Annotated in this window: 50 protein-coding genes and 1 rRNA gene; 15 read left to right on the top strand and 36 right to left on the bottom strand. The window is 40.6% G+C overall.

Translation table 11 applies throughout. The annotated features are described in order from the left end of the window. Positions 1 to 727 (bottom strand): acyltransferase family protein (locus ACIQXV_RS26340; protein WP_402964256.1); only part of this gene is annotated, 727 nt, incomplete at its 3' end. A 334-nt stretch (positions 728 to 1,061) separates the two neighbouring features. On the opposite strand from ACIQXV_RS26340, the gene ACIQXV_RS26335 reads away from it, so the two are divergent. Both ACIQXV_RS26335 and ACIQXV_RS26330 read left to right on the top strand, forming a co-directional pair. After that, entirely contained in the window at positions 1,062 to 2,570 is a 1,509-nt protein-coding gene (locus ACIQXV_RS26335; protein WP_402964253.1) for an O-antigen ligase family protein, read from the top strand. Positions 2,571 to 2,656: 86 nt separating this feature from the next. Then, positions 2,657 to 3,622 (top strand): glycosyltransferase family 2 protein, encoded by a 966-nt coding sequence (locus ACIQXV_RS26330; RefSeq protein WP_402964250.1) that lies wholly within the window; start codon positions 2,657 to 2,659, stop codon positions 3,620 to 3,622. Positions 3,623 to 3,718: 96 nt separating this feature from the next. On the opposite strand, the gene ACIQXV_RS26325 is transcribed toward ACIQXV_RS26330, so the two are convergent. From ACIQXV_RS26325 to ACIQXV_RS26310, 4 genes are read right to left on the bottom strand one after another with little or no spacing between them, the layout of a single operon-like run. Then, positions 3,719 to 4,987, bottom strand: a complete 1,269-nt coding sequence (locus ACIQXV_RS26325) for an ArnT family glycosyltransferase (RefSeq protein ID WP_402964247.1) — start codon at positions 4,985 to 4,987, stop codon at positions 3,719 to 3,721. A gap of 26 nt (positions 4,988 to 5,013) precedes the next feature. Then, positions 5,014 to 5,379: an EamA family transporter gene (locus ACIQXV_RS26320; RefSeq protein ID WP_402964244.1), complete on the bottom strand. Its 366-nt coding sequence runs from the start codon at positions 5,377 to 5,379 to the stop codon at positions 5,014 to 5,016. Continuing rightward, positions 5,366 to 5,746 (bottom strand): DUF2304 domain-containing protein, encoded by a 381-nt coding sequence (locus tag ACIQXV_RS26315; protein WP_402964241.1) that lies wholly within the window; start codon positions 5,744 to 5,746, stop codon positions 5,366 to 5,368. The genes ACIQXV_RS26320 and ACIQXV_RS26315 overlap by 14 nt, the downstream gene beginning before the upstream one ends. A gap of 11 nt (positions 5,747 to 5,757) precedes the next feature. After that, complete coding sequence (locus ACIQXV_RS26310) at positions 5,758 to 6,444, bottom strand: glycosyltransferase family 2 protein (protein WP_402964238.1); 687 nt, start codon at positions 6,442 to 6,444, stop codon at positions 5,758 to 5,760. A gap of 262 nt (positions 6,445 to 6,706) precedes the next feature. Here ACIQXV_RS26310 and ACIQXV_RS26305 point away from each other — a divergent pair, with 262 nt between their 5' ends. The 4 genes from ACIQXV_RS26305 to ACIQXV_RS26290 all read left to right on the top strand — a co-directional run bounded on the left by ACIQXV_RS26305 (position 6,707) and on the right by ACIQXV_RS26290 (position 11,917). Beyond that, positions 6,707 to 8,506 (top strand): LTA synthase family protein, encoded by a 1,800-nt coding sequence (locus ACIQXV_RS26305; protein ID WP_402964235.1) that lies wholly within the window; start codon positions 6,707 to 6,709, stop codon positions 8,504 to 8,506. A gap of 205 nt (positions 8,507 to 8,711) precedes the next feature. Then, on the top strand, positions 8,712 to 9,587 hold the full coding sequence (gene galU / locus ACIQXV_RS26300; RefSeq protein WP_402964232.1) for a UTP--glucose-1-phosphate uridylyltransferase GalU: 876 nt from the start codon (positions 8,712 to 8,714) through the stop codon (positions 9,585 to 9,587). 62 nt (positions 9,588 to 9,649) lie between these two features. Continuing rightward, positions 9,650 to 10,417, top strand: coding sequence for a LicD family protein (locus ACIQXV_RS26295; RefSeq protein ID WP_402964229.1), 768 nt, complete (start codon positions 9,650 to 9,652; stop codon positions 10,415 to 10,417). Positions 10,418 to 10,468: 51 nt separating this feature from the next. After that, the gene (locus ACIQXV_RS26290) at positions 10,469 to 11,917 is read left to right on the top strand and encodes an oligosaccharide flippase family protein (RefSeq protein ID WP_402964226.1); all 1,449 of its coding nucleotides are present in this window, start codon (positions 10,469 to 10,471) and stop codon (positions 11,915 to 11,917) included. Positions 11,918 to 11,971: 54 nt separating this feature from the next. Here the strand turns inward: ACIQXV_RS26290 and ACIQXV_RS26285 are convergent, their stop codons facing one another. The 14 genes from ACIQXV_RS26285 to ACIQXV_RS26220 all read right to left on the bottom strand — a co-directional run bounded on the left by ACIQXV_RS26285 (position 11,972) and on the right by ACIQXV_RS26220 (position 48,354). After that, positions 11,972 to 12,466, bottom strand: coding sequence for a GtrA family protein (locus ACIQXV_RS26285; protein ID WP_402964223.1), 495 nt, complete (start codon positions 12,464 to 12,466; stop codon positions 11,972 to 11,974). Then, positions 12,454 to 14,583 (bottom strand): metallophosphoesterase, encoded by a 2,130-nt coding sequence (locus ACIQXV_RS26280; protein ID WP_402964220.1) that lies wholly within the window; start codon positions 14,581 to 14,583, stop codon positions 12,454 to 12,456. Before ACIQXV_RS26280 ends, ACIQXV_RS26285 begins: the two co-directional genes overlap by 13 nt. 259 nt (positions 14,584 to 14,842) lie before the next feature. Then, the gene (locus tag ACIQXV_RS26275) at positions 14,843 to 16,495 is read right to left on the bottom strand and encodes a S8 family serine peptidase (RefSeq protein WP_402964217.1); all 1,653 of its coding nucleotides are present in this window, start codon (positions 16,493 to 16,495) and stop codon (positions 14,843 to 14,845) included. Between the two features lie 112 nt (positions 16,496 to 16,607). Beyond that, positions 16,608 to 17,411, bottom strand: a complete 804-nt coding sequence (locus ACIQXV_RS26270; RefSeq protein WP_402964214.1) for a C40 family peptidase — start codon at positions 17,409 to 17,411, stop codon at positions 16,608 to 16,610. Between the two features lie 347 nt (positions 17,412 to 17,758). Then, complete coding sequence (locus tag ACIQXV_RS26265; RefSeq protein ID WP_402964211.1) at positions 17,759 to 19,663, bottom strand: leucine-rich repeat domain-containing protein; 1,905 nt, start codon at positions 19,661 to 19,663, stop codon at positions 17,759 to 17,761. A gap of 751 nt (positions 19,664 to 20,414) precedes the next feature. Then, positions 20,415 to 21,113, bottom strand: a complete 699-nt coding sequence (locus tag ACIQXV_RS26260) for an NTP transferase domain-containing protein (RefSeq protein ID WP_402964208.1) — start codon at positions 21,111 to 21,113, stop codon at positions 20,415 to 20,417. Between the two features lie 45 nt (positions 21,114 to 21,158). Continuing rightward, positions 21,159 to 22,130 (bottom strand): DMT family transporter, encoded by a 972-nt coding sequence (locus ACIQXV_RS26255; protein ID WP_402964205.1) that lies wholly within the window; start codon positions 22,128 to 22,130, stop codon positions 21,159 to 21,161. Next, on the bottom strand, positions 22,114 to 23,994 hold the full coding sequence (locus ACIQXV_RS26250) for a phosphotransferase (protein WP_402964202.1): 1,881 nt from the start codon (positions 23,992 to 23,994) through the stop codon (positions 22,114 to 22,116). Before ACIQXV_RS26250 ends, ACIQXV_RS26255 begins: the two co-directional genes overlap by 17 nt. A 191-nt stretch (positions 23,995 to 24,185) precedes the next feature. Then, the gene (locus tag ACIQXV_RS26245; protein WP_402964199.1) at positions 24,186 to 26,528 is read right to left on the bottom strand and encodes a glucosaminidase domain-containing protein; all 2,343 of its coding nucleotides are present in this window, start codon (positions 26,526 to 26,528) and stop codon (positions 24,186 to 24,188) included. 384 nt (positions 26,529 to 26,912) lie between these two features. Further along, a complete protein-coding gene (locus tag ACIQXV_RS26240) occupies positions 26,913 to 31,361 on the bottom strand; it encodes a S8 family serine peptidase (RefSeq protein ID WP_402964196.1) in 4,449 nt (1,482 codons plus the stop codon). 271 nt (positions 31,362 to 31,632) lie between these two features. Next, on the bottom strand, positions 31,633 to 35,895 hold the full coding sequence (locus tag ACIQXV_RS26235) for a S8 family serine peptidase (protein WP_402964193.1): 4,263 nt from the start codon (positions 35,893 to 35,895) through the stop codon (positions 31,633 to 31,635). Positions 35,896 to 36,206: 311 nt separating this feature from the next. Then, positions 36,207 to 40,883 (bottom strand): S8 family serine peptidase, encoded by a 4,677-nt coding sequence (locus ACIQXV_RS26230; RefSeq protein ID WP_402964190.1) that lies wholly within the window; start codon positions 40,881 to 40,883, stop codon positions 36,207 to 36,209. Between the two features lie 573 nt (positions 40,884 to 41,456). Continuing rightward, positions 41,457 to 47,897 carry a 5'-nucleotidase C-terminal domain-containing protein gene (locus ACIQXV_RS26225; RefSeq protein ID WP_402964187.1) on the bottom strand — a complete coding sequence of 2,147 codons (6,441 nt, stop codon included), beginning with the start codon at positions 47,895 to 47,897 and terminating at the stop codon, positions 41,457 to 41,459. Positions 47,898 to 48,225: 328 nt separating this feature from the next. After that, positions 48,226 to 48,354: a hypothetical protein gene (locus ACIQXV_RS26220; protein WP_402964184.1), complete on the bottom strand. Its 129-nt coding sequence runs from the start codon at positions 48,352 to 48,354 to the stop codon at positions 48,226 to 48,228. 257 nt (positions 48,355 to 48,611) lie between these two features. Between ACIQXV_RS26220 and ACIQXV_RS26215 the strand changes: the two genes are divergently transcribed. Further along, on the top strand, positions 48,612 to 49,217 hold the full coding sequence (locus tag ACIQXV_RS26215) for a hypothetical protein (protein WP_402964181.1): 606 nt from the start codon (positions 48,612 to 48,614) through the stop codon (positions 49,215 to 49,217). Between the two features lie 42 nt (positions 49,218 to 49,259). Here ACIQXV_RS26215 and ACIQXV_RS26210 read toward each other — a convergent pair whose 3' ends face one another. Continuing rightward, positions 49,260 to 50,171: a CPBP family intramembrane glutamic endopeptidase gene (locus ACIQXV_RS26210; protein ID WP_402964178.1), complete on the bottom strand. Its 912-nt coding sequence runs from the start codon at positions 50,169 to 50,171 to the stop codon at positions 49,260 to 49,262. A gap of 356 nt (positions 50,172 to 50,527) precedes the next feature. On the opposite strand from ACIQXV_RS26210, the gene ACIQXV_RS26205 reads away from it, so the two are divergent. Continuing rightward, the gene (locus ACIQXV_RS26205) at positions 50,528 to 50,836 is read left to right on the top strand and encodes a DUF4359 domain-containing protein (RefSeq protein WP_402964175.1); all 309 of its coding nucleotides are present in this window, start codon (positions 50,528 to 50,530) and stop codon (positions 50,834 to 50,836) included. A gap of 20 nt (positions 50,837 to 50,856) precedes the next feature. Here the strand turns inward: ACIQXV_RS26205 and ACIQXV_RS26200 are convergent, their stop codons facing one another. Genes ACIQXV_RS26200 through ACIQXV_RS26190 form a run of 3 tightly spaced genes read right to left on the bottom strand, consistent with a single transcriptional unit; the run spans position 50,857 to position 53,492 of the window. Further along, a complete protein-coding gene (locus ACIQXV_RS26200) occupies positions 50,857 to 52,422 on the bottom strand; it encodes a hypothetical protein (protein ID WP_402964172.1) in 1,566 nt (521 codons plus the stop codon). After that, complete coding sequence (locus tag ACIQXV_RS26195) at positions 52,391 to 53,350, bottom strand: hypothetical protein (RefSeq protein WP_402964169.1); 960 nt, start codon at positions 53,348 to 53,350, stop codon at positions 52,391 to 52,393. The genes ACIQXV_RS26200 and ACIQXV_RS26195 overlap by 32 nt, the downstream gene beginning before the upstream one ends. Further along, positions 53,343 to 53,492 carry a hypothetical protein gene (locus tag ACIQXV_RS26190; RefSeq protein WP_402964166.1) on the bottom strand — a complete coding sequence of 50 codons (150 nt, stop codon included), beginning with the start codon at positions 53,490 to 53,492 and terminating at the stop codon, positions 53,343 to 53,345. Before ACIQXV_RS26190 ends, ACIQXV_RS26195 begins: the two co-directional genes overlap by 8 nt. A 214-nt stretch (positions 53,493 to 53,706) precedes the next feature. Here ACIQXV_RS26190 and ACIQXV_RS26185 point away from each other — a divergent pair, with 214 nt between their 5' ends. From ACIQXV_RS26185 to ACIQXV_RS26155, 7 genes are all read left to right on the top strand, one after another. Beyond that, complete coding sequence (locus ACIQXV_RS26185; RefSeq protein ID WP_402964163.1) at positions 53,707 to 55,482, top strand: VWA domain-containing protein; 1,776 nt, start codon at positions 53,707 to 53,709, stop codon at positions 55,480 to 55,482. 94 nt (positions 55,483 to 55,576) lie between these two features. After that, on the top strand, positions 55,577 to 58,969 hold the full coding sequence (locus tag ACIQXV_RS26180) for a tubulin-like doman-containing protein (protein WP_402964160.1): 3,393 nt from the start codon (positions 55,577 to 55,579) through the stop codon (positions 58,967 to 58,969). A gap of 28 nt (positions 58,970 to 58,997) precedes the next feature. Continuing rightward, a complete protein-coding gene (locus ACIQXV_RS26175; protein WP_402964157.1) occupies positions 58,998 to 61,352 on the top strand; it encodes a hypothetical protein in 2,355 nt (784 codons plus the stop codon). 49 nt (positions 61,353 to 61,401) lie between these two features. Next, on the top strand, positions 61,402 to 62,679 hold the full coding sequence (locus ACIQXV_RS26170; RefSeq protein ID WP_402964154.1) for a vWA domain-containing protein: 1,278 nt from the start codon (positions 61,402 to 61,404) through the stop codon (positions 62,677 to 62,679). A 22-nt stretch (positions 62,680 to 62,701) separates the two neighbouring features. After that, positions 62,702 to 63,340: a beta-mannanase gene (locus ACIQXV_RS26165; protein ID WP_402964151.1), complete on the top strand. Its 639-nt coding sequence runs from the start codon at positions 62,702 to 62,704 to the stop codon at positions 63,338 to 63,340. An 11-nt stretch (positions 63,341 to 63,351) separates the two neighbouring features. Beyond that, positions 63,352 to 64,620, top strand: a complete 1,269-nt coding sequence (locus tag ACIQXV_RS26160; protein ID WP_402964148.1) for a TRAFAC clade GTPase domain-containing protein — start codon at positions 63,352 to 63,354, stop codon at positions 64,618 to 64,620. After that, a complete protein-coding gene (locus tag ACIQXV_RS26155; RefSeq protein WP_402964145.1) occupies positions 64,617 to 67,451 on the top strand; it encodes a GAP1-N2 domain-containing protein in 2,835 nt (944 codons plus the stop codon). The genes ACIQXV_RS26160 and ACIQXV_RS26155 overlap by 4 nt, the downstream gene beginning before the upstream one ends. 76 nt (positions 67,452 to 67,527) lie before the next feature. Here the strand turns inward: ACIQXV_RS26155 and ACIQXV_RS26150 are convergent, their stop codons facing one another. From ACIQXV_RS26150 to rrf, 13 genes are all read right to left on the bottom strand, one after another. Then, positions 67,528 to 71,967, bottom strand: a complete 4,440-nt coding sequence (locus tag ACIQXV_RS26150) for an Ig-like domain-containing protein (protein ID WP_402964142.1) — start codon at positions 71,965 to 71,967, stop codon at positions 67,528 to 67,530. A 71-nt stretch (positions 71,968 to 72,038) separates the two neighbouring features. Continuing rightward, complete coding sequence (locus ACIQXV_RS26145) at positions 72,039 to 72,662, bottom strand: hypothetical protein (RefSeq protein WP_402964139.1); 624 nt, start codon at positions 72,660 to 72,662, stop codon at positions 72,039 to 72,041. Between the two features lies 1 nt (position 72,663). After that, positions 72,664 to 74,625, bottom strand: a complete 1,962-nt coding sequence (locus ACIQXV_RS26140; protein ID WP_402964136.1) for a protein kinase domain-containing protein — start codon at positions 74,623 to 74,625, stop codon at positions 72,664 to 72,666. Further along, a complete protein-coding gene (locus ACIQXV_RS26135) occupies positions 74,622 to 75,404 on the bottom strand; it encodes a PP2C family protein-serine/threonine phosphatase (RefSeq protein ID WP_402964133.1) in 783 nt (260 codons plus the stop codon). The genes ACIQXV_RS26140 and ACIQXV_RS26135 overlap by 4 nt, the downstream gene beginning before the upstream one ends. Before the next feature lie 152 nt (positions 75,405 to 75,556). Further along, the gene (locus ACIQXV_RS26130) at positions 75,557 to 76,816 is read right to left on the bottom strand and encodes an FHA domain-containing protein (RefSeq protein ID WP_402964130.1); all 1,260 of its coding nucleotides are present in this window, start codon (positions 76,814 to 76,816) and stop codon (positions 75,557 to 75,559) included. A gap of 84 nt (positions 76,817 to 76,900) precedes the next feature. Next, positions 76,901 to 77,203, bottom strand: a complete 303-nt coding sequence (locus ACIQXV_RS26125; RefSeq protein ID WP_066148103.1) for a pore-forming ESAT-6 family protein — start codon at positions 77,201 to 77,203, stop codon at positions 76,901 to 76,903. A gap of 55 nt (positions 77,204 to 77,258) precedes the next feature. Continuing rightward, on the bottom strand, positions 77,259 to 77,561 hold the full coding sequence (locus tag ACIQXV_RS26120) for a WXG100 family type VII secretion target (RefSeq protein ID WP_402964126.1): 303 nt from the start codon (positions 77,559 to 77,561) through the stop codon (positions 77,259 to 77,261). 15 nt (positions 77,562 to 77,576) lie between these two features. After that, positions 77,577 to 77,768, bottom strand: a complete 192-nt coding sequence (locus tag ACIQXV_RS26115; RefSeq protein WP_402964123.1) for a hypothetical protein — start codon at positions 77,766 to 77,768, stop codon at positions 77,577 to 77,579. A 20-nt stretch (positions 77,769 to 77,788) separates the two neighbouring features. Next, the gene (locus ACIQXV_RS26110; protein WP_402964120.1) at positions 77,789 to 79,249 is read right to left on the bottom strand and encodes an Mbeg1-like protein; all 1,461 of its coding nucleotides are present in this window, start codon (positions 79,247 to 79,249) and stop codon (positions 77,789 to 77,791) included. A gap of 5 nt (positions 79,250 to 79,254) precedes the next feature. Next, entirely contained in the window at positions 79,255 to 79,932 is a 678-nt protein-coding gene (locus tag ACIQXV_RS26105) for a hypothetical protein (RefSeq protein WP_402964117.1), read from the bottom strand. A 106-nt stretch (positions 79,933 to 80,038) separates the two neighbouring features. Then, entirely contained in the window at positions 80,039 to 80,290 is a 252-nt protein-coding gene (locus ACIQXV_RS26100) for a methyltransferase (RefSeq protein ID WP_402964114.1), read from the bottom strand. After that, positions 80,283 to 84,911, bottom strand: coding sequence for a type VII secretion protein EssC (gene essC, locus ACIQXV_RS26095; protein WP_402964111.1), 4,629 nt, complete (start codon positions 84,909 to 84,911; stop codon positions 80,283 to 80,285). The genes ACIQXV_RS26100 and essC overlap by 8 nt, the downstream gene beginning before the upstream one ends. 398 nt (positions 84,912 to 85,309) lie before the next feature. After that, positions 85,310 to 85,404: ribosomal RNA gene (gene rrf, locus ACIQXV_RS26090) — 5S ribosomal RNA — on the bottom strand; the annotation flags it as partial.

Raw genomic sequence — 85,404 nt, 5'->3', positions numbered from 1 at the left:
AATCATATGGATATGACCCAAAATAAATAGAGACAATAAAAATTAAAAAGAGCAGAACTTTATTTTTAATAAGCAGTTTTTTTGCTTCTTCACTATGGTAAATATCACTTAGTATTACTCCTAACAAGAAAGCAAGGTAGTAGTCTTGATAAAATACATAAAACAGAATGATATAGACGAAATATCTTTTCTTCAATTTCCCAAAAAGAGCTAAGAAAGCAAAGGTGAGAAAGGATCCAAAAAATTCTAGATATATAGTCCATAAATTAGTGTTATAACTGGCCTCACCAAATAAGAAAACTTTATATAATCCTTGTTTTAGCATTTCCACAAAATTAGCATCAAAATTATAAAAGCTTGCTAACCAGCCACTTCCAGTTATTCCCGCAACTTCATCTTTATAACTAAATAGATTCATTCGCAAAAATACATAAGCGAGAAAAATTGAAAACATAACAGGGAAAAGCAATCGGAAATACCTTTTGGTCGCACTTGCTATCAGTACTTCAGGATTTTTCGTTTTAAAGTACTTTCCACTAAGCACAAAACCACTCAAAACAAAGAAAACACATACTGAAAAGTTGCCATCATACAAAATACTAATTGGTGATTTTGCGATTTCATTTCCGCCATATGCTGGATAAAATCCATTCGTATAGTGATGAATAACCACAATAAATGCAGCCAATCCTCTTAACCCATCTAAATAATTTAGTTTTTCCCTCATAACACACCCCTTAATAGAATGATTATGGCAGTGATGATTTAAATATTGAGTGAACACAGAAATCCTTCTATAATTAAGATCAACGAAAATACCAACTCTTCCATTCTAATTCAAAGTAATACAAATTACTACAAATTTTGCGCTCTTGCTTGGAAGTTTCTCCCGAAAAAGTAATGCGCCCCTTCCTATTGCTTTACATTACCTACCATTTCTAATCGTGTATGCAAAAACAGTTTAATGAAAAACTATCCTTATACTATATTTCATTATACATGTCATCTCTTAGCCGAATGCGAAGTTTCCATTACAAATCTAAATCGATTTGATTACAGAAATGTCCTTAATAAAACAATTCGTATTTGTAGAATTTTGTAAGTTAATGCATTTACCAATACTTCAAAATAGTGTACTGTATAGTAGTATGATTATGAATAAAAGTATTAAAAGGGGAAATGAAATTAAAATGTTGCTAGATAACTTCAAGAGGAAAAATACCTTCGAAAACATATTGCTGCTATTTATATTAGTCCAACCTATTTTAGATTTAGCCACTTCATTAGCAATTAACTATTTAAACTCAGAATTTACAGCTGGGATCCTCATACGTTTTGCCATGATGGCTATCGGAGCAATATATTTATTATTCGTTTCTAACTCTAAAAAGAAAAAGACTGCGATTATATATTTACTCCTACTAGGTCTTTTTATATCGCTTGGCTTCATTAACAATATAATGGTGAAGTCTCCGATGAGCCTGGCAGAAGAAATTAAATTTATTATTAAATCCGTTTATTTTGTTGTTTTGTTTTTTAGTTACCTTTATGTATTTAAACAACTACAATCACGTACATCATGGGAAAACACTACTCTGAAGTATATTGTCTATGCTATGACATTGGTTGGATTATCGATGCTTATTGCCGGACTAACTAATACTGCTTTTAGCAGCTACACTTATAATAAAGTAGGAAACACTGGCTGGTTTTATGCCGGAAATGAAATCAGTGCCATCATGTCAATCTGTTTCCCAATTGTTGTGTTATATGCGATTAAAAAAACAACATCATTAAAGTCTTTCTATTATTGGATTCCTGCACTTTTATTAATTTACTCATTAATGGCTGTTGGAACAAAGGTGGGCTTCGGGGCAGCTCTTGTTACATTATTAATTAGTCTAGTTATGCTTATAGTAGAATTATTCATGATGAGAGCAAACAGAAAATATAACGTAAAAGCAAATCTTTTGATCAATGCTATTATTTTCATTTTATTTATTTTTTATATTCCATTTTCACCGATTGCTGCAAATACATCCATCCATTTAAGTCTATTACAGGAAGAAGCAAAAACGGGAAATCAAGCAGTCGAACATGGAAAACCCGAAAAGCCTGGTAAAACCCAGGGCAATAAAGAAAATTTAGATAATCAGCAGCTCGAAAATTTTGTATTAAGCAGCAGGGGAGAATATTTAAGCCAACAAAAAGAATATTTCACTGATGCACCTATTTCTCAAAAAATGCTTGGAATGGGCTATGCAGGAAATTATAAAGAGTATCCAAAACTCACTGAAATGGACTTTTATGATTTGTTTTTCTCGTTTGGAATAGTAGGCTTTATCCTGTATTTTATACCGTTTTTTCTGTTAGCTATCCTTATCATTAAGAAAATCTTTACTAATTTTAAGTCTAATTTCACGCTTGAAAATATACTGATTGCTAGTGGAATTGTATTAGGTGTTGGAATTGCCTTTACTGCAGGACATGTGTTTACAGCACCGGCAGTCAGTATTTATTTGGCAATATTAATAGCCAGCCTTTACATGAAAATTGTTAACCCTTCATAAATGAAAGATAATCCTTAAAGTAACCATGGTTCATTGGGGTTACTTTAAGGTTTTTTACATGAAATCCATAGAACGAGGTGTGAGAAATGCCAGAAATCACTGTATTAATGCCAGTTTATAACGCGTCGGAATATATAAGAGAAACCATTGACAGCGTCCTAAATCAAACCTTTAAGGACTTTGAGTTTTTAATCATTAATGATGGCTCAACCGATAATAGTGAGGAAATCATTAAAACATACTCAGATCCAAGAATACGCTTAGTGAATAATGAAAAAAATATGAGGCTTATTGCTACTCTTAATAGAGGAATTGACTTAGCAGAGGGAAAGTATATCGCAAGAATGGACGCAGACGATATCTGTCTCCCAACTCGATTAGAGAAACAATATAAAGTAATGGAAGAAAATCCGGATATCGCCCTTTGCGGCACCGGTATCAAGATGATGGGCAAGAAGTTTTTTCAACCACTCGTTATGACTGACCCTAAACAAATCAGAAATGTCATGCGTGTCTTTAATGTCTTCTTTCATCCCACGATTATGTTTAGAAAAAATATCCTAATCGAGAATGAATACCGATACGACCCTCGTTATCTTCATGCAGAGGATTATCAGCTTTTTCAACTAATGAGTGAAAAACACAAGCTGACAAATATTGACGAAACACTTCTACTCTATCGGTTGTCACCAGGCGGTATTAGCAGGGTTCACAACACGGAGCAGCAAACGATGACCTATACCATTACAACCGAAGCCCTGAAAAGGATTGGTATCAACTTTGACCGCAATCAATATGCTGATCGCTACTTGACGAAAGAGCAAATCTTAGAAATTAAAGATACATTGGAACAAATCTACCGAGTGGAAGCACTTCATAACGAAGAGATTAAAGATGTATTGAATTGGCTATGGTTAGATCTTAGCAACAGAGGCTCACATCATGGCGTGTGGATGTTAAAAACTTATAAGGCTTTAGAACTGATTGACACAAAACGGCTCAATAAAGCCATGGTTAATAAGTTTTACTTAAAGTGTTTATTAAAGAAATAGTAAAAAAACTAATTATCCTTTACAATCACAATTCAATAAAAAAATAAAGGCTAGCATGTCCAGGAAATGAACTCGACTGCTAGCCCTTATTTTTATTCATTTTACTAATTCCTTTTTACGAAATAAATTCAAAATGGAAAAAATGCAAACTCCTACAAACAATAAAATAAACGGCATTAAAGGAAGATTGTAACGATCATATGCTAAATAAATGCAGTTTAACACGGTAAAGTAAACAATAAAAGCAAGAAGGAATAAATATTCTCTCCATTTTTTACTAAATAAAACAAAAGAAAGCATCATCCCAATAAAAGATGCAGCGAGAATCAATGGATTTATTTTTTGTATCCATGAACTTTTTATATGGAAAATTTCTATCCAGTAGAACTGTGATCCCCATAAAATCTTAGGTTTAATATAAGCATAAGAATATAAAAAGGCCTTTTTATCCCGATGCCACATTTTTTTTATTTCTTCTTTCGCAATTCTCTCCTGTTCCTTCATATCATCATAAGCATCTAAATGAGGATGCTCTGCCTGTATTCGATCCAATACACTTTGATAGGATTCTTCCGGTACGATATTCCCTTGGTATGCTCCTAACAATAGCGGATTCCCCGCACCCCCAGATAGAGGAATGAATTCATGAAACTGGATATAGTTTCGAATCCACCAAGGTCCCAGAGTAATTAATAGGATAAACACAGCGATAATAGCTTGTTTTACCATTAACTTAAACGGATACTTCTTTAATAATAAATAGACTAATAAAACTAATGGAAATAACGCAATCGTGGGTCTAAAATAAATAGCTAGTATGTATAATGAAATAACCCAATAAAAATGAATCATCTTTTTTTCATTTGCCAATTTAATGGAATAGTAAATCAAAAACAAGGATAAAAGTGTAAACGGACTTTCTGTTAACAGTAAATTATCAACTAACACCTGAGGAATAAAAATGGCCATAAAAAAGGCGGCAATTAACCCAATTTTACTATTAAACACATATTTTCCGATCAAGTAGATGCAATAAATACTACCTATTCCCAAGAAAATCATAACTACCTTCGCAGCATAAATCCCTATATTCCCATGTCCAAACAACATAAAAATAAGAGCAAGCATTATTGGCTGCCCAGGCATAATATGAACTGTAGGTGTGTTGACATCGTGATAAATCAGCATCTTTTTCTGTAAAAGAATTATCGCACTTCTTGTGTATCCAGCATCATCACTATTCAAGCTTAAATTTAAACCATATTTATAAAGGGCAGCAATTCTTAGTAAAAACCCAATTAACAGAATAAACCATATTATTTTTGTTTGATTACCACTTTTTATTACTTTTGTAAATTTACTCATAAATTAGTCCACCTTTAAAATCGCAATTAACTATTTGAAAAACCAATTAACGAAACACCTGCCATAATAATAATACAGCCAAGAATTTTAGATACCGACAACGGTTCGTTAAATACAAAATAGGCCCCAAAAACTGATAATACATAGGCAATACTCTGTATTGGATAAGCAACACTTAAAGGAACTCTAGTTAATATGAATAACCACAGAATTGTTGCAAATCCATATAACCCAAGTCCAAAAATGATATATGGTGAAAGAAAAAGCTTAAGAACTGATATCAACGATGAAAAATTAGGCGTGGTAGCCTGTAAGCCATACTTCCATAAAAACTGCCCTGAAACTAAAATAAGAGTATTTAATAAAATGAGTGAAAAGTTAACGATTGTCATATTGGTCAGAACCTCTGTTATTCATATTATTTCTCGTATCCCGAAGATCCTTCTTTAAATAGGCTAATTCTTGGACTAGATTTTTAATCTTTTCTTGTTGATCGGATAATACAGTTGTTTGATATAGAACGATACTTAAAATAATTAAAAAAGCTAGGAGAAAAATGAGTGCTGGCATATAGGATATACCGAGCATGGCAGCGACCCGATTAAATAATGGAATAGAAATGGCTATTATTAACCCTGCAAATGAAATAATAATCCATAAAAATGCTTGTTGATCTTTTAACTTATGTTTACTTGTAAAATACATAACCTGTACGAGAAATAAAAGAGAGACTAATACTGATATTACTTGTGGAAACATAAACCAACCTCCTAAAAGACACGGCGAATTAGTGAAAAAAATGAAACTTTAAACATATAATAAATGGATTTAATTGGGGTAATCGACGATACCCCGCCCTGCCTGTTTTTCATTTCCACTTTTACTTCTTTAATTTTATATTTCTTTTTTGTTAAATCAACGATTACTTCTACCTCTGGATAATCTACCGGATATCGTTTTGCAAATTCATTAATTATTTTTCTGTTAACAATTCTATATCCTGAAGTTGGATCCGTTACTTTAATCCCCGTTAAAATTCTTAACAAATAATAGAAATAATAAATTCCTATCCTTCTTGTCTTACTTCCCTTATAGCTACTTTCTTCAACAAATCGAGAACCAATAATCATGTCATAAGCTGAACCTTGAATTTCACTAATAAGATGGCTGATCTCTGTAGGATCATGCTGTCCATCGGCATCTAACTGAATGGCAAAATCATAGTTATTCCTAAGGGCAAATTTATAGCCTGTTTGCATTGCCCCGCCAATTCCTAAATTAATAGGAAGATCTAAATAATTTAAATTAAATTGATCTAAAATTGCCTTCGTCCCATCTGTTGAACCATCATTTATAACAACATAATCGAATTCTGAAGAAGATTTTAATTTTGAAACGGTAGAATATATAGCCTCTTCTTCATTATATGCAGGTATTATTACTAATACTTTCTTCATAAAGCTTCCCTCCTCATTTTCCTCATACAAAACACATTTAATTTAAGGGGCAATACAAATTAGTGTACTGTATTTTTATTGTAATTAAAAGAACTACTTACCAAATCAGCATAAATGCATTCATTCTTATAGAAAGCAAATTAAAACAATGGAGAAAATGCCAACTATGTAAGATGTATGTAAATAGAAATAGTAGTTTAAATATCATGTAATATGAATTATAATTAACATTTAGTTACTATAGTAAAAAGGAGTATTATAATTGAAGACAAAACCACTTTTCCGAGACCTCTTTATTTCTATTATAGTCAGTTTTTTTCTTAATATTATTTTAACAAAGATTTCTATACCAAAAACCGACTTAAGCTCACTTGAATTTTTTAAACATCTTCCATTTTGGTCAGGAACTCTCATTCTGTTCCTGTTATTCAATGTGTTTTTCTTTTTAAAAAAATCAGGATATTTAACTCTTTCCGCATTTCTTTTTGTTTTGCTAACCGGGTTTGGTTATGCCAACTACATTAAGATGGAAAAACGCAGTGATCCGATAGTGCCAAATGATATCTTTCTATTAAAAGAATCCTGGGCAATGACCAAACAATATGTAAGTACTTGGCAAATAATATATCTTGTCATAGGCTTTATTCTTTTCCTAGCAGTCGCTTTCTTTATTATAAGAAAAAAGTGGCAACCTTCTGCGCCGATTGGTTACCGCATAGTGATTTCTGTTATTAGCATTGCTTCATTATTCGCCTTAGGCCAAGTTAAAGAGGATACGATTTGGAATAAATTCGGTGTCTCAAATAAAATTAAGATGCCGGCACAAAATTTATCTGATAACGGTTTTGTGATGGGGAATTTCTTACAATTTTCCGCGATGTACCAACAAAAGCCAGAAGGCTATACGAAAAATGCCGTGGAGAACTCTATTAAAAAATATGAAAAGAATTCAGAGTCCATTTATGCTTCTGCGAAAAGCGTTGATGTAATAAAACCAAATGTAATCGTATTACAACTGGAAGCTTTTTTTGATCCGACGACATTACCGAATGTTACGTTCAGTGAAGACCCGATACCGTTCTTTCATTCCCTTCAAGAACATTATACAAACGGTAAATTAGGAGTAAACGTCTTTGGGGCTGGTACTGCCAATACTGAATTTGAAGTATTATCAAGTATGAGTCTCCAGTTGTTTCCTTATGATACACATCCATTTACGTCCCATGTCATTCAACCGATGGATTCGATTGCCCATCGATTAAAGCATAATGGATATTCAACAAGTGGCTTCCATAACAACGTAGGCTGGTTTTATAAGAGAACGACAGCATGGCCATATCTTGGAATTGACCACATGGAGTTTTCCGATGAAATGTTTAAGGATAAAAATGTCGAGTCTGTATACGATGTGCCTGCTGTTCCTAAAGACTACGTACTGTTCGATAGCATCATCAAAAGAACGCAAAAAACAAAAGGCCCGGATTATGTCCTTGGCATAACGATGGAGACTCATGGTCCGTATACAAAATGGTATGATCATGATATTAAAGTAACCAGTGACACAGTTCCGAAAACATCCACTGATATTATTGAAGAATATGCCTTTAAAATGCGTGAAGTCGATAAAGCGTTAGAACACTTAATGAACTATTACGAAAACAGTGACGAACCAACCATGATTGTCATGTATGGCGACCATCTTCCATGGTTAGGTGACGACAAATTGGTTTATTACGAAACGGGCTATGGGAATGATTCACAGACGATCGAAAATCGCGAAAAAATGTACGCTACCCCATTCTTAATCTGGGATAACTACAGAAATAATAAAAAAGAAGAGCTTAACCTTGGATCAACATTCCTTATGCCGTATGTTCTTAAGGAAATTGGGGTAAAAGGGAATGGTCTACAATCATTTTTACAAGAACAGATGAACAAAGGAATTCATCAATTGCCACCAGAGGCATTCCAAAAGCATGAGGGCTGGACTGCTGAAACGATCAAACAATATCGTTATATGCAATATTATTATTTAAACGAACCTTCAACGGTGAAAAAGTAGAAAATTAGGAAGCTTGCAGATTTTGCCCACTTTAGGCGATATCTGCAAGCTTTTTACCTGTTAAGATGAGTAAGCCTAAACCCGTCTATCCGAGCGGTTTTAACTTGTATTCGTTTTTTAATTGTGTATAATAAAATGTGGAAAAACGCCGTCAAATTTACACTATTTTGGTTAAATACGAAGGATACCAAAAGGAGCTTAAATAATGAAAAAGGTTAGAAAAGCAATCATTCCTGCCGCAGGACTTGGCACAAGATTTTTACCGGCAACGAAAGCAATGCCGAAAGAAATGCTTCCAATTGTTGATAAACCGACGATTCAATATATTGTCGAAGAAGCGATTGAATCAGGTATTGAGGATATCATTATTGTTACGGGAAAAGGCAAAAGGGCCATTGAAGATCATTTTGATCATGCCTTCGAACTTGAGCAAAACTTATTAGAAAAAGAAAAGTATGACTTACTTGAAAAGGTACAAGCTTCCTCTAATATGGTAGATATTCATTACATCCGCCAAAAAGAGCCGAAAGGGTTAGGACATGCCGTATGGTGTGCGCGCAATTTCATTGGCGATGAACCCTTTGCCGTTCTTCTAGGCGATGATATTGTCCAAGCGGAAACCCCATGCTTAAAGCAATTAATCAATGAATATGAAGAGACATTATCTTCCGTAATCGGTGTGAAACGGGTACCTGAAGAAGAAACAAATCGCTACGGGATTATCGATCCAACAGAGCAGCACGGTCGTCGTTTCAATGTGAGACAATTTGTTGAAAAGCCAACACCAGGTACGGCCCCATCAAATCTTGCCATTATCGGCAGATATGTGCTCAACCCTGAAATTTTCCTCTTTTTAGAGAATCAACATATTGGTGCTGGCGGGGAAATTCAACTTACCGATGCCATTCAAAAGCTTAATCAGATTCAACGAGTATTTGCCTATGAATTTGAAGGCAACCGGTTTGATGTTGGCGAAAAGCTTGGATTCATCGAAACGACAATTGAATTTGCGCTTCAAAATGAAGAGTTAAGAGCCGGATTAATTGATTTTATGGAAGAGAAAATTAGAGAGCATAAATAAGACAGATTAAATCAGACTATAAATAACCATTTGTAGGGAGCAATTGAGGGAGTTGGCAAGCAGTGACAGAAATAAAAATAAGCGAGAATCCGCTTAAAGAAGCACAAAATGTGATGACAACGATGATGATCGCGATTCACAACATTTGTAAGGAGCATAATATTCCTTATTGGTTAACGGATGGGTCACTTCTTGGCAGCATTCGCCATGAAGGATTTATCCCATGGGATGATGATATTGATATTGGCCTGTTGAGAAAAGACTATGACAAATTAAAAAAAGTTCTCAGAGTCCACTTGCCAGATCAATATAAAATTGAAACATACAATCTTAATACACACGGAAAACATAATTGGCTAAAAATAATGTACCTAGAAGATTTTGAATGGGTCGATACAAATGGGGATCATCATAAAGGCTTATCCATTGATATATTCCCTTATGATTTTGTCAAAGGCAAAAACAGCTTCAGTATTCCCGGTAAGATTTTTAATCGGGCGTCAAGGCTGATTTATCCATCAAAAGTTAACAATTTGAAAGATATGATTGTCTTATTACTGAATCGTTCTAAGCTGTACAACTTTTATACTCCGTTTATAAAGGAAACGAAGACGATTACGTATGGCGTTGAGACGCCCTTTTATGGGCTTGCCTTTTTTGATATTGATGTTATTTTTCCATTAAAAACAGGCAGCTTCGAAGGTCAGAAATTTAATATTCCTAATAAACCCGACACCTATTTGACGACAATGTATGGAGATTATATGAAGCTACCTGATGAAGCAGACAGGGCAATCCATATGGAAAATTTACAATTTACAGGAAAATAAATAGACTACCAAAAGGTGGTCTATTGTTCATACTGTAAGAAAGGTCTTCCAATGCAAAAATCTATTGCAAAAAATATATTTTACAAAGTAACCTTGAATTTTTTTAATTTAGTACTGCCGGTTATCGTCGGTCCCTATGTTTATCGTACATTAGGGGCCACGTCTGTAGGAATGGTTTCCTACTCTGAATCCATGTTCAACTACTTTTTTATTTTTGCCGTCTTTGGCGTTCATCAATATGGTTTGCGGGAAGTAAGCCGGGTTAAGGATGATAAAGAAAAAGTCAGTCAGCTGTTTACCAGCCTTTTTAGTGTAACCTTTGTGATGAGTATTGTCACATCTCTCATCTTTTTTGTTTTTGCCTATGTTGGCTTTGGTGATAAACAGCTCTTTCCCGTTCTCCTTATCTTTGGCATTAGTTTATTTATTAATATGTTCTATGTGGATTGGGTCAACGAGGCTTTTGAAAATTACGATTTCATTACCATAAAGACGATTATTGTTAGGCTGATTTATGTTGCACTCCTGTTTACATTGGTTCATAATTCCAATGACTATACGCATTTTGCCTTTTTACTTATGCTTTCTACCTTTTTAAATAATATCTTTAGCTTCTTCTACATTAAGCGAAAAGTGAAGTTTAACTTTAAAAAGATTTCGATTAGGGAGCATATAAAACCATTATTTTTAGTGGTAATTTTTTCAAATGCCAATATTCTATATACGCAGCTGGACAGGGTCATGCTTGGAAAATATATTAACACCGCTGCCGTTTCTTATTACGTCATGGCCCAGCAAATTATGGGGATTATCAATTCCCTTATCTTAAGTGTCATCCAGGTAACGATTCCACGGCTGTCCTATTTGTCGGGTAATGATGACGAGCATTCCTATATTACCTTGCTTAATACCATTTCCAAGGTTTATTTTGCAGCCTTATTTCCGGCCTCGATTGGAATGCTGATTATTTCTGATATTGGCGTGGTTATTTACGGAGGAAAAGAATTCGCCGCGGCAGGTCCCGTATTAGCTGTATTCGCCTTTTATATGGTTTCTGTTGGGATTGAGTCCATTCTTGCAAATCAAATTATCTATGTCAAAAGGCGTGAGAATACACTAGTAAAGCTGATTTTCATCTGTGGTTTCATTAACTTTGGGTTTAATTTCATTTTACTAAAGCTTGGAATTTTCTCATCAGCATCAGCCATCTTTACAACGGCTCTATCAAATTATTTGCTGCTGACACTTGAGTATATTTTTATTCGCAAATATATTAAAGTAAAATACAAATTATTTGAGTTATCTAAATTAAAGTATCTCTTTTATTCCTTGCTATTTATCCCTATTTCCTATGGGATTCGTTTATTTATTTCTCATACCATCTATTTATTTTTCACACTCATCATTGTCAATGCCGTTGTCTACGCAGCGATTTTGTTCATTACGAAGGATGAAGTGCTGGAAATGTTCCTCATTAAGCTAAAACTAAAGAAGCCATAATGACATCTACTTGCAAAAAGTGAGCCCCAGGGAATGTACTTGTGGCTCCCTTTTTTATTTATCAGCACTTGAGTACTGTTTTTGAGCAAATGCCCATGTGGATGTTAGAAAAAAATTTAAGACCATACCTAACCCAACGACTGCTAATTGTGAAACGAGCTTATGGAAATGAAGTATATTCACAAGGATAAACAATCCAAGTGAATTGATACCAAGCATGAGCATATTAACCGCTAAAAATTTGACATACACTGTAAAATAACTTTCTTTTATTTGAAAGACCCATTTTTTATTCCAAATAAAACTGTTAACCATCCCTAACACGTAGGCAATAATATTGGCTAACATATAATTCATACCTGCAATATAAATAAAAAATGCGTAACTGCTGATCGTAACAGCTGTATTAATGATTCCGACAAATCCAAACTTAATAAACTTAGTCATAGATACCACCATAACCAATCCTACTAATCCTAGTATATTTTTTGCCATATTATCAGAAAAAGCCGGATTACTCCAGCTTTTTCTAATTTTTATTTGATCCATGCCCCATCGCTGCCGACACGGTAGCCTTGAATCGATGTATTTATCGCCATGGAACCATCACTGGTGAGGAAATACCACTTCTCGCTATCAAGTATCCAGCCTGTTTTCATTGCCCCGCTGCCGCTTAGGAAATACCATTTCCCACCGGAGAACACCCAGCCTGTTTGCATACTTCCGCTACCATTAAAGAAGTACCAGGTTTTATTATCAATGTTCTGCCAGCCTGTTACCATTCCATCAGATTTTAGATAATACCATTTTGCTTGGTCTTGAATCCAGCCCAATTTAGAATTGCCATTGTTATCTAAGTAATACCATTTATGGTTATCCTCCACCCAACCTTTCTTTAACGCTCCATCGGGTCCAAAATAGTACCTTTGTCCATCAATGTCCTTCCAGCCAACCTGCATAACACCATTGTCATTCAGATAATACTTTTGTGAGCCACTTGAATACCATCCAATACTCATTGAACCATCAATTTGGAAAAAGTACCATTTACCATCAACTAACTTCCAGCCAACCTGCATAGCCCCATTATCATTCAAATAATACTTATGTGAGCCGCTTGTATACCATCCAGTAATCATTGGTCCATCAGTTTGGAAAATAAACCACTTTCCATCTATTAATTTCCAGCCCACCTGCATCGTTCCATCATTATTCAGATAGTACTTTTGTGAGCCACTTGAATACCATCCAATTCTCATCGTTCCGTCAGTTTGAAAAAAGTACCACTTTTCATCAATTAACTTCCAGCCGATCTGCATAGCGCCATTATCATTCAGATAGTACCTTTGTGAGCCACTTGAATACCATCCAGTACACATCGTACCATCATCAAGGAAAAAATATCTTTTTCCATCAATTAATCTCCAGCCTTTAGCGATACTTCCATCTTCATAATATACCCACTCCTCTCCATTCAATTTCCAGCCGTTTAACTTTGGAGTGGTGAAGGAGGTTTTTAACATACTAATAGATTCATTATTCCATGCATCCACTGCCGAAATAACAAAATCGTATCTAGTTTCAGTAATCAAATTCTTAATATCAAATGTCATTCTTTGCGGCAAAGATTTATTCCAAAATTTTACATATTCTGTATGAATTACTTTACCATTATGTTTAACTAAATATCTATCTACAAGTGTATTGTCAATTGCCGCATCAAATGAAAGTGTAATACGATCTCCACTCGTATTATTATCCAAATTTACCTTTGTCCCCGATAAAAATAACGGCTTTTGGCTATCCCCATATGTTTTTTCATAAGGAGTTTTTACCGTAAAGGTTTGAATGTCCGAGTTAGTGGTAAATTCCCTAGCCTTTATCTCTATGCGGTCCGAATACACATTTACAAGCAGCCCTTGTGAAGTCCCAGGGTAAGCAATATCTGTGTAACCATAGGCAACCGAACCGGCATTTACCATCGTAAAACCATCTTGATAAATCGACCTTGGGTGTTGTAATAAATAATGAGTATGCCCTGAAAACAGAATAACCTGCGGATATTTCTTTAATATATCCGAAAGCCTTGTATCAGAAAATCCAGCACCCCATTCTTCACTTCCATAAACGGTATTATCAATTGGTTGGTGTAAAAAGACAAAAATAGGCTTCTCATGATCTGCATCTTGTGCAACGACCTCATCAAACCAGTTGTATTGCTCATCTGACATTAATACATGGTCAGCACCACCGTGATCTGGAAAACCTTCCGACCCCAAGGTAATAAAATGGTATCCATTAACCCATTTGTCATAATATAGGCCCGGCATGCCTGTTTTATCGACAAACCGTTGAATATACTTCTTTGGATTGAAATCCCCGGTTGAATAAACCCCCTCCCAATAATCATGGTTCCCAATGGTAATGATTTTTTCTGCATCCTTTTTGCTATATGCTTGTAATAGATGATCTAGATCATCATATTCCTTTTCCGTCCCCATATTTGTATTATCTCCAAGCAGCACCAATGCATCGTAGTTAGGTGCAATCGCTTGCATGTCATAAAGTGCACGTTTAAATCTTTCCTGCTGTGATGCTCCTCCAATGTGAATATCGCTCAGCACAGGAAATTGCAAGACAGGTGTTTCACTTGTACTAGCCTGCATTGCTGCATTTGTCTTGTCAATAGAATTGAACCAAAAAATTAATAGAATTGTAGTTATTATAGTTAGATGCTTAACTCTCAGTATGTTCTCCCCCTATATATGTTAAATATGTTAAATTTGTTTATTTTTATTCAAATAAAAATATATACTTAATTTTAAGAGATTACAAGGCAGATACTGCTTTTTAGAAAGATTTCACCGAACAATCAATCTATCAAACACACAAAAGGCAGAGATATACTCTCTGCCTTGTTAAATATTATGGAATCCAAACACCATCTATTCCTAGTCTGTAGCCTTGGATGGAAGTATTTTGGGCCATCGAACCATCGTCCTTAAGGTAATACCACTTATTCGCCCATAAGATCCAACCTGTTTTCATATCACCATTATTGCTTAAATAATACCAGTTTCCATTCAAAAATACCCAACCGGTTGCCATTTTTCCATCAGCGTCTAAGTAGTACCACTTTCCATTCGAAGTTATCCAGCCAGTTGCCATTTTTCCGTCAGCGTCTAAGTAGTACCAGGCATTATGCCAACTCAACCAGCCCGTTTTCATATCGCCGCTTTCCCCGAGAAAGTACCACGTTCCGCTATATAACACCCAGCCGGTTTGCATTGCCCCTCTATTATTGAGGTAATACCATTTTCTGCTGCTCTTCACCCAGCCGGTTTTCATGATTCCATTTTCATAGTAATACCACGTACTACCATTCAATTTCCATTCGCCTTTAACAGGTGTGATATAGTTTATGGCCTTTTTGGCATTTACTAAGCCATATCCATAATCGTCGTCCCTACCGGCTGGACCTAGATCATCTGCAGAATAGAGCAAGCTGTCCACCACTTGCTTCGCTGTTAAGTCAGGATTTTGCGATAAAACAAGTGCCGCGACCCCTGCTACTACCGGCGAAGCCATCGAAGTTCCACTCATATAGTCAAATGTGCCTCCAGGAATAGTGGAGTAAATATTATCACCAGGTGCGGCAATATCAATCGTGCTTCCATAATTAGAAAAGTCAGAAAAATGATTATTGGCACTAACAGAGCTCACCGAAATAACGTTATCATAGGCGGCAGGATAGGAGGGATTTCTAACCCCTTCATTACCGGCAGCTGCTACAATAATAATCCCATTCCGGTAAGCATTTTGTACCGCCCGATCCAACAAGTATGAATATTGATAGTCCCCTAGACTCATATTAATAATTTGTGCATGATGGTTAATCGCATAATCGATCCCGGCGATTAAATCAGATGTATCCCCATAATCTCCAATAAACACATTGATGGGCATAATATTTACCTGTGGGGCCACTCCAGCGCCGCCAATTCCATTATCGATTCCGGCAGCTATGATCCCGGCTACATGTGTTCCGTGTTCATCAGGATAATTAAGTGAGGACATGTGTCTTGCCATATCATATGGTGCCACAATCCTATCTTTCAAATCCGGGTGGGATGTATCAACACTGCCATCAATCACTGCAACTGTTACACTACTCGATCCTTTTGTTTGGTCCCATGCTGACGGTGTATTAATAGTTTGATGGAACCATTGTTTCGAAAAACCAGGATCCTTCGGAATATATTCCTGTTTAATCGAATGGTCTTGTTCGACATAAAGGACACCTGGAATTTTCTTTATTTCAGCCATACTTAATTGTGGATTAGTCACTTTCAAGGTATATAGCTTTTGATTTCCAAGGTTCATTTCCTTGATCATTTCATAATCATTTAGACTATTACTTGAAAAATTACTATCTACTAAAACATTCACCTGGTCTGTTACTGTTTCTGTAATAACAGGCTGTTGATCCGCTTCTACTGCCGTTACTGAAGTAACGTTAACCATTAACGGGATACATACCATAAATAAAGCACTTAGTATACGCGGAAATCGCCTCATGAACACCCATCCTTTTCGTCAATTTACTCTATTATAGTATAAACATCATACTTTATGTTTTAATTCTAGTAGAAAAAAAAAGACAGAGATTTCCATCTCTGCCTTGTTACTTCTATTCAATCCAGGCTCCATCATTACCGAGCACGCAGCCTTCAATTGTTGTATTTTTTGCCATTGAGCCATCCGATTTTAGGAAATACCATTTTCCGTAGGATAACACCCAGCCCGTCTTCATTTCACCGCCGTTGGCAAGATAGTACCAATTTTGATCCTTATACAACCAGCCGGTTTTCATTTCACCGCTGTTTTGAAGATAATACCAATTATTGGCCCATTTTAACCAATCGGTCAACATTTCACCGTTCGCGCTTAAGTAATACCATGCGCCATTATCTTTCAGCCAGCCGGTTTTCTTCGTATCATTTTCATAATAGTACCATTTACCGCCAGAGTAATACCAATAACTATTATTATCAACTCGTTTTGAACCGATATACGTGTTAGCGTAATAGGATTCCCCTAACGAACTAACTTTTACTCCATTACTTGATGCATGCACGAACTTGTTGTCGTTTAAGTAAATTCCTACATGTGATGCTCCAGCCTTATAAGTACTAAAGAAAACTAAGTCACCTTTTTTCAAATTACTTTTAGAAACGGCTGTTCCTTTAGTATATTGGTCTGCAGCTGTTCTTGGTAATGTAAGTCCAGCCTGCTTATATGTATAACTCGTAAACCCAGAACAATCAAATCCACTTGGTGTTGTTCCACCCCAAGCATATGGTACACCTATGTAATTAAGACCAATATCAGCGGCTGTATCCGCTGTTGAAGCCGCTTCCGCTTTTTGCCCACCCATGAATCCGCTTAGAAGTAAAGAACATGATAGTAGACCACTAATTATTAACTTTTTCATGATAACCTCCGTGTCTTTAACTCTCTCTCTTTATTATTATTAGTATCTCATATTCTTTACTAGATTTAGATTACATTTCGTTTTTAATATTATTACAGGAATGTTTCAAAAACTGACCTTTTTCGACTTCTATTTTGTTTTTTTCTGCTTTACCTTAAATTTATGGTCATTTTTATCTATGAATTTAGTTCATTTTTCACAAGTTTGTAAGACCATTTAACAAATTTTCGCCTTTTCTCACAAAATCATCCGACTGATTTTGCAAAAATATTATTCTACTAATGTATTTTTTTAACGCAAAAAAACGGGCAGGAAGATTCTCCTGCCCGTCAGTATTATGACAAATCTTAATATACTTGCCTTGAATCAATCATGGCCCCGTCAATATTAAAATAGTAAACGGTAAATCCATAGGTGTAATAGGTATCAAATAACATTAAGCCATTTTCGTTAAAATAATACCAATTTTTCCCGTAATATAACCAGCCATAATGCTCAGAACCATTACTATCATAATAACGATAATAGTGAGTATAACCTTCTAATTTTACCCATCCTGTTTGCATTGCACCGCTAGAATTAAAGTTGTACACCTTATTATCAATCCGGTATCTTCCGCCCAAAACCATATCACCATCAGCATCAAAATAGTACCACTTGCCGCCAGAATTTAACCATGCTTTTGCATAAAGTGCACCGTTACTCTTTGCGTAATGCCAATAATATCCATCATAAAACCAGCCATTTGATCCCATAGCGCCGCTATTATCAAAATAATAATTAGTTCCGCCGATATAATGAGTACCTGTTACCATTGCACCATAGTAGTAGGGATCCATATAATACCATTTACCGCCATTATAGAGCCAGCCGGTTTGAAGCTTACCACTGCTTGTACTATAGTACCATTCATAGCCAACTTTGCCCCAGCCGTTTGTTTTCAATACACCGTTGTCGTCCAATAAGTAATAGCCATTGCCTATTGATTGAATCCCAGTGGCCATTTCCCCGTATTCGTCCATATAATACCATTTGCCAGATGAAAATACCCAGTCATTCATTACCATTTTCCCTAAATTCGCACCGGCTTTTGGATTAAAGTAATACCAGGAATAGTCTAACTGTACCCATCCCGTTTGCATAGCACCACTGTTATTAAAGAAATATTCAGCGTTCCCAATTTCTTGGTAACCGGTAACCATGATACCATTAGAGGTATTAAAATAGTACCACTTCATATTTACTTGCTTCCAGCCCTTAACCAATTTTCCAACTTGGTCATAGTAATACCAGCTGTTTCCAACTTGATACCAGCCAGGGGTACCTTGCTCGGGAACAGACGCTCCATCAAAGTATACTTCAACACCTTTTGATAAAAGCACACTCACTACTTGCATAGCTGGTGAACCAGCGGATAAATTAAGCTGTGACATATTTTCCATATAAAGAACTTGCAAGCTTGTTAAGTTCCTAAGCGCTTCAATACTTGTCACTGGATTGTTTGAAATCCACAACGTCTGCAAGTTTGTTAAACCGCTTAATGCCTGAATATCTGTAATATTGTTTTCATCTAAGTCTAAGTAAGTTAAAGAAGTTAAAGATGTTAATGCTGAAATATTGCTGATATTATTACTATAAACTGATAATTCCCGCAAATTTACAGCAAACTCTAACCCTGTTAAATCACTAATATTTTGTCCTGATACATATAATTCCGTAAGTCCTTCCAAATCCCCTTGGTAAATCGTCGAATAAGAAGAAAGGCCTAATGCCTCACGAACGGCAGCAGCTAAGTTGCTGTCATTAAAAGTAACTGGAGTATAATAACCTTGCTGCGTTACTGCTTTCTGAGTAACACCATTGTTTACAGCCTGGTCTTGATTAACTTCTCCAGCAGTTGAATCTTTGTTTGTATCTGCCTTTTTAGCAGGATCTTGGGCAGGTACTGCTTCATTGCTAGCTTGTGGCTTTTCTGTTTGTTCACTTGCATTTTCAGCCGATTTGTCAACAGTTGATTCTGAATCCACTTTCGTTTGTTCGCCTGCATTATCAACACTTGGTGCTGATTCTCCAGTTGTTTGTTCTCCTGCTTTGTCAACAGCTGGTGCTGATTCCACAGTGGTTTGATCTCCTGCTTTGTCAACACTTGGTGCTGATTCCGCTGCCGGCTGTTCTGCTGCTTTCGTATTCAGCGGTGCCATAAATGAAAGCATTAGAACAGAAGCCAGCATTAACTTACTAAATTTCTTCATTTCTCTTAACCTCCTTTTAGCTAGGTCTATTATACCAAAATATTGATATTTAAGGTGGGAAATAATAGTACTTTTTTATAATATTAGAAATCTATAATGCGTTAAAACTATATTCTTTTTTTAATATTTTTCACCAAGAAATGTCAATAAATGTACATACTTTAATTTGGCTCACGTTGGTATTTTTTTAATAAAAAATTAAATACGTGGACCGGAAAGCTCAATGGAAAACAAAAGCACCTGGCAGACCTTTTGGTTTCCCTGCATCAAGTTGAATCTCCCTATCCCCGTGTTCCCCCTTATAAATATGCGAGGCTGCGGAAAGGTAATATTTGTTCTTCGTGCCATTCATTCCAGGTCTCTGTAAATGGGCGAAAACTTCTTTGTGATAATTGCGGCTGCGAAGAGGGTCTGGATGCTGCGGTGCTGAGGAGTGTACATGAAATTAAGTTACTTTTTCCAGATATGAAGATTACCACGAGTGTGGTGTTTGAATGGTGTGGGGGGGGTTGGGTCGCAAAAGATGATTGGGAGGATTTTAAAGGAAAAATATAAAGCGTTAGGGTATGGTAGATGGGTCTATTACGAGTGATAGATGGGGGGTGGTTGCTTAGAGCCTTTATAAGCGACCGGACAGTGATTTTCTCCGGTTCGGTTGCTTAGAGCACTTATACGCGACCGGCCCGCGGCTTTTTTCTTAAAATGGAATCTGAGCAAACACAAAAACGGACACCTCAGTGTCCGTTCATCTTTAGTTCCTTCCGCGTGCTTCCAACAACTTATTCACTTTTTCAAGGTCTGCTAATGAGTCAATTTCATAGCTGTCGTCCGGGTGAATTTCCTGTAGATAGACATTTACGTCACGGATGTGATCCATGACAATGTTATCCCACCAGTAGTCCTTAAAGTTGTCTCCCGAAACCGCTTCCTCGAGTTTTTCGACAATAAATTTGCCATCCTCCTCGGACCAGTACGACACGCCGCAGAGGATGTACTCTTGATCACCGTCACCTACTACGATATCGGTAACCTTGTAATTGTCATCGAAGCGAATCATCCACTCCTCTTTGAAATCCGGTTTTCTAGCACTGAAATACATCGAGGTTTTCGGATTCTTCAACAGGAAATTGCGATGCAAGTAGTTATCACCGTCAATTACGTACACATCTTGGAGATAATCTCTGACTAAATACATCGTGTAAATATTATTATAGACGTCATATTTATCATTATGAATGAGAGTAACCCCATACTTCTCTCTAAGATAGTCAAATTTTTCAGCTAAATACCCAGTCACGACAATAATTTCTTCGATGCCAATTTCCTGTAAATATTCAACCTGTGTCTCAAGCATGGGTTTTCCATTTACAACCGTAAGTGCTTTAGGTGTTGTTAGTGTTAATGGTCGGAGCCTTGTGCCCATCCCTGCTGCAAGTATAATTGCTCTCATTTGCTGTTCTCCTGTCTTAATTCATTTGACTAAAATTGGTTATCATTACGCCGCCCTTTTACTTTTAAAGATGTTCATCCACTTCAGTTCTTCTTGAGTTGCGACCGTAACGATGGATCCAATTAATATCATAATACTAAAAAACACAAGCTTTGCGGTAATTGGTGTACCTAAAATGATAAAACTTAAGAAAATCGCCCACGCTGCATAGGAAATATTTAATGCCATGGCACGGGTTGGCCCGAGCGTATAGATCGCATTGTAATAGAATACGTAGGAGGCTGTTCCGGATAAGGCAACCACTGCGATAAGGAAAATTTGACTGCTTTGGAAAACCTCGCCCACAAGCGGGTACGCTTTAAAAATAGGTAAAATCAAGACTCCATAGGTTACAGCAGAAACTAACTGACGAATTTGCAATGCCTGTTCAGGCGAGATTTCATCATCCTTCATACCGTATGCAAGAATGACGCACTCCATACCCCAGCCGAAAATACATAACAGAATGAATGAGAACCCAAGGATATAGCTTGGAGACGGTTCGCCGCCACTAAAGCCTAAAAGGAAAATGAATAAAATACTAATAAAAAGTCCAATCCAGTTTTTAAGTGTTAAACGATCCTTCAAGATGACAAAAGCAAAGAATGCTCCAATCGCTGGGTAAACGGCTGAAATCGAAGCCGACAACGATGCACCTAAATACTTAACGGCAAGCACGTAGCCGGTCATTCCAATTGGCCCGCCGAGGAGCGCGCCTAAGATGACAAACCGGCCGCTTCTCGTGGCAATTTTTTTAAAAGGAACCTTGAATTCTCCTCTAATCGTCATATACAGCATCATCCATAAACTAGATAACATATCATGGAAAAATGTACTCACTAATGGAGCAAGGAAAATGACCGTTTCTGACGACAAAAACAACGACTTCGATAACACCATTCCAATCAAAACTGTATCGAGTGCCCAGGTTAATCCGGAAAACAGGCCGAAGTAGATTCCTTTATTTTTTAAATTCATAGGTCATCTCCCTAATTAAGTCGTGTTCTAAATTTTTTCTACATCTAGCTAAAAGATCGGTTCCGTAGGTGCCAAAATCGTCACCTTTTGCTTCTTTGATAACCGTCCATATCGTCCATAAAAAGTCTTGGAAAATTTTATTCATGATCATACGCTGCTGAATCTCAAGCGGTACTTCATCTTCCTGCAGATATAGCGTTAGAAATAATTCCTCTTCCTCTGGTGAAAAGTCACTTTCCATTGCATGCCAAGCGAGATCCCACATTGGATCATTCATGCCGCTGTATTCCCAATCAATTAAATAGACTTTATTTTCGCCGCTCTTGACCATATTTTGTGGAAGGGCATCATTATGACATGGAGTGAGGTTAAAATTCATATCTTGGTAAATTCCTTTTAAAACCATCACTTGTTTTCTAGCGTCTTCATAATGCTCGTAAGGCTGGGCATTCGCCTCCCTCATCAGCCGCTCGTATTCGTCTATTCTTTCAAAAACATCAAAACGATTGGCCATTTGCAAATTAGAAAAATGCAGTGTTCTAAAAATCGCCGTTGTCAGCTCCATGATGTCCTGACGTTTGGTCATCTTTGGTGTTAATGTTTCGGCATCCTGGATTAATTCGGCAATTTTCACACCTGTTTCTTCATTAAAATATACCAACTCCGTATCAATACCCAGAATACTCGCAAGCGCTGCATTGAACTTTTCCTCTTTTCGGTTAATCATTGATTCCGTTCCATTCCCTGGAATCCGGAGCACAAACTCTTTCCCCTTAATGACAACTTTAAAATTTTTATTTGTCATGCCGCCAAACGGCTGGATGTCCTCAATGTCCTCGTAGGCAAGGTCAAGTGCCTCCATTAAATGGCTCTTAATGAAAATTTCCCGGAATTCTGCTTCCTTCCGCATCAGCATTGGATAGATTTTTTCCGTCACCGTGTTAAAGTGCTGCCAGCTGTCAATCTCTCCCCAAACGAGATTATGCATATTTAAATAGCCAATATTGTAGTGTCTTGAAATGTCCAGCAGCATGTATTCATAGTGGATAAGAGGATTTTTATTTCTTTGATGATACTCCTCCACCATTTTTGAATAAACCTCATAGGAAAGCTTGCTGATCCCGATCATTTCCCCATCGATTCTGTTGAATTGATGGACGTCTTTTGAAATTTTATGGAGATAGCCATTTTTAATTTCGACGAATGCTTCGTCCCCGGAGCCGCTCTCATTGGTGATGAGAACACAATCACGCTGCGGGTGGGAAAGGATTTCCTTAATCGCACGCTCTTCAATGAGAATATCATCTTCAATTAACAGAAAATCATTGGTGATTGTTCCATGTGCTTGAGCCAGGGATGCCATTGATCCGGTCCATTTGTATTTTGGATTATGAACAAATTGATAATGGTTAAATTCCGGAAACGCTTCGAATGCCTCCGGCTTAAATCCCGTTACAATCACAATATCGTTGATGCCATTTTCCTGAAGAATGTCAATATTTCTTTGGAGCAAGGTGGTTCCGCCGATTTCCATTAGGCCTGCAGGTTTATTAAAATCTTTTCTTGTCCCCGCTGCTAAAATCACCGCCTGCTTTATTTCGGTTAGCGGCTCTTGGTGAATATTCACCTTTTTATCATGATAAGCTTGGATTCCAGTTTTTAAAAAATCAATCCCTTTTTGTGTTAAAAAGTAGCTGATATTTCTGCCCTTTTTTTCACTATAAATATAATCTCCAAATGTTAAATCATGGATAAGATAATTAACTTTCCCGATTGAAATACCGCATATGTCAGCCATTTTCTTTTGGTTCAAGTTGGCGTTTTTATTGATGGCTTCTAATAATTGAAATAAGTGCTGTTCCATTTGACGCCCTCCGATAGATTCATTTTTTGAATATATTCATTTTAACGCAGCTCAGAAATTCTGTAAACAAAAAATTATCAATTTTAGATTAGTATTCGCAATAAGATAGATGTTTGGAGGCTTTTACTAGAGGAATTTATTGGCAAAAAAAAAAGGGGCTGTGCATCACGCCTGCACAGCCCTTTTTTCCATTATTTATAAACGGAAACATCGTAATATAGTGTATATGAGCTTAAAGAATCGTATAGTTTCTTAATATTAGTTACCTGCTTAACCGCCCAGCCTATGTCCGTTGCATATTGATGGTTAGGGTTACTCGGATTCCATCTCATTTTATAAAGAGTATTCTGTGGTGTTGCAGCGTTAATGTAGCCGGCCCCAATAAATTCTGCACCGCCGATGATGGCTGCTTCCGGTGTAAACCAGCCTTTCTTATAGGCGGTTTGTGCTCCGCATGTTTTCGGGCAGGTGTCAATCGCACCAATACCGTACATATTATAAACTTTCACCGGTTGATCTAACTTCACTCCATCGACCGTATCGACCATTATTCCTTGCGCAAGTGCAGAACTACCATTTCCGGTTTCAAGCAAGGCATGAGAGATTAAATATATTTCATTTATATTATACTTTTTGCTCGCTTCTAGGAATGCCTCTGCCCTACCTGCTAAAATTCCTTTTCCAACGAGTGTTTTGGCATTTAAATCCTGTGCCGTTGTTCCTGCACTCTTATTCAATAGTAGAAATTGGAAATATTCCGGACTTGTCGAGCTAAAATTGTTCGGATTCAAATAATAAGAGACATCCGCTGTTTTCGCATTTCGCCAGGTTCCATAGCTAATCTCATACCAAGTTCCTACCGTGGAAACAATTTGGACTTCATCCCCTTGCTTTATTGTTCCAAAAACAAAGGAATTTGTATTTGTCTCCTCGCGAACAAATAAGGAAGAGGCCGTTACCACTCCTTTAGCAGGATTGGCTGCATCTTTAAGTACATACGAACTGCTTACATATGCCTTATTATTTCTATATTTATCAGTTTGTGGACTTTTTGTCATCTCAATATCGAGCATTTGCTGAAAGGTGAGATTATAGGACGTTGTACTGATCACAGGACCCGGATTTAAGGCACCATTTTCGAAAAAATTATAGGTCTTACCGCCGATGACCTGTTCGCCGGTTAACATTTTCCCATTTCCATCAAGATAGTACCATGTTCCACTTAACAATAACCAGCCAATTTGCATATCACCATTTTGGTTCAAGTAATACCATTTGTCTTTTTCTAATAACCAGCCTGTCTGCATGGCACCAGAAGAATTCATGAAGTACCATTTTCCATTAATATACTGCCAGCCTGTTACCATGGTCCCTTTGCTGTTCAAGTAATACCACTTGTTATTATCCAGAACCCAGCCGGTTTGCATTTCACCGCTTTTTGAAAAATAGTAATACTCACCATGATCTAAAAGCCAGCCTGTTTGAGCGGCTCCGTCTGTGCCAAGGAAATAGGATTTGCCGGCATTTGAAATCCAGCCGGTTTGCATAATACCATTCACATCAAAGTAGTATTTTTTTGTGTCTATTGTCAGCAAGCCGGTCACCATTACACCATCGGTACCGTAATAATACCTTTTCTGTTCTTCCGTTAACCAGCCTTTAAATGCAGCACCATCTGTAGTAAAGAGGTACCATTTATCCCCAATTTGTTTCGCGCCTGTCTGCATAACACCATCGGATCCGAAATAGTATACATTCTCACCAACGGTTTGCACACCTGTCTGCATTTTCCCATCAGCACCGAAGTAAAATTTCTTCTCACCTTCAAGCAGCCAGCCCGTATAAATAAAGCCATCCTGGGAAAAATAATACTTATTCGCCCCATCGACTAACCAGCCCTTGTGAGTAGAGCCATCCTCATTGAAGTACATCACAATGGAGCCATCGTGGAACCAGCCTGTCAGGGTGGTTAGTGCCCCAGAGGCTGCGAACTGATAAGGTTTTCCATCAATGAATTTTTGTCCGATGACCATTGCCCCGCTTGGACTTAAATAATATTTTAAGGTATTGTCTTCAACCCAGCCCGTCTTCATCGCACCATTTTTATCAAGGAAATACCAATTGTTTGCGTCTAATACCCAGCCTGTTTTCATCGCGCCGCTTGAGTTAAGAAAGTACCATGTATTGTTTTCCTTTAGCCAGCCTGTTTTCATCGCACCGCTTGAATCAAGAAAGTACCATGTATTATTTTCCTTCAACCAGCCCGTTTTCATTGCACCGCTAATTTTATCAAGGTAGTACCATTTATTTTTGTCCAAAAGCCAGCCTATCTTCATGACACCCTTGTTGTCTAAAAAATACCAGCTATTTTGATCCCGGACCCACCCAGTAACAGCATTACCTGTTGGATTAAAATAGTACCAATTGTTGTTCTGATACTTCCATGTGTATGTTCCAGCAGCAGAAGCACCTGGACCTGTCGATGAGAACAACATAGTCGCCAGGACTAAAGCAGTAACACCTTTTTTCTTCAATTAATTTCCCTCCACAATGATGATCTGATCTCTCTATTAAACTATCTGAAAAAACTGCTTAAAGCTGTGTACAAACATAGATATGCCGGTTTGAGTGGAAATAAGCAAAAATTCTATTACGATTATACTAAATCACCATATATCTGGATATGGAAAGTAAAGTAAATCACTATACAATCACCGGTGATCTTTAAATGCCCACTACATTCTATTATGTATGAAAAAAGTGAATCCTCCTTATTCTTATATTCTCTCATTTTGACACAATTTTTCAACCATAAATACTAAAATGTGACAAATTTATGTTGTTTTAAGTAGAAACATTGTATTAAAAAGACGAACAGATAAGAATCTATCCGTCTTCATTGGTACGTGGAATGGATCTTACTTAGTCCATGCTCCATCTTTACCAAGTTTATAGCCTTCTATAGTTGTGTTGGCTGCCATTACACCTGAAGCATTTAGGTAATACCATTTTCCATCGATCAGTTTCCAGCCTGTTTGCATGTCGCCGTTTGGATTTAGATAGTACCATTTTCCATTTTGATCCAGCCAACCTGTCGTCATGTTGCCGCTAGCATTTAGATAGTACCATTTTCCATCAAGAGATACCCAGCCTGTCACCATGTCGCCGCTCGGATTTAAATAGTACCATCCCTGCCCACTCAGTTGCATCCAGCCTGTCTCCATGCCGCCATAAGCATTAAAATAGTACCATTTCCCATTCACAGCCTTCCAGCCCATCGCCATGTCACCACTAGCATTAAAATAGTACCATTTTCCATTGAATGCCTTCCAGCCCGTTTGCATGCTGCCATCTGCGTTAAGGTAATAAGATTTATTATTTTCATACACCCACTGATTTTCAGCCATGGCGCCACTCATATTTAAAAAGTACCATTTGTTGTTGTATTTTAACCAGCCTGTTTGCATTTTCCCGTCTTTACCAAGGTAATACCATACATTCCCGTCCTTTAACCAGTTCGTTGCTTTGACGCTGTTGTTGTAGAAATACCATGAACCACCCTTAAGTTTCCAGCCTGATACATTTCCACGGTTGATCTCTAATTCCTTCACGGTCTCATTGCCGGCAAGGTCATATAGCCTGAGGGTAATAATGTTTTCACCTAGGTCAAGAGGTACTTTCACTTCCACGTTATCATTTGCTGGAACAAGAACATCAACTGGACCGGCGATTGCTTTTTCATATTCGTGATTGTCGTCAACGAATAATGATAAATAGTTGAAGTTGTCCTTAAGGTTAAGCTTCAAGGTAACCTCTTCGACTTTCTCAGCAACAACCTCTGGAGCGTTCACATTGATTTCCGGTGCAGTTGTATCAATGAAAACTTTGCGCGAAATCGATGACGAGTTATCCGCTTTATCCACTGCCTTTACGGTAATGTCGTAAAAGCCATCCTTCAAAAATCCGGTGGTGGTTGAAAAGGAATAGATTCCAGGTCTGGGATTTGTGAACTCGACTTCTTTATTGTTAACAGTCAACGATTTCAATCCCAAATCCTCCATAACAAAGCCTGTAACAGGAACTTGATTCCAATTGTAGGCTCCATATGGCATCGTGGAAAACGGATTAATAATAATAACTGGCTCACTATGATCTACATCACCAACTGCAACCGTATCCCAGTCAAAGTTATAGGCATAGTCAACTGCAATGACGTCAATTGCTGTACCTTCCTTAACATCGGTTAAGGAAAAGCTAGTCTCATCACCAGTCGTTTCCCCTACAAACTCTCCATTGACAAAAATACCATACGCTTGAACACCAGAGCCTTCCTCGATCGTACTCCAGCTGACAACAGCTGTTTCCGGATTGACGCTTGCGCTTACCTTAGGGGCGATTGTATCTACCAAAATAGGAATATCTTTCGTTTGATATCCAGCACCTTTGTAATCAATTACCGCTTTCACTTGGTAGTAATATAAACCATCTTTAACCGGCTTCCCTTTCACTGTTCCATCCCAAGTTCGATCATAATTATAGGAATATGGGATACCGAGACCGTCATCGTAATAGCTCTTAATTACGTTCTTCTCCAATTTTACACGGCGCAGTAATTTTTTTTGTTCATCGAGAATGTTAAACTGAACCTCAGCAGCATTCCTTAAAAAGGCTGGAAAAATATTAATGTTGTCCTTTTCCCAGTCGCCGTTTGGTGAGATGGCATAGAACCCTTTTTCCGGAACCGGGTCTGTGAACCAGCCATCTGATAGCATATCATGGACCGTCGCTTCTATTTTATTTCCATCTTCATCTATTTCATCGAACATGCCTTGAAGATCGTAGAAACGGGACTCCCCTAAATCTTTAAAGCCATCGAGAATGGACGGCCGGTCCCACTTGCCGTAAAAACCGACATATGGAACAGTTAGGTCAGGGCTAAGTTCCTTTTTGCCTGCTGCATTCTTATCAACATCCTCTAATTTCACAAAGCCCTCGACAAACATATCTTCTTGAAGGGAAACGGTCGTTTTATTTCCTTCAACATCAATAGCTGGAACCTTCGCCTTGCTAATATCTACCTTGATGGTGATGTCTTTTGTTTTTCCAGCCGGAACTATGACCGTTGCAGGTCCGTCGACAACCACGCCTTCAAGATTACCAGCGATCAATGCATTAGAATCATCACCATCTTTATTCTGCTTACGGGTATCCGCTAGTACATTCGTAATTACCTTATAGCTGACATCCTTCGTAGAAACGTTTTTAGCGGTTAACGTCATTTCGAATTTTTTAGAAGTAAAGTCTTTTAATTCCACCTTCGCCTGACCTGTGCTTTTATTGACCACATATACAGGAGTTTTCACGGCATTGTAGGTCTGCATCATCCCTGCACCTTGAAGGCGAGGCGAGAATGGATGTCCGTTCGCATCATCAATGACCTTTGCAGTATTCATTAATAATGTTTTTGCCAAATGCGTACGTTCACTTACAGAAAGACCATTGAAACGTTTGTCCTTTTGCAAGTATTGCTGGACAAGGGCAGCGCTGCCGGCCACATGTGGAGCCGCCATCGATGTACCGCTCATTTCACCATATTGGTCATTATTTAAAGTGGAAATAATTTTTCCACCTGGTGCAGTGATTTCTGGTTTTAACTCTAGGCCCGGTGTTGTCCCCCAAGAGGAAAACTCTGTCATTCGGCCTGATTCAGGGTCTTTTTGTTTTTCAATTTGGTTAATAGCCATAGAAGAATGGCCGCCAGGAATCGTTGATTCGAGTGCCTCGCCTTCCTTTTTTGAAATGAACATAAACGGAATTTCAAAGCCGCCCTGATTTTTATAAAAGATTGAGCTGCCAGAATCATAGACGATAATCCCAACGGCGCCCGCTTCTGCCGCGAATAATGCTTTATCAGCAAATGATAGTTCGCCGCGTTTAACGAGAACAACCCTGCCAACGACGTCGACAGTTTCATAATCTTTAGGGTAACCCAGGCCGTCCTTCAGACTAACAACTTGTAAATCTTTATTTTCCGATTGGGCTTTTGTCCAATCGTCAGTCCCATAACCAACAGCAGTGAAGCCTCCTATGGAAATCGAATGTTGATATTCGACAGACAGATTATTCGCTGCGGCAACAGAGATCCCATCCGGATTTAACCCTGGTGCTTCAACGACACCGATATCAGGGTTTTTGTAGGAAGGATTATCCCAACCATATGAGATAGTTCCGGAGTTTCCGGCAGACATGGAGCATACGATACCATTATTGGTTGCTCTTGTGATTGCCACATCTTCTGCACTATTTTTTGAATAAAAAGAAGCCACTTCGCCAAGGCTCATATTGAGCACATCTGCCCCAAGCTTAATCGAATCATCAATGGCTGCAAGGTATACATCAGACCATGTTGAAGGGAAAAGAATGTCATTGCTAAATACCTTCATCGCAAGAACCTGTGCTTCTGGCGCTACCCCTTTAATACCGCCATTTGCTTCGTCACCGTTTGCGGCAACAATTCCGGCCACATGCATCCCATGCATACCAGTATCTAACCCTTTATCAATGATTGTGTCATTTTGGTCGAAGTAGTTATAGCCATAGGGAACCTTTTCTGTATAAAACTTGCCTTTTAATCCATCTTTAGCAATAATTTTATTGACATCGTTCTTTGATAGACGAGCTGATGCGTCGTCTGATAAAATAAAATCCTTGTGGGTCGGGTCAACACCTGTATCAATGACAGCAACAACCATACCCTCGCCCTTTAGTCCTGCATCAGCCCATGTTTCGGCTGTCTGGACAAATGACTTACTGTTTTTCATATCGGGTTCTACCGGGCGCTTGTATTCATTCGCCAAATAAACATTTTTAACGCCCTCAACTGCCTCTAGCTTTGCAATTTCGCCAAAAGCAATTTCACCACTGAAACCGTTAAAGGCCGTCGAGAAGTGGCTCTTATATTTTAGCTGGACACCTTTAGCCTTGATTTTCTCTTTGACAGTTGCTTGCTGCTTTTCAAGCTTTGAGGCCATCGAGGTTTTTATATTTTCGGCTAATTCTTTGTACAGTTTTCCTTGCTCGGTTGCTAACTCTACAGGTGTTTGCCCATCCACCTCTACGATGACACGTACATGATCTGCCTCCTTAAAGTTAGCTTTAAGCTTCTTACTTAGCTTTTTCTCTTCGTTACCGTTCAGATGTTTTTTAAACTGTTCTACCATCGAAGTATAATCTTTTTTTGGTGCTGGTGCTGGCGTTGGTGATGCTGCGGCAGCTGGTACAACAAAACCAAGGTTTGATAGAACCAAAGCAGATGCCAAAATATACGAGGCAATCTTTCTTTTCTTTTTCCATAACTTAAGGCCCATTCCTATATTTTCCCCCTCTAACATAATACAGACGCTAAATTATTCCATTCTAGTAAACTGACTTCAAAATTGTAAGAAAAATCTAGATAAATCAATCTTAGTAGAGTCCTAGTAGCCGGTCAATGTTTTTTTGGTAGAATAATCAGAAATCACTTTTTTCTATTTTCATAGGGAAAAAGTAGCAAATGGTGTCAGGCACCACCGCTTTTATTGCATTCAAAAAGACGAACAGATAGAATCTGTCCGTCTTAATTAGGTCTAGTGGAGGGTATTACTTAGTCCAAGCTCCGTCTTTCCCAAGTTTATAGTTTTCTATAGTGGTGTTGGCAGCCATTGCGCCTGAACTATAGAAGTAGTACCATTTTCCATTAAGCAGTTCCCAACCAGTTGACATTGCACCTTTCGCATTTAGGTAGTACCATGTATTACCTTCTAATAACCAGCCGGTTTTCATATCTCCTGATTTCGTTAGGTAATACCATTTTCCACCGTCATTGATCCAGCCGGTTTCCATTTGGCCATCTTTATTCATAAAATACCACTTGCCGCCAACGGATGCCCAGCCAACCGCCATGCTGCCGTTATTATTCAAGTAGTACCATTTTCCGCCGTAGCTTAACCAGCCTGTTGCCATTTTGCCGTTAGTATTTAAGAAGTACCACTTACCATCGGTATCTTTCAACCAGCCAGTAGCTTTTACATCCTTCTGATAGTAGTACCATGAGCCGTTTTCCAAACTCCAGCCGTTTTTCACTTCTGGTTGTGGATCTGTCTTTGGATCTGCATCCTTGCGCTGGATGACCACTTCTTTCGTTGTTTCATTTCCAGCAAAGTCTACAGCCTTCAAGGTCACTTTGTTTTCGCCTTCCGCTAATGTAACTGTTACTTGACGATCCTTGTTAAGTGGAGCCAAGTAATCAACTGGACTGATGAATGGTGTTTCAAACTCTTGATTTTCATCAATATAGAATTTCAAATAGCTGAAGTTATCTTGTAAATTGACATTAAATGTAACTTTTTCAACATTCTTATCCACTCTCTCTGGTGCCGTAACATTAATAACCGGCTTTGTTTTATCCAAAAAGACTTTACGTGAAATTGAGAATGTCTTGTTAGAATGATCAGTTGCTTCGATAATTACGTCAGCAAGTCCATCTTGCTTAAACGTAACAGTCGTGTCAAAAGCGAGATTTCCTTTTGCATCCTTCGTCGTAGCAACTTCTTTACCATTTACTTTCAACGATTTTAACCCAATATCCTCTGTTACAAATCCTTTAACAGGAATTTCATAAGTGTTATAACCTGCATATGGTTCAGGGCCAAAGCCGTCAAGGTAAATTTTCGGCATCGTTACATCGCCGATTGCAGCAGTGTCAGCACCATAGTTAGAAGCATAATCTTGTGCAACGACTTCAACGACAGCCTTTTCAGGCGCATTTACTATCTGATAGGAAGTTGTATTACCATCAACAGTAGCAGCAAGCACGCCATCTACGAAAATACTATATTGTTTAACACCAGTTCCTTCTTCTACTGCACTCCAAGATACAATAGATTGAGTAGGATCATAGGTTGCTGTTACCTTTGGAGCTGTTGTGTCAACATAGACTGGAATCTTCTTAGATTGCCACTCAGCACCCTTATAGCTAACAACGGATTTGATTTCGTAATAATACAAACCATCCTTTACAACCTGGCCTTTTACTTTTCCATCCCAGACTCGGTCTGCCTTTTGAGATGCTGCTTCACCATTACCGCCATCGTAAGCACTTTTAATCACTTGTGCTTCCGCTTTCATCCGGCGAAGGAAATTGCCATCCTTGTCCAAGATGTTAAATTGAACTTCTTCGGCTCCGCGAAGGAAGGATGGAAGGACATTGATATTATCGAGCGCTCCATCTCCGTTTGGTGATAGTGGATAAACATTCTTGCCTGGAACAGGAGCAAGGAAATCTTTATCATTATTCGTGAGCATGTTGTGCGCATTACTTCCATATTTTTTTATCGTCGTTAAATCAAAATAGTTCGTTTCGCCAAGATCTTTAAAACCGTCGATTATTTGTGGGCGATCCCATTTTCCATAGAAGCCAACATATGGAATTGTTAAATTCGGTGTTTTTTCATCGGGTCCTTCTAAATTAACAGATCCCTCTACAAAAATGTCTTCCTTAAGGTCTAGTGAAATTTTCTTTCCGGCTTTATCAAACCCAGGAATTTTTGCACCAGTGAAGTCTACCTTCACTGTAAAGTCGACCGATTTTCCTGCAGGAACCGTAACGGTTTCCGGTGCTTCTACTTTCGCACCCTCCAAATCACCGGTAGCAAGACCATTTAGGTCAGGTGCGCCTTCTTTGGCTTGCTGTTTTATTGCATCTGTTAAAACCGTTGTGTTCACCTTATATGTTACATCTTTATCGGAAATGCTTTTCGCTGTGAACGTCATTGTAAATTGCTTCGCTTGGAAGTCCTTCAATTCTACCTTGGCTTCACCAGTTTCCTTATTGACAACGTATACCGGTGTTGTGACAGCAGAGTGAGTTTGCATCATCCCTGCCCCTTCACGGCGAGGTGAGAACGGGTGACCATCTACGTCATTGATGATCTTCGCTGTATTCATTAACAAGACTTTTGCAAGTTTTGTTCGTTCACCAACAGAAAGTTGCGCAAAACGCTTATCTCCTTGCAGATATTGCTGCACTAAAGCTGAACCGCCGGCAACATGTGGTGTCGCCATTGAAGTACCGCTCTTTGTACCATATTTATCGCCGTTCAATGTAGAGTAAATGCTTCCGCCCGGCGCGGTAATTTCAGGTTTTAATTCAAGCGACGGAGTTGTCCCCCATGATGTAAAGGTAGTCATTTTTCCGACTGAAGAGGTTTGTAAGACTTCTGATTTAACATTCAGGGTTTTATTACCTGCTGCAATTGCTGCTTCCAGTGCTGCACCATCAGCCGTTTCAATCATCATAAACGGAATTTCCATGCTGCCAAGATTATTTTGGAAGGCTCCGCCATTATTGTATACAATAATACCTGCCGCCCCTGCTGCAAAGGCATTTTTCGTTTTATCAACGAAGGTCAAGTCTCCACGTGGTACAACGACTACTTTTCCTTTTACATCGAGACCTTCATAGTGTTCTGGCGCCCCTAGCTTGCCTCCAAGACTTACAAGGTCCAACTTTCCACCATTATCTTCTGCCAGCTTTGTCCAGTCGTCCGCTCCAAAACCATCGCTCTTGAAGGAATCAAAACCAGCTAATGTAAGTGCATGCTTATACAAGCTAGTCCCATTGTTCGAAGCCGCAACTGAGAGAGCATCACCGTTTACTGAAGGCGCACCAACTGTCCCAATATCAGGGTTTTGTGCTAATGGAGTACCGTTGCTTAACCCATAGCCGATATGACCGGAGTTCCCTGCAGCAACGGCACAAACGATTCCATTTTCAACGGCTCGTTGAATAGCCAAATCTTCAGCTGCATTTTCATTATAGAATGATGCAACATCCCCAAGGCTCATATTTAGCACGTCGGCACCAAGTTTAATCGAGTCATCGATGGCGACAAGATACACATCAGACCAAGTAGCTGGATAATTAGGATCATTACTAAAAACCTTCATCGCTAGAACCTGTGATTCTGGTGCAACCCCTTTAATACCTCCATTGGTTTCATCACCATTTGCTGTTACTGTTCCGGCAACATGCATACCGTGCATACTAGAAGTTAGGTCAATAATGGTGTCATTAAGATCATAGTAGTTATAGCCGTATGGTACCTTGTCTGTATAGAATTTTCCCTTAAGGCTATTATCTTTTACGATTTTGCTCACTTTATCAGTCGTTAGATCTTCCTTCGCCTTGTCTGTTAATTTAAAGTCTTTATGTGTTGGATCAATACCCGTGTCAATGATCGAGACAACCATTCCTTCGCCTCTAAATCCAGTATCTGCCCATGTATCTCGTGATTGAATAAAGTTATGGCTCGTTTTCATTTCAGGTACTGCTTCTGGACGTAAATATTCATTTGCTAGATAAACATTTTTTACTCCTGCTACAGACTCGATTTTAGCCAGGTCACCATAACTAACCTCTCCACTAAATCCATTAAAGGCAGTTGAAAATTGCATTTTGTAATTAATGTTTACACCTTTAGCCTTAATTTTGTCTTTGACGGACTTTTGTTGACTTTCTATCTTTGAAGTAAGCGAGGATTTTTTATCTGCTGATAAATCCTTGTATAATTGACCTTGCTTTGTGGCGTACTCAAGAGGTGTTTGTCCATCTACTTCAACGATTACGCGAACTTTGTCAGTCGCTTTAAGATCCGCCTTTGTTTTAATTGTCTTTGAAACAGATGCTGTAAAGGCATCCCTTGATTCTAACTGCTTGATCTGTTTAATCTTGGATTCAAGATCAACTGGTTTATACGTTGCAGCCGATGCTGACGAAATTAAACCAAGATTTGAAAAAACTAATGCTGAAGCTAATGCATATGTAGCAACTTTACGGTTCTTTAAAAAATTCTTTTTCTCCACTTCTGAATTGCCCCCTTTTTATAATAGAATTACTTCTGTATACTTTCTTTTCCTATTAATAGGAAAAGTCTGAATTATACAATTATTATATTAATCTTCTTATCTAGTAAAGGTCAATAGATTTTTCGGAAATCGAAGAAACTTTCCATAATAATCTCTTATTAATAAAGGAATTTAGGCTTACTATGGAATTGATAGACTAGTAAGGTTTATTCGGAACTAGTAGCTTGGGAGTGATCGATAATTTTTATAGACTTAAAAGACGAACAGATAAGAATCTGTCCGTCTTAATTAGTCGAGAGGAATGGATCTTACTTAGTCCATGCTCCATCAGCACCAAGTTTATAGCCTTCTATAGTTGTGTTGGCTGCCATTACACCTGAAGCATTTAGGTAATACCATTTACCATCGATCAGCTTCCAGCCTGTAGCCATGTCTCCATTATTATTTAGGTAGTACCATTTGCCATCGACCTGCTTCCAGCCAGTAGCCATGTCTCCATTATTATTTAGGAAGTACCATTTGCCGCCAACTTGTACCCAGCCTGTTTTCATTACACCAGATTGATCTAAATAGTACCATTTTTGGCCATCCTTCAACCAACCTGTTTGTTTTGTGCCGGATTTGTTAAAGTAGTACCACTTACCATCTGCTTTCGTCCAGCCAGTTGCCATTGCGCCGGAATCAGTGAGATAGTATGTTGATTTGCCGTCATTTAACCAGCCTGTTTTCATTTTGCCGTCATTATTGAAGTAGTACCATTTGTTGGCTTGATATAACCAGCCAGATTGTAATCTTCCGTCCCTGTCAGCAAAATACCATGAACCAGCATCAAGCTTCCAGCCATTTCGTAACATACCGGTTTTTGCATCAAAGTAAGCTAAGAATGAAGTGGAATCTCCCAGTACATCATAAACTCCTGATTGTACTGCGCCATTTTCATCAAAGTAATAGTAGGTTTTACTTTCTGCAACAAAGGTCACGTCCGTCGCCATTTCGCCGCCTTGGTCAAAGTAGTAACGTTTTCCGTTAAGATCTAACCAGCCAGTGTGCATTTTACCATCTTTGTCGAAGTAATACTTAACTGTCCAGTTTTCGCCCCATTCGTCGTCACCATAGGTTTCTTCAAGCCAACCTGTATGCATAGAACCATCTTCATCGTAGAAGTACCAAGCACCATTGTTTTCAACCCAGCCTGTTTGATCGCCGCGGTTGATCACAAGTTCTTTAACCGTTACGTTGCCGGCAATGTCATACAGTTTCATTGTGACCGTGTTATTGCCAAGTTCTAATGGAACTTTAACTTTAACCTTTGCACTTAATGGTTTTTGTGAATCAACTTCACTATCGAATGATTTCTTGTAAACATTGTTATCCCCAACGAAGAAATCAAGGTACCCAAGATTATCTTTCAATTCAACGTTTAAAGTCACTTCATCAACATTTTTATCTACTCTTTCAGGAGCATCAACGTTGATTTCAGCTGGAGTTGTATCAATATACACATAACGTGAAATCGAGAATGATTTGTTGGAATGGTCAACAGCTTCAATTTGAATTGGCTGGAGGCCATCTTTTTCAAATGTTACTTCAGTAGAGAAAGTTAAGTTTCCTTTAGCGTCTTTAACTATTGGAACCTCTTTTCCAGCTACTTTAACGTATTTAAGGCCGATATCATCTGTTACAATACCTTTTACCGGAACAGTACGGGTATTATAAGCCCCATATGCATATGGTGAATTTGAAACATACGCTCCCGCTGCATTTTTAGTGCCATCAGTTATGAAGATAAGCGGCAGGTCTACATCACCAATTGCGGCTGTATCCGAAGCAGCGTTTTGTGCATAGTCAATCGCAAGTACTTCAACGATTGCTTTTGCCGGTGCATTTTGAATTTCATAAGAATTCGTTTTGCCGTCAAGGACGTTTTGAAGCTTGCCATTTACGAATACTCCGTAAATCTCAACACCTGAACCTTCTTCTGTTGTTGTCCAGGAAACAGTCGACTTTGCAGGATCGTATGTTGCTTCCACCTTTGGAGCTGTTGTATCAACTAAGACTGGAACTTTCTTAGATTGCCACTTTGCGCCGGCATAATCGACAACGGACTTGATTTCATAGTAGTATAATCCGTCTTTAACGGTTTTACCGCTGATAGAACCATTCCATTCTCTATCGTTTTCATAGTTATAGACTGAACCTTTGCCCGCATTATAGAAGTTTTTCCTAACGGAAGTTTCTGTTTTTACGCGGCGAAGTAATTTTTCATCTTTATCCAAGATGTTGAATTGAACCTCAGAGGCATTTCTCAAGAATGCCGGGAATGCATTAACCGTATCATTGTAGCCGTCACCATTAGGTGAAATCGTCCAGACATTCTTTTCAGGAACCGGTGCTTGGAACCAGTCGTCGATTAGCATATCGGAAACCTTGTCAACGCCGAAGTTCGCTTTTGCATAGCTTCCGTCAAGGTCGAAGAACTTATCTTCTCCTAAATTCTTAAAGCCATCAAGAATGGAAGGGTTGTCCCACTTACCGTAGAAACCTACGTACGGAACAGTTAAACTAGGAGCAGTTTTTTCGTCAAAGCTTACTAGGTTTACGGAACCTTCAACGAAAATATCCTCTTTCAAATCTGTGACGCCTTGCTTATTATCTTTGTCAATATACGGAATTTTCGCATCTGTTAAATCAACCTTCACAGTGAAATCAACAGATTTTCCAGCTTGAACCATAACCGTTTCCGGTGCACTTACTTTTGCACCTTCCATTGCAGCAGCAGCCAGTGCATTATATTCTGTACCTTGATAGTTTTGCACGATATCCGTTAAGACACTTGTATCTACTTTGTACATCACGTCTTTGTCAGAGACGTTTTTAGCAGTGAACGTCATTGAAATTTGCTTGGATTGGAAGTCCTTCAATTCCACTTTCGCTTCACCGGTTGATTTATTGACAAAATAAACTGGTGTTGAAACGGCAGAATGAAGCTGCATCATACCTGCACCTTCACGGCGAGGTGAGAATGGATTGCCATCCAGGTCCTTGATCACTTTCGCTGTGTTCATCAATAATACTTTAGCAAGGTGGGTACGTTCACCAACAGATAATGCCCCGAATTTCTTACCTTTATCAGATTGCAGGTATTCTTGAACGAGTGCTGATCCACCGGCAACATGCGGTGATGCCATCGAGGTACCGCTCATTAATTCATACTTATCATTATTTACCGTTGAATAGATGTTTCCGCCAGGTGCTGTGATTTCAGGCTTCATTTCCAGGCTTGGTGTTGTACCCCATGAAGAAAAGTCTGTCATCCGGCCCATTTCAGGACTTTCATTTTTCTGTATTTGGTCAACATGAAGGCTTGTTTGGCCTGCTAAAATCGCTGCATTAAGGGCTTCGCCTTCTGCTTTTGTAATAAACATGAATGGAGCGTCCCAGCCGCCTTGATTGTCATATGGTGCTCCGTTTGTAGCATTCCAAACGATAATTCCAGCTGCCCCAGCTGCTGCAGCATTTTTCGTTTTATCAACAAATGTTAACGAACCACGTGGTACAACAACAATCTTACCTTTTACATCTAAGCCTTTATAATCTTCAGGAGCACCGAGTTTGTTTCCAAGACTGACCAAATCAAGTTTGCCCGCTGCAAGCTTTGTCCAGTCGTCAATTCCTTTACCTACAGCAGTGAAAGTTGTATTACCTTCTACCGTAATAGCATGCTGATAAAGGAATGCTTCATTTCCGGAAGCTGCTACAGAGATAGTGTCAGGATTTAATCCTGGTGCACCAACTACACCGATATCAGGGTTTTTCGCAAAAGGATTATCCCAGCCATAGCCAAGAGTCTGTGAGTTACCTGCTGATACGGCACAAACGATACCGTTTGCTGTCGCTCTTTGAATCGCAAGATCTTCTGCACTGTTTTCGTCATAGAATGATGCAGTTGAACCAAGGCTCATGTTTAATACGTCAGCGCCAAGCTTGATGGAATCATCAATTGCAGCTAGGTACACGTCGGATGTTGTAGATGGGAATAGCGGGTCATTACTAAATACCTTCATCGCTAGAACTTGTGCTTCCGGGGCAACCCCTTTAATGCCGCCGTTTGCTTCGTCGCCATTTGCAGCAACTGTTCCGGCAACGTGCATACCGTGCATGCTTGCTCCAGGTCCTAGGTCAAGGATTGTGTTGTTTTGGTCATAATAGTTATAGCCGTAAGGAACTTTGTCAGTATAGAATTTTCCTTTTAAGCCGCTATCTGAAACAATTTTTCCAACTCCGTCTTTTGATAATTCCTCTGAAGAGTTGTCCGTTAATTTAAAGTCACGGTGAGAAGGATCGACACCCGTATCAATGACGGCTACAACCATTCCTTCGCCTTTATAGCCTGAATCCGACCATGTATCACGTGATTGAATGAATTGATGGCTCGTTTTCATATTTGGTTCAATTACAGGACGATTGTATTCATTAGCTATAAATACATTCTTTACTCCTGCAATGCCTTCAATTTTGGAGATGTCACCAAACGCAACTTCACCACTGAAGCCATTGAAAGCGGTTGAAAAAGTTTGTTTGTACTTTACGTTAATACCTTTAGAACTAATTTTATCTTTTACGGATTTTTGCTGGCCTTGCAGTTTAGAGGTGAGGGAAGATTTTTTATCTTCTGATAATTCTTTGTATAATTTGCCTTGCTTTGTGGCATATTCAACTGGAGTTTGTCCCTCTACTTCTACAATTACGCGAACCTTATCTGTTGCTTTTAGATTAGCTTTCGCATTAACAGACTTGGCATCTAACGCCTTCAAGGATTGTTTTTGTACAGCTTGAAAGTCTCTAACTTGCTTTAGCTTTGACTCAAGATCGCCGGGTTTATATGTCTCAGCTGATGCTGTTGAAACAAACCCAAGATTTGAAAGAACAAGTGCAGAGGCTAATGCATATGTAGCAATTTTCTTATTTTGGTTCTTTTTACTCATTAAATTCTTTCCCCCCTAATTGAAATAGTAAGCTTTTATTCTATTTTTTTGTATACCCCTCCTCTATTTTGTTAGAAAAATCGGAATATACAAATATAATGATAGTATTTTAGTCTAGTAATGGTCAATAGATTATTCGAAAATCGAAGAAAAATTTTTCGCAATATTCGACAATGTCGAAATAGGACATGTACTATACGTCCCATGTTATCTTTTGGAACGCCTTCTGTTCCTGTTTAACGCTTTAAACCGAAGAAGATCTTATGTAATATCCCGTCATTTTATATGTGGAATATTTATTTAGTTTCAACAAAAAAAACTTGGAATTGACAATTTACATAACTCGTTTTCTTCAAGATTCTCATCATTTTTGTAAATAAGTTGCTATTGAATTAATTGAAATAATATCAATTAAAGAATGAAAGTCTTATACTAAAAGAATAATAATCGTAAAATGATTGACTTTTTAATAGGTCATAAAACTTTCTAAGGCATTTTTCCCATTTCGATATGTCTTGATGGGAAATAAAAGAACCAACTCTGCCAATTCAGAGTTGGTTCTTTCTTTCTTACCTATTTTCGCCATGCACCGTCCGCACCAAGTTTGTAACCCTGGATTTTGGTATTGGCAGCCATTTTACCGTTTGTGTATAGGTAATACCACTTGCCGCCAACAAACAGCCAGCCAGTTTGCATCGCACCGCTGGTATTCATGAAGTACCAGCTGCCATTTACTTGTGCCCAGCCAGTTTTCATGGCACCGGATGCATCTAAGAAATACCATTTCTTCTGGTCTAAAACCCAGCCAGTCTTCATGGCACCACTGGAGTCTAAGAAATACCATTTTCCTTGATCTTTCACCCAGCCAATTTTCATTGCTCCGCTTGAGTCCAAGAAATACCACTTTCCTTGATCCTTCACCCAGCCAATTTTCATTGCTCCGCTTGAGTCCAAGAAATACCATTTCCCTAGATCCTTCACCCAGCCGGTTTGCATAACACCGGTAGTATTCATGAAGTACCATTTTCCTTGGTCATTTATCCAGCCTGTTACAATACCTTCATAATAATCTTGGAAGTACCATTTGTTATTTAGATGGATCCAGCCAATTGGATATATGCCATCTTCATCAAAATAGTAGAGATCCCCATCGATTTTATTGAATCCAACTGCCATAACTCCATCTTCGTCAAAATAGTAAAGGTCAGTATCAATGGTAACCCAACCAGTGATCATGATACCGTCTTCGTCGAAGAAATAGACATCGCCATCAATTTCTGCAAATCCAGTAATCATACCGTCAGTTTCATCAAAGAAATAGACATTTCCTTCTATTTCAACAAAGCCAGTTTCCATCGCACCACTGAGGTTGAAGTAATAGGTAATCCCTTCAATTGTAATGACACCGGTTTGCATCACACCATCGTTTCCGAGGTAGTATTTCTTTCCGTTTAGCTCAACAAGACCAGTTTTCATGGCTCCGTCAGAGCCGAAGTAATACCATTTACTTGCTGAATAGATCCAGCCTGTTTTCATAGAACCATCAGGACCGAAGAAATAGTTTTTACCTTCGATTGTGATTAGTCCCGTTTGCAGAGCTCCGTCTGTTCCCAAGTAAAACTTCTTGCCGTCAATAGTTACTAAACCAGTTTGCATGACACCGTCTGCACCTAGGTTATACCAGTTTCCATCTACTAATATCCAGCCAGTCAACATCGCACCGTCTTGGCTGAAATAATATTTTTTGCTCTCTAATTCGAGCCAGCCAATGTGTTTTTTGCCATTTTCATAGTAATACCAAGTTGAGCCGTCTTGAACCCAGCCATTTTGCACCTGTGGTTGTTCACCAGTTAAAATTCTGCCTTCAACAGCAGGAGATACCGGGCTGTTTTTTGCAAAAGACTCTGTTAGAATTTCATAGTCCACAAGCAGCAGTTCATGAATACGGCCTGCATCTTTGGCCTCTTTAAACATGGTAAATCCGTCGCCGCCGTCTGCTGCAAATGCATTTGTAGCGACAGAATATGTTTTGGTCAAATTAATTGGCTCATAGCCATCAGCAGTTTTGACTTTCACTTCCCAGACTCTCTTATATGGATCCTTCTTCGGATCATATTTGAATTGAAGTCCGGAAACCTGCATGAACTGACCGGCTCCGCTTTCCACCTTGCTGACACTGTGCTCAAGCGCCTGCCAGATTTCTTCACCTGTTAGGTCAAGTGTTACGAGCAGGTTCGCAAATGGCAAGACCGTATAAATATCGCCTAGCGTTACATCGCCCTTCTGAATCGAAGCGCGGATTCCGCCGCCATTTTGCATTGCAATGGTTGTATTATTCTTCAAAATTTCATTGGCTTTTTGCGCCATTCCATCCGCAATTAAGTTACCAAGGTTTGTTTCTTTGTAACGGACATTATTCCGTTCACCATCGAGAAGAACACTTGAAGAACCGACAACTTGTTTTTTCAATTCTTCTAATGGCTTTTTCAATTCATCTACTTTTGCCTGTGCTTCTGAATCAGGTGCATACGTATTAACATCAAGAAGCTTTCCGCTTTCTTTCGTTACAACACCGTTTTCATCAAACGTCACATCAAGTGTACCAAGATACTTGAGGTACTCATTAGCTTGAACAATAACAGTTGGTTCTGCCTTTTCAATGACAACAGGCTGATCCAGCTTCGTATGAGAATGTCCGCCAACAATGACATCAATGCCATCGACTGCTTTTGCCAGTTCCTGATCAGGACCGTAGCCTAAGTGAGAAAGAACAACAATCTTGTTAATGCCTTGCTCTTTAAGAGCAGCAACGGTTGTTTTTGCTTTTTCAACGGCATTTTCAAACACAATTTGTTTTGATGGGTTGGCAAGGAAGGTTGTATCTTCTGTCGTTAACCCAAAAATACCTACTTTTTCCCCATTAATCGTTTTTACGATGGCAGAGTAGATTTTGCCGCCTTCAGGTGTCGCACTGATTTCATTTTTGAACAATGGTCCTAAAACAGGATCCTTTGTTACATTCACGTTTGCACTAACCATCGGGAAGGTCATTTCACTCATAAATCCAGCCAGTGTGGCTGAGTCTTTATCAAATTCATGGTTTCCGAAGGTCATTGCATCATACTTAAGTTTGTTCATGAACCATAAATCGGCTTTTCCAAGATATTGGTTAAAGTAAAGGGTTCCTGAGAAAACGTCCCCTGCATCAACTAGTAAGGCATTTGGTTTTTCGGCTCTTACTTTGTTAACAGCAGTCGTTAACTTCGGATATTGTTCTACGTTTGCATGTGTATCATTGACATGCATTAATGAAAGGTTGAAAGATGCAGCCTTTGCTATGATTCTGCCTTCAACAGCAGGAGCTACTGGGCTGTGCTTTTCAAAGTACTCTTTCATGATTTCGTAATCGGTAATCATTAATTCATTAATTCGGCCTTCATCTTTGGCCTTTTTAAGACCTGTAAAACCATCGCCGCCGTCAGCCGTGAATGCATTCGTTGCAACAGTATACATTTTTTTCAAGTCAATTGGCTCATAGCCGTTGGCTGTTTTTACATTTACTTCCCAAACCCTGTCATATGCAGGCTTAGCAGGGGCGTATTTGTATTGAAGTCCGGCAGCTTGGAGGAATCGGCCCTCCTTGCTTTCAACCTTACTGACACTGTGCTCAAGTGCATCCCAGATTTCCTGACCCGTTAAGTCCATGGTTACAAGTAAGTTGCCGAATGGCAGAACAGTAAATACGTCCCCGAGTGTTACGTCACCTTTTGCAATAGGAGCACGAATTCCACCGCCATTTTGCAACGCAATGGTTGTTTTCGGATCAAGGGATTTTGCTTTTTCCAGCATTCCATCCGTAATAAGGTTACCAAGATTGGTTTCCTTGCTTCTTACATTATCGCGTGCCCCGTCAAGGTCAACCGTTGAAGAACCTACCACGACTTTCTTAATTTCTTCTAGAGGACCTTTAAATTCCTCTACCTTTGCCTTTGCTTCTTCGTCTTCAGCATAGGTTGAAATATCGAGCAGCTTGCCGTCTTTAAATGTGACAACACCTTTATCGTCAAATGAAACATCAAGCATACCTAGGTAGTTATTGTATTCATTTGCTTGGACAACGATTGTTGGTTCTGCTTTGTCAACCACGATCGGTGCAACAAGTTTCGTGTGTGAATGGCCGCCAACAATGATGTCGATGCCGTCTACTGCTTTTGCTAATTCCTGCTCAGGGCCAACCCCTAAGTGTGTTACTGCGATAATTTTGTTTATGCCTTCCTTTTGAAGCGCTGCAACCGTTGCTTTAGACTTCTCCACTGAATTTTCAAATTCAATTTCGAGTGCAGGGCTAGAAAGGAAAACTGTTTCTTCCGTTGTTAAGCCAAAAATACCTACTTTTTCACCATCAATTTCTTTGACGATGGCCGGGTAAATTTTACCACCCTCAGGATTGTAGCTGATTTCATTTTTGAATAGTGGTCCTAAAATAGGATCCTTTGTGACGTTGACATTGGCACTAACGACTGGGAACGCCAGATTTTTAACAAAGTTTCCAAGTGTCTTGGAGTCTTTATCAAACTCATGGTTTCCAAACGTCATCGCATCAAAGCCAATTTTATTCATGAACCACAGGTCTGCTTGACCTTCGTATTTATTGAAATAGAGTGTTCCCGAGAAAACATCCCCGGCATTGAGCAGTAATGTGTTTTTCTTTTGACCTCTTACTTCTTTCACTGCTGTCGCCAGCTTAGGGAATTTTTCTACCTGTGCATGGCTGTCATTTGTATGCATGACGGTTAGGTCAATCGCTTTGTGTTCCGGTGATGTTGGTACAGATTTTAAGTTAATCTGTGCCAATACGGCGTCATGGTCACTGACACGTCCGTGTGCTGGTGTGAATGGTGAATTTAAGTGAACGATATCAATTTCCGAGCGATCTGCTAGATTGTTCGATACGAGCATGTGATCAAGCACCTGTGAGTTACCTTGATAGCTGTAGGTAAATCTTTCCGGTGCCGGCACTTTTTCAATTAGGTTTGTTAATTCATTTCCTTTTAATTTCGTTAACGGATTGGAGAATTCGAAATCGTTCAAGTCGCCAAGGACGACAACTTTAGCATCCTCGTTTTTACTTTTTACATCTTGAATAAAGTTGTTAACAATGCCAGCGATTTCCACGCGTTTTGCCTCACTGCCAAGTACTGGCGGCTGATTTTTTCCAAAAATCGGCTGGTCGCCGCCCTTGGAATTAAAGTGGTTGGCAATTACAATGACGTCTTCGCCGTTAAAGATAAATTCAGCAGCCAACGGCTTACGGCTGGAGGAGAATGCCGTGTTTGTCGGATCAATTCTTCCAGGATTCAAGGTTAAGGAACCATTTTCATAGCCAACTGCTTGAGTGGATCCACCTTTTGCTGCCCCTGTTTTCAATGAAACACGGTCAGGATTGTAGATGAAACCAACGCGAATGTTTCCGTTAGGCGCCCCGCCGTCTTGGTTGTTGACTGGTTCAATATCTGTCCACTTGTATGTTGGACCACCCTTTACTTTAATCGCATCAATCAAGGCTTGATAGTTTTGGTCTGCCGCTGTTCCGCCGGCCGTTTCCCCGTTATTGTCTTGAACCTCTACTAAACCAACAATATCCGGAGTTTTAAGGTTTTTCACAATCGATTCAGCGATTTTCGCTGTTTTTGCTGTATCTGTCTTTGTATAGTTTTCCATGTTGTAAGAGGCAACCGTTAGTTTTTCATCATCCTTAACGAGATCGGTTACTTCTTGTGTATAGTCGCTTTCTACTAGTGCCGGAAGATCGGCTTTATTCGTAAGGAGTTTATAGTTTTGGAACGTATACGTGATAACACCCGTTACCGTACCGTCGTATTTATCACCTGTTTTAACTTTGTAGGTTTCATCCTTCTCGGTGAATAGGAGCGGCAGTCTTTCAGGATTCATATTATCCTTTGTAATTGGAATACCGCCTGGTGTTGTGTAAACTTTACCGTCCACCTTTTCCGCAATAACCGGCACTTCGCCATATCTTTGCGGAGCAACAGCTACTGGGTTTTCGATGGCAACACGCATTCCTTCGATACTTTCGTAAAAATCAATTCCATCTTCTTCAGGATCGAATTTGGCAAACATGTCGTTATCTACGATTTGGGTTGGCGGGTGAATGTCTTTGCCAATGACAAGTGCCTTCGGTAATTCTTGTCCGCTTGCTTTAACGGTAACCTTCCCTGCATTTGCATCAAGTTCTGTTGTCGCAAGGTCGGTTTGCAGCATATCGCTGTAGCCTTCAAGCACCCACTCTTTAACAAGTGCATCAACTGAGACAAGGTCACCTATTTTAACGGTGTGGTTCTTTTGGTAAACAAGAATCCCTTCAGATGTTTTAGCGTTGTTATCAGGGTTTGGATCTTGAATATAGAAGTTACTTGCATCTTTAACAAACGTTACAACCCCTTCTACACCCTTAACATTCTGCCCTTTGTACGGTGAATCATGGCTTTCCCCTTGGATGGCACTGATTTTAATACCATCTGCCGGCGGATCTACCGGAGGATCAACTGGTCCGCCTCCAGGCGCATCAAAGCTAATGGCTGTCAGGTTTTTTATTCCCGGTACAGCAAAATATGCTTCCAAGGACCCAGTAATATAAACTTCTTTACCTAAATATTCAGGATGGTCTTTTAAATTATAATTCGTACGGAGTTCATTATTAGGAAGTTGAACTGGAAGTATTTTAACTTTATCTTTTTCAGTTAGACTATCTGCAATAGCCAGATTCGTATTAACCGTAAATGGCGGTGTGGTTTGATAATTTGGGCCATTATTTGTAATCCCAACAATATAGCCTTTTACCGTCTTCGTTCCTGAATTTTGCTGAGCAATTGCTTCAGCTACGGTTATGTAATTCTCGGCTGCACTGGCATGGTTGATGTAAGGCAACACGTAGCTTGCTAATAAGGTAAAAATGGTTGTTAAAATAAAAATCTGCTTTTTAAAAAACCTCAATCTTTACGCCTCCCTGTTTTTCGAATGTTTATACCTTTGGCTTTGGGTAGTAAACAAACTGAATAGGCATGCCCCCTCTTGTTATTTTGTTTCCGGGGTTTGGATTAGATTCAGACAATTCCAAAGCTGAGGATGATTAAAAACTACTAATTTATAAATACCCCCGGCACGACATTTGTCGTATACCTCCTATTCTAGTATATTACGGGCTTTTGCTCTACAAAATTTAACAATTTTTACATTCGATTTACCATTTTGTAAAATTAAATCATAAATGGGTGGAAAGTCCCCTTTTTCCACAAAAAAAAAGGCTGATCAATGCAGCCTCTTAAGAAAATAACTTTTTACGCGGCCTCTTCCAGACCTTTATATAGGTATTTCCTTTTGTACAGCGAAACACCTTGATTCCGATTAGTTTTAGAGGAGTGATGATTTCTTTCGTATGCAATAGTGGCATACTTTCAACCTCCAAAATATATAGTAGTAGTTTTAATGATACCGCATTCAAGATAGGGTGGAAATCAATTATTTTCGATAAAATTCGACTTCACTCAAAAAATACAACTGTAAAACAGATGGTATTTATCGAAAAATGACGAATATTATTTTTCGTATTTTTTTAGAAAAATTGGGGAATAAATGGTTTTTTTGTCGGTTTTTATAGTAGGATAGTAATAGTTTTCAATCTACTCTATTAGTACCGGAGGGCTAAAAATGCTGACAACCGCCCAACAAAAAGTGAAACAAGAACTGGAAGAATTGCAGGCGAATGCCCTATTTCACCATGAACCTGAACCCGCTCAGTCTAATCAACAGCGCTCTATGAAAAAGCGGGCCTATATAACTATTGGGATTTTTGCATTAATGATCATTATCACATTTTTAATGATAGAATTTTTGACTCCAACACATGAAAAAACCATTTCCTACTTAGCGATAGAGCAACAATATAATAGGCAAAGTGAGAAACTTCTTAGCGATTGTAAAGAGCTACATACAGCCGACATCGAAAATGCGAAAGCAGACCAGACTGCATTGCTGAAAAAAGTAAAGGCCCTTGAAACGCCTTCAAGCTTGCAGGATCATAAACATGATTTGCTTGATGTCATGAAACAGCGGCAGGACATCCTTACCTATCTCGCCTCAGCAAAAAATAGTAACTCACTTACGCTAAACAAAAAGTTAATCGAACTAAATATTAAGCAAGAGCTTGCATTAGATAGTTTAAGAAAAGCGTTTGATCGAGAGAAGATTAAGTACCTAATGCATGAGAATGGCACGATTCAATATTGGGTGAATGGTAATGTTTATGAGTACTAAAAAGAGGTTCCGTGTGGACGGAACCTTTTTTGTCATCATGATTCATTCGGCCGCTTGCGACAGTTCAACTGCTTCCAGTTGATTATTCAGTCGTCTATGGCTTAATTTTTCCATTGTTAAAAGGATCAAGTGGACTACCAAAACAGCGAGCGCAAATAGTTCGACGGCATAATCGATATAGTACCATGATAATGTGGCAGTGATATCGTAGAGTGCATGAACGAGGACCGTCACCCAAAGGTTTCGTGTCCATAATAGGATCAATCCAAATAGTAATCCCATGTTCGCAAAGGTAACGATGGCCCCAATGCGGATCGGCCATGGCTGCTCGGAATCTAGCGTGTGGTCGATCCCAAATAGGATCGAAGTGAGAAACAGCGCGCACATGAGGAAAATATCTGTTCGCCCGCTCTCCCATCGGCGCGGGAACACTTTTTTAAAGATGACAAGCAGGAGGATCATGTAGGCGAGCCGCCAAACCTCTTCCAAACCGGCAAGCGTGTCGGTATAGAGGTCATAGCCAATCGTATCGACTTTTTCAAAAAAGGACCAAATCGGTTTGGTTATGTGGTCGGCCTCGGCCCCATCATCCTCGCCTGCAGCCATCTGCATATCGGTATAGTCTTGTACGTATTGATCATAATTCGTGCTAAAATCCTGAAAGATATAAGTTGAATACATATTGATGATCGTACTGCCAAGAAAGAAGATCAGAAACACACCAGTGAATTGAAGGGTAAGCTGCCGCTTTGTTTTCGGATAGTCCACGGAATTCTTGAGCCGCCGGTGCAGCTTCCAGCCGATAAAAAAGGACGACACCATCATGGCATCATATAGGGTACCCGCCATATAGCTGTATCGGGTTAAATAGAGGAGGATTTCAGCCCCAATGGTCACGATGAGCATGGCAAAAAGCAGCTTTTTCGAAATCGGTTTCGTTAAGTTCGTTGTCATTCTCGTCTTCCGCCCCCCTTTACCAAAATAAAATAACCGCTAGGATTCCGAATCCATTTAATAAAAGCAGGAATAGAAAACAGCTAAGGGCCCACTTCCATTTTCTTTTCACAGATTTGTCTCCTTTAAATTTATTTATGGGTTCATTACACTAAAGCCATGTTTAGCGAACCTATTAAAAGATAATAATAGTAATAATTTAACATAGCTAAAGGTAAATATCACCAACATTTTGTTGCCATTTTCACTCATTTCCCAGGCGGCAAAGGTCGGACGATTTTGGTGATTTTTCAGCGTTAACTTACATATGCATGTACAAGATGTATCTGTATTTAATTTAGATAGGAGTTCAGAAAATGAAACGTCTTGGATCCATCATTCTTTCCATTTTTATCATCTTTGTTTTATCTGCTACAAATCCTGAACGTGCGGAATATATCGATTGGATTAATCACAAAACAATGGAGCAATCGTCAAACCTGATCAAAAAGGGGATCCTCTCGGTTGCCGGAAAATCCATCTTTGATGCCGGAACAACCAAATCTGATTATGTCGTATTCTCCATTTACAAAACGGACTTTACGGATGCAGGCATGGGAAAAGTGACGACCATTGGGATTTTCAATCAATTTATCCCACTTTCAAGTTTTGAAAAAGGCCAGTAGTGATTACTGGCCTTTTTCTATTATTCCACTTTTTCAACGTTCGTAATCTCTCCCGCCTGGATATCGTTAAATGCCTCTTTTATTTTTGTAAAATGATACGTTCCATCAGGGTCCGTTTCGTAATAAGCAAGTTCACCAGCACCCGAGCCGACTGGATTATCTATAACTAAAACCTGCTTCGCTTCCACGGTTAGATTGTCCGCATCCACATCAAGAATTTTCACCAGCGCACCGGAGCGGACTTCGTAGGCCAAATAATTATGCTTTCGCTCTTTCGATTTTGCCTCGATATAAATGACCGGATTGTTTGATGAAGTAAAGCTGCTATCAAAATCCAATTTCGTTACGGCCGGCGAGCCATCAAGGGTTCCCTCTGTAACTGCCAGCGCCTCTTTTCCCTTAAACTTGCCAAAATAGATTCCGCCGTCCTTGGAGATGGCTGCAATGACAATGTCTGCCCCCCATTTGTTCTTTGCGTTCACAAAGATCGGGAATTCCTTTGCAGGATAAAGACGCTTTAGGACGCGAATCGGTTCAAATTGATCCCAGGCGAGATTGGCATTTTTTATTAGCTCCTCTGTGTTTTCTAATGGTTTAAGAGCTTCATAGATGCTGATGGCATCCTCGTATTTGTTTCCGGCTGTGAGACTTTTCGCTTTTGCCAGTAATTCGGTTTTTGCTTTTTCGATAAACGGGATTACTTTGGCATCCTTCATATTCGATGCTAGGCTCCTAGTGGTGTTTGCCTGCTCACCAAATACTGCATATTCTTTCTTATCAATTGCCGATGTCAGGACTTTTACTAAATGGCTGTCGAGAGTGGTTTGAAGCAAGCCCGAATCAATGGCGAGCTTTGTCAGCATGGCAAATTGCCGATCCCCTTCTGTTACAATCTGGGCAACGGAAGCATTCTCCGTGGTCAAAATTTTAATTTTTGCCGCATAATATTGTTGGAAAGCGGTTTGGATCTCTTTTGTCTTTGCGGGATCATCGCCATAGTATTCAGCGGGGATCTTGTTTAGAATCGTAAAAACCTGTTCCTCCTCAGCATCCCCGTTAAGGGTATTTTTTTGTAATTTGGCAATCTGTGTCTTCTTATTTCTGGAAAAATAACCTGCAAAATCCTGATCAAGCTGGGTGAGCGCAAGCATCTCCGCATACATATCCTGTTGAAGACGTGAGCCTGACACCCATTTTTTCATCATTCCCTGCCAGCGGTTGTAGGTATCAATGAGCTGATCAAGGTTCTTTTCCTCCTGAACTGTAGCTGCCTCATCATCTAGGTCTTCCATCGTATCACGAATCGGTGAGAGAATCGCGAGCTTCCGGTTGATGTCCTGATTATGGTCTGTGACGGATAGATTTCGCTTTGCGGCAAGGAACTTCTTTTCTGCTGCGACTAAATGGCCGGATTGAACCATTCTTACCGCTTCCTCATAAGCGGCCATTTTTTCATGGGCCATGAAGATTTTACCGCCGGCAAGGACAATCAGGATCACAAGCAGCAGCAAGAAAAAGTTTCGCGACCGATTCACTTTTTTATAAACAGTTGATTTAAACATGACTAACGGACCTTTCTGTTTCAATCGTAAAACGCTTAAAAGCGGGATCGTAATAATACTTTTTCTCTACTAAGCGCATTGTCTTATCCTTAAGGCTTCCCCACTCCACTTCGGGATTGGCATGGATGATATTACACAGTCTAAGCACGCGTTCCTTTGGAAAATGGTCAAGAAATTCTTCAATAAATGTGGAAAACTCGAGAATGTACAGCTTCATTCGTAAAGCCGATCCGGCGACCGAAAGAAGCGAGTCCATCCCAAAGTCAATCACAATTGCATCACGATAGTGAATAAAGTAGGCGATACATTTTTTCGAAATGAGCGTGCGCTTGATTTTTAACACCTCTAGTGCATATTTCACAAAATCCCTATCATATGATGAAGGAATAAGTCCTTCAAGCTCAAGCTCCATGTCACTTCGTAGGGCAATTTCGTTTAGGACCATCACGCGGCGGATTTTCACGCGATCTGTTGAAATTAAATCACCAATTTCGCGAAGCTTTTCATCAGCCATGGCCAGTCTCTGCTCTTTGACATCGGCTTTGGCGAGGTCGCTGTCAAACTGAATGCCGGCTTGAATTTTACGAAAGTCAGTCCGAAGCAGCTTTTTTAATTGATGGAAATACTCACTTTTCATAAACATGGTGGTCAGGGCAATATAACAGAAACAGAAGATAAGGCCGGCGAATAAGGAATAATACATGGTTTTAATAGTGGGTGCGAATACAATTCCAAGGCAGGCAACTATTAATATTCGAATGGCTTCAGTTATTAACCGTTTTTTTAAAATTGATTTGACGAGACTTTCGATTCCCACAAGGTTCGTGCCGCATGTCGGGCACATTTCATCCTTTAAAATGGAATAACGATTGCATTTTTTGCACATCTTTAGCTTTTGAAAGCGATATTTCGTTCGTTTTTTCTTCGATAACTGGACTGCCTGCTTAGCCAATGGAATCACCCTCGTTTAACATGATGACTAATTCATCATCAATCTCTTCGAATTGGCCACTGCTGCGTTTATTTTTCAAAAGTTTATAGGTTTTCCAGAGAAGGATGAAAACTAGGATACTAGTAAATACGCTGACGTACATGCTACTCCCCCTGTTCGAAAGATTTTAATTTACATAAAATTACATACTTTTTCCAAAAACAGCTAGTTCATTAATATTATAATAGGAAAATTTTTATAATTCTAGGGATTATTCCTTGGGAATATAATAACAGCGATGGTAAAATAAGTTTACGCCGGGAGTTTTTTTGTAATATTTAGGCGAAAAAGGAAACTGCTAGTGGAGGTGCACATAGATGTTAAAAAAATGGATTAATAGTTTTATCGTGATTACGTTCTTATTCTGCAGCACTAGTTATTTCAGTGTACGCGCTGCAAGTCCGTTACATTCCACTTCCCGGATTGAAGGGATGCTTGTCGTGGATGTTAGTAATTCCATGAAAAGCAGCGATCCGAACAATATTAGCAATGAAGCGATGAAGATGTTTATAGATATGGCCTCCCTCAACGGTGATAAAATTGGGGCCATTGCTTACTCAGACGAGGTGATGCGGGAAAAGGCACTTGTCAAAATCCATTCGGAACAGGATAAGCAGGATCTGAAGGATTTCATTGACTCGGTGGAAAAATACACGTATACCGATTTATCCACCGGGGTAAAGGAAGCCGTTAAGGTATTGGACTCGAGTCATGAGAAGGATTACTTTCCGCTGATTGTCCTCTTAGCTGACGGGAATAATGAATTGGATCCGAAAAAGCCCAAAACCGCCGCACAGGCGGATGATGCCCTAAAGAAGGCCGTAGCAGATGCGAAGGCGAAAGGATATCCGATCTATACAATCGGCTTAAATGCCAATGGCAAACTGAACAAGGACGTGCTGTCGAATGTTGCGGTGAGCACGAACGGAAAATTCTTTGAAGCTGACTCTGCAGATAAGCTACCCGGTATTCTTAGCGAAATTTTTGCCAACCATTTAAAGTTAAAAATTGTCCCGGTGAACCAATTGGTAGGGAATGGTGACTTTCAGGATATCAATATAACGATACCAAATGAAAATGTGCTGGAGGCCAATATTTCGCTTATTTCAAGCCAGCAGGTTGAGGTCAAGCTCGTTGACCCTTCCGGCATAGAACTTGCGCTCCCTTCCGATCAGATTCTGCTGTCACGGTCAAAGACCTATTCGATGGTCAAGTTGCTGAAGCCGGTTCAGGGTGATTGGACATTGAAGGTCAAAGGGGTGCCGCAGGATAAAATCGATATCAATCTTGTTTTCAACTATGATTTACAGCTAAAGCTTGCGCCGCTTGCCAAGCAGAGCTACAAGGCGGGCGAAACGGTCCAGGTCGGAGCTATTTTTGAAGATAACGGCACTGCCATTACTGATAAAGAAATCTATAAAGCTATGAAAGGAACTGTTACTGTCAAAGACCTTGCCAAGGGGAAAACAGAGCAATTTCCCTTAACAGCCGGTGATCGAGGGTTTGCAGGTCAATTCAAGCTTGGAGATTCTACTAGTTATGAAGTAGTTGTGAGGGCGGAGGATAATAGCTTTTTCCGTGAGACTAAGCCGCAAAAGATTACCGTTAAAAATTCGGCGGCTGCACCTGTCGCTGCTAAACCTGTGGCTACTGAGGAAGACAAACCTTTCCCATGGCTATATGTCGTCGCCGGTGTGATTGGTGTCCTCCTGCTTGCAGCCCTTGCTTACATCCTAGCGGGGAAAATAAAGCAGGCTAGCCGCGGCTTTAGCGGTCAAATCGTTGTCGAGGTAAAGGATGAAGATACAGGAGAACGAACCAGCCCGCAATTCAAGAAATTAAAGAGCTTTAAAGGAAAGTTCCGGCTGCACCAGCTCTTGGCGCTTTCACCGGAGTTTGCAGAAACGGAAGGCTTGGTTTTCAAACCTGCCGCAGGTGACACGCTTTTAATCGTCAATAACTCCGACTGCACAATTGAAAAAGGCGGCCGCGCTATTGATGCTAAAAAAGGTCACGTTATAAAGCGGAACGACCGTTTGCGAGTCATTCCGAAAAAGGTTAATAAATCTATTTACGTTGAGTATATTGGATAGCTTGAAAAGGGTGACAGGCACCATTTGAATCCTTTCCACATTTTTTATCGTCTTTATATATATTAGGATTTTACAGCCCAGGGAGGAATTTTGCATGAAAGCTAGTGTGAGAGAGCATATTCAGCAGTTGGATGTTTCTTTAGGCGGGGGCATCATTTCGGAGAAGATCCGCGTTGATACAATTGATAATCCGATGTTGGTGATTGGTCTTGGCGGAACGGGGATTGACGCCCTGCTGCGTTTGAAATACCAAGTGAATCGCCGCTTCAAGCTGCCGCAAGACCCATTATCAAAAAAGAAAAAGGAAAAGCCGAATAACATTGAATTTTTAGCATTCGAAACGAATGAATATGACCGCAATAAAAAATACAAAGGCATTGGCCTTGACCCGAACAAAGAATTTGTCCTGCTTTCCAACCCGGAAATCGGCGGCCTGCTGCAAAATCGCAGTACCATTGAGCCGTACATAAAGGAATGGCTGTCACCTGAGCTGTTAATTACGGACGGTATCAGTGGGGCGTCAGGTGTCCGCCAGGCCGGCAGACTGCTGCTGTTTACAAAAATCAACCAGGTCGTCCAAACCATCGAAAGAAAAATTGAAGCCGTTCTCGAAGGGACAAATAAACGGCTCTATGTCTTCATCTTAACAGGACTTTCCGGCGGAACAGGCAGCGGTTGCTATCTCGATATTGCTTACATCACCCGCGGCATCATGGAGCGGAAATTCGGCTCAACCGGTGTTGATAAAGTCAGCATGCTTGGCTATTTGTTCACGCCTGATGTGAATTTGTCCAAACGAGGCTTAAGCTCGCACACCGTCGAATATATTGAGAAAAATGGCTATGCCGCCCTCAAGGAACTCGATTACTGGATGAATTGTGATGAACGAAATGAACGTTTCAAAATGAAATACGGCAGCCTCTTAGATGTCAACTCCCCCATGCCGCCGTTTAACCTCTGTCATTTGATATCAGGGACGAACCTTGAAGGAAAATGGCTCGAGAATGCTTATGATTACTGCATGAATGTCACCGCTGAGAATATCACCAACTTTATGGCCAATGAAGAAAAGAAATCCGGCGAAGAGTTTGCCATCCACGACTACATCAGCAACATCCGCACCAATATCGCCCAAATGCCGAAGCCATATGCCGCCAACTACCAATACAACATTATCGGCGCATCGATGGCAGAGATTCCGCTCGAAGAAATGACAACGTATATCGGCTATAAGCTGTTTGAAAAAATGAACAATATGTTTGCTGCCGGTCCTGATCAAACGGAAGTCGAACAATTTTTAGAAAAACTGCGCATTGATCCGGATTCAGTGCACCAGCGCTTTAACAAACGTGTGCCGGAACCATTATCCGGTTTTGAAAACAGTGACCGTTTCTCTTACAACAATGTGATAAAAACGTCCGTGGTCAATCTTGATGAAGAGTTGGACAGAGAATTTTTACTAAAAGCAAAGGATCAATACCGTAAATGTAAAAAGCAGCTGCCCGGGGAAATCATGGAGGAGTTCCGCCGCCACATTGAGCGCCTATTTCTTCATCCGCAAAAAGGACCCATTTTTGCATCGCGCTTGATCTACTCCAACGACGGCTTTTGCTTGCTAAAAACGCTGCAAGCCTATGTGGAAGGACTTCGCGATCGTTTAGAGCGCCTGCCAAAAGCCATTTCAACCGAGCAGGAGTATGCCCATAACAAACTAGAAGATGCTCGAAGCGCCTTTATTTCAAAGGAACGCAAAAAGAATGCCTATATTGAAGCCAAATTGAATGAATTTGACGCAAGGGCGGAAAAGGCAAGAACGGAAGAAATGATTGAATTTTACGAGGACTTATACCAGCTGTTAAATAACCAGAATAACAAGATTTATGTGGTATATAAAGAAATATTAGAAACACTGAGGGGAATTTTTGAAAAGAACGCCGATATCCTTGTCGATGGTGAGGAAGTAAACCGTGACCATGATGCCACCTATTATTGGCATCTTGTCAGCGTACCTGATGTGGCCCGCGAAATTCAGCGGATGTTTGATTCAAAGGACGGTGAATTATTGGTGCAGCAATGGTCGGAAATGCTTCTCGAAAAATCGGCCTATTGGGTGAAGGAAACCGATGTCGATGTCGTCGGCACCGTTTCTGAATTCCTGACCGACCAGTTTGGCGAATTGATTACAAAGTCGATGGAAGACTTTTTACGGTTAAAATATGGCGATGATCTGCCAATCGATAAGATTATTGAAGATAAGATTGCAGCACGCCTAGACCGTGATGCCCTGCCGGTGTTCCACCTTGCTAACAGCAACGGCCAGCTCCACTTCCCGCAATGGGGCTTTGTGTCAGTACCTGTGAAGGCACCAAATATTTTCAATGGAATTAAAAATTTCGAGCGCCATTCGCTGAGCCATTCCCGCTTCACGATTAAGGAAAGTGAGCTAAAGAATCGCATTTTCTGGTTGAATACGAAGAACGGGATTCCATTGTTTGCGTACTCGCCACTGTCCCTTTATGAGACCGCCTATGAAAAAACGATTTTAGAAAAAGAAGGTGTCGGCCGCCACCTTGTGCAAACGGCCAAGGAAAACTGGGCCTACCTCCCATCGCCGATTCCGGAAAAATCATGGGGCGATACGTATCAAAACGAACGTGTCAAACAATACAATTCCGGTGTACGTGCCCTATTTGATCAAGCCCTTGGCTATGGCTGTATCACCGAGAAGAATGACGACCAAAATACGAGTGCGAGATTCCAGTGCCATTTTACGACAGACATGAATATCGGGGTATTATTTGCGGCCCACGATGTCGATCCGAAGAAAATAGAGAAGGCGAGTCTTGGCAGCCTAAAACAAATACTACGTCAACTGCAGGAGATGTTTGCCGGCAGTATGGAGGTTGTTGGGTCAAGTGATATTTTTGGCAGCACGAATCTGGATTTGGCAAAAGAAAATTTCATCCGTTCCCCTAAGCTTATTGAAAAAGTGAAATTAGAGGTGCGGAAATACCGCTTCATTCAAGAAAAGATTACCGAGATTGAACAGGTACTTGCGTCTCAAAAAGACAAGGAGCTGACGATGAATCAGTTCATTCAAGCCGTTTATACCAGAACCATTAAGAAGCGCGGTGCCCTCTACGTTTACGACAAAGAGATTGAGGAAGATGCCTGGGAGCCGTTCGTGAACCTGATGAAAACGCCAAAGTTTGTTGATTATGAAATCTATCAAGCTTTTAAATCGTTAAATCCAAAACAGCTGGCCCAGCTTGAAAAGAAATCGGAGCGCCGCAGCATTGAGTTAATCAATCAAGAAAGTGCGGCACAGCTCATTTTCGCTTTAGAGGAAATGGCCGCCGCCTATCAAAAGGAAAAGGAAACCCTTGATTATGACTACAAAGATTTTGCCAACGGCGAGGAATTATATGAATTTTACAAAGAGATGATGATCAAGGTGCAGGAGATGCTGAGGCAGTTGAAATCGTAAAGGATGGACAGTCTAGGGGGAATCAGCTTTGAGAGAACTTTTACAAAAGTATGCCAACACCTTTTCAATCCAGCTAGAAAAAATAAGTCTATCGGAAAATGAACAGCGCAGTGTCAACCATCCGATTGTCTTTTTATTCCTTGGTGACATGGTGAAGGGTGCCTTAAAAGCGATCATGACTATTAATGAGGAAAAATGGCAAAACAGTTCGGGTGTCTTATATTTTCACGTCTATCAAGCAGACACGATTACGGGCGAAAACGTCCTATCCCTCCAGCTAACTGGAGGTGATCAAGACCGCAAGTCCCAGCGGAAAGAAACGTATGAGGCCTTTTATCGTGATGATAACAAACTAATCGAATTAAATAAAACCTTTCGCAGGCTTTCGTCGAAAATTGCTGAATATGGAAAGGACTATTCTTCGCTAAAGAAAGTAAATCTTTGTGTGGTGACAGCGATTGATGATTCGGCGAATATCCTTATTCAAGAATTTACATTGCTGTTAAAAAGTATCCTTCAAGAATCGTTTCGCTTAGTCGAGGTGGATTTATACGGATTGATGAAGGAAAAACAGGATGGTGAGAACTTTGCTCTCTCCACCTCCCTTGGGATTAGTTTTTTAACAGAACTGGATCACTATCAAACCGATGAATATACCTTTGCGAAGGAGCTCCAGCTGACAGAGGATCATCTAAGGCTAAATGTGAGCCACCCTCCTTCTCCGCTGTTCGACCTAGTGTATTTATTAAGCGATAAAAATGAAGATGGTTTGATTTCAAGTGATGCAGCCCATCAAAATATCGAAATCATCAGCAATCTCAATCTATTAAAAAATCGCAAGATGATTACCGATTATCATGAAAAAATGGACAGCTACAACCATCAGGACTTTAAAAGGGGCATTAAAGGAAATGCACGGCAGCCCGTTTATGCTTCTGCCGGCTTTTCAAAGGTGATCCGTCCCAATAAAGCGATTGCCCTCCATGCCGCACATCATTTTTTTAATGAGCTGCTGCTATCGTTAAAAGCTGCGGGGACACAAAAGCGGGAAAAAGTGCTCAGCCTATTCGGGCTGTCTGAGCAGCACTTTGAAAAACATTATCATCAATACCTTCCCCCAGTTGAAAAGATCGCCGATATGAGTGGATTGCTGGGTCTCTCCTCTTCCTATCAAACGGTAAAAAAAATGTCGGTAAGGGATGCTGAAGAGTATTTATATGAAGGTGGAACGCAAACGTTTTTTTTTAATAACTTTGAAGAGCCCATCCGTGAGCATTCGCAAGGACTGGACCTGAGAGACCGTATTGAACGCTGTCTCTACGAAAATATCATTAATCATGAACAATACGGGTTATTTTGTGGCTATTTATGGACCTCCGACACACCCGGAACTGAAATAAGCGTGTTGAACGAAATCGATACACTTGTGCGCGATACGAAAAATAAACGATTAGAAAAAGAAGCGCGGCTTGAACAGTACTATCAGCAATTGGTCGATCACGGTGATTTTAAAAAGAGCTACCTGCCTTTTTCAGACAAGAAAAACCTGAAAAGCTTCGTGCACTACTTTTTCGAAGCGATTTATGGGACAAAGTACGAAATTCTGAAGCTTAAGGTAAAACAAGCGATTTTGAAGCAATATCGAGCGGTGCTGGAGGAACATCACCATTATTTACGGAAAAAAATCGGGCTGATTGACCAGGTAGAATCCCTTCTGAAACAAACAGCAGCAGAAAGTCTGTATGATTCCGATGATGTTTTGGATAAAAATATTGCAGAATATTATGCTGGCACGCTCGCCAGGATCACGGCAAAGCTGAAGGAAAAACGGGGACCTCACTTCTTTTCCGATGAACGTTTTTTTGGTAACTTGCTTTCGCTGCTTGAAGATGGGAACGCCAAGACCCTCCTTGAACGACTGCTTCTTGTCTGCAATCGAGAGGTGCTGACCGAGGAAGAGTTCCACCTTAGTTTCGAGGATGAGCTGTTAGAGCGGGCCAATGTCATGACAGACTATGAAAACCTGGAGATTCTCTCTAAAGAGGATTTGTTTAAGCAATTATATCTTCGCTTGCACGAAAACTCTTGTGTTCAAATTGAAGTATTTAACTATACACAAGACCATCGCTATGAGGAAAAATACTTCTTTGGTGATTTCTACAGCAAATTCATGAAATTCGCCCTAGAAAAAGAATATGAAACAAGACAATGGAAGGTCGGCTGTGCCCATGAAAAGAAATCGAGCGGCATTGAAAAGCTCGCTCTTATGGGAGGTTTCCGGCTGATTGACCTCATGTACTATCGAAACGGTGAAAAATATTACAAGGCCTACACCGAAAATGGCTATGAATTTCACGCCAATATAGTGGAATCGCCCGTTTAGGAATAATTGGCCTGCGCCGCTAACTTTAAAGTCGTAAGGAGCATGGAACATGCCTGTCCGGAAATTTAGTATTCTCCTTTTTATTTTTAGTATTCTTGCCGGGTTCATCGGTGCTGTCATTGGTGAATGGCTGATTTCGTCCTATTATGGTGTATGGCCTAATATCCTGTTAATGGGCGTCTATTTTGCGCAATTGGGCTTTATTGCTGGGCTCTTCTGTCTAATTGCCGAGCTTATTAGCCCGATTATTAATGGGCGCAGTTGGCGCTTGGAATACTCCGGGCTATCATGGAAGGTGCTAATCCCTTCCACTTTCGTCCTGCTGTTTGCTGCCGGAGTTATTTTTCAATTTATCTATTCGCTAAATTTTTCAACGGTAAAACCGCCGGATGATATTGTTATAGTCATGGATATTTCCGACAGCATGAATAAAACGGACCCGAAACGCGAAAGCCTGAAGGCAGCCGCAAAGCTTATTAACAATATGAAGCCGAGCCACCGCGCCTCGGTGATTTCTTTTAACGAAAAAGCTACCATCACGAAATCGATGTTTACCATCAGCGATCAACATGAGAGCTTGGATGCCCGCGAGCAGATTAAGGGGTTGGAATATGGCGGGAGCACTGATATTGCCGGTGCTTTAGACACCGCTTTAAAGGAAATTGACGGCAATCACAAGCAAGGCCGTAAACCAATGGTGATTCTGTTCTCGGACGGCTATAGCGAGCTGGACATCACCACCGTTGTTCAACCGTATCAAGACCAAGAAATTATTATTAATACCATTGGGATGAGCAAAATTGACAAAAGCGGCGCCCGGCTCCTAAAATCAATTGCTTCAAGGACGGGCGGTTCCTTCCATGATGTCAAAAAAGCAAATGATTTAACGAATGTGTTTGAAAAAATTTACTTAGAAAACCAGGACCGACTGCTGATGACAGAGAGACATGGATTGTTCAAGGACAGTCTGTATCTTGCCATTTTGCATATTGTCTTGATTACCATAATCGGGGGATTGTTCGGTTTAGCTCTTGGGATTCTCTTTGATAACCGATATTTGGCAAAAAGCTACACCATAACCGGGCTAATTTCAGGTCTTTTAGCCGGAATTGTCCTCGAGGTTGGATTGCAAGGGTCCACCATCATGTCCGATTTTGCCTGCAGGATTGTCGCCGATATCCTATTAACGGCGTTGACCGGCCTTGGAACGATGATCATCCCGATTCGCGATAAATTTTCAGGAGGTATGGCGCGGCCATCCGCCGGATCTGATTTTTCCGTAAAAGGCACATCGGCCAAACGAGATCGCTTTAGTAAAGGATTTTAATAAAGATTGAGGGTGATTACTGGTGAACTGGGAACCCATTTCTTCCCCTAATCATGAAATAAGAGATGTGAACAAGACGGTAAGAGATACGGAAGTACATTTAAGCTGGTTCTGGTCCAAAGAGATTGACTTTGTATACATTTATAAGGCCTCTGCCGACAACATAAAGCCAATCAACGAAATCGACGAGCAGGAATTAAAGCTCTACACCCGCGAGGAATATAAAGTCAACCAAGGATATATCGGTAAATTGGATACCATCGGCCGCACTGCCTACCGCATCTTCCCGTGCCAAAAGCGGGACGGGAAGCTTACTGTTTTCAAGCAGGAAAATGAAAATAATCTCATTTATATCACGGGCTCAAGGGCGAAGATTTATTTTTCCATTGCTTATAAAAATAAACTCTTTCATTCTCGCAAAAAAGTAAAAATGGCGATCATGACCGAGCTTCCACTCGAAAAGGAGCTGCTCGTCTACGTCAAAAAAAGCGGCGGCGTGCCGATTTCGCTTGAGGACGGAACTGTCTATCCGTTTGTCCGCGACTTTCCAGCCGGGAAAACAGTAACGCCGGAAATTGAAATGGATAAAAATGAGTTTCTTCGCATCTTTTTTAGCAATGGGAAGAACGCAGCGCAAAATTACGAGTTAATTCCTGAATAGGGGTGCCATCCATGTTCGCATTATTAAAACGAATGTTTGAAAAAAAACAACCTGTCAAAGAAAGATTACCATTTTACGATATTGTCTGCCCGTACTGTTTTTCAAAATTTCACCATGAGGATGTCGTCTTCCGAGCCGCCCACCACCGCGATGATGATGAGACCCTTGCCCTGCAGGAAGACGAACTATTAAACAACTACCGGGGGAAATTCGGGCTTGCTCCGATTGATGAACTCGAGGCCATCGTTGATCCTTCGATGATTCCTGATGAAAACAAGATTTACTCTGACCGTATTCTAATGGGGGTATCCGATAAATACGCGGTGGTAACGCGAAATCGCCTGTGCCCTTCGTGTCATAATGACCTGCCGATCACGGCCGGCAAGCACCCAAGCAACATCGTTTCGATTGTTGGGGCAACAAGCGTGGGAAAATCGGTTTATATGACGTCCCTGATCCACACGCTTCAGCATATGACCGCCAATAATTTTGATGCCGCCTGTATTCCACTTGATAATGAGATTAGTAAGCGATTCCGGGTAAACTATGAAATTCCCCTATTTGAAAATGGAAGTCTATTACAATCGACCGAAAAATCGAATCGGCAGGAGCCGTTTATTTTCCAATTTATCTTTAAAGACGAAGACCAGGCGCCACTGACACTCGTATTCTTCGATGTGGCGGGCGAAGGAATGACCGATAAAGAATACCTTAAGCTCCATGCGGCCCATATCAAAAATTCCGCCGGCATTTTGTTCTTGGTTGATCCGATGCAAATCCGGGCGATACGTGAAAAGCTGATTCATCAAATGGGTGAAAACCCCGGTAAAATTGTTGGGCAAGGGGATGAGCCGCGTGAAGTGGTCATTTCACTCTTCGGTGATTTTATCGCCCATCTCGAAAATAGTAAAACGGATATCCCAACTGCGGTGGTGTTGACGAAGAGTGATCTCTTACATGCGTTAAAACACGATGACGGGGAATACATTCGTACGAACAGCAATGTCTTTCGGAATGTCACACATCGGGGCTGCCTCAATTTAGCTGAATACGAAAATATCAACGGAGAAATCAGGAGATTTTTAGCAAAGGTCGATACTCCGTTTGTGAATGCCCTTGATGTCTATTTTAAGGATACCTCCTACTTTGCCGTGTCCGCTCTCGGCAGCAACCCGATCGACCAGCAGGTCAGCGGGATTATTAGTCCAATCCGGGTCGATGAGCCGTTCATTTGGCTGCTTTATAAGCTGGGATATATCGAAGGGAGAAATGAGCAGTGAGCGTGAAAATTCAGCAGCAACTGTATACACGGGAACGCGGCGGAATTTTTCACACTACCGACGGATATGACACGATTGCTATTTCCGAAGGCCTCGATCAAGGCTTTGTGAAAAAATACTTACATCCGTTCTGTATGTATCATTCGCCAAAAACCTTAGCGGAACGCGGCGAAAAGGATGCCTCCCTCTACCCTGAGGCCGTGACGATGTTTCAGCCGGAAACCGGAGAACTTGTCATCGGTCAAGCTGTGTTTGTGCCCGCCGATTTTACGGGTTCGCGCAGTACATATTTTATGCATAACTACATTATTCCTGGTGCCCGTAAGGATGAGTGGATCAAGCACCCGGAGAAGCTGTTTCAGATGAACGATTTTCAAACATCCTATGATTTGGTGTCAGGGAAAGTTCTGCCTGAGCGAGAGGCTGTAGGGTATAAAGATAGTGACATTCTTACGATTAAAAGTGACCTGCTGGGCGCGTTGGGGATTACAGAGGAGAATTTTAAACAGCTGTTATTTGCGGTCATGTCCTCCATTGCCGGTAAGAAAAAGGTTTTTATTTCGCTGAACGTACCCATCCAGGATTATACAAACTATGCTTTGGAACTGCTTGAACTGCTTTATCTTTTTCTGCCCTATGCGCACCGTCGCCGGTTGGGGGCAATGACCTTTACAAGTGAACCCGAAAGCAAAAATTATATCCATGTCACGTTTTTTGAGCCGGGAAGGTTAAATATCGGCGATCGGGCAATCGAAAAACAATACATTTTTGATTTTGCCGGCAACAGAATTTATGGGGTGGATCTAGCCGGACAGCAGCATGAGTATCTGGACTTGGCCCTACACCATTTCCATCATTCTGAGCGGATGGATGACTTTTTTGAGTTCGCTGAAATGGCACTGGCCGGTTTACCTGAAGCGCCAAAGCTGGATGTAGCGAGCTATTACCAGTTGACCGACATGTATCTGGCAACCCGGTTTAACGATCTCTCTTTGTATGAAAAAAATAAAGCCGGCTTTTTACATAGTCTGCTGAAATTTTTACAGGTGAATAGTGACAAAAAACCGGATTTGACTAGGCTGTTTGTGGAGCTTTTGCGACAGGAAAAAGTTGCCGCAGACAAGGCCACAGCCCTCGATTATCTCCATGCCGTTGTTTCCATTAATGCCTTTGTGCGGTCTGATGAACCGCTTTTCTTTATCCTTGAGACACTTATGTATTACAAAAATGACCCGCTTTTCAAGCAATTATGGAAAACAATCGAACAGGACTTGGCTACCCATGAGGCACTTGTTATGTTTATGAACGAGCATGCAGACTATGAAGACATTTTTGAGCTGTATCTGAATGAGCGATTCAAACCACTCGTTCTTCTGGAGGATCTCCTAAACGAATTAAAAGCAATCGCGGGAACTCCATATCTAATAGGGATTGAAAAGTTTAAGTCGGTTGTCAGAAAAAAGATCTCTGCTGCTATCAGTTCCGAGGGTAACCCTTTTAAGGCCGTCATGACAGTGAAGAATTTTCGCCTCGACCGGCCCAGCGCCGCGTTTGACAAGCTTAAACAGGAGTTGCTGGCACATGCGAAGCTGAGCTTATTACGTTCGATTCGATTGCAAAATCTCACATTACCTGATATTACAGCATTCGGGGACATTTTCACAAAGGAACTTAACGTAAAGGATTTGAAGGATGTAAAGGCAAAGGAAAATTATCTGATCACCAATGCCTTATACGAGCTAATTAGCTATCCATCTCAAGCCGGTTTGGTCAACTTAAAATCGTTAACTGTTGCTGCCCGCGAACAACTTAGAGAGATTCTGCTAAGGTTATTGCGAAACAATCCCTTACCGGAACAATTTCCGCTGCTGTTGACCGTCTTTGAAACGGAGTTTGATGGCGTTGATTATCAAGGTGTGTTGGATTACTTGATCAAATATAGTGACGACAAAACGCTGCTGTCCTTTCTTAGGGGAAATGCTCGACTCGTTGAAATTGATTTTGGCTACAGGAGGTCATTAAGAAAATATCTTATTAGCCATCCAAGATCAATTTGGAAAAATAAAACACTGCGGAAAGAACTGCAGTTCATCAAAAACTACAGCTTTCAAAAATTATTGAAGGAAGTAGAAACGGAAACAGCCAGCCCTGTGGTGAAATTTTTCAAAAAGAATGGGCTGAAACTGGGTTTGGCCTTGGTCATCCTCGGCGGCGTCGGCGGTGGGACCTGGTTTACGTTAGACTTAGTGTTTGGCGGCGATACACCTGTTCCGAAGACGGAAAAAACAGCGGCAGGTGCAAGGCCTGACAAATCAACTCCAAACGAGGATAAGAAAGAAGGTAGTGTTGTTTCCTTAGAGCTATTTACCAAAGCAGATCCGGAAAAGGCGGATCAGGCAGCGATTCTGAATCTGAACAGTAAGCATGTAAAAAGCATTATTGGACAAGCTCAAGGGGCAGCATTAACAGATATCAACGGCCATGTCTTTCAGATCGATTTTATACCACAATCAGGAGCCGTCCCGTTTGATCAAAATGGGGTCTTGAAAATGGGGTACACACTTTATGGGACAGAATATGATTTTGATGCAGCGGATGATTCTTTTGAAGTGGTATTATTTGCAAAAGCTCTTCAACCGGCAGAATCATATCTCTTTGTTTATTCGCTTAAAACGAACAATACGATTGATAGAATCATGCCCATTCTTACCATGAATGGAGTCTCCAATGTAAAGTTAGATGATAAAAAGCTTACACTACAATCGGGCGACAAGGAGATCATCAAAGAATACAAGAAGGAGACTACCACTTTCTCCGACCCTGAAAATTAAATCTAGGAATTTTAATAGAGCAAAATATATAGATCAACAAAAGCGGTGGACTATAAATCCACCGCTTTTTATTATCCTATTTGTCTTCTTCCACTTTTCTTCTTCTGATGAGGACGACTCCGCCTGCTGTTAGGAGAAGGAGGCTGGAGGCGAGGGTTCCGGCGAAGAGTGGTTTGTTTTCGTAAATTTTAACGAGTGCACTCTTTTCGACAATTTCAAATGGTATCGTTGAGGCGATTTCATTCCCCGCTTTATCAGCTGCGACTACTGTAATTTTGTACGGTTTGATTTCCTTCAGTGTTGTTTTGATGACTTGGGCACCATTTCTCGTAACCGCATCACCAGTAAATGGCTCGCCATTAACAGTGATTGATTTAATCGTATCCTCTTGGTGGTCAAGACGGATTCCGACTGTCACCGCTTCGTAGTACTTCTTATCTCTCTTAACACCCTCGTAGATCACCTTTGGCTTTGTCTTATCGATAATAAATTCAACACTCATCTGCTTAATATTCCCTGCCATATCCTTGACCTCTAAGAAAAGGACATGCTTCCCTTCCGTTTCAATCGGTGTTCCGATTGTATATGGCTCACCATCCAAAGTAAGGGAAATGATATCATATTCACTGTTCTCATCAATCACAAAGTCAGGAATAATGTTCTTATTAAAATACTGATCGTTAATCGGCTCTTTCAGCTTAATGGTAATGACTGGGGCCGTTTTATCAATTGTAAAAACAACGGTTCTCGCATGAACATTTTTCGCCTTATCGATAATGTTCGCTTTTAACACGTAATCCTGTTCGTTTTCAAGTATTTGGCCCTTTTTAAAAGTCTTACCATTAAGGGTCACCGTTGAATTGTCCCTATCTAAATAAAGATCATCAAAATCTACCGTTGGCGCTACATTCTTATTAAAGAAGTGATCCCATACCCCTGTAATCTTTAGTGTTGGTCTTGTCGTATCTAAAATGAAGCTTACATCTAACGTTGCTTCGTTTCCGGCCTTATCCTTGGCAGCCACATGGTAGCGGTATTCCATTTCGGTCGCCGCGATCGGAATATGATTCTTAATGTCCGCTCCGCCATTAAGCGAAACAGACACAATCATATCCTCAGGTTGATCGAGCACAAATTGCGGTGTGAAAATCTTATTCATAAACTGGCCGTCTTGTATGACCGTTTTTTCCCCCTTGATCTTCGGCGTAATCATGGGTTTTGTTTTATCAATCGTAAAGGTCACCTTACGGCTAAAGCTGTTGCCGGCTTGGTCAATCGCTTCGACAACGACTTCGTACTTACCTTCCTTGCTAAAGGTATGGCTGAGCGCGGCCGTTTCACCGTTAACCTGGAAACTTCCGGCATTGTAGCTGCTGCCATCTTTTGTTACTTTAATCGTATTCTGCTTAAGGTTTTTGTCCTTAATGGTCACATCCACTTGCTTATCGGTATTATAATAGGCATTATTTTCAACACCCTTAATATCAATAGAAGGCTTTGTTTGGTCAATCGTAAAGCCAAATGGCGGAATCACCGAACGGTTCCCGGCTTTATCCGTCAAGCCTAGAGAAATTGTATATTTTCCGTCCTCTGCCAGAGCTTTTATCATTTGTGACTTTACTAAAAGATATGGATTTACCTTTGTTTCCTCATAAACCTTCCTCCACTCACCAAGCGAAATGGCTTTGCCATCCTTTGTTACCGCAAGCTCAATATCTCTTGCTGAAAAATTCCGATCCTCAACCGCAAAAGACACTTGTTTCCCCTCAGCGTAATAGCGGTAATTACTTGCGCTTGTATCAACACCTGTAATCGTTAAACGCGGCGGAGTTTTGTCGAGGATGAACTCCCGTTTTTCCTGTACACTCGCATTGCCTGCTTTATCGGTGGATGCGAGGATAACGAAATAATCCCCATCCTCAGTGAATGTATATGCCCCCACACCGGTATCCTTCGTCCCTGCCAACAATTGGAGCTGGCCGGCTTTTGAAAAAATAGACCCATCCTTCCAAACGGATAAATCATTGTCCGTTAATTGCAGGTTTGTGTCGCTGATTTTAAACTGAAAGTCGGTATTTTTATTAAAATAACGCTTAGCCGAAAAAGACGGGTCAATGGATACGACTGGGACAGTGTGATCAATCGTAAACAGTATCGATTTTTGCTCTGCTGCGTTTCCTGCTTTGTCCTTGGCATCAATGATAATTTGATAATCGCCCTCATTCTGATCTTCCTGGGCAAAAAGGATTGTATAGAAAGAACTTGCCGGACTTTGTGTCCATGTTCCTGTTATCGAATCCGCCGGTACAAAGTCTTCACCGTCTTTCTTTCTAATATCAATGCTGACATCCTTTGGATCAAAGTTTTCCTGTGGTTCATTGATGATAATCGACACGGTTCCCTTTTGACCATAATGGCTTCCATTAAAGTCAGCACTTAAGTCAGTATTCACTACTGGTGCAGTGGCATCAATCGTAAATTCTACTGTTTTCACCACTTCATGCCCGGCCGCATCCTTGACTGTAACCGTGACACGGTATTTCCCATCATAGCTGTTGTTCATCGTCTCGCTATTTCCGAACGGCAGCGCTATTGTAGAGGTTTCCCCGGTATTTTCCCATTTCGCAAACCGATCATCGGCGAAATCAGCATACTGTCCATTACCATCCCGTTTTTCTACCTTATAGGTAACATGATTGGTCTGATAATTTTTTTCTATCACTTCGATGGTGACCGTGCCACTTTTTACAAATGCAGCAGGATCAATCCCTGTTAGCGACACTTCCGGAGCCTTTGTGTCAACAACGAAGGCTAGCGGCCCGATGGACTGGCTATGTTCCAAACCGTCAATCGAACTGAAGGAAAGTTCATAATCTCCGTCAGCTAATGGTGTATCCTGCTTCAATGTGGCAATGGTCCGTGATTCGTCCATTTTCAATGGCATATTTTTTTGATTTAACGTCAGTGCTGTTTTACTTAAATCCAACGTTAAATCAGCAGCCTTTACTGAAAAACTTCCGTTATCAACAACCTGCTTATCCATTAATGCCTTGCCGCCTACTGTGACATCAAGCACCGGCTTTTGGCTGTCGATAGTGAAAAGCACCTTCTGATTGGCCGTATTGCCGGCAATGTCGCCTGTCGCAATTGTCAATTCATAAAGGCCGTCCTCAAACTCTTGCTTAAATGAGGCCGTCTTGTTGTCGGCAGAAAAGGTTGGCGTCAAGGTGATGGCTTCCGTTTTGCCGCCAATTGATTTTTTCGTCATTGTCATTACAGTGGCTTCTGTGTTTAATTGCTGGTCTTCCGTTAGGCTGATTTCAACTGTTTTCTTTTCATTATACTTTTGTTGATTTTCTACACCTAAAACGGAAATGACCGGTTTACTTTTATCAATCGTAAAGGACAATGGATACGTAAACTCTTTTCCTTGGTTATCGGTGATCGTTGCCGTTCCTTCGTAATGCCCTTCCTCGCTCACCGTAAGGAAGGCGGTTCTTTTTAAAAAGCCGATTAACTTGGGGGTAAAATCGACGACATGATCAAACCTTTCACCATTATGTGTCCTCACTAGGTTTGCTTGTGCTTTCGTTATTCTTCCATCATCCTCAAACTTAATCATTACATCATCATGATAGAATCCATCAGACTCAAAACCGGACATTTTCGGTTCGTCCTTATTGATGGTGAAAGAAACATTATCTTTGTTGCTTTCATTTCCAGCTTTGTCGCGGAGGAATGCCGTTACATCGTATTTACCGGACTGCGGGAATTCCACATGTCCCAAGCGTTCATTTTCTTTATCCCAATTGATTTCTACCGGCTTCCCCTCTCCCTCTTCGTCCAGAACAACGAGGACGGATACATCCTTTTGGGAAAAATTCTTTTCTTCCACTTCTAGATTTAAAACGACAAGACCGTCCTTTTCGGTGTAAATGGATTGATTGATCCCGGAAAGCCTGATTTTCGGCTTGACGGTATCTCTTTCAATTCTAAATGCGGCCGGTTTCGCCGTGAAACCCCATGAATTTTCTGCGAAATCAACAGTCACATCTAACCCGCTGTCACTCTTGGATGGCAATGTGATCTCGACTTTATATTCGCCATGAAAAACAGCCGCATTATCGAGAACTTTGCTTACCTTAATGGTGTTTGCCGCTTTCCCACCGTAGGATGCTGCGACAGAAAATGGCTGTTCCACATCGGTCGGTACCACCGGAGCCGGTTCTTCTGTTTCAGCTTCTTTAGGCTTCTCAAGCGAGCTGAGGAAATTTTGATAATCCTCTTTCAGGTCGACCGAAAAAGTAACAGTATCATTTTGGTTCGTATACCATTCCGGCTTCGGTTCTTTGTCTATGTCCCACGTTTTTTCATTAAATTTGATCGATCTGCTCGTATCATTTTGTGATAATACATGGTTTGTAAAAATAAAGGCTAAGATGAGCAGGAAGATGGTAAGGCTAGTCCATACTAGCCATTTATTATATTTGTAGCTTTTATTGATTAGTTCTCCCATCCCAAAAATCTCCTTTTATCCCGTATTAACGGGGGGGTTATGACCCCCACCTCACTGAGTGAAGTTTCACTTTATATGGTCGCGTTTGTGTGGACGATGACCACGTCTCGTTCTTTTATGAATTGGCTTTCAGATGCCGGTCCCGTTAAAACAGTTGTTTCTTCAGTCGCTTCACTCAAAAGTTCAGTCTCATCACTCAGCAGCTCGGTCTCGTCATTCCCCATCGTTAATATCTCCGTTACCGGCGATTCTTTTGACAAAAGTTCGGTTGCCTCTGTGTCAGCTTCTGACAAGAGCTCAGTGGTTTCGTGACTGCTAGATTTCGCATCAAGTAGTTCAGTAGATTCAATACCACCAATGGATGGTGCTTCTGCTTCTAGTAATTCTGTTGCTTCCACACTGCCGGAAGAAGGATCTACCGCTTCCAGTAGTTCTGTTGCCTCTACACTGCCCGAGACCGCTACTTCCAATTCGACATCATGGCGGGGTTGAATCTCTCTAGTGATTGGCTTATGGTTCTGTTCTTGTTTAGAGCGGGAACTAGCCTGCAGCTTTTTGACCCATTTGCGGACACTAAATCCGGTTACATCCTCGAAAACCTCTGAAATATTTAATTTGATAAAAACAATAATAGCTAGTATGAGCGAGAGGGCAGCACCAGAAAGGCCGCCATAAAACATTGTTTGATATTCCACCTTATCCCCCCTGCCCTACCAGATTTAAGTTCATATACCTTTTTTTAAGCTTCATAAAGCCCTGATCCTTAGCAGCACCCTTTAATTGCGCTGCCTGCTCGTACACCTTTAGTGCCGCCTGATAATTCCTGTCTGGCTCTTCCTTCACGTGTTCGATATCGAGCAGCAAGTTTCCTAGCTTTGTATAGGCGTTAAGACTGGCAGGAAACTGCTCGAGAGTGCGGTTAAATTGTTCCGCAGCCTGTTCACGCTTTTTCATCTCTTGGTAAATAGTGCCAATCTTAATCATGTATTCCTCTTGATTCATTTCCCCGCCAGCGCCATCATCCAGGAGATTGGAATAATGCCGGATGGCCTCCTCATAGTCGTCGCTCGCTGCTGTTTTATCCTCCGAATTTATTCCTTTGCTGTAATAGGCCTGCGCTAATTTCAGCTCAAAATCATTCGCATATTTGTCAGCCAAAAAGTCATCGTCCAATTTGAGTAAGACATCGTTTGCCTTATTGATCAATTGAATGGCCTTTTTATTGGCATCAGGGATTTGTCCTTTATACGATAAGTAAATATTCGCTAACGAATTATAGTTATCGATTTTTTTCGCATTATTACGGGCTTTATCAGTGAACGTTTCAAACGCGTTCAGGTCTCCGGTAAACTTCTTATAGTCAATGTTTAAACTCCCCATTGTTTGGGCTAATGACTTGTAATACTCGACTTCCGGCTTGTCCTTTGCCTCAACCCTGTTGAAAAATTCTTGGGCACGAAAATAATCCTTTTCCACATCAAAATACGTCATCCCTACTTTGAAGAGAACCTCACTGTTTTTGTCAATCTTGCCATACCCATCATCGATATATCTTTCTATATTCGAAAGGCCCTTTTCTGCTTCACCGCTTTGAATATACATATCTAGTAAATTGTTATAGGCCATGGCTCTTCCTTTATCGAGCTTAATCGCTTGTTCAAGAATTTTGCCTGCCTGGTCACTATGGTTATTTTGGATATAGCTGTTTGCCTCGTTGATTAAACTCATATATTCCTGGAGCTGATCATTTTTCATCCCTTTATAGCCCATTACAGAGGTGGTTGAAAACCCTAAAAACAGAACAGCTGGAATCAGGAATACGGCTAATTTTTTATAAAGCTTGCGTTTATAGCCCTGCGTTAATTTATTTATGTTCTGAAGATCATAGGACAACTCTTCACAGCTTTGATAACGATTACCGGGCTCAGCCTGCGTACATTTGGCAATAATATGTTCAAGCCCCTCCGGCAGCGCCGGATTCCAGGTTCGGATCGGCCTTAATTCATATGGCGGGTCACTTAAAGACTTTCCCGTCACCAAATGGTAGAGCGTCACACCTAAACTATAAATATCCGTTTTTGCATCTGTTTGATTACCGGATAACTGCTCGGGGGCTGCGTAGCCCTTTGTCCCAAGATTTGTCGTATCGGTCGAATTTTCTGTTTTAAATTCTCGGGCAATTCCAAAGTCAATCAGCTTAATTTTCCCCTCTGGGGTCAGCATAATATTATCTGGCTTCATATCGCGATAGATGATGGGGTGGGGCTTTCTTGAATGTAAATAGCCCAGCACATCACTTAACTGCTTCGCCCAATTGATCACGTCATCATCAGCAGCTGTTCCTTCGCGCTTCAGTTTCTCCTTCAGCGATTCGCCCTCAATATAATCCATTACCACATATATCTCGCCTTGGCGGTCAATAACATCATAGATTCGCGGCAAAGCGCCGTGGTCTAACCTTTTTAACATATTGGCTTCAACGACAAGGCTGTTCACCAGCATTTCATTATCGCTCTCTGCCCGCTTGCGGATATCTTTTACCACCAGCGATTTCTTGAGCCTGTTATCCATGGCGAGATAGACGATACTCATGCCGCCGCGGCCGATTTCCTTCAGAATTTCATAACGTTCGTCAATAATGGTGCCGATTTTAATCAAGGCGCTTCACCTGCTGTTACTTTCGTCATTAATACCGTGATATTATCGGTTTCCTTCCGTTTCTTCACCCGTTCAACGAGCTCCACAATCGTTTCCTTCATCTGCTGCTCGTTGGAAAAATGGTCTGGTTTTAAGCTCGTAAACAGCTCTTCGTCGCTGGTTTCATGGTAAAAGCCATCCGTGCACAGCATGAACAAATCTCCATCTTTTACCTCACCGTGCGTCAGGACTGCCTCAAGCTCCGGTGACGCGCCGACACATTGTAATAGGACATTACGGCGCGGGTCAATTTTCGCCTGCGCTTCTGTCATATTGCCCCGTTCAAGTTCCCGGGCCACTAACGTTTGGTCCTTCGTTAATTGATCCAGACCGTCGTGAATCCGGTACGCTCTGCTGTCGCCGACCTGTAAAATATAATACCTCGAATATACAATTAATAAAGCGGTGATGGTCGTCCCCAGCTTTATATTTGCGGCTTCCCCATAATCCAAAATTTTTCGATTAAGTGCCTTCACACAGTCCGATAATTTCTCTTGAACTTCTGTTTCGAAATAATCAGAAGAAGTTAACTTGGGAAGCTCCGTTTCAAACCAGTCCGACATCCCTTTAATCACGGTTGCACTCGCTAATTCTCCTTGGGTCAGCCCGCCCATCCCATCGCAAACGATAAACAGGCCGATCCGGCCCTTTGGTGTCTTAGCCGTTTTAAGCAGTAAGGCATCCTGATTGGTTTTCTTTTTGATTCCTGCATCCGTGTGGCAGGCAATTTGAAAAAACATGAATTCACCGCCCTTCTTACGAAATATCGCACGTTTTAAAGGTTCTATGAGCGAATTTAAGCGTTCTATGAGAGAATTTGATAGTTCTATCGGCGAATTTTTGGATTCTATCGGCGAATCCAAGAAAGCTCCAATCTTTTAGAAATAAGCTTTTAATATAACCTAAAGACGAACTCTTCATTTGCCAGGGTAATGCGATCGTCATGCTTGATTTTGACCTGTTCATTCTTGGCCAGCTTAATATCATTCACGAAGCTTCCGTTTGTCGAGCGATTATCCTTTAAAAAGTATTCTCCGTTTTCTGTCAGGATATGGGCGTGAACACGCCCAACTGCTTTATTGCTAGACGTATAATCGACAGTCTTTGCGTCGCGGCCAAGTTTAAATACATCTTTCACTATCGCGATTTTCTTTTGAGTGGCGAGTGCGAGTAGAAATGGCATCGGCGCAGCAACTCCGAGTGTAGTGGTCCCTAAATCGTCCACACCCAATACCGTTGTTCCTTCGTCCAGATGATCAATTTCAACCGCAATCCCGTTGCCATTACTTGGAACGATATTAATTTGTGTCCCCGTGATTGCTGCAGCCGCTTCAAATGCCCCTTCATGATCTCCGAGCTCCGTTCTTGTCACCCTTTTGTACTGAATTTCTTCCTCAATTTCAAGCTTTTGGCCTGTTTGTTTATCCCGCTTCACATTTTTATGATTCGCTGCTCTGACCTCATTTTGATCTTCAAGAAGAATTTCAACATTGCCTGGGCTGTAAAAGCCAATACTTTTTCTAGCCGGTTTTTTCATAGAACTTTTTCCATTTATTTCTTCCGGGACAGTTTGCGGTGATGTTGGCTCCTCTGAAGCATTTGCCAGCAACACTAGTTTTTCCTTGAAATCAAGGAGGTCGATCTCCTCTGCCCGAACAAGGTAATTATGGATTTTAATGAAGAAACGTAAATCATCTTCCTCATCATACGGAGCGATCCACAGTAAATTCAGTAAAAATTCCTTTACTGTGCTGGTTTCATATTGGTTCGTTTTAATCGGCAGATAGAAAAATAATGGCCTTCCTGATAACGGGTCAATATAAATATGCCTTTTATCGGCAACAATATTGCCCAGCTGCAGGCCGATCTTTTTTGAATGAATAAGGGTTTCTATTATATGTAAAAGAAATTTGTGTAAGCGTTCCTTCGAGAATCCTTTAAAAAATAATGGTTTAATAATTTCCCATGAGGATAAATCATACCTAAAATAAACTTCTTTCTCTTTTTCGATGACAACCATGGACAACAAACCGAAGACTTGACTATTTTCCAACAAGCCAATTTCGTTCCTTGCCACTTCCACTTCGCTGTTCACCTTAAAAAATAAATATTCACGGCAATTCTCCAAATTTAAATCAATTTGTTTGATCAAGGCTGTCCGACCCCTTTTTTTGGATTCCTCTTCACTTGGAAGGGCAGCAGCTAGCAGCCAGTTGCCCCTCCGTGGTCATAGCGTTTACTTAAATTGACTCGCATTATTATTAATCGCCGCTTCTGTCGCATCGTAATTGGTAACCGTCACATCCAAAAACTTGGAATAGCTTTCGACCACATCACGATAGTTATCAAACCGTGCGGAAAACGCATTGAAATTTGCACGAATCGTATTGGACGCATCACTATTCCAAGTCTGCGATAGTGCATTCATTTCTTTTTTAATATCCTGCAGTCTGACATACAAGTTGTTGTTTAAATTCCTGATTTGGTTAGCCGTCTTACTGACTTCACCAAGTGAAATTTTTACTCCTTCTATCGTCATTATAACACCCCCTGTTTTCAACCTTCATTCCCAACCACATTGTTAATAGGAAAAATTAGTTCGATAATCGTTTCGCACCGCTGATGACTTCATTTTGTGTATCGCGATACGTTTTTGCAGATGTTTTAAGGAAATGAGAAAACTCATCCATTTTCGCTTTCATTTTCATGAAATCATCGGTAAATCCTTTAATTTGGTTCACGTAGGCAAGATTATCGGCCCCCTGCCAGGCAGCACCCATTGCCTCTACCTCCGAAAACAAAGATTTATAGAGTCTTTCATAATCAGCCGCCTGCTGATCAATACTTGTTGCCGCCTTTTCAAGCTTCGCCGGATCCACCATAATCGATCTAGCCATTTAAATCACCTCCTTTCAGATCTTCCTTAGTTCGTTGATAACCGTCCGGTACTTCCCTGCCGCGCTTTGCAGGCTTGAAGCACATTGAACCGAGCCAATCCCTTTGAATTCCCGATTAATACCATTCGATATCTCATCAAGCTCGCGGGCCAGCGCATTAAGTTCGGCGATAATGGTATGAATCTTATTTTTCACTTGTGCATCCATTGAAAAACCCATCCTTCCACTTAGCGAATGGCTTCTGCTTTTCTCAGTAATGCCGCCTCGCCTTTTTCCAATAATTCCATTGTCCTGTTAAGATAATTGATATTTTCATTGAGTCTAAAATGAAATTTTGTAAGCAGATCTGCTTTTAATACATGCCCCAAATCCAATAAATCGGCCTCCCGATACAAACTATCAATCATGCTGTTCACATGCTGCGTTCTTCGCTTTACTGCTTGCAATCTTGAAGAATAGTAAGCGAGTCTGGAAAGATCGACTTTCAGAATGGGTTCCACGGCAAAGCCAAAACCGCCGGCAAGTTGATTCCATAGCAGTGCAGCGAACGATTTAGCTTTTTCAATAAAATTATCAAAAAACTGGCTTAACTCCTGCTTTAATTTCTGTGAAACCTTCATGACAGTAAAAATATAGCGAATGCATTCAATCTTGATTTGCAGCAGCTTTTCATCTAGTTTTTGCTTCATTTCCGTTATTTTAAAATCGATCGTAATCAACATTTGAAATACGGCCTGTTTGATAGAGGCCGCAGCTTTATCGGTTAGGGCCTCAAAGGACAAGGGCAGCATTATTCCGGAAAAAATGAAGTTCCCTATCATCCGTCCCGCTGACGCACCGTCGGATGCCCCAATGAAATTCCCGTTTTCGTCAAACTCTACTGCATCCAAGCTATGGGCATCAAGCGCTAGTGAACCATAGGCAAGGACAGCCGATATCAATGCCAAGGTACCAAGTTTATTCTTTGTTTTAATCGTTTTATCGACATATGGAACATGCCCGAGCTGCGAGACCGCATCATCTTGATGAACAATATACATATTCCGGTCCCCTTTTAGGACCTCCTGCTGCTCCTTTGAGAGAATCCACCAGTTGATAGGGGCACCATTTACAGCATAGGCTTTTAAGTTTTTGTCTTGATTGAAAAAATGGACTAACACATAACTTGCTAAATTTCCGCCTTTGGAGTGGCCCATGACATAGGTGTCGCCAACTGCTCCAAAAATATTATCCTTGTAAAATTGTGCAGCTTCTTTTTGCTGCTGGATTTCCTGACCGATGCCTGCTTCAACATTGGAAGTCCAGTCTGTCAGCACATGCAACGGTTCACCAAGACTTTCACTGCCTCTAAATAATGCCGTGGCATTGCCTTCATCATCCTTCAAGGCATAACCGACAAAACCGGAATCAAGCTTCCCGTGAAAAGCTTCTTTCCATTTTGGGTTGTTGTTTTGATAGTTTGTTAATTGGATATTTGCCAGGTTGCCGCCATTTGGGCCGTTTACATAGTCGTAGATTGCCTTAAAGTCCTTTTTATTTTCATATTGAGACAAGTCACCCATTTTATTAACGATATCTTCAAATTTCCACGGATTATTTGGATTAATTTTTATCGAATCAGGAATATCCAAATAGGAAAACCTCAACAATAAATAGTTTTCTTCAGCAGTTAAATTTGATAGCGACACGGCAACTACTCCTTGACAGCTTCATAATTGCTAATTAATTCATCCGGACTGTTAATATTTACATGCTCGTCAACTAATATATGGCCATATACCTTAGCTTTCAGATTAGACCATGGAAGATTATTTACATTAGCAGTTCTAATATAATCTGAAACATCCTCAGAAGGGTCAACAAACCCGACTGAAAGGCTATAATACTTTGTTTGTAAGTTTTTGATCATCTCATAGGACTGATATAATCCATCTTGGTATTTAACTAAATTTGGCTCCCCAGAGGTTTTAATCGCCACTTCGAGAACAACCATGACGTTTTTATTTACATTTTTGATATAATCGTATGCCGACATTTCTTTCATACTTACGTCATATTTACTCCCAGCAACATCGACGTAAACCTTATATAGACTATCCTTTGGAAGCTGATCGGTAAGTTTATCTTTTAAACTTGCCGTAAGTTCTGCACCCCACAAGGCAGGGATATAGGTATCATAGTGTTTACCGTCTTGTGAATCACTCTGCCCCGCTTCAAAAATTAATTCGGGTTTATCTTCCGGATGAACAAATATCTTATCCTTACCGTACATTTCCGGGAACAAAACGCTTCCTTCCTTTTTACCTTCAACAACAAACTTTTCACCATATTTATCCTCAATATTATTGAGGATTTTCCCTTCCGAATTCATACAACCCGTTCCTCCTATCACTAAAAGGATTAGTAGGATTATCATTATAATCCTTTTATTGGTTTTCATCGGACACCTTCCTAACCAAGTACTTTTTTAAAAAAACTTACAGCAGCATAAGCTTCGCACCGTTCTTGAAGCCGAGTTCTTCCACAGTGGCGTTGATATTATAGATTTCTCCTGTACTCCGTTTGCAGAGAACGGTGTGTTCGGTGCCGGTAAAATAACCTTGCGACAGCTCTGTCACGGTATTCGCTAATAAAAGTACGACTTCGTGAAGCGGGCTTTTTAGCGGGAGGAAGATATCAAAGGTCTGATTGGCAGCAGGGATAAACACTTCCACTAACACCTTATCCATACACTAACTCCTCCTCACTTACAGCTGCTGAAGACAACAGCTTCACTAATACCGGCTTTCCTTTCTTTAAACAATAACCAAAGCCGCTTGGAATTTCCTGATACATATCGCTTGTTGTCTTATTCGTCTTTAATACATATTGATCGCTAATGCCGCTGCCGACCCAAATACCATCACTTTGGGACACATTGTTTTTAAACCAGCTTTCATAGGAAATCGAGTTGATCCGATCGGCCTGGTCCCCAATGATCAGGTGGACTGCAAGCGAGCTGCCTTTATCCAAAAATACGGCAAGCTTATCCTTGCCATCGGCAGATAACGCATTGTTCATGTCGATGAACGAATCAATCACACAGAAAATCGGTTCAAACACCGGTGGCATTTGACCCGCCGTCATCGCATCCTTCGTCGTATTATTGCGGTAGACAAGCGTATTGAACAAGTAGCCAATCGTCTCTTCGATTGGCTGAGTCCCAGTCACATAGCGATAGCTGCGGTTCGCATCTGTCCGGAAACTGGTGTGCACATCGATGGCGATGACTTCACTGGCACCGTTTGCCGCGAGCACCTCGGCTGCTCCTTGGATAAAGCTTGTGCATTCGTCATCATTATTGCTAGTTAGCACAAGATTCACAAATGAATCGGTAAAGTCATAATAAGAAATCGCCAGCGAATTTTTCTCAACGGCAACCGGTATTTTCCCCGGCTGATTTGTTTGAAGGTCGCCAGCAGCAAAATAGTCTAGGTCGACTTTTTCCGGAAGAATGGGAATCCTTCTTGCTCTTGCCTTGTTCCACCTCTTGCTTTGCTCGGCACAATAATTGGTCATAAAACGGAACATATCCATTGTCACATCTGTAATAAGGGCAGTCTGGAATTCATACACACTACCTGCTTTAAAAATTCCCCGGCCTTTATGTTTCGATGGATAAACCCCATCGACGCTTCCCAATACACCTGAATATTCCGTTGTATCATTCAATTGCAGGACAAACAGCTGCTTGAAGTTTTGCAGCAAACGATAGCGGATTGCTCCAGTATTAGCCGCAGTTACGACGAAGTAGATGCCGTATTTGAGCCCTTCGCGTGTTAAGAAGGAAATAGATTCCTCATAGTCCTCATACATCTCTGAAAAAGCAGCATAATTATGAATCACGACAACAATCGAGGCGAGAGGCTGATCCTTCGTGCGGTTGTAAGTGCCGATATCGCCGCCATAGTTCGCCAATACTTTCTTTCTTCGCTCGATTTCATTCGTTAACATTCTAAATAAATTGGTGATTTTTTCGCTTTCATGTGACAGAACAACATCACCGACATGCGGCGCTTCCCGGAACCAGCTTAAGGTTTCGCTGCTGAAATCCAATAAGTACAGATTAACCTCTTCCGGTGTGTGTGCTCCCATGAGCGAATAAATCATCGTCGCCAATAAAGTCGTTTTACCGCTGCCGGCGACACCATAAATCACGGTGTTACCTTCCTCTGTTAACGGCAATCTTAGGATGTGCTGACTCTGATTTGCCGGGTCGTCGTATTCACCAATGACCGGATTTAAGACATTGGTTTGTTTTGCAGACATGCGATATTTTCCATGCAATTTTTCGAGGTAGATTTGGCTTGGAATCGGCTCAAGCCACAGCTGTTTCACCTGTATCTGTTCTTGTGACGCCAAATGGGCCAGATAGTTCGTAATTTCATCCAATTGCTTCGGCGGATTTTTCACGAGCCTGTTTCGCTTATCCAATCGTGCACTCTTTAGCACGCGGCCGATCGCATCAATCACGACAATACTGTTATCCTGACGTTTCTCCAATTTTTCCGCAGGATAATACGGTGCCCCGCCCCAGGCTGATTGCCCGAGCATAAACACTTCATTAAACCCAACCTGCAGGTAGAACCGGCCGGTAGTCGCCAATTCCGCAGCATCCGGCCGCTTAATGACTTCCATGCTGTCCGCCTTCTCCTGCACCTTCAGGCTGATTCTGAATTTGCTGTTACTCCAAATTTGGTCATCGACAACTCCTGACGGCTTTTGCGTTGCGAGAATCAGGTGAATCCCTAAGCTCCGTCCAATCCGTGCCGCACTGACTAGTTGTTCCATAAATTCCGGCTGCTGTGTTTTCAACTCGGCAAATTCATCGGAAATAATGAACAAGTGCTGCAGCGGCTCGGTTACCCGGCCTTCACGGTAAAGCTTTTGGTATTTATAAATATCGATATTGCTTTCATTCACTCGTTTGCTTGTGTCGCTAAAAATCGCCTGGCGCCGCTTCAGCTCACTTTGAATCGAAATGAGCGAACGCTTGACAGCTGCCCCGTCGAGGTTGGTGATCGTCCCGGCAAGATGCGGCAGGTTCACAAAGGCATTTGCCATGCCGCCGCCCTTATAGTCGATTAAAATAAACGCCACTTCATCCGGGTGATAATTCACCGCGAGTGACAAAATAAATGTCATGATCAATTCACTTTTCCCGGAACCGGTCATCCCGGCAATCAAGCCGTGCGGGCCGTGGAATTTTTCGTGGAGGTCGAGCTTAAATAACTCGCCTGATTGGTCAACCCCGATTGGTGTTTCCAAGGTTTTCACCGGGTCATTCTCTTTCCATTTTGTCAGCACATTAAGGTGTTCAATTTTACTAACCCCAAACATTTCTAAGAAGGTGAGCATCTCCGTCAATGTATAGGCCTTATTTAATGAAGCAAGTTTGATGTTGCTTAGTTGAATCGCCAGCTCTTCCGGGTCATCCTGCAAATAAATGTCGGGACGGAATGCCGTAAACTGTCCCGTAATATCGTCCTTATCAAAGATCTTTGCCGCTTGGTCGTCAAGTTCAATGACTGCTGAACATTCCTTCGGTAAATTTTTCAATTCATCATAAAGGGTAATCAAACTAATGCCAATGTTTTGTTTTGCTCGTAAAATCATCGTGAACATTTCCGCTTTTTCTGCCAAACTTTTATCCATTGAAAAAATGACATAATGCTGTGCGTCAGACCCGCTTAATTCATCAACAGTTAAGTTCTGCCGCCGGGAAATTTCTTTTTCAAGCACTGCTGACAGCTCTTTTAATTCATTGGCATCCGTTGCCATAAAACGTACGGTTTTCGTATCGTCCCATACATGAGGCAGCCATTTCACAAAGTTCCACATGTCCTGCTCCCGCTGATCGTAAACAAATACCAGCTTTAATTCATCATAGCTATGTAAAGCTGTTAATTGAAAAATCAATCCCTCAACAAAGGCCTTTACCTTCTCCCGACTGCCAATAATCCCGCTGACCTTTTCTTCAAAAAGAGAGAAAGTGACAGGAACATCTGTTAAAACCTTTGGGCTTGCTGTAAGTTTATAGAGCTCCTCTTGCAGCACATCATCCTCTACGCTAAAGCGTTTTTCCGGAAATTTGATGTCGGCATTGAGGGGCAGATTGCCAATTCCTAAACGCAGCTTTAAAAAGTCATCCTGGCCAGGCGTTCTCTCCCACAGGTTTCGCTGCCGCGTCTGAATCCGGGCAACACAATGTCCAATTGGTACATGGTTTTCATGCAAAATCTCGCTTTGCCGCTTCTGCTCCTCTTCGATTACCTTCGCCATATCCACTAAGTATGCGCGATATTTTTCCTGCCTGATTTTTTCCTGTTTAAGCCGCGTCTTTTTCTCATGCCGTTTTGTTAAAATGGGCCAGAGAATGGTTCCAATCAGCATACTGAAGGACATCACCAAGGTTGGCATCGCCCTCATGATATCCCCATTCGTGGACAAGACATTTTGCAGCGTAAAAAGCCCCATAAACAAGGAGGCCATTCCCATTGTGAGCGATGGACCTAATAGCAGCATTAACGGAGTTTCTTCTTGGTTCGCAGGCTGTGGCGGTGGATCGATCTTGATCTCAGTAGTTTTGATATCTCTTTTAAAACGAGGGGAGCGGTAAAAAAGTTCATCTGTAGGCTCTTCTTGTTGAAATTCATCCAAGTCTTCCTCTTCCTGTATCATTGGCTGTTCAACCGTTAACGGCTGAAACGCATTCCTCTCGAGATAAACGAGCTGATGCGGGTTGTTTAACGACAGCAGTTTCCCATTGTAAATAATTTTTAACCCCATTATGTAGATACAGTCGCCAATTCTAAGCGTATGCTCAGTTACTTTTTCCCCGTTCACATAGGTACCGTTTGAACTTTGCAGATCACGGATTACCGCCGTGCCGTTGTTGTCATAGTCAATCTCACAATGAGAATTTGACACTAATTTATTGGCAAAACAAATCTGACTGTCCTTAGACCTGCCGATCTTCACCTTTTTCGTGGTAATGTAGTGCTTTGTATATATATTTTGCTCAGGAGCGGCGGGCTCCGCATATAAAAGCGACGGCGCTTCATTTTCGCGTTTAATTGTGTAGGTTTTAAATGATTCAATATGCTGCTTGCTAAGTTTTTGACCATCAGCATTGCTTAGGTAAGCATATTTATTCGACTTTAAGAACCATTGTCCATCTTCAGCCTCTACCGCCATCAACTCTATTTTGCTGCAATTTTCGCCCTCCGTCGAAAGCACATACCGTCCGGTCACCCGCTCCGGCAATACAAACGTGAGTGCCTTTTTGCGGTCAAATAACGTTAAAATCACTTTATATCTCTCTCCAGTTTGCTTGCAAAATTATTTTTTAAAAGAAATAAGTATTATTTTCGCAATGTATATAGGTTTAATGGAGTATGTGAAGGTGTTTCTCGTATATTCATATTGTCCATAAGCCTTAATTTTCTGTTAAAAACTGGGAATCTCGATTGATGTTAAATTTTTTCTTCCTTATCATACCATTTTTTAAATAGGACTAATTTCCTTTGCTAATGGGACAAAGGGACCGTTTTTGCCTTTATAACAGATTTTGTTTTGGATTGTGGTTATTCATACTTTATTTTTGCAGGATATTGGGGAATATTTCTGTAGTTGGCGGGATTATCTCTATTCTCCATGAATAAAAGAGCATACAAAAAAGAACAGCTGGCTCAGCTGTCCTTTTTCGTGCCTGGCAACGTCCTACTCTCACAGGGACGCATGTCCCAACTACCATCGGCGCTGAGAAGCTTAACTTCCGTGTTCGGTATGGGAACGGGTGTGA

Origin of the sequence: Neobacillus sp. NPDC097160, assembly GCF_044762155.1 — a bacterium.
Classification (GTDB): Bacteria; Bacillota; Bacilli; order Bacillales; family Cytobacillaceae; genus Neobacillus.
This window is presented reverse-complemented; position numbering and strand designations above follow the sequence as displayed.

Excerpts from the sequence above, each read along its gene's own strand:
- ACIQXV_RS26240 (WP_402964196.1), bottom strand. The coding sequence starts at position 31,361 with ATGGGCCTTAAGTTATGGAAAAAGAAAAGAAAGATTGCCTCGTATATT.
- ACIQXV_RS26315 (WP_402964241.1), bottom strand. The coding sequence starts at position 5,746 with ATGTTTCCACAAGTAATATCAGTATTAGTCTCTCTTTTATTTCTCGTA.
- ACIQXV_RS26310 (WP_402964238.1), bottom strand. The coding sequence starts at position 6,444 with ATGAAGAAAGTATTAGTAATAATACCTGCATATAATGAAGAAGAGGCT.
- ACIQXV_RS26330 (WP_402964250.1), top strand. The coding sequence starts at position 2,657 with ATGCCAGAAATCACTGTATTAATGCCAGTTTATAACGCGTCGGAATAT.
- ACIQXV_RS26185 (WP_402964163.1), top strand. The coding sequence starts at position 53,707 with ATGTTAAAAAAATGGATTAATAGTTTTATCGTGATTACGTTCTTATTC.
- ACIQXV_RS26220 (WP_402964184.1), bottom strand. The coding sequence starts at position 48,354 with ATGCCACTATTGCATACGAAAGAAATCATCACTCCTCTAAAACTAATC.
- ACIQXV_RS26280 (WP_402964220.1), bottom strand. The coding sequence starts at position 14,583 with ATGCAGGCTAGTACAAGTGAAACACCTGTCTTGCAATTTCCTGTGCTG.
- ACIQXV_RS26230 (WP_402964190.1), bottom strand. The coding sequence starts at position 40,883 with ATGAGTAAAAAGAACCAAAATAAGAAAATTGCTACATATGCATTAGCC.
- ACIQXV_RS26210 (WP_402964178.1), bottom strand. The coding sequence starts at position 50,171 with ATGACAACGAACTTAACGAAACCGATTTCGAAAAAGCTGCTTTTTGCC.
- ACIQXV_RS26260 (WP_402964208.1), bottom strand. The coding sequence starts at position 21,113 with ATGAGAGCAATTATACTTGCAGCAGGGATGGGCACAAGGCTCCGACCA.
- ACIQXV_RS26215 (WP_402964181.1), top strand. The coding sequence starts at position 48,612 with ATGCTGACAACCGCCCAACAAAAAGTGAAACAAGAACTGGAAGAATTG.
- ACIQXV_RS26100 (WP_402964114.1), bottom strand. The coding sequence starts at position 80,290 with ATGGATAAGGTGTTAGTGGAAGTGTTTATCCCTGCTGCCAATCAGACC.
- ACIQXV_RS26170 (WP_402964154.1), top strand. The coding sequence starts at position 61,402 with ATGCCTGTCCGGAAATTTAGTATTCTCCTTTTTATTTTTAGTATTCTT.
- ACIQXV_RS26285 (WP_402964223.1), bottom strand. The coding sequence starts at position 12,466 with ATGGATCAAATAAAAATTAGAAAAAGCTGGAGTAATCCGGCTTTTTCT.
- ACIQXV_RS26270 (WP_402964214.1), bottom strand. The coding sequence starts at position 17,411 with ATGAAAAAGTTAATAATTAGTGGTCTACTATCATGTTCTTTACTTCTA.
- ACIQXV_RS26135 (WP_402964133.1), bottom strand. The coding sequence starts at position 75,404 with ATGTTTTTTCAAATTGCCTGCCACACGGATGCAGGAATCAAAAAGAAA.
- ACIQXV_RS26160 (WP_402964148.1), top strand. The coding sequence starts at position 63,352 with ATGTTCGCATTATTAAAACGAATGTTTGAAAAAAAACAACCTGTCAAA.
- ACIQXV_RS26320 (WP_402964244.1), bottom strand. The coding sequence starts at position 5,379 with ATGACAATCGTTAACTTTTCACTCATTTTATTAAATACTCTTATTTTA.
- ACIQXV_RS26190 (WP_402964166.1), bottom strand. The coding sequence starts at position 53,492 with ATGTACGTCAGCGTATTTACTAGTATCCTAGTTTTCATCCTTCTCTGG.
- ACIQXV_RS26335 (WP_402964253.1), top strand. The coding sequence starts at position 1,062 with ATGTCCTTAATAAAACAATTCGTATTTGTAGAATTTTGTAAGTTAATG.
- ACIQXV_RS26325 (WP_402964247.1), bottom strand. The coding sequence starts at position 4,987 with ATGAGTAAATTTACAAAAGTAATAAAAAGTGGTAATCAAACAAAAATA.
- ACIQXV_RS26205 (WP_402964175.1), top strand. The coding sequence starts at position 50,528 with ATGAAACGTCTTGGATCCATCATTCTTTCCATTTTTATCATCTTTGTT.
- ACIQXV_RS26120 (WP_402964126.1), bottom strand. The coding sequence starts at position 77,561 with ATGGCTAGATCGATTATGGTGGATCCGGCGAAGCTTGAAAAGGCGGCA.
- ACIQXV_RS26255 (WP_402964205.1), bottom strand. The coding sequence starts at position 22,130 with ATGAATTTAAAAAATAAAGGAATCTACTTCGGCCTGTTTTCCGGATTA.
- ACIQXV_RS26275 (WP_402964217.1), bottom strand. The coding sequence starts at position 16,495 with ATGAGGCGATTTCCGCGTATACTAAGTGCTTTATTTATGGTATGTATC.
- ACIQXV_RS26265 (WP_402964211.1), bottom strand. The coding sequence starts at position 19,663 with ATGAAGAAATTTAGTAAGTTAATGCTGGCTTCTGTTCTAATGCTTTCA.
- ACIQXV_RS26290 (WP_402964226.1), top strand. The coding sequence starts at position 10,469 with ATGCAAAAATCTATTGCAAAAAATATATTTTACAAAGTAACCTTGAAT.
- ACIQXV_RS26250 (WP_402964202.1), bottom strand. The coding sequence starts at position 23,994 with ATGGAACAGCACTTATTTCAATTATTAGAAGCCATCAATAAAAACGCC.
- galU (WP_402964232.1), top strand. The coding sequence starts at position 8,712 with ATGAAAAAGGTTAGAAAAGCAATCATTCCTGCCGCAGGACTTGGCACA.
- ACIQXV_RS26115 (WP_402964123.1), bottom strand. The coding sequence starts at position 77,768 with ATGGATGCACAAGTGAAAAATAAGATTCATACCATTATCGCCGAACTT.
- ACIQXV_RS26180 (WP_402964160.1), top strand. The coding sequence starts at position 55,577 with ATGAAAGCTAGTGTGAGAGAGCATATTCAGCAGTTGGATGTTTCTTTA.
- ACIQXV_RS26125 (WP_066148103.1), bottom strand. The coding sequence starts at position 77,203 with ATGACGATAGAAGGAGTAAAAATTTCACTTGGTGAAGTCAGTAAGACG.
- ACIQXV_RS26150 (WP_402964142.1), bottom strand. The coding sequence starts at position 71,967 with ATGGGAGAACTAATCAATAAAAGCTACAAATATAATAAATGGCTAGTA.
- ACIQXV_RS26105 (WP_402964117.1), bottom strand. The coding sequence starts at position 79,932 with ATGAATTCGGAAGGGAAAATCCTCAATAATATTGAGGATAAATATGGT.